Here is a 111,103-nt window from a genome sequence, read left to right on the forward strand (position 1 = left end):
CCGGTCCACCGCGCCGCCGCCCGCGTTGCCGGCACGATCGCCTACCGCTCCCAAGCCGACCCGATGCAGGTATTGGGCTGCTCGGCCATGTCCCGGATCGTACCACGCCGTAAGACGAGACGTTCCGTCTTGACATTACTGCGAGGCGAGACGTACCGTCTTTCCTCGTAGCAACGGACCCGAGCAAGAGGAGGTGGAGCCCATGACCCGGGTGTGGTTCATCACGGGCGCGTCACGAGGACTGGGCCGGGCGTTCGCCGAGGCGGCGCTGCAAGCGGGCGACCGGGTGGTCGCGGCCGCCCGCAACGTCGAGCCGCTCGCCGACCTCGCCCGGAAATATCCCGACGACCTGGTACCGCTGCCGCTCGACGTCACCGACCGCGCGGCCGTGTTCGAGGGCGTGGAGCGGGCGGTCGCGGCCTTCGGCAGGCTCGACATCGTGGTCAACAACGCCGGCGTCATGCTCCTGGGCATGCTGGAGGAGGCCACGGAGGAGCAGATCCGGGCCCACTTCGACGTCAACCTGTTCGGCGCGATCTGGGTCACCCAGGCCGTGCTGCCGCACCTGCGCGCCCAGGGCGGCGGGCGGATTCTGCAGGTCACGACGATGGGCACCGGCGGCGGCTTCCCGATGGTCGGCCTGTACGCGGCCGGCAAGTCGGCGCTCGACTCGGTCTCCGAGGCCGTGGCCATGGAGGCCGAGCAGTTCGGCATCAAGCTCACCATCGTCCAGATGGGCGGCTACGACACCGGCCTGTTCACCACGGGCACCACGATGACCACGCCCGAACCGCACTACCAGGAGCTGCGCGACAAGCTGATCGAGATGTGGGGCGATGAGGCCGGCCCCTCCCCCGACACCGCCGCCCCTGTGATCATGGAGCTGGCCGGCCTGCCGGAGCCGCCCCGGCGTCTCATCGTCGGCGCCGCGTCCTACGACATGGTTCAGCAGGACCTTCAGGACCGGGTGGCGAAGTACCGCGCCTGGGAGCACCTCAGCCGCAAGGCGCCCGGATGACCTGCACGCAGGACGAACAGCGTGGCGGCCAGGGGCGCGCCGCCGTGACCCCGAGGACATCGTGCACACCGCCCGCAGCGTGTCCAGGCCTGGCCCGAGAAAACGGGATCAAGGACCGCGACCTGATGAGCGGCGGCCGCTGGATCGGTTGACGCGCTCCCCGGGCTGAAGGAAGCCTCAGCTCAGGGCATGCGGTTGGGCACGGGGCCATGCGGGCGCAGCCGCTGTGGATGCGGTCGAGCAGGTACGGGTCACCGCTGGCGAGGACACCGCCCCCGAGCCCGATGTCGACGGGAACGTCCAGGAGGTCCAGCCGGCGCAGCGCCGCCGACGCCGGCAGCACCACCTCCAGCCCAGCCGGGTGCCTGCTGAGGAGCCGGCGCCGGTGTATTCCACCGAGGAGTCCGGACGGGCTCGGGACTTCCCAGAGGGCCGCACCTGGGCACTTGGAGGTCAGATCCCGATCACGCAGTTGTTGGGCAAGGGCTCTCCGTAAGAGCGATCGGAAGACGCGCCCGAGTCTCACTCGAGGGGCAGCGGGCGGCGTGGCACGGGCGCGGTGTGGATGAGCGACGTGGTCGTGTGACCGTACGGGGTGAACAGGTCGAGGATCGGTTCGAGCTCGTCGACCGCGCGCAGGTGCATCGTGAAGTAGAAGCAGTCGTCGCCGGTCATTCTGTAGCACTCGACGATCTGGGGAACCTCCTGGGCGATCTTGGAGATGCGGTGCAGCTCCCGGATCGCCGGACGGATCCGAACCATCACCGTGACCGGAAAGCCCAGAGCCCGCGGGTCGACCTCGGCGCGATAGCCGATGATCACCCCCGCCTCCTCCAGCCGCTGCACCCGATCGGCCACCGCGGGAGCCGACAGACCGACCCGGCGGCCCAGCTCGGCGAAGCTAACTCTGGCGTCGACCTGCAGCTCGGCCACAATACGAAGGTCAAGGGCGTCCATTCCCTTGGATTCGTATGCCCGCTCGGGTCTGATCCTTCGATTCGCCATTCTCCTAAATTACGGGTTGGCCGACGATGGAGGTCATGCCGCCCACCGGCCCTCGCGCCGTCCTGTCCGCGGCGCCTCCATGGACCTACTTCATCGGGAGCGCCGTCTTCCACTACCTCGGCCCGGCTTTCGCCGTGCTCCTGTTCACCAAGCTCGCCCCGCTCGGGGTCGCGGCGCTGAGGATCTGGAGCGCCGCACTCGTTTTCGCGCTCTGGCGCCGACCCTGGCGGGCTCTCGCCGGGCTCGACGCCGGGGAGCGTCGTACGATCATCGCCTGGGGCGCGGCGCTCGCGGCCATGAACGTCTGTTTCTACCTGGCGATCGCACGCGTGCCCCTGGGCACCGTCGCCGCGATCGAGTTCCTGCCGGTCATCGTGCTGGCCGCGCTCGGTGCCCGTACCGTGCGTAATCTCGCGGCACTCGTGGCAGCCGTCTGCGGTGTCTACGTGCTGACCGGCATCCGGCTGACAGGGGAGCCGCTGGGGTTGGTCTTCGCCTTCGCCAACGCGGTGCTGTTCGCCGCCTACATCGTGCTGGCCCACCGTACGGCTCGGCGTCTGCGCGGCGTCAGCGGCATCGACGGGCTGGCCGCCGCCATGCTCGTCGCCTGCGTGTTCGTCGCGCCGGTGGGTGTTTGGCAGGCCGCTCCCGCGATGATCGACCCGGTCGCGCTCGCCGCCGGGATCGGGGTGGGGATCTGTTCGTCGGTGATCCCGTACGTGTGCGATCAACTCGCCATGGCACGCATGGCCCGCTCCACGTACGCGTTGCTGGTGGCGCTGCTTCCGGCCACGGCAATGGTGATCGGCGTCCTGGTGCTCCGGCAACTCCCCTCACTGCCTGAGCTCGCCGGAGTCGGGCTCGTGGTGCTCTCGGTCGCGCTCCACCGCGAGCCTCGGACTCCTCCAGCTGAGGAGAAAGCCACATTCTCACAGGAAGGTAAGACGGAATGCGATACGTGAAGCTGGGCTCGTCGGGGCTGAAGGTCTCCCGGATATGCCTGGGCATGATGAGTTACGGCGACCCCGGTTCCTGGGCGTGGATGCTGCGCGAGGACGCGGCCGAGCCGATCGTGCGGCGCGCGGTCGAGGCCGGTGTGACGTTCTTCGACACCGCTGACATGTACTCGGACGGCGCCAGCGAGGAGATCACCGGGCGACTGCTCGCCAAGCTCTTCGCACGCCGCGACGACTACGTTCTCGCCACGAAGGTCTACTTCCCGACGGGACCGGGCCCGAACGACCGGGGGCTGTCGCGCAAACACGTGCTGGCCGCCATCGACGCCTCGCTGACCAGGCTCGGAACCGACTATGTCGATCTGTACCAGATCCACCGCTGGGACCACGAGACGCCGATCGAGGAGACCATGGAGGCCCTCCACGATGTGGTACGGGCCGGCAAGGCGCGTTACATCGGGGCCTCCAGCATGTACGCCTGGCAGTTCGCCAAAGCCCAGCACACTGCTCAGGCGGCCGGCTGGACGAGGTTCGTGGCAATGCAAAACCACTACAACCTTGTGTATCGGGAGGAGGAGCGAGAGATGATCCCGCTCTGCCTGGACCAGGGGGTGGGCGTCATCCCGTGGAGCCCGCTGGCGCGTGGACTGCTCACTGGGAGCCGCCGGCGCGACGGCCGGCGGCACACCATCCGATCAGGCAGCGACCCGCTGGCCGACAGCATGTACGAGGGCGCGGACTTCGAGGTCGTCGACGTGGTGCGTGCGGTCGCTGACGAACGAGGCCTGCCTCCGGCGCAGCTCGCGCTCGCGTGGCTGCTCGGGAGGCCTGGCGTGAGCGCGCCGATCGTCGGGGCGAGCAAGGTGGGTCATCTGGACGACGCGATCGCGGCGGTGGATGTGTCCCTGAGCGGAGAGGAGGCGGCCCGTCTGGAGGCCCCATACCGGCCACACCAGATCATCGGGCACTCCTGAGGCATCTGCATTGAGGAGCCTGTCGTCCATCTCCAGACGTTCACCAGGTAACCACCGCGTCGCCCGCCGGGAGACTCCTTGTCTTTGTCGTCTTCACCGCTGCTGGACCAGATCACCACCCGCCTGGTCGCACTGACCGGACACGCCGACCGGCTGCGCGCCGGCCGGTTGATCCCCTTCCGGCACGAGGCCACCGACGTTGACCGGTCCCGACCGGCAGCACCCTCAAACATGGCTGACTCGCACCCCCTGGCCAGGGGCGACGCCGTACGGCCACCGGCATGCCGGCACGCGGCGCGCCCCGGCAGGGGCATGGCGGTGTGTGAGAACAACCGGAAACCTCGCCGAGGACGCGCCGGCTCTGTCTTCCAGTGCCGACTGCCGCTGTCCACGCACACCATGACATTCGTCGCCGACCTGCTGTGGGCCTACTCAGCGGGGTCGGCAGACCCTTCCCGCGGCCTTCGGGAACCAGCGGTCGGCCAGCAGGACGACCCCGTCCCGCATCGGCACCTTCAGATCGTCGGTCACTCACCAGATCCCGGGCGAGCGGCGGGGGAAGATGTTGCAGGCGCTCGACGACGCGACTGGTCAGGTTCATCGGGTACGGCCTCCATGGCTGTGAGCATTGAGCAACGCCGCCGCGATGCGCTGCAGGCGAGCCGTCATCTCGTCGGGGTCGAGGGGGTCCTCGGCATGGATCAGCCAGTCGTTGACGACTGCTCCCACGCCGGCCGCCAGGACAAGTCCCACGTCGTCCAGCGTCTGTTGTTCCAGCTCGCCGTACAGCTCCCGTACGGCCGGTTTGCTGAGCGAGCCGATGAGGCTGTTCAGCTTCGAGGTCATGGCGTACGCGCACGACCCGGTCAGCATCGACGGCGTACCCCAGAGGGGGTTCCGCCGGCCCGCGAAGCCGCCGCCGCGCCTTGTCCGAAGTCACGTGCGCCTACCGAGAATCCGACCGAGACCATAGAGGCCACCCCATAACCGGCAACCGCGATCTTCGTCCTGACTTCCTGTGGGGGACCATGCGGCTCCAGCTCTGGTCGTCGCGGACCGCTGCTTGTAGCTTCAAGCAGTGCGTATTGTGGTCGAATGACGGATGTCCAGTGGCTGACCCAGCGCGAGCAGCAGGTGTGGCGACGTTTCGTGGGGGTGCTCACCTGCCTGCCCGGGGAGCTCGACGGTCAATTGCAGCGCGACTGCGACCTGACCCACTTCGGCTATGGGGTCATGGTCGCACTGTCGGAGAAACCGCAGCGGGCGATGCGCATGAGTGAGTTGGCGGCCATCGCCAACGGTTCGCAGTCGCGGCTGTCGCATGTTGTCGCCAGGCTCGAGCGGGAGGGATGGGTCCGCAGGGAGCGCGCCGTGGATGACGGCCGCGGATACGTGGCGGTGCTCACCGACGCGGGGTACGACAAACTCGTCGCGAGCGCCCCCGGCCATGTGGCGGCGGTGCGGTCCATGGTCTTCGACGTGCTCACCCCGGAGCAACTCGGCCAGCTCGAGGAGATCTGCTCCGCCATCCTCAAGAAGATCATGTGTGGCCGGGGGGACCTGGCGTAAGCGCGCCCTACGGCCAACGTGGTTCTTGACGCTTCAAATAAACGTGGTTACCTTTAGCTATATTCTTGAAGGCTCAAGTACATTGAGCGAAGGAGCCCCCCATGTCGCATGCCGCCGAAACCGATGCCGTCCCCTCTGCCGGCGCCGGTCGCATCGCCGGGGGCGTGGCCGCGGCCGTCCTCGCGGCCGTCGTCGTGAATGCCGTCATCGCGGTGCTGGCCCTGGCGGCCGGCGCGTCCGACGGCTTCCTCCCGCTCCAGGCATCCAGCTACATCTTCCTGACCGTGGTCGGCGTGCTGGCCGGCGCCGCCGGCTGGGCCGCGGTGCGGCGGTGGTCGCGCCGGCCCGCCGCCGTGCTGCGCCTGCTTGTGCCGATCGTCGTGGCCGTCTCGCTGCTGCCCGATATCGCCATGTTCTTCACTGCCATGCAACCGAACACCACCGCACTCGGCGTGGTCGCGCTGATGGTGATGCACGTGGCCACCGCGGCCGTCGCCGTGCCGCTCTTCGCCTGGGCACTGCCCCTGTCGACCCGCCGCTGATGCCGGAGCGGTCGTCATTGACGCTGCTCAAGGTCCCTACCGGCACCTTGAGCAGGCATTTCCCGACGAAAGAAGAGCTGTTCAAGGCCGTCGTCCTCAACCGCATCGGGCAACTCGTCCAGCGTGCCGACAACCTCGCCGCCGGCACGTCCTCCTCGCCTGGGGCGAGGCGGGCGGGCCTATGCGGTGACGATCGAGTAGTTGAACTCCGCCGAGCCGACGGCGCCGTGGACGCGCAGCCATAGCGGCAGCAACTGCTCGGTGGCCAGGGCGCTGGACAGGTCACCCAGGTCCATGATCTGTTCGCCGGCCCAGCCGAAGGACCGCAGGAGCGCGGACACCTCGGCCTTGGCCGCCGCGTCGTCGCCGCTCAGGAAGACGTTGTGGTGACCGGGGATCCTGCCGGGGTCGACCATGATGGTGTTGTTCATCGTGTTGAGCGTCTTGACGACCCGCGCCTCGGGGAACGCCCTCTGCAATTGCTCGGCGATACTGCGGCCGTCGAGCGTCACGACCTTGGGCGGGAACCCCTCGGAGAAGTCCAGGCCGTTGGACACGTCGACGATGACCTTGCCCCGCAGGTTGCCGGCGCCCGCGGACTCCAGTGCGGCCAGGGAGACCAGCCCGGAGGTGGCGTTCACCACCAGCTCGGCGGCCGCGGCCGCGTTGGCGAAGGTGCCGTGCCGGCCACCGTGCTCGGCGGCCCACCGCCCGGCCTCGGCGTTGTCGGCGGTCCGCGAGCCCATGGTGACCTCGTGGCCAAGGGAGGCGAGCTTGGTGGCCAGGCGGCGCCCGACCTCGCCGGTACCCAATACAGCGATCTTCATGTTCTCCTTCACCCCTTGGCCAGTTCGGCGGCGACGGCGTCGGCGCCCAGACCGATCATCCAGGTAAGCGGCGCGCAGGGAAGAAACGCCTGGAGCCGGCGGTCCAGCTCGGCCTTTGCGGCGTCGTCGAGTGCGGGCGCGCCGTCAGCCAGGTGACGGACGACCTCGCGGTAGTACAGCAGGTACTGGCGCTGGGCGGTGAACAGCTCGGGACCGGCAGGCGTCCCGTGGCCGGGCAGCAGCCGGGTGATCTCGGCCAGCTCGGCGCTCAGCGCGTCCAGGGCGTCCAGCCACAGGGCGCCGTGGCCGTCGGCGGTGTAGGGGTGGACGCCGTGGAAGGCGAGGTCGCCGATGAACGCCACCGGCTTGCCGCCCTCGGTCCGGGCCAGGAAGTAGCTGTCGGCGTGGCTCTCGGCCGGGCCTACCTCCCTGGCTGTGTAGGTCACGCCGTCGATGACGACCTGCTGGCCGTCGGCCAGTTCGACAGTCGGGTAGGCGGTCACCGCGGGCCACTCCTCGCCGTAGACCGGTCCCCACTGGGCGCGCTTGGCGTCAGCGATCTCGCGGATCGCCGAGGCCACTCCAGAAGTCGCGTAAACCGGGACGTCCTGGCCGTCGACCAGGGCGTTCACGCCGTTGAAGTGGTCGGGATGGGCGTGTGTGACGAACACGCCGAGCAGCGGCTTCCTCAGCGCCGCCACGCGAGTGACCAGCGCAGCGATGTCAGAGTTCAGCAGGTTGGTGTCGACCACGACGACTCCGTCGGGGGTCTCCACGAGGTAGGAGTTGACGTTCAGGCCTGCTTCGGCGGCAGTGTAGGTGTGGATGGTCAGGTCGGACATGTGGTTCCCCTGCTTCGATCAAGTGCCTGTGCGGGAACCATAAGGTGAGTAGTCACGGATACATAAGTACGCACTATTTAGTGCCTACCCCCAAGGAGGGCAATGGAGCCCGACGTGTTCGACCCCAACTGCGGCTCCCGCGAGGTGCTCGACCTGATCGCCGACAAGTGGAGCGCGCTGATCCTTTACGCCCTGCTGAACCGCACCCTGCGCCACGCCGAGCTGCGGCGTACCGTCGGCGGGGTGAGCCAGAAGATGCTCACCCAGACGCTGCGAACCCTGGAGAACGAGGGCATCGTTCGGCGCGTCGCCTTCCCCGTCGTGCCCCCGCACGTCGAGTACTCCCTCACTCCCCTGGGAGAGTCGCTGTCGCCGCTGCTGGTCGAGCTCTGCCGGTGGGCCGAAATCCACCTCGCCGAAATCCAGGCCGCCCGCGCCGTGAGCGCGTAGCCGACCCTGCGCGCGGGCTCTGTGCAAGGATGTCGTATGAGCAAGCTGACCGGACAGCAGATCGCAGACGAGGGGCTGGACGGGTGGGCATACCTGCTCGGCGGCCTGCAGACCCGCATCCACACCAAGAACTTCGCGGCCGGGCTCTCGCTCGTCAACGCCATCGGCGAGGCGGCCGAGGAGATGGACCATCATCCCGACCTCAACCTGCGCTACACCCACGTAGATGTCCGGCTGATCAGCCACGACGAGCGCGGGGTCACAGACCGCGACATCCGGTTGAGCCGCGTCATCTCCTCCATCGCCGCCGAGGCCGGGGCGCAGCTGGAGTCCTCGAACGTCTCCCGGCTCGAACTCGCCCTCGACACCCCGGCCCGAGAGTCGATTCTGCCGTTCTGGGCCGCGGTGCTGGCGATGGAGCATCTGTCCGGCCCCGACGCCGGCGACGAGCTCCGCGACCCAGCCGACGTTCTGCCGACCGTGTGGTTCCAGGCGTCTGGCAGCGAGGAACCCCGCCAGCGCTGGCATCTCGACATATGGGTGGATCCTGCACAGGTTCAGCCACGCATGGACGCGGCGCTCGCCGCCGGTGGCACGCTGATCAGCGACGCGGAGGCGCCGAGCTTCTGGGTACTCGCCGACCCCGAAGGCAACCGGGCCTGCCTGTGTACCTGGCAGGACCGGGGCTGATATCAGCCGGCACGACCTCACCGCTTGATCGCCCCAGTGAACCGACAGGGACGTCCCTCTGAATCATTCCCGCCGGCGCAGCAGCGCCATGGCGATGGCTACTTGGGCAGGTTCGAGTGTGGGCTTGCCATCTTCGATGTCCCAAAGTGTGTTCTGCAACACGCGGCCGAGACTCCAGCCGACTGCTCGCCCCCGGTCGATGCCAAGGACCTCGGTCAGCAGGTCGAAGCGGCGCAGCACCGCGCGAGTCACATCACCGGTGGCCTCCACCTCCTCCCACCGGTTGTCGAGTGCCGGCAGCAGCTCGAACCCCGGGTCGCCGGCCAGCGGCTCAGGGTCGATGGCCAGCCAGGGTTCCCGTTCTCCGGCCAGGACGTTGTCGTAGTGCAGATCCCAATGCAGCAGGCGGTCGCCGGGCTCGCCGGCCAGCTCGGCCACGGCGGACGCGCAGGTGCGCACCAGCCGCTGTTCGCCAGGGTCGCGCAGCGCCGACACGGCCTGCGGGACCTGGTCGAGCATGGCCTCGGCGATGTCGGACAGCCGTCGCAGATCGCTTGGGGCGGGTACCGAGGTCAGGCGGGCCATCAGTTCGGCCAGGATCTGCACGGCCGCATCATCGCCGGTCACTGAGGACAGAGGCCGGGCCGCATTCAGGCGTTCCAGCAACTGCGTGCCGCTTTGCTCGTCATAGTCGAGCAGGCGCACAATGCCGTCGCCTTGCCACGCCCGTAGCCCCAGGGCGGTGCCGGCGGTCTCCTCCCGGAGCTGCTGAAGCTTGAGGACCGCGGGTGTCCCGTCGGCCTGAAGGACGGGCAGGACCAGCGAGGCCATGCCGTACGCGGCCGGGCCGTCGGGCCGCAGCCCCCAGCGGTCCAGGAACTCACCGCCGAGGCGAGGCAAATCGGCGATCCAGGCGCGCGCCTCGGCACCGTTCGCGCCATATGACGCGGCGAACAGGTCAGGAACGTCGATGGCGGTCGACGTGTTCATGAAAGGCATCTCCTTCGTGGGTCCAGGGTCGATCTGCGACGAACGAAGGAGATCAGGAGGCGCCCGGTTACCGGGCAGGCGTCAAAGCATGCCTCCACCCTAGTCCGGACACGCTACCGCTGCGCCGTGGGACGACGGCACGCGAGGCGATTCTCGTGAAGCGTACGGTTTACCGGCTGAACGTGGCATAGCTATTCTGCGGCGGAGCATCGTGACCTTGAACGAGGCTGCGATTTGGACGTCGAGCGGGGGCCAAGCGACGTGACTTGGCTGTGGCCGCTCGGGGCACTCGATGAAGATGAACTGCTTTTGAGGACTGATGAGTATCGTCCGGCGTTCATCAGCTTCAATACGCAGACCAAGGAGCAACGCGTCTTGGCGCGAGCCCCCAAGTGGGCGGCGTGTGGTGGCGCCCAAATCCACGATCGCTGCACGCGCCAGGCCGCCTTGCTCGGGTCCTACGACTTGACGAGGGCCGAGATGCCTTGGACGGAGATCAAGAGCGGTGCGTGGACGCAGGACGGACCAGTCCTGTACTGGCGAACTACTCCGCCGAACAGCAGGGCGCCGACGATCAGGCTGCCGAAGAACACCGAGTTGACCAGTCCCGCCTGCGTGGAGTTCAGTCCGAACTTAGGACAGCGGGCAGGATGCCGCCGTCCACGGCGGTCATCAGGATCGCGCCGATGATCATCGCTAGCGTTGCCCACGGCAGCGGATGCCTCGGCCCCTACACCGCGGCCGCGTTCACATCGGGTTCGTCGGTCGCCTCACTCGAGGTCATGGGCGGGCGATCGCCGGCCGTCGCGAGCCGGGGAGCGGCCACCCATGATGGGTAACCGCATTCGGGCAATAGCGATCGCCCGAATTGACGACTATCTCATCTCCATTGCATCTTCACGTTTCACAACAGCTACCAGTGCGTGCGGGAATACTGACGCACATGGCCAGCTCGAAGCAGGTTTTTGAGGACTTCGCCACCGCCGTCTTCGAAAGAGTGCTCCGTCGCAGGAAGCGGCGTGCGCCCCTGTTCCTGGCAATCTATGGGGGCGGCGGGGCCGCCATCACTCCCATAGCCCTCATTGAGGCGATGAGACGCCGCTTGACGCGTGACGACGGAAGATCGCTGGTTCCACACGTGGTGGTGAAGCCAGGCGCCTCTGTGGCGGAGAAAATTCAAGGGGGGCTGAAGGTTCCGGGGGGCTGGGGAAAGCTCCGCTTCCCCCAGTATCAGGTCTTCGAGGCAGTCGGGGAGAAAACTGACTCCGGGATGGAGGCAGAAGATCGGGCCTTCAAGGGGCTCCACCCTTCCCTGTACCGGTTCATGCTGCAGCCGGCTGGAGCGGACGCGATATCGGTATGGTTCCGACGGTGCCTGTTCGTACTTGTATTCGCCTGCTGGCTTGAGCAACTACGTTTTGGCTGGTCATGGCGGCGCCGTATGCGCCAGGGTTGGTTCCCTGAGTTCGCCGGCGGAGCGGGAGGCGACTTCTTCAACAGGGCCGCGACCCTCATGCAAGGCTCTGACGAGCGGAGAAAGGAAGCGCTCCTTCGCGCGCTCTTGTGCGACATGGACGCCGCATTCACTCGGCGGTTATCCCCGTGGCGGCGACGTCGGCGCAGCGGGTTCATGCTGTTTGTCGAGAACGATGACGAGCTCGCTGACCTCATTGAGAAGGCGGCGGTGGACACGGAGGTGCGGCACATCACCGTGGTCAGCGCCCGATCTGGTTCGGCCGAGCATCCCTTGAGTCTCGACCGGGCCACGTTGCAGCTCATGCGTGGAGAAGACACGAAATTCGAGGTGACCACGGCGAGCATATCGGCCAGTATCACCGCGGACGAACTCGCCGCCAATTCCAAGATCAAGGCGAGGCCGGGCAACTCCGCCATCGCCGGTCTCGTGGCCTTTCTGCAGGTCGTGCTCCCATGCGCGGGGGGATTGGCCGCCGCAAACGAATTCGGCCTTCTCCCCTGGCGCCGGGATGTGACCTGCATCGGGGAGACCACCGGTCACGGGTCTGTTACCAGCGCGGGAGTTCTGTCACCCGAGGACGCGACGCGCCTCTACAACGAAGACAAGAAGGCGATCGAGGCCGAGAACAACCGTGTCAGGGATCTGGCCAGAACAAATCCCGAGAAGAAGTACACGATCAAAACAGTCGTCTACCTGGGTTCCGGCGTCACAGGGGTATTCGACGACGGGGTCGCCTACAACGGTGTCATCCCCGAAATGCGAGGTATCCGGCTGGCTCAGCGAAAGATGAACGAACTCGCCGAGCGGAACCCGCGTACGAAGGACAACCTCTCCGGCAATGTCTTCGTCGTGGTCGACATTCGGGAGGCGGGTAAGGATTATGCCCAAGCGCCCGAGATCGCCCGGCAGGTGGTGCAGCAGTCGACCGAGACCGTCCTGGGTGTGATCGGCCTGGGCGAGAGCAGGCAGCAGACACTCGACGCGCTGAAGATTCTTGGTGACGGAGGTCTGCCGATGCTGGGCATGGGCGCCACCTCCGAGGACATGCAGAAACATCCGCTCTACCGACAGATCTCGTACGACAATCCGTATCAGACGAGCATGTTCAAGGCGTTCGTCCGGCAGGCCAACATCATCCGTGTGGGAGGATCCGATGACTGTGCTCCGGCCGGCAACGCTGTAGTCATCGGCGATCCCACCGACAATTACAGCTTGAGACTCGCGGAGAACATCGCGGCCGAGTTCGGCATCGATCGCGATCGCGTTATCTGGTATCCCCGACCCGGGGAGGTCATTTCCGCACATCCAAAGGGCACGCTCGTCAGCAACGACACGGAGCTGATCGAAAAGACATGTGGCCAACTACAACGGAGCCCCGACGACACCGTGATCTTCTGGCCCGGCAGGGCGGAGCGTCTTCGGGACTTTCTCGACAAGGCCAAGGACAGCGGCGCCTGTCCTCCCTGGTTCACAGTGGTCAGCGGTGCTGACCTCACCACAACGGCCGTTCTGAAAGAAAGGTTCCCGACCAGCTTCGACAAGGTGACGCTCTATTACGCCGCGCACGCATTGGTGAGCCGTCCACCCAACAGTGCCGGGATCGAATACGACAGGCGCTACGTGGACACATACAAAACCAGGAACGATGCCTGGTACGACCATTGGCGGGGACCTGTCGCCTACGACGGTCTCGTCACCATGGCGACGGGGATCAACACCGTTTGCCGAGAGAACGGCCCGGCCGGCTGCGGGCGAGGATCGGTGGCCAGCCATCTCCGTTACCGTATCGGGGGCCGTTCCGGGCTGCGGGGCGCGACGGGGATCCTCCGTTTTGTCAAGGATCCCTGGTCAACAGCGGGCTTCACGCCTATCGAAAAAAGATTCCTGATGCTCCGCGCAACACCAGCTGGGCCGTCCGTCGTCATGGAGTGCGGGCACCGGGACACCGACGATCGCAGGACTGCGTGGGGACCGGCAAACAAGTTCGAGTGCCCCGACACGTGAATCGAACCGGCCATCGCCGCACCACGATCAAGACCACCGTCGCCGGCGCGCTGCGTGACCACGGCTTCAGCGACGTCACCGTTCTCGGTGGCGCGAGCGGCATCGGGGCGGCCGCCGTCCGCCCGGCCGAGGCCTGAAACCCCCAGCCCCAGGGCCGCGGATTCGGTCGGCAGCGCGTGGGGGTCGAGCACGTACGGGCCGGCCGGGTCAGCGGGTTTCGACGGGAGGCTTGCCGCGCCCGCGTGACAGGCGGTCGGCGATGGTGGGGAGCAGGCCGTTCGGCAGGAAGAGCACGACCACGATCAGCACCAGCGCGTAGACGGCGTATGACAGCACGCTCGGCGCGTACGACGGCATGCCCGGCAGGCTGGCGAGGCTGTCGAGTCCTTGCACGAGCAGCGTGATCGCCCCCGCCCCCACTACAGCGCCCCAGGTCGTGCCCAGCCCGCCGACCACGGCCATGACGATGTACTGGATCGAGATCAGCACCGGGAACGACCCCGGCGCCACGTATCCGGTGTAGAAGCAGTAGATGCCTCCGGCGAGGCCGGCGAAGGCCGCGGACAGGGCGAAGACGACCAGCTTGTAGCGGCCCACCGGGATCCCCGACGACGCGGCCGCGGTCTCGCTGGTGGCCAGCGCGCGCAGGGCGCGGCCGGGGCGGGAGGTGACGACGTTGTGGGTCACCAGCATGACCAGTGCCAGGCCCGTCCAGGTCATGTACGCGTACGCGGCCGCGCTGCCCACCTCGAACGACCCGACGCTGAACTGCGGGATGGCCTGCAGCCCGATGTCCCCGCCGGTGAACTCCAGTTGCCCGGCGAGAGAGAGCAGGATGAGCTGCATGGCCAGCGTCGCGAACGCCAGGTGGTGCCCGCGCAGCCGCAGCAGCGGCGTGCCGATCACGAGCGCGAAGGCGGCGGCCAGCACAGGGGCGGCGACCAGCCCGGCCAGGGGTGGCACGCCGTTCAAGGAAAGCAGCGCGGCGGTGTAGGCGCCGATGGCGTAGAAGGCGCCCTGGCCCAGCGACACCTGCCCTGCGTACCCCATGAGCAGCGACACCCCGACCGTGACCATGGCGGCCAGGCCGAGCAGGATGTACACGGCCAGCGAACTGTCGTCGAGCACCGCCGGCAGCGCGAGAGTGACGGCGGCGACCACGAGCACGGCCACGAGCCTGATCACCCGGCCGCCCGGCCGAGCCCGCTCCCACGCGAGCCGGGTCATGCGGACTCCTGGGAGATGGCCGAGCGGCGGCTCGCCTGGACGATCATGACGATGAGCATGAGGCCGAGCGCCACCTCCAGCTGGTGCGAGCCGTAGCCGTAGCCGGCGGCCATGGTCTCGGCCACGCCCAGCAGCAGCGCGCCCACCAGCGTGATCACAGGCCGGGTGAGCGCGCCGAACACGGCGGCGGCGAAGCCGTTCACGATGAGGGTGACGTCCGTGTCGAACGAGATCGGCCGCAGCGGCGTCACCAGCACCCCGGCGATGCCGCCCAGCAGCCCGCCCAGCGCGAACGCCAGCAGCCCCATGAGCCGGGTGTCGATGCCGACGACGCGGGCGGCGTACGGGTTGGACGCGCACGCCGTCAGCGCCTTGCCCAGGTAGGTACGCCCGAAGAACAGCGCGAGCGCGACGAACGCCAGCGCCGTCACCCCGATCACCAGCAGGTACTGCGTCTGGATCCGCGCCCCCGCCACGGTCACCGAGCCGGCCAGCCCGGGAGCCGAGCGCGGCTGGTCGCCCCACAGCACGATCTCCACGGCGTAGGCCAGCACCCCGACGCCGAGCGTGACGATCAGCGACGACAGCGGGGTGATGCCCGGCTTGCCGATGGCGGCCAGCCCGGTCAGCAGCCCCGCGACCGCCGCCACCAGCACGGCGGCCACCTCGCTCACCCCGTGCGGGAAGCCGAGCCCGAGGAGGGACGACGTGCACAGTCCCGCGACGACCGCGAACGTCCCCTGGGCGAAGTTCACCACGCCCGTGACCCGGTGGATGACGACCAGGCCGCTGGCGATGAGCGCGATCGCGCATCCGACCGCCAGCCCGTTCAGCAGGTACGTCAGAAAAGCGCTCACGTGATCGCCCCGCCCAGGTAGGCGCCGGCGACCCGCGGGTCCTCGGCCAGCTCAGCGCACGGGCCCTCGGCCACCAGCCGCCCGGACTCCAGCACGTAGGCCCGCTGGCACAGGTCGAAGGCCAGGCGGGCGTTCTGCTCGATGAGCAGCACGGTCAGGCCATGCGATCGGTTCAGGCCGGCGAGGTGTCCGGCGAGGTCGGCCGTCACATTGGGGGCCAGCCCCAGGGACAGCTCGTCCACGACGAGCACCGAGGGACGCGACATCATGGCCCGCCCGAACGCCACCATCTGCTGCTCACCGCCCGACAGCACGCCCGCCTGCCGCCGCGAAAGCTCCGCCAGCCGGGGCAGCAGCTCGTAGACGAAGGACGGGTCGCGCTCGCCGGAGCGCCAGCCGCCCAGGGCGAGGTTGTCCGCGACCGACAAATCCGGAAACAGCTGGCGGCCTTCCGGGATCAGCGCCAGCCGGCCGCCGATCTCCACCGTCCCCGACGCGGGTTTCAGCAGCCCGGCGAGCGTGTTGGCCAGCGTCGACTTGCCCGCGCCGTTCGGGCCGAGCAGGGCGATCATCTCGCCCTTGCCGACGTTCAGCGTGACGTGCTCGAGCGCGGTCGCGGTGCCGTACGCGACGACCAGGTCCCTGACGTCGATCATGAGGCCTGTCCGAGGTAGGCGGCGAGCACCAGCGGGTCGGAGCGCACCTCGGCGGGCGGGCCGTCGGCGATGACCTGCCCGAGGTCGAGCACCACGATCCGGTCGGCGAGCCGGGTCACGAACGCGACGTCGTGCTCGATGAGCAGGATCGTCAGCCCGCCCGCGCGCAGCTCCTCCACCAGCGCCGCGAGCCTCTCGCGTTCCTGGCCGCGCAGGCCGGAGGCGGGCTCGTCGAGCAGCAGCAGACGCGGCCGCGCGCACAGGGCGCGGGCCAGCTGGAGCGCCCGCTGCTGGCCGATCGGCAGCCGGTCGGCCGGCCGGTCCGCCCACTCGGCGAGCCCCACGCGTTCGAGGGCGGAGGAGGCCTCGGCCGCGATCTCCCGCTCGTCGCGGCGGTGCCGCGGCAGGCGCAGGGCCGCCGACACGAAGCCCGCGCTCGTACGCCCGTGCATCCCCACCATGACGTTCTCTCTGACCGTCATGCCGCGGAACACCCGGGCCGCCTGGAAGACGATCGACATGCCCAGCCGGGCCCGGCGGTGCGGCGCGAGCCGGTCCACCCGGTGCCCGAGGAAGGAGATCTCGCCCCGGTCGGCCGCGAGGTGCCCGGTGATCAGGTTGAACAGCGTGGACTTGCCGGCTCCGTTCGGCCCGATGATGCCGCAGACCTCGCCGTCCGCGACGCTCAGCGAGACGTCGCGGACGGCGTAGACGCCGCCGAAGGAGCGGGAGACCCCGTCGACCGCCAGCACGCGTTACCCCGCCGCGTTGACGGTCTTGGTGAGCTGCGCCGTGGCCCACTCGGTCGGGACGAACTTGCCGTTCTTCACCGTGTTGACCGAGATGAACTCGGGGGAGAGCCCGGAGTGGTCGGTGGGGGAGTAGCGGAAGCGGCCGTTCGGCGTGATGAGGTCCATCTTCTCCAGCGCCTGCTGGATCTTGGTCTTGTCCGTGCTGCCGGCCTTCCTGATCGCCTCGAACAGCAGCAGGCTGGCGCTGTAGCCGTCCTGCGCGAACTGCGGCGGCGGATAGCCGTGCTTCTGCTGGTACGGCTGCGCCATCTGCTCGATGACCTGCTTCTGCTTGCCGGCCGGCAGGAACTCGCCGACGACGCCGATGGCGCTCTGCACGGTCATGCCCTCGGCGGCGGCGCCCATCGGCTCCAGCCACAGCTTGCTGGCCTGCGACGCGGTCAGGAACAGCGGCGTCTTGAGCCCCGAGGCGACGTACTGCTTGGCGGCCGTCACACCGGGCGCGCCCGAGCCCCAGAACACCAGCGCCTCGGCGTCCGAGTCGCGCACGTGCTGGAACATCGCGCTGAAGTCGGAGTTCGTGGTCTCGTACGGCTCGTCGACGGCGATCTTCACGCCGTACTTCGGTGCCAGCTCCACCATGGACTTGTGCCCGGACACCGAGTACGCACTCTTGGAGTCCCAGGCCACGGCGACGGTCTTGATGCCCTGGGCATGGATGTACTGCAGGTAGCGCTCGGCGTACATGCTGGACAGGGCCGGTGTGACGAAGATGTACGACTTGATCGGCTCGACCTGCTCCTGAGCGGGCGCCAGCGACAGGTACGGCATCTTGTCGCGCTGCGCCAGCGGCTCCACCGCGAGCGCCGAGTTGGAGAACACCGGGCCGATCAACGCGTCGATCTCGCCCTTGATCTGGTTGTAGGCCACGATGCCCTGGTCGGGGGCGGTCTTGTCGTCGCGGGTGACCAGCTCCACCTTGCGGCCGAGCAACCCGCCCTGCGCGTTGACCTGCTCGACCGCCAGCTCGACGGCCTTCTTGTCCTCGCTGCCGAGCGGGGTGTAGTTGCCGGTCAGCGAGACGATGAGGCCCACTTTGATCGGATCCTGAGCACTGCTGCCGGTATCACCGCCGCACGCGGTCACGGCTAGCACGAGACAGACCAGGGACGGGAGAAGCCGGCGCATCAGGACCTCCTGGACCGTGATGTGGCCGAATGTAGGCAGGTACATTACGGCTGTCAATAGTTTGCCTAACATCCGGGGGAGGGTGAAGTGCGGCCCCAATCGGTGATCCTCACCTTTCTCGGAGATCACGTGTACGGGCGCGGCATCTGCGTGTCCTCGGGCAGTTTCATCGAGGCGTTCGCCAAGGTCGGGATCTCCGAGGAGGCGACACGCTCGGCGCTGACCCGGATGGTCCGCCGCGGGCTGCTGCGCCGCCAGCGCGCGGGGCGGCGCATGTACTTCGGCCTCACCCCGACCAGCACCGAGGTGCTCAAGGACGGCGAGCGGCGCATCTGGCACAGCGGCGTGGTCAACGACGGCGACGAGGACCGGTGGACGCTGATCGGCTTCTCGCTGCCCGAGTCGTGGCAGCGGCAGCGGCACGAGCTGCGCTCGCGGCTGATCTGGGCCGGGTTCGGCCCGCTGCAGAACGGCCTGTGGATCGCTCCGGGCGAGGTGGACGCGCCGCGGGTGCCCGGGGTGAACGTCAAGGTGTTCTCCGCCGAGCCGCGGCGGCCCACCGACATGCAGGCCCTGGTCAGGGACGCCTACGATCTGGAGGGGCTGGGGGAGCGCTACCGGGCGTTCCTGCGCCGCTGGGACCAGGCTGATCCGGCGCCCGACGCGCCCGACGACCTGGCCCGCTCGCTGACGCTGCTCACCGGCTGGCTGCAGATCATCAGGACCGACCCGCGGCTGCCGCTGCGCTACCTGCCGCACGACTGGCCGGCGGAGAAGGCCCAGCGGGTCTGCCACACGCTGCACGAGCGGTTCAGGCCGGAGGCCGCGGCGGTCGCGGCGCGGCTCCTCGACACGGTCCCCGACGAAACTTGGGCAGAACGGTGACAGCGATCGTCCAGTAGCCTAACTTGAGCCCTGGAGGAGCACTGATGCGGAACCAGGGGCTTGGATCGTGGCCGGCGCGCAGGGCCCGCATGACACCCGACCGGGTGGCGCTGAGCTGCCGCGGGCGCGACTACACCTACCGTGACCTGCGCGAACGCACGTACCGGCTGGCTTCCGCGCTGGGCGTGGACCGCGGCGACCGGGTCGCCTACCTCGGGCCGAACTCTCCCGCGATGGTGGAGACGTTCTTCGCGGCCGGGCTGCTGGGGGCGGTGTTCGTGCCGCTCAACACCCGGCTCGCCACGCCGGAGTTGCGCTTCATCCTGGAGGACGCGGACGCGGCCGTCCTGCTGCTGGGCGAGGGACGTGACGGCGACGGGCTGCCGGGCCGCCACGTCAGGGCCGACGCGTACGAGGACCTGCTCGCGTCGGGCTCGCCCGAGCCCATCGACGAGCCGGTGAGCCAGGACGACGTGTGCCTGATCATGTACACGTCGGGCACCACGGGCCGTCCCAAGGGCGCCATGCTCACGCACGCCAACCTCACCTGGAACGCGGTCAACCTGCTGGTGGACGTGCCGCTCGCGCACGATGAGGTGACGCTGATCAGCGCGCCGCTGTTCCACATCGCGGCCCTGGCCCAGACGCTGATCCCGTCCGTGCTCAAGGGCGGCCGGGCCGTCCTGGAGCCGTCCTTCGACGTGGACCGGACGTTCGACCTCATCGAGGACGAGCGGGTGACGGTGATGTTCGGGGTGCCGTCGATGTTCAGCTTCCTCGCCCAGTCGCCGCGCTGGCCCGGGGCCGACCTGTCCAGCCTGCGGCACCTCCTGTGCGGGGGCGCGCCGGTGCCCCTGCCGCTGATCCGGATCTACCAGGACCGCGGGCTGACGTTCCTGCAGGGGTACGGCATGACCGAGACCGCGCCCGGCGCCCTCTTCCTCGGGGCCGAGCACTCGATCGACAAGGCCGGCTCGGCCGGCGTGCCGTGCTTCTTCTCCGACGTCCGCCTGGTCACGCCCGACGGCTCGGACGCCGCCCCCGGCGAGCCCGGCGAGGTGTACGTCCAGGGCCCCAACGTCATGCCCGGCTACTGGCGCCGCTCCGAGGAGACCGCGAAGGTGCTCTCGCCCGACGGCTGGTTCCGCTCCGGCGACGTCGGCGTCGCCGACGAGGACGGCTACGTGCGCATCTCCGACCGGCTCAACGACGTGATCATCTCCGGAGGCGAGAACATCTACCCCGCCGAGGTCGAGAGCGCCCTGTACGAACACCCCGCGGTCGCCGAGTGCGCGCTGATCGGCGTGCCCGACGACCGGTGGGGCGAGGTGGGCAAGGCCCTGGTCGTGCTGCGCCCCGGCGCGACGGCCGACGCCGGCGAACTGCTGAAGCACCTGGACGGCCGCCTGGCCCGCTTCAAAATCCCGAAATATCTGGAATTTGTCCCTGAATTGCCCAAGAACGCGGCGGGCAAGCTGCTCAAGGCCCCGCTCCGCAAGCTCTACGGGAGTTGATCCGCAATGCGTACCTCACCGCCCTTCCGCGCCGACCACGTCGGCAGCCTCCTCCGCCCGCAGTCCCTGCTCCACGCCCGCGAGAGCGTGACCGGTGACGAGCTGCGGGAGGCCGAGGACGCGGCCATCCGAGAAGTGGTGCGCCGGCAGGAGGAGATCGGCCTGCAGAGCGCGACGGACGGCGAGTTCCGGCGAGCCTCCTGGCACATGGACTTCATCTACCGGCTCGGCGGCATCGGCCAGAACGCCGACGAGCGCATCAACGTGCGTTTCCACAACGAGCAGGGGGACATCGAGTTCACCCCGGCGGCGCTGCGGGTGCACGACCGGATCAAGCTGAACGAGCCGATCTTCGCCGACGACTTCATGTTCCTGCGCGACACCGTGACCACGGCGGTGCCCAAGCTCACGATCCCCTCGCCGAGCATGGTCCACTACCGCGGCGGGCCTGCCGCCATCGACCCCGAGGTCTACCCGGACGTCGAGGAGTTCTGGCGCGACCTGAGCGCGGCCTACGCCGAGCAGGTCCGCAGGATCGGCGCGCTGGGGTGCACGTACCTGCAGTTCGACGACACCAGCCTGGCCTACCTCAACGACCCCGCCCAGCGGGCGGAGCTCGAGTCGCGCGGCGACGACGCCGACCACATGCACCTGCGGTACATCAAGCAGATCAACGCCGCGCTCGCCGCCAAGCCGGCCGGGATGACGATCACCACGCACATGTGCCGCGGCAACTTCCGCTCCTCCTGGGCCGCCTCCGGCAGCTACGACTTCGTGGCGGAGGCGCTGTTCGGCGACCTGAAGGTGGACGGGTTCTTCCTGGAGTACGACGACGAGCGCTCCGGCGGTTTCGAGCCGCTGCGGTACGTGCCCAAGGGGAAGATGGTCGTGCTGGGGCTGGTCACGACGAAGCGGGGAGAGCTGGAGTCCAAGGACACCCTGAAGCGGCGCATCGACGAGGCCGCCAAGTTCGTCGACCTCGACCAGCTCTGCCTGTCGCCGCAGTGCGGCTTCTCCTCCACGGTCGAGGGCAACGAACTCACGGCCGATCAGCAGTTCGCCAAGCTTCGCCTGATCGTCGAGACCGCCCAGGAGGTATGGGGCTGACGGACGTTCCGGCGTACAGCGTGCTCTTGACGGGAACGGCGTACGCGGTGCGCTAGGGTGTCGGCATGCCGGCAGACGAGCAGCCGATCCCGTCAGTGTGGGCCCGCCCGCGCAAGGAGCGGGAGCAACCGGTGCTGAGCAGGGAGCACATCGTGGCCGAGGCGGTGCGGCTGCTGGACGAGGAGGGCGTCGACGCTCTGAGCATGCGCCGCCTCGGCAGCAGGCTGGGCGCGGGCGCGACCTCGCTCTACCGGCACGTCACCAACAAGGACGAGCTGTTCGAACTGGCCGTGGACGAGGTCTACGGTGAGTTGTCGCTGCCCGAGCTCGGCGATCCGGCCGACTGGCGGGCCGCCGTCGCGAAGGTCGCCCACGGACTGCGCGCGACCATCCTGCGCCACCCATGGGTGGCCGGCAAGCTCGGCGAGGCGGGGCTGGCGTACCTGGGGCCGAACGTGCTGCGGCGCGCCGAGCACCTGCTCGAGCTGTTCGAGGCGGCCGGCTTCCCGCTCAAGGAGGCCGGCCGGGCCGAAGGCACCGTCACCGCGTACGTGCTGGGGGTTTCCACGGCCGAGGCGGCGTGGGTGTCCATGGTGGCCCGGAGCGGGCAGAGCGCCGAGGAGTGGGCGGAGCGGCTGTGGCCGGCCGCCGAGCGGGCCGTCCAGGACTTCCCGCGGCTGCGCGCCCGCTACGCCGAGCAGCGCGAGAGCGCCCTGGCCAACGAGAACGACGAGGCCTTCGACTACGGCCTCCAGCGCATCCTCGACGGCCTGGAATCCCGCCTCCACACCATCAGCTGACCCCCGCCCGGCGCCCACGGGCTTCCGTCCACCGACCCCATCCACCAGCCCACTCATCGGCCCCGTCCTGTGGGCTCCGGCCTGCCGCGCCGTCGCTCAGGTGGCCCCCACCGCCCGCGAACGGCCAGGTCGGCGAGCACGGCCGCGCTGAGCAGGTAGTCGAGGCTCTCCATCTCCACGAGTGGCGAGCCCCTGGGCCGGTAGGCGAGCAGCAGGGGTTCTTCCGCCGAGAGAAGGTCCATGCTCCAAGCCTGGCGCGCGCAAGGATTCGCGCGGCGAATCACGCCGGAGATCTTGCGACACGGCCCGGCGCTGCGGAAGGATCACCGAATCGAATCGTTCCAAAGGAGTGAACGGGAGTTGTCACCAACCCCCACGAGCCCCCTGCCACTCCACCATGATCTGTACCTCATCGCCCACGGCCGGTCCGGCAGGACCTTGATTCCTCGGTCGTCGCTGGCGCTCGGGCTGGCCGCCGCGGCCCTGCTGGAGCTGGCCCTGGACGATCGCGTCGCGATCGCCCGGGGCAGGGTCGCGCTCTCCGGCCCGCCGGTACGCACCGGCGACACCGTGGCCGACCATCTTCTCGCGCTCATCGCCGGCGCCCCGGGGGACGTCCGATCGCCGATCGTCAAGGCGGCGGCGGACGCCTACCCCCACACCAGGGAGGCCCTGGTGGCCTCCGGAGTGATGGTGCGGACGACCAGGCGGCGGGTGGGCCTGCTGCCGTACACCCGCTACCGGCCCGCCGAGCTCGCGTCCGTCCTCCGCGCCTCCTCGGGGGTGCGCTCCGCGGTCGAGGGCTGGAAGCGGCCGGACCCGCGCTGCGCCGCGATGTGCGGGCTGATGGCCGTGCTCCGGCTGGAGGAGGAGCTCTGTCTCGACGAGTCGCGGAGCCGGCTCGCCGCCACTCTGCGCGAGCTGGGCGACACCGGCTCCCGGGAGATCACCCAGGTGGTCGGCGTGGTCCAGCTGCTGGTCGCGAAGTCGGCCATCCCCGCCTGCCGGTGATTTGTCGTGATACGTGGACGATGCCCCATAAGAGAGTTACGCTCCGCTGGCCAATACATGGGGGGTAACCATGAGCTACACGCTGTTACGCGGCACGTTCGTCATCCGGTACCCGGACCTTCCCCGGCAGGGGCCCGAGCCCGACGGCGACACCGTCAAGTTCCTGCCCGACTCTCCCGCGCTGGTCGAGGCGCTGCCGCGGCACTCGGGCCGGCCCCCGAACATCAACCGCCGCGGCGTCTCCGTACGGCTGGAGGCGATCGACGCGCTGGAGACCCACTTCGCCGAGACCCACCAGGAGCCGGCGGGGGCCCTGGCGGCCCGGGACGAGCTGCTTCGCCTGCTCGGCTTCACGAACGTGATCTTCTGGGACGACCTGCCGAACCAGATCCGCTCCGCCGGCCAGGACGCCGTCCGCGGCCACGTGCTCACCAACGGCATCGACGCGAACGGCCGGCTGATCGCGTTCGCCTACGCGGGCGACCACACGGGTGCCGACGGCTCCAGCGTGTTCATGGACGGGCCGCTGGCCGACCGCTCGGTGAACGCCGCGCTGCTGGCCGCCGGACTGGTCTACCCGGCGTTCTACGCGACGCTCCCCGCCGAGTTGCGTACGCACCTGGCCGACGTGTCGGCGGCGGCCAGGGAGAAGGCCCTGGCCGGCGGCATCTGGCCACGCTCGGTCGCCGACCCCGACGGCCCTGCCACCGTCCCGGACCTGGCCGCCGCCGAGCAGCTGGTGATGTGGCCCAAGTTGTTCCGGCGCATCGTGCCCTACCTCGCGGAGGGGTTCCCGAGCTTCGACGGCTTCGACGCCTGGCTGCGGGCCGACCCGGTGCACCGCGACGACGAGCTGTTCCTGATCGACAAGCTCGAACGAGGCAACCTGCACGACGTCGTACGGGCCTCCGGTCAGCAGCTCCAGCTGACGGTGTGGCCGGAGCGGTTCATCATCAACCCGGACCCGGCGCCGCCCGGCGCACCTGTCACCCCGCCGCTCATCGCCGCCGGGGACCTGCTGATCGTGGCGGCCCTGCCGGATCCGGTGGGGGCCGACCTCGGCGCCGAGTCCGTCACGCTGCTCAACGTCACGCCGGACACGATCGACCTGACGGGCTGGTGGCTGTCCGACGCCGGCAACGGCCGGAAGGACCTGAGCGGCGCCGTCGCCGGCGGGGCCACGCTGCGGGTGGCCCTCGACGGCGCGCTGCGGCTCGGCAACCAGGGCGACGGCATCGTCCTGGTCGATCCCGGCGGCGACACCATCGACCAGGTGACCTACAAGGCCGACCGCGTCCACGCGGGCCGGACCATCTGCTTCGGCCGCTGAGCTGGAGAACGGCGGGGAGGGCGTCATCGTGCGGACGGCCCAACCGGCGGGCCGGCACATCACGCGGCGGGCCGGAGTTAATGAGAACCGCGCCCGCTCCCGACGTTTTCGGGTGCCGGCCGAAACTTAGGGGGCGCAAATACTTCAGGAAAGCGCGGTTATCAAATAGTCTCGTCCAGCCGACATTTTGCGGGGGTATTCCGTGGAGGGGTGCAATGGTGCACGTATCGAGTTGCGGCCGCCTCTGCGAACGATGCGGCGCCCACGCCGGCGCCTTATCCCAGTGCCCGCTCTGCTTTGCCCCGCTCGAGCCCCTGCCTGAGTCGTCCCCGGACGACTGGGAGCCTGAGGAGCTGTGGCGAGGACAGGGCCGGAGACGGGCCGCGATACTGGCGAGCCTGGTGATCGCGGCTCTCGCGGTCGCCCTGGCCGCGTGGTCCGTGGCGGGCCGCCTCTCCGGCCCGGACGAGGCCGCCGAAGCGAGTCAGGGCCAGGCGCCCGCATTGGCCTACGGCGCCCCGGAGGAAGAGGCGGGCGGCATCGAGCCGTCGGAGGACCCGGACACCGGCGAAGCCGTCTTGGCCGCCGAGCAGGCCGGGAGGATGAACGAGTTGCTGGCCAGCAGCAGTTCTTCCCGCGCCGACCTGCCGGAGGCCATCGACCGCACGATCAAGTGTGAGCAGGGCGGACTGGACGCGATCGAGGGGATCACCGCCAGCCGCCGCGACCAGCTCGCCTCCGCGCGCGGCCTCGACGTCGACGCCCTGCCCGGCGGTGCCGACCTGAAGGACGCTCTGGTGGACGCGCTCGACGCCTCCTTCGACGCCGACGCCGCGCTCTTGTCCTGGGCCCGCCGCCACGTCGGCGACTGCGGCGGATCGGTGAGTGAGGACCGCGACTACAAGCGCGGCCTGGCCATATCGCGGGACGCGCGGAAAGCGAAGGCGCGTTTCGCGGAGGCATGGCGCCCCATCGCGGAAACCCACGACCTGACAGCGTGGAAACCTAGCCAGTTTTGACTAGTCCGGCATTTACCGCGTGCGTAAAAGTCTCACAACGAGGGTGTCACAGGTCGTGCGCGCGCGGACAATTCCGGTTCGCCGCATCTCCTCACCCCCTATCCAAGCGCGGCGTAACGTCGGAGACTGGGCGTCCCGACCGATCAGCGACGCGAAGGAGTACGCGATGTTATTCATACCGCGGTTCATGCCACGCTCGATGCTCAGGCTCGCGGCGGGGGCGGCGGCGGGGTACGTGCTCGCCGTGCGCCCGTGGCATCTGCGCTGGGGCGCCGCGGACGCGGAGGTCTACGGCGAGATGGCCGGCGACGACCTCGTCCTCCATCCGCAGTACCAGGCGACCCGCGCGATCACCGTCGACGCGCCGCCGGCGGCTGTCTGGCCCTGGCTGGTTCAACTGGGCGGCTACGCCCCGGGTGCCCCTCCCGCCGCCACCGCCCAGCCCGGCGACGGCGCCCCGGAGGGCGCCGCGGCCGAGCAGCAGGGGCTGAAGGTCGGCGACACCGTGCATTCCGCGCCCGACGGCTCCGGGTTCGTCGTGGAGCAGGTCGACGCGCCGCACACGCTCGTGCTGGCCCATCGCGGCCAGGACGCCGCCACAACCTGCTCCATCTCCCTGCGCGAGGTCGAGGACGGCAGGACCAGGATGGTGTTCCGCGTCCGGATCCGGGCCGAGCCCGGCCTGCGCGGCACCGCCTACCTCGCCCGAATGGACCTGTCCGACTTCGTGACGATGCGCAGGCAGATGCTGACCGTCAAGTCGCGGGCCGAGTCCACGCGCTGAGCCGGTATCACGCGGCGCCGCCCCGCTCCGACGCGGGACGGCGCCGCGTGGTGTTGACGGGAGACCTTACAAGCATTTAACGTTCCGGCGATCAGGCGAAACATATCGCCCTATTTCCGAAAGCTTTCGGAGGCGCCATGCTACGAGCAGTTGTCGCGATGACCCTGCTGGGCCTCCCGGCGGTGAACCCGGCGCAACCGGCGGACCCACCGGCCATCACCGTGAACGAGCGTGTCAAGCACCAGGAGATCGACGGCTTCGGCATCTCGCAGGCCTTCCGCCGCAACGAGCTGCTCAAGGCGCTGTCGGAGACCCAGCAACGCGAGATCCTCGACCTGTGGTTCGACAGGGAGAAGGGGGCCGGGATGAGCATCCTGCGCCTCGGCATCGGCTCCTCCCCGGCCGGTAGCCCGTACGACCACATGGTGTCGATCCAGCCGGAGAACCCCGGCGGCCCGGACGCGCCGCCCAAGTACGTATGGGACGGCGACGACAACAGCCAGGTGTGGGTGGCCAAGGAGGCCAAGGCGTACGGCGTGAAACGCTTCTTCGCCGACGCATGGAGCGCGCCCGGCTACATGAAGGACAACGGCGACGACAAGAACGGCGGCCAGTTGCTGCCCGAGTGGCAGCGAGCCTACGCGAACTACCTGGTGGCGTACACGAAGTTCTACGCCAAGGAAGGTATCAAGATAACCGACCTCGGGTTCACGAACGAGCCCGACTGGACGGCCACGTACGCCTCCATGCGCTTCACCCCCGAGCAGGCCGCCCAGTTCGTCAAGGTGCTCGGCCCGATCGCCAGGAACGTGAAGCTGGTGTGCTGTGACTCGTTCGGCTGGGACCAGGCCAAGGCGTACACGGCGGCCATCGAGGCCGACCCCGAGGCCCGCCGCTGGGTGAAGACCCACACCGGCCACACGTACGCCAGCCCGGTGAACGGCCCGTTGCCGACGTCCAGGAACACCTGGATGTCGGAGTGGAACCCCAACGGCAACACCTGGAACACGGCCTGGGACGACGGCAGCGGCTACGACGGTCTCACGATCGCCCAGGCGATCCACGACGCGCTCACGGTGGGCAACGTCAGCGCCTACGTCTACTGGCTGGGCGCCTCCCGCGGCTCGACCAGGGCGTTCATGCAGATCGACGACACCGCGAAGACGTACAGCGTGTCGAAGCGGCTGTGGGCGATGGCGGCCTACAGCAGGTTCATCCGGCCGGGCGCGGTCCGGTTGGAGGCGTCGGCGGCGGATCCGGCGCTGAAGGTCTCGGCGTTCCGCAACCCGGACGGGTCGCGGGTGATCGAGGTGCTCAACACGGGCACCGCGCCGGTCACGTGGAAGGGCGTGAACGGCAGGGCGACCGCCTACGTGACGAACACCGGCAACTCGCTCACCCCGTCCGCGGTCGCCGGCCGCACGGTGACGCTTCAGCCGCGGGCGCTCACCACCATCGTCGTCCGCTGATCGGCGGCGAGAGCCCGGACCGGGCTCTCGCCGCTGTCGATCGTGGCGATGCCGCCAGTATCGCTAGTTGGTTGAGTTGGGCCATGAACTCCTTCGGCCCGTCCGCTTCCTCCACGGTTCTAGGCTTCAGACCACGAGACCCGGGTTTTCGGGCGATTCCCAGGAGGTCAGCTGCCGCTCAGGATCGGTTCCTCCTGCGCGCATTGGCTGATCAGTTCGGCGAGGGCTTGCCGTGGGGCCTGCCATGGGATGAACGGCCTCACGTGCGCTGCCTTAGTGCAGGTCAGTCCTCTTTGCTGGTTGCGGGTCCGGTTCCTGTTCGCCGGGTGTGGCGGTGTCTTCGGGTGGGGTTCGGGGCGGTCGTGGACTCGCCGCCAGAGCCCACAGGGCAAGGTCATCGGGATCGGACATCTCATCCGCTGCGTCATCCAGCATTCACCCGCGGCGCCTACGCAGCGGTGTTCCCGCCAGGCGGGTGGACCCGACTCGGCTCGGCGATGCGTGCTCCGACGAGCCGCATCCACTGGGCGGTATCGGAAACCTCACCACGCTGGTACGGCAACATCGAGGGCGCAGTGCGGTCCGGAGAGGCCACAGCGGACGCGGTGGCACAGGCTCTCCGCACCGAACCGGCAGCCGGTCGACCCTCCTCAGCCATGTGATCACGAGACACGGCCGGTCAGCGACGTCGCAGATCCACGTGATCAGAGATACCGGCCCACGACGTGGGCGATGCGGCCGTCCCGGATCAGGAAGCTGTAGGTGAAGCGTTCCCGGCCGCCGCTTCCGGTGTCGAAGGTGAAGGTCACGGTCAGGCGATCGCCCTCGGCGCGACGTGCCGTCTCCTGGTAGCGGCCGCCCGCGTCGGCGACGTCCGGTTCGAGGAAGTCGTCGACGATCTCCTCACCCGCGAAGACCGTACCCGCCCGATCGAAGCTCGCATCCGGGGCGAAGAGGTCGCGCAGGGCGGCGACGTCGCCGTCGTTCGCCGCCTGGATGAACCTGTCGACCACCGTCCCAGCCTGCTCGCTCACGGTGCCGGTGGCTGCCGGTCTGCTCATCGCGGAGGAGGGCTGGGCGGTGTCCTGACCGCCGCACCCGGCGGCCAGGACACCGATGACCACCAGGAGAGCGACAAGGGCCGGTCTCACCCGAGCCGGTCCGGGATCGGTGCCAGCGCGTAGTTGGCCCAGACGAAGGCGTCCATCTGGTGCTGGTCACCGGAGAGGTTGACCACCCGGTCGACCTTGCCGGCGGCGTTGAAATGCCAGACCAGCGCCCACAAGGTGTCGACCTTCCCGCTGCCCTGTGTAGTCCAGCCGCGGTGAATGTCCACGACGTGCTCCTGATCGGCCTCCAGGAAGATCGGCTCGGCCTGGAAGCCGGCCTTGCCGAGCTGAGCGAGGAAGGCGGCCACCTCCTCCACACCCCGCTTGACGCCCGACAGGGGGTGATGGCCGGGGATGACCCATTCGATCTCGTCGGACAGCACTGCCCGCATGCCGTCGAGGTCGTGGGCAGCGTAGGCGGTGAAGAACCGCTCAATGGCTTCGATCTTGGAGTCAGGCTGGTTCGGACGGTCCATGCAGCACAGGATGTCGGTTCACGTAACAGGCACAGCAGAGGGAAAGGTTGCACATCCGGTTGCATTTTCCTGCAGATGACCCGGGGGATGGCAACCCGCGCGGCGGGATATCCGCCCCTGATTCGGCTGCGGGCCTTGCGACATAGGATGCACCTTTGACCGTCCCGCACAGCACGTGATGGTCGCGTCCGTACGAGAGCCGAGGTGATGATGAGCCTGGCCAGCCTGGGGCTGACCACCGAGCAGGAACGCGTCTATCGCTACCTGCTGCGCAATCCGCGCGCCGACCTGGACGCGGCCGGCATCGAGCCGGTCAGGTGCGACGTGCGCTCTGTGGTCGCCGAGCTGCGGGCGCTGGGCCTCGTGGACGAAACGCTGACTGCGGTCACCCCGGCGGCCGCCGTCGACCTGCTCGTGCGGCGACGGGTGGAGCAGACTCAGCGCCAGCTCACCGAACTCACCCTGGCCTGGGACGTGCTCAAGGAACTGACCGAGGAGCACCGCAGCGGCCGCCTCGTGCAAATGGTCGAACACATTCCGAACGGGTCGGATGTCACCCGGCGCATTCGCGCGCTCCTGGCTGACGACCCCTGCGAGTTCATGCATCTGAAGGTCCGCGCGCTGAACGCCGCGACCGACCTCGACGACAAGCCTCTCGACCAGCTGCTGGCCCGCGGGTTGCGCAGCCGCACGCTGTTCTCGGCACGCGCGCTGGACGACCCCGAACAGGAGCCGTACGCGCGGCACTGGCATGCCCGGGGAGACCTGCACCGGGTCACGTCCGAGCCGGTCAAGCACCTGGCCGTTGTCAATCGCTCGGCCGCCTTCATCCAAGCCGATCCCGCCGCCCCGACGGCGGGCGCGCTGCAGATCCGCCAGCCCGGCGTGGTGGCGATGATGGCGGACGTCTTCGACGGTATGTGGGCACGCGCCCGCGATCTGGGCGACCTGCCGCTGTCCCCCATCGAACAACGCGTCCTGCACGCACTGACCTGCCACGACACCGACGAGTCGGCGGCCCGTTCGATCAACGTGTCGGTCCGCAAGTTCCGCGCCCACGTCGCCGACCTGATGGCCCGCCTCGGCGCGAGCACCCGCTTTCAGGCCGCCCTGCTCGCCAAGGAACGCGGCTGGCTGTGACACCTCACAGGCCGCCCTCCGGCGCCGCGCCGTTGTCCATTCGAGCGATCGTCTGGCTGTCCTATCACCAACTGCAGATCCGAGACGCGAACGAGCCGGGGTCCTGAGTTTCCGGAACACTTCGGCAACGGCTTGATCACAGTGGCAGATGAGCCGGATGGCGTGACGATTCTCACGGGCATCGCCAGCGGCGCCGTCGACGTCACAGTGCAGCCAGCCCATGATCGATTTCACGCGGGGGTGCACCCCTCAGCACGGCGCGGACGGCAGGTCCGCGCGCCGTCTCGCTCTCCGGCCGGCGTAGAGGCCGGGCACCGAGTAGGGGAAGTAGGCGCCGAAGCCGAGGGCGGTGATGAGGCGCTCGGTCGCACAGTCCCGCATCAGGATCTCTCTGGTGGCGACATGCCGGTGGTCAGCCAGGTGGCGACGTTCGCCACGACCTCCGGGTCCATGTGCTGGGCCTGCTCGTACTCCGACGGCTTGGACGGGCCGGTGCCGGGGAAGAAGAGGTGGTTGTCGGCGTCGTGGACACGGATCGTCACATCGGGACGGTCGGCGAGGCTGGCCCGCCATCGGGCGAGGTCGTCGGCGACGGTGGCCTGGTAATCCCGGCCGCCCTGCAGGATGAGCATCGGCTTGCTCAGTTTCGCGGCGGCTGCGGCCGGGTCGTAGCCGCGTAGGCTCAGCCAGTACCCAGCCGGCACGCCGAAGGGCAGGTCGCCGGCCGGGGTGGCCGGGGACAGGTCAGGGCTGTCCACCGTCTGGGCCTGTCTGGACATCGTGTCGATGATCGGCTGGGACGCGGCGGCGGTATCGGGGTCGAGGGAGGCCAGGTAGCGGAGCTGGCGGACGGCGGCCCAATGCAGTGGCTGCGCCCCGCCGGTGAGGATGACCAGCCCGGCGACGGCCGGTTCAGCCGCGGCGACGCGCGGGGCGAGGGTGCCGCCGAGGCTGTGGCCGAGCACGAACACCCGCGCCGGGTCGACAGCTCGGTGCTCGCGGAGCAGGTGCACGGCGGCGACCGCGTGGTGCACGTAGTCGTCGTCGACGGTGAAGTCGGCGTTGCGGGCGAACGGATCGCCGTGGACGTAGGAGATCTTGTCGAACCGCGCCACCGCGACACCCCGGCTGGCCAGTCCCCAGGCGAGGTCCTTGAACGGCTTGTTGCGCCCGATCGTCGAGTCACGGTCCAGCGGTCCCGACCCGGGCAGCAGCACGACCGCCGGGTGCCGGCCAGGGACGTCGGGCATGGTCACGGTGCCGGGCACCATGAACCGGCCGGCTCCGACCGTCGCGTCCTGCTCGCGGAAGACGCGGGGGTCGGCGTAGTCGGGTGGCTGCCACGGCTGCGCGGGCTGCGCCGCCTCGGCTGGGCCCAGTTGAATGCCGGTCAGCCAGCCCGCGTCACTGACCGCCACCACTACGGTCGCCTCGCCATGCTCGGACGTTACCGGGATCTTCACCAGGGTGACGTCCGCCCCTACCCCGGCCGGCTCGCTGAGCGGGGCTCCGCCCGCGGTGACCGCGCCGTGCTGACCCAACGCGGCGGTCCAGGCGGCCTGCAGGGACTCGGGCGTCACCATGGTGCGCAGGTTCGGCGCGAACATGTCGCGTATCTCCGCGAACCTGCCGGCCCGGGCCAGGTCGAGCACGGTCATGCCTACGGCGGCGGCAGGAGTGGTCGGCATCGTGAGGCCCTCCGCTTCGGGGTCGTTTTCCTGCGGTTGCTGGAGCTTGTCATGGAGGCTGGGGCCCTGATTGTGGCGGTCGCCGCCCGATGACGGTGTCGTGATCACTCAGCGGTCGGGCCCATGAAACGGACCTCGGGAAACCACGGTGAGGGCCACTTCAGCAAGGGACTGTGCCGGTTGCGCAGGTGCCGGTCGAAGAACGCGGCCACGTACGTGCGCGTGATCTCCACGGACCGCGCGCCGGGCAACGCCCACCCGGTCACGCCGAGCCACTCGCCCACGAAGGGCGCGTCGCTGTATGACCGGTGCTCCATCAGCGGCACGTCCAGCCACTGGCGCCAGCCGGTCAGGTGGTCCCAGGCGGCGTTCCAGTCGATGTGCACGTTCGGATCGAAATGGGCGGACAGCATGAGGAACGGGCGGTCCAGGTCGCGGTCGAGCGCCTGCTGGAACCCTCCGTCCAGATTGACCCCGGCGTCCACCCGCCGGTCGGTGAGCATGGTCCCCGCGGCGGCGGCCCCGCCCATCGAATGACCGACGACTCCGATCCGGTCGTGGTCGATCATTCGCCCGTACGTCGCGTGAGCGAGCAGGCGGTCGAGCACGAACGAGTTGTCCCGCGCCCGGTTGGCGACGATCTCCTTGCCGTCCCTGTGCTCTCGTTCACACAGCAGGCACCCGGTCACCCGGCCGTCGGGGAAGGTGACTCCCGACCCCTCGTACGTGTGATCCACGCCGACCACGACGTATCCCCGGCTGGCCAGGTCCTCGGCCAGGGTCGTGAGCATCCAGCGGGGGTCGCTGAAGCCCGGGGAGACCACGACCAGCGGCAGCCTGCGGTCGCTGCGCAACGGCGGCGCGCCGGCCCGCGCGTGCGGGCGAACCCTGGTCAGGATGTCCGAGGGCACGCCGATGACTCCCACCGATTCCAACATCAGCCGGGATTCCTCGGCCGTCGCGTACGGCACGCGCTTGCCGCGCTCCGCCGCGGCCGGGTACCAGACCGAGACCATGAGCTCCCGTGGCCCGGTCGGCACCCATGGGTCCATCCGGCTCTGGTCGACCAGGTGCAACACCTCCCGGCCGACCGGATGCGACCCCGTCGGCTTCGGCAGCACGAGCACGTCGCCGGCTTCCGGCAGTGCTAAGGCCTTCTTCTCTGGCGCAGGCACGGCGTTGGCGGGGGCCGCCAGAAGCACGGCCGCCGCCAAGCCCGCGGCGGCCGCGGTGATGCTGCGCACCGCTCTCTTCATGTGTTCCTCCTTCAGTACCTGGGCAGGGCCCGACCTGACCCCACGCCGCGTGGCCGCTTCCCGCCAACGCTATGAGCGGCATCGGCCCGGGCCATCGGCCGCAGGAACAGGCTTTTGTCTGCCCTTCCCGGCGCGGGTACTGGGGGCGTGTGCGACTTCCGCCGTACCCCCGGGTCAGCCTTGCGACCGATCCGACGTCCCTCGCACACTCTGTGGCGCATCTCGCCTTACGGGCCGCCGGAACTCGCCGGCACCTCCCCCGACGTCGAGGTGCGCCTGCGCGAGACGATCGTCAAGTTGAAGAAGACGATCGCGAACAAGAGCAAGTGACTCGCCCAGATCCGGGAAGACGTTCCCGCGCCGGTCCGGGCCGTCCACCAGCTCACCCTGGAGAACCAGGAACCGCGAGCCCAGCTGGACCTACCCGAACCGAACGTCACTCCGCTCCACCGTCAGCGCTGAGAGGGTGTCAGTAATGATCGCGGCCGGCTGTCGGCGTAGCCGGCGCTGGGTGGGCTTGATCTGGCCGATCCCCGGTGCTTTCGGCTAATGGTGCGACTGCCGGCCACCGCGTACCAAGTCCGTGACGGTGGCAGCCTGGGCGTGACCTGCGCGGGCGGCAGGTGCGCGGCGGGAGGGGTCTAGCACGCCGATGCCGATCGCCTTTCTGGTGGCCTCGTCCGGTGTGACGCCACCGCCTGAGCGGCGGCGAGCCTGGAGCGCTGCTGCTCGACAGTCTCCACCGGGCCGCCGGCGCGCGTCACCGGTGCGGAGAGGTCGACGCCATGCTCGTCCAGACCGGCCGGCATGCCCAGTTCCCAGGCGATCCCCGTGAGACCGCCTTCGCCAAGCACCAATGCCCGCCGCATGCCCCCATCCTTCATGACTGATGCGGGGCTGATCGTCTCTGCACGTCTACTTGTACGTGGCTCTGCAGTTCGGGTCCAGGACTGGCGGAGTCGCGTAATCAACTGCCGCGTGTTCGTCCGGTCGTCGGGTGTAGATGTGACCGACAGTGATCGCAACGGAGGCTCGGCTGTGATGAGGCATTCTGGAGTCATGACTGACGATCAGGTGGCCGCTGCTGTCCGTGCATTGATCAACCGGTACGACCCCGAAGGTCTGTTGGGCATGGGGGCTCCTGAAGACGAGTACGACTCCGAGGTGGGTGATCTCGCTGCCCTCGTGTGCGGTGAGGAAGAGATCACCGCCCACGCTGTCGGTTCCATCTGGAACCGATGGTTCAACGATGTCTCAGATTGGTGCACCCGGCAGCCGGAGCAGGTCAGTGAGATCGCGGACGCGCTGGAGAGACTTCGTGGCCGACGACAGCGCTCGGATCTTCCCTGATCGCAGTATTCAACGATCGTCAGTTCGGCGAGCTGGCCTGGGTAGTGGTGACCGTGCGTGGTCGCCGGGGGCGTAGCGGCTGTAGGTGGTTCCGGTTTCGGCGGCGAGCTTGGCTGTGACGAGGAAGACTGTTCCCTGTCACGTCTCCGATGCCCGTACTGTGCCGCTGACCTGGACGAACACCGATACCGTGTACGTCCTGGCAGCCTCCGCAACGACAGGCCGATACCCTCGCACCGGATGACCGGGTCCCTGCCAGTACCAGACCCCATGCTGGCGAGGTAGCCGGGGCAGGCAGTCGGCGTGCGAAACGGAGTGATCAGTATTGGACGTTTGTCATCGTGTACCACGTCGGAGCGAATACCAGCAGGGCCAGTGCGCCGAGGACCGCGATCGACTTGAGTGCTCGTGAGGTGGTGATGATCGCGGGTGCGATGGGCCTCAGCTTCCATCGTCCAACCGCGATGAACGCCGCGACGCCTCCCAGCAAGAGATTCGCAGGCACCAACTCGTATTCGCTGCGCATGACATGAAAACCAGCCGCGAGAATCATCGTCAGCGTCAGGCCGGCGGCGGCGAGCGGCGTCAGCTTCGGCTTAACCCCCGTCATCGCCGGCAGGATCAGGCCGACGCCGCCAAGTACCTCACAGACCCCGACGAAGACGATCAGGGGCTGCGGCACCGCGGCGTACCAAGCCACGGCCCGGGGCGCTGCCGCATACAGAACTTCGTCGTACAACAGCACCTTGCCGAAACCGCTGCCGGCAAAGAAGAAGCCGAACAACACTTGAAGTGTCCAAAGTGCACCGTTGAGCGTGAACCTCGTTCCGCGCCCCTTGGGCTGCTGATCAATGTCCTTGACGCCGAGTTGGTTGTCGCTGACCTGCCGGTTCATATCCTGTCACTACCTTTCAGATCGGGTTGGCCGGGTTCTGTTTGTTCCTGCGTCAGCACAGCCACCGTGATGTGATCCGCTGTATGAGCGGCGGCGTCTTCGTCGCCGTGGCCGGGACTCGCGCGGGCCGCGTACCCGGTGATTGTCGGAACTGAGGATCTTCGGGTATCGGGGGTCTACCATCCTGGCGCTGCGTCACCGGTAAGCCACTTCCCGTCGGTCATGAGGTTGCGGCCGATGAGCTCATTCACCTCGCGCCAGGCTTGTACCTGGCGCGGGGCCAGGCGGAAGTAGGGGTAGCCGCCGCGTTGTTCGCGGGGGTCGAAGCCGGTCTTGGCAGCGAAGGCGTCGCCGACCTCGTCCGGGATGTCGACGGCGAGGATCGTCTCGCGGAGTTCGGCATTGATGAGGACGACGTCGCGCGTGTGGCCCAACGCAATCCTGATCGTGCCGGTCGCCTCTAGGAACCGGGCCGTGGGGTTGGTTCCAGCCGTGGAGATGAGCAGGGTCTGGCCGTCCCAGAGGAACGACAGCGGCATGAGGTAGGGCGAGCCGGCAGGGTCGGCGGTGGCGAACCAGGCGTCGACGTCGTGCTCGAGCCGGTCCAGGGTGTCGCGGATCCGCTGGTCGAGGGGGCGGGCCGGAGGGCTGGTCATGCTCATCATCTCCATAGCCGAGGAGGGGGGTGGCCGGACGGCGGGTGTTTTCGCCGTCCGGCTGGTGGTGGGTTCACCGGACCGAGCCGGTCGTGGGCGCCTGTGAAGCGCGGGTAAGTACGCCGGCTCCCACGCCGAAAGCAGTGGCGTAGAAGTCATCGGCGGCCGTGGGGTCAGCAACTTCGAACGTGACAGAGTGAATGGAGGTCATTGCAGTTTCCCTCTTATCGGTCCTGAATGAGGCCGAGGACATTGCCATCGGGGTCGGTGAAAGTGGCCACCAGGCGGCCGCCTCCGACGTCGTGCGCCGCCTCCTGCACCGTGGCCCCTGCGGCGGTCACCTCGGCGAGCTTCGCCTCGATGTCCGGCACGTGCCAGTAGGCCACCGGGGCGGTCATGCCCTGTGGTCCACCGTTCGGCACCAGCCCGATGTGCTGACCGCCGGCCTCGAAGCCGACGTAGTAAGGAGTGTCGTTTTCTGGCTGGACGCCGAGCAGGGCCGCGTAGACCTCCTTGGCCTTGGCCAGGTCGGACACGGGGTGCAGCACGGTCTTGATCATGATTACTCCTGTAGGCGCGATCTGTTGTGCTCCTAGCCTTGTCCCGGCCTGGTCGGTGAGCATCCGTGGCGACCACGGAACCGACCACGGATCGCCGGCACGGATGGAGCACGGAGGAAATGCGACAGAATGTGACATCTCTCCGAGGGAGGCCGAAGTACTGGAGCTCCTCGGCTCTCACTTCAGCAACGCTGAGATCGCAGCGCAGCTGTTCATCTCGGTACGCACCGTCGAGAGCCACGTTTCCTCACTGCTGCGCAAGCTGGGGGTGCCGGATCGGCGAGCGCTCGCCCAGCGCGCAGCCGTCGATCAGCCTCATCAGGAACCGGTCCCCCCGCCGGCCCCGCTGACCTCGTTCATCGGCCGGGCCAGGGAGCGGGTAGAGCTGTCCGAGATGATCATGACGCACCGCCAGGTGACTGCGGCTGGTCCTGGCGGCGTGGGCAAGACCCGGCTCGCGTTGGCTGTGGCCGCGGAGGTAGCCGGCCAGTACGGCGACGGGGTGTGGTTCGTCGACCTGATCCCGGTCACCGATCCCGGCATGATCGCGACCGCTGTCGCGGGTGCGCTGGGACTCGGCGAGCAGCCCGGCCGCGACTTGACCGAGTCGGTGTTCGGCGCGCTGGCCGGCCGTCAGGCGTTGCTGGTGTTCGACAACTGCGAGCACGTCGTGGACGGGGTGGCGCTGTTTCTCGAGCGGCTGCTCGCGGCCTGCCCTCGAGTGACCGTGCTGGCGACCAGCCAGGCCCGGCTGATGGTGCCGTTCGAGCGGGTGTATCAGGTCCCGCCGTTGTCGCTGGCCGGCGAGTCGGACGCGGTCGCGCTGTTCATGGAGCGGGCGGCGGCAGCCGGCTGGCCGCTGGATCCGCCACGACACGACCAGATCGCCGCGATCTGTGCGCGGCTGGACGGCATGGCGCTGGCGATCGAGCTGGCCGCCGCCCGCTATCCCACGCTCGGGCTGGACGGCATCACCGCCGCCCTGTCCCACCCGCTCCGGATGCTCACCGGCGGCTCCCGCGCCGATGACCGGCACCGCTCAGTGCGGGCCGTGCTGGACTGGAGCCACGCCCTGCTGGAGCCGGCCGACCAGGAGCCCCTGCACCGGATGTCGGGGTGCCAGGTCGTCTCTCGATTTCCTCGGAGGTCCCGTTCCAGAGATGCAAGAAGAAGATGATCGGTTCCGTCGCCTGCCCTCTGGTGATCTTCTCTGGCAATCGCGCGTCTCTGAAAGAGCGAGAAACGCTCCATTCCTGACCGGCCGCTCGTTCTCGCCAGTACTGCAAACTGTGCCGGGTGGCCAGGTGTCGGGGTGGTCCGGGCCCAGCCGGACCGGGTGTGGCTGCGGGGCTGCACTGAAGCGGTCCGCCTGGCCACCCGGACTCAGCGGTCGCACATCGCGGCGACGAAGGCGTCGATCAGATGCTGCCGGTTGGCGGGCACGCCAGTGGTGTAGACGGTGGCGGCGCGCCCGGCCCGGTCCCGGCCGCTGATCACCGCGGCCCCCGGTATGTCGCCGGCGACGAAGTAGGCGTAGCCGCAGCTCGACTTCATCCGGGCCGCGCCGAAGCCGTAGCGGGCGCCCTCGGGCCAGCCTTCCTGCTCGACCTTCACTGACCGGGTCATCATCTTGCTCAGCGGGGCCTTACGCCAGAACCGGTTGAGGTCTTCGGGAGTGGAGACCAGGCCGCCACTGGCCCCGAACTCGTAGGTGGGCAGCTGGTCGGTCACGTCCACCTCGCCGCCCTGCGGATGGCCGGGGTGCACCCCGTAGGTGTGCGCGTGCGGGCCGCGGATGCCGTGGTCGCCTTTGGCCGGCCAGTACGTGTCCCGCATCCCGTACGGCTTGAGGATCAGGTCCCGGCTCGCCTGCCGGAAGTCCTTGCCGGTCGCTGCGGTCACGATCATGCCGAGGACCAGGTAGTTGGTGTTGGCGTAGGCGAATGAGCCGCGGGGCGTGGGCTTGAGCGTCAGCGCCACCTGCAGGAAGTCTGGGAAGGGTTCCTTCCACTTGATCGCGTTGAGGTACTCGGGCAGGCCGCTGGTCTGCTGCAGCAGCATCCGGACGGTGATCTTTCGACCGTCGATCTCGGCGCCGTCGCCGGTGCCGCGCAGCACCCCGGGCAGGTAACGCTCCACCCTGGCGTCCAGGTCGATCTTCTTCTGATCGACCAGCCGCAGTACGGTGGCGGCAATGATCGGCTTGCTCCCGCTGGCGATCCTGAACCGGCCCTGGGGGCCGATCATCGGCTTCCCGGTGCCCCGCTCCGCGGTGCCGGAGCGCCGCGTCACGGTCGCGCCGCTTGGACTCCGCACCTGGCTCAACGCGCCCGCCATGCCGTCTTCGGCGGTGAGCAGGTCAAGGTGGGACTGCGGCGAGGGCGTTACGGCGGCGGCGAAGGCGGGGGCGACAGGGGCGAGGACCAGGGAACCGGCGACAGCAGCAGCGAGCAATTTCGTCACCCCTCCAATGTCGCGGGAAGATCATTCAAAATCAGTCACGCCTGCGTGCCTGTTGGGGCGGGGGTCTTCCCTACCACCGAGGTGATCGCCAAGCGGCAGTCGGCCGAGATCATCCTCTTCGCCCCGACGCCGCTCTGCCGGCATCTACCGTCTGCGCCGCACCATCGCTATCGCCCTGGCACGCGGCTTCGCCCACGCCACCAGCACCGGCCTCATCGGCCTGCTGTTTCTGGTGGATCGCCCACCACTGCTGATCCGCACACAGCAGGTGGTCTGTACGTCCAACTCTTATCGAGCGATCTGGACGATTGATCGGACAAGCCCTTTAGGCTCTCACCCAACTCATCAATGAGCCTTTTCCATCCTGACGCCGCAGCTCATCGGGGGGTCTGGCGAGGAGCACTGCTAGGCAGGCCACCGGCGACCCGCTCAGTCTGAGCTGTCCCCATGTGACTGTGCTCGGGACGCCCGGCACGCGGGACGAAGTGGCTCAGTGAACGTCGCTGGTCCCGGTGTCAGGCCTCGTCACTCCAGTTCTCCGATCGCAGCCACCGCGTGACCGCCTCCGCCCTTGCATGTCCAAAGCGCCGCCCCGCCCGCGTGCTTCGGATGCAACCCGAGAGAGTGTGCTGGACAGGTCGGCCAGATCTTCCCGTCCTGCTCGGCGATCACTTCCTGGGCCAGATCAGCGATCAGAACGAGGGTGACAACCGGCTCATGCTCTTCGTCATCACGCAGCCCGAGGCTGGAGTATTGACCCTTGTACTCGACGCGCAGGTAGCCGAGGTCGTCCCACTCCGGGGTGTCGAAGCCGAGTCGTCCAACGACACCGGTCGCGTCCATGTCGTGCTGAACGGCGAGCACCGCGTTATCCAGAACCTTGTTGGCGGTCATGTCCCGCAGCCTGGCGTAGTGCTGGGCGACTTTCGTCGCCGAAACCCCAGTCTGCTGGTCACAACATGATCGCGGGTCAGTAACGGCCATCTTCGATCGTTTGGAGGACGAGGACAGCGTGGACGATCGCGCAGGTCATCGCGGGCACGCACGGGGACGGGTTGGCATGAGAAGAGGCTCTCGGTAAGACAGCAGTCAACCAAGATCCGATGCCTCTACCGGAGAGCCTCGTTGCTGTCTTACCCTGCCGCGATACCGCTGTCCCATCACACCCTGATCCGCCTGGCCGAGCTGATCCGCGTCCGGCGGGCCGAACGGCGCTGCCGGTGGCGGCGCCTGGATGCGGCCCGGCAAGCCCTGCTGGTGCTGGCCCACCTGCGCAATGGCGACACCTACGCGCGTCTGGCCGCGGGGTTCGCCATCGGCACCAGCACCGCCTGGCGCTACGTCCGCGAGGCGGTTGACCTGCTCGCCAGGCTCGCCGACGATGTCACCGCCGCCGTCTTACGCGCCTGCCGGCTGGCCTACGCCATCCTCGACGGCACCCTGATCCCGATCGACCGGCTGGCCGACGAGCGGCCGTACTACTCCGGAAAACACAAACGCCACGGTATGAACGCCCAGGTCTTGGCCGACCCGGCGGGCCGGCTGGTGTGGGCCTCGCCCGCCCTGCCGGGCGCGACCCACGACCTGATCGCGGCACGCACCACTGGCCTGATCGACGCCCTGACCACCGCGAAGGTGAAGACCTTCGCCGACAAGGGGGTGATGATGGCTCACGTGCACGTCCGCTCTCGCGGACGTGGGGGGTTGCGTGCTCATACAGGCGATCTTGACAAGTGGGTCCGACAGAACGGCCGAGACGGTGCGGCCTCGGGCGAGTCCTGCCAGGTCGCGTCGCCGGCTAGGCCGGCGAGCATTCGGCGCCGGCGCAGTCGGCATCCGTGCGGCAGGTCCTGCGGTACTCGCTGGGGCTCACCCCGTGGAAGCGTTTGAAGGCCGCGCTGAAGCCGAACGCGTCCGCGTATCCCACCTGGTGGGCCACTGCGGCGACCGTCGCGGTGGATTCGATCAGCAGATCGGCGGCCAGGGCCATCCGCCAGTTGGTCAGGTAGGTCAGCGGCGGCTCACCCACCAGCAGGGCGAACCGCTTGGCCAGCGTCGTACGCGACACCCCCGCCTCGCCGGCGAGGGTGGCGAGCGTCCAAGGCCGGGCCGGTGCGGCATGCATCGCGCGCAAGACCGAGCCGATCGCGTCGTCGCCCAACGCGTGGTACCAGCCCGGTGGAACGGTCTCCGGCTGGTCGAACCAGGTCCGCAACGTGCACACCAGCAGCCAGTCGAGCAGGCGATCCGCCACGACCTGCTGCCCCGGCGCACACGCGGCGGGCTGCGCGTCCAGGAAATCGCGGATCGACGCGCAACCATCGCCGTCCGGCACCACCAGCACGGGTGGCAGCATGTCCAGCAGCCGCCGCGACACCTCGCCCCGCACGTGGTACGTCCCGACCAGCAGCACCGTGCGATCTGCGGGCTCCGCGTCCGCCGGCCGGGGCCGGTCGGAGAGAACGAACGGCCCCGGTCCACGCGCGATCACGGTGTCACCGACCCGCGCCGGCCGCGGTTTCCCGCTCTCTCCATGGGAGATCCAGCCTTCGCCCCGCAGCGGCGCGAACAGCGTCAGGGACGGCCCATCGGTGAACCGAAGCGCCCACGGCGCAGACAACTCCGTGCGGCTGAAGCCGGCACCGTCCGCGCGGACACCTCGCAGCAGATCGTCGAACGGATCCATGAACCTCACGATAGAGGGTCGGGACGATCGGACATGGCCCGCGGACGAGGAGCCATGTCCTGCCCCGTGCCGCTACCGGTTGACTGGTTGACCATGACGACTCACACGAATGCGATTTTGGTCCTGGGAGCGACGGGCAAGACCGGTCGCCGTCTGGTGCGCACGCTCCGGGCCGCGGGCAAGCCCGTACGGGCCGCGTCCCGCTCGGGCGAGGTGCGGTTCGACTGGTCCGATCAGGACACCTGGCCGGCCGCCCTTGACGGGGCGTCGGCGGTCTACCTCATGGCTCCGGGGGATCCGGCACTGGCCGAGCCTTTCGTCAAGCAGGCGACGGAGGCGGGCGTCGCTCGTTTCGTGGCGCTGTCCGGCCGCGGGATCGAGCAGATCACCGGGGACTACTTCCAGGGCATGGCCGCCGGGGAGCAGGCCGTGCGTGACTCCGGCGCGGAATGGACGATCATCCGCCCGAACAACTTCAGCCAGAACTTCGACGAGGACCTGTGGTGCGCGTCGCTGCGGGCCGGCCGGCTCGCCCTGCCGGCCGGGTCCGTGCCGGAGCCGTTCATCGACGCCCAGGACATCGCCGACGTCGCCGCGGTCCTGCTGACGTCAGACGGTCATCACGGACAGGTGTACGACCTCTCGGGGCCCCGGGCCCTCAGCTTCGGCACGGCTGTGGCGGCCATCGCCCGGGCGGCGGGCCGGTCCATCCGCTACGTGGAGCTCAGCCCGGACGAGTACCGGGCCCAACTCCTGGCCGAGGGGGCGTCCGAGGACGACGCCGCGGAGCTCAACGCGATGTTCGACATGATGCGCGCCGGACACGTCGCCGAGCCTGCCGACGGAGTGCGGCGAGTACTCGGCCGCGAACCAGTCGATTTCGACGACTACGCCGCTCGGGCAGCCGCAGCCGGAGCATGGTCGTAGGAGCCGGGCATCACGGACGCGTACTCGTCCTGGCCCCGGGCGGCGGGGCGGTGGAACCGCGCACGATGAGCGTGGCGGGGAGCAGGAGGGAGCGGGCCGGGCGGCCCGGCTCGTCGATGCAGTCCAGCAGCATGCGGGCGGCCTCCGCGCCCAGGTCGTGATGCGGCACCGCCACCGTCGTCAGCGGCGGGCGCAGCTTGTCCAGGAACGGCATGTCGTTGAAACCGATGACGCTGATGTCGCCGGGGCAGGACAGGCCGCGTTCGGCGAAGACGTCGTAGCAGCCGAGCGCGATGAGGTCGTTGCCGGCCACGACCGCGGTGAAGTCGCCGGTGCGGGTCAGGAGCGCGCGCAGGGCGGCGGCGCCGTCGTCCTCGCTCCAGTGCGCGCACTCCACCACGAGCGACGGGTCGTCGGCCAGCCCGAGGTCGCGTACGGCATGCCGGAACGCCTGCGACCGGACCAGCCCGGTGGAGGTGCCGAGCGGGCCCGACAGGTGGGCGATCCTGGTGTGGCCGAGCCCGGCCAGGTGGCGTACGGCGGCGGCCACCCCGGTGGCGTCGTCCCCGGTGACGGCCGGGACCGGCAGCTCCCGCACCTGGCGGTTGATCAGGACCATGGTGACGCCCTGCTCGTGGAGCTGCCGGAGCAGGGGGTGGTCGAGGCGGGCGGTGGCGACGATGAGGCCCTCGACCTGGCGGGAGCGGAGCGACTCGATCTTGGCGCGCTCGCGTTCCTCGTCGTTGTCGGTGTTGACGATCCACACGTTGTAACCGTCGGACTCCAGCACGCTCTCCACGCCGCGGACGATCGGCGGGAAGAGGGGGTTGGTGAGGTCGGGGATGACCAGGCCCACGGTGCTGGACCGCGAGGTCTTGAGGCTGCGGGCGACCGAGTTGGGCTGGTAGCCGAGCGCCTGCGCCGCGCGCATGACGCGGCGGGCGGTCTCGGCGCTGATCTGCTGGCGGGTCTTCGGGTTGAGCGCGCGGGAGGCCGTGGCCGTGTGGACGCCGGCGGCCTCGGCGACGTCCCGGAGGGTGGGGGCGGGCGACGGGGTGGGGTTGGTCATCGGCCGCCGTCTTCTCCTCGGTCGAGCAGGTCATGGGGGTCCCCGTCCGGGACCGTGGCGTACCGGCGCCGCAGGGCGAGGACCGTGGAGAGTGACTCCGCGTCCGCGCGCCCGTCGGCGACGAGGCCCTCGTCCGGGTCTTTCAAGCGCTGAAGGTAGCGGGTCGCGGCTTCCGCCGGGAGCCGCAGCGCCGTGGCGGCCTCCTCGATGACGACGTCGTCCGCGTCGCCTCGCAGGATCGCGGCCGTGGCCTCCCGGAGCGCGGCGGCGAGGGCGCGCACGCCGGGGTTCGGGCCCACGCCGCACAGGACCGTCCCCAGATACGGGCGGCACACGTCGGAGAGTGCGGCGACGCGGACCGCTCCGGCCTGCTCGGCCCGCAGGTCGGAGCCCGCGTTGAGCATGGTGGCCGCGCATTCGCCGGCGAGCAGGGCCTCCAGGCGGCGGGGAGTGGAGCCGAGGGCGACGAGCCGGTAGTCGCCGGCCTGGGGACCGCGCAGGCCGAGGGAGTCGAGGATCGTGTACAGGGCGAAGGCGAAGCCGGAACGCGGGACGTCCACGCCGATCACCTCGCCCTTCAGCTGCGCCGGCGAGGTGAGGCCCGGGCGGGCGTAGAGAGCCAGGCCGAGGCCGCGGTCCACGGCGGAGACGATGCGCACATCGGCCGCGGACCGGTGGGCGATCACGTTGTCGGGACTGGTCAGCGCGGCGTCGAGGGCGCCGTCGAGCAGCGCGCGGAACTGGGCGGGGGAGGAGGCCACCGGCTCCTCGGCGACGTCCACGGGGGAGCAGCCCGAGCCGACGGGCGGTACGCAGCAGCACCGACGGGCTGAAGGCGCCCACCACCAGACGTCCGGCCACGGCCCCTCCCGTTGTGCACTCGTTTGCATTCGGACAGCGAAGCCCCTTGACAGTAACTGCATTCAAACGGATGCTCCAAGCCATCGCAATCGTTTGCGGGGAGCGAGAAGGCGCGCGGCGGAGAGGCTCAGAGGAGGGCTCATGACCGCACCACCCCCCAGATCACCCGCACGCCGATCCCGCCTGACGGTGACGATGGCCGTCGTGGCCGCCCTGGCCCTGGCGGCCTGCGGGCAGCGCCCGTCCGAGACGCGGGCGAGCGAGGTGGACAAGCCCATCGTGATCGGCGTCTCGCTGCCGCTGACCGGGGACTTCGCCCAGCCGGGCAGCGAGGCCAAGCGCGGTTACGAGATCTGGCGCGACATGGTGAACGCCAAGGGGGGCGTCCTGGGCCGGCAGGTCCAGCTCAAGATCGTCGATGACGCGAGCAGCCAGGACACCGTGGTCGCCGACTACACCAAGCTGATCACGCAGGACAAGGCGGATCTGCTGCTCGGCACGTTCTCCTCGCTGCTGAACTACCCGGCCTCCGCGGTGGCGGAGAAGAACCGCATGGTGTTCGTGGAGCCGGCGGGCGGCGCGCCGGACATGTTCTCGCGCGGCTTCACCTACCTGTTCTTCGCTCAGCCCGCCACCGCGCCCCGCCAGGCGGACGTGTTCGTGAACTGGGTGAAGTCGCTGCCCGAGGCCGAGCGGCCCAAGACCGCCGCCTACCCCAGCCAGGACGACCCCTTCGCGCTGCCGGTCATCAAGTCGATGCGGACGCAGCTCGAGGCCCTCGGCGTGAAGACCGTCTACAGCGAGGTCTACCCGGCCGACACCACCCACTTCCAGAGCGTCGCCAGCACCCTGGCCAGCAGGAAGCCCGACCTGGTCGCGCAGGGCGCGGTGTTCGAGGACGGCGTCGGGATGGTGCGCTCGCTCAAGCAGCTCGGCTTCTCGCCCAAGATGCTCTTCCAGACCTCCGCGCCCAGCAACTCCAGCCAGTACAGCGACGGCGTGGGGCTGTCCAACACCGAGGGCGTCTTCTACACGGTGAGCTGGAACGAGAAGGCGACCACGCCGCTGAACGCCGAGTTCGTGGCCGCGTACCGCAAGGCGCACGACGCCGCGCCCGCCGAGGACGCGGCCGACGCGTTCGCGGCCGCGCAGGTGCTCCAGACCGCGGTCGAGGCGGTCGGCGGGATCGACCAGGACAAGATCAAGGACTGGCTGCACGCGAACACCGTGCAGACCCTGCTCGGGCCGCTGAGCTGGAAGGAGAACGGCGAGCCCAAGGGCAGCTTCCTGCTCGCCCAGTGGCAGGACGGCAAGGTCGAGGTGGTCGGCCCGCCCGAACTGGCCACATCGAAGACCGTGGTGAACCCCAAACCCGACTGGAAGTGACCGATGGCGCACTTCGTGCAGGCGGTCGTGCTGGGGCTGCTGATCGGCGGCGTGTACGCGCTCATGGCCTCCGGCCTGACGCTGATCTTCGGGGTGATGCGGATCATCAACGTCGCCCAGGGCGCGTTCCTGGTGCTGGTCGCGATGGTGACCTGGTGGTTGTGGAACCGGACCGGGATCGACCCGATCGTGGCGTCCGTGGTCACCACGCCGATGATGTTCGGGTTCGGGTGGCTGTCGTACCGGCTTCTGGTCTCACGGATCCGCGGCTCGTCGCCGGCGATGTCGGTGCTGCTGACGTTCGGGCTCGCGCTGGTCATCGAGGGGGTGCTCAACCTGACCGCGGGCAACAAGTTCAAGTCGGCGAGCCCGTCCTACTTCGAGGAGTCCTTCCGGGTCGGGGCGATCGCCCTGCCGAAGGCGCAGGTGTTCGGGTTCGTGGCGGCGATAGGCGTGCTGGCGGTTCTGTACTACGTGCTGCACCGGACGTGGACCGGGCGGGCGATCAGGGCGGCCACGCAGAACCCGTCCGGGGCGGCGCTGGTCGGCGTGGGCGCGGCGGGTACGGCGGCGCTGGCGTTCGCGATCGGCAGCGCCACGGCCGGGGTCGGCGGGTCCATCCTGTCGGTGCTGTATCCGTTCTTCCCGGCCTCGCACTACGAGTGGATCTCGCGGCTGCTCGGGATCGTGGTGCTGGGCGGGCTGGGCAGCCTGGCGGGCGCGGTGGCCGGGGCAGCGATCCTCGGCCTCGCCGAGACGCTGACCGCCACCTACGGCTCGCTGGGCTGGTCCACGCTGGTGTTCTACCTCGTGATCATGGCGGTGCTGCTGGTGCGGCCCCAGGGGTTGTTCGGGGCGCGGCTGCGGGAGGACGCCGCATGAGGCGGGCGCACCTGGTGGCGGCGGCGTGCCTGGTCGTGCTCGCCGGCTATCCCGTGATCAACCCGTGGCAGCCGTACCCGCAGGCGGTGCTGCTGCTCGGGTTCCTGCTGGCCGTCCAGGCGACGAGCTGGAACATCATCTCCGGGTACGCCGGCTACATCTCGCTCGGGCACAGCATGTTCCTGGGGCTCGGGTCGTACACGGTGGGGATCCTGGCCGCGCGGTGGGGCGTCAACCCGCTGTGGGTGGCGCCGCTGGGCGGCGTGACGGCCACGGTCATCGCGGTGCTCATCGGCGCGGTCGTGCTCAGGACCCGCGGCCACGCGTTCGTGATCATCACTATCGCCATGCTGCTGGCGGCCCAGATCATCGCGGTCAACGCCAGGGACCTCACCCGCGGCTCGGACGGGATCACGCTGGAGCTGCCGTTCTGGCACCGCGACTTCCAGAACATCCCCTTCTACTACGCGTTCCTCGTGCTGCTGGTGCTGACCGTGCTGTTCAGCGCGTGGATCAGGCGCACCAAGCTCGGCACCGGGCTGATCGCGATCAGGGAGGACGAGGGCAAGGCCGCTTCGATCGGCGTCGACACCACCCGCTTCAAGATCGTCGCGTACGCGGCCAGCGCGTTCTTCATCGGCGTGGCGGGCGGCGTCCACGCCTACTACCTGACCTTCATCAACCCGGTCGGCTCCTTCGCCATCCTCGGCAGCGTGACGATCGTGCTGGCGGCGCTGGCCGGCGGGCGCGGCACGCTGTACGGGCCGGTGGCCGGGGCGTTCATCGTCAACCTGGTCAGCGAGGCGGCCACGGTCTACGCGGGCGGCGTCCAGTCCAGGGTGCTGCTGTTCGGGGGCGCGCTCGTGCTCGTCGTGCTGTTCCTGCCCCAGGGCATCCTGCCGACCGCGCAGGCGTGGTGGCGACGGCGGCACCCGGACGAGGTGGAGTACCTGGACCAGGCGGGCGCGCTGGCCCGGACACCGGTCTCCGCCCGCGACCGCGCCCCGGAGCCCGCCGGTCCTGCCCCCGCTCAGGCTGCGGCCGGCGAGGTGCTCCTGTCGGTGCGCGGCGTCTCCAAGCGCTTCGGCGGCCTCACGGCGGTCGACGACGTCTCCCTCGACGTCCGCCCGGGTACGATCACCGCGCTCATCGGCCCGAACGGGTCCGGCAAGACCACGCTGTTCAACCTGATCACCGGCGGGCTGCCCGCCGACTCCGGCGAGATCTGGTTCGACGGCCGGCGCGTCGACGGGCTGCGGCCATGGCGGCGCTGCCATCTCGGGCTCGGCCGGACGTACCAGGTGACCCGGCTGTTCGCGGACATGACCGTACGAGAGAACGTGGTCGCCCCGCTGGCCGACGCGCGCTGGCGCACCATGCTGTCCGACGCCGTACGCGGCCACGAGGCCGAGCGCGCCCGCGAACTGCTCGGCCTCGTGGGACTCGGCCGCTTCGCCGGCCAGCGGGCGGGCGCGCTGTCGTACGGGCAGCAGAAGCTCGTCGAGCTCGCCCAGGTCCTCATGCTGGAGCCCCGCCTGATCCTGCTCGACGAGCCCGCCGGAGGCGTGAACCCCAGCCTGCTCGGAAGCATCGTCGACGTGATCCGCGAGCTCAACGCGGCCGGCGTCACCTTCCTGATCGTCGAGCACAACATCCCGCTCGTGCTCGACCTGTGCGACCCGGTCGCCGTGCTCGCGGGCGGCCGCCTGATCGCCGAAGGGCCGCCCGGGCAGGTGCGGGAGGACCCGGCGGTGCTGGAGGCGTACCTCGGGACCGACCTGCTGCCGGCGGTGAGATAGATGCTGCAGCTCAAGGGCGTGGTCGCGGGTTACGGCGGCGGCAGCGTGCTGCGCGGCGTCGACCTGGAGTGCCCCGAGCGGACGATCACCTGCGTGGTCGGGCCCAACGGCGCGGGCAAGTCCACGGTGCTGCGGGTCATCAGCGGCCTGCTCACCCCCAGCGAGGGCGAGATCCGCATGGACGGCGAGCCCATCGGCGGCCGCCCGCCCGGCGAGATCCTGCGCCGCGGCATCGCCCAGGTCCCGCAGTCGCACGCCCTGTTCCTCGCCATGTCGGTACGCGAGAACGTGCTGATGGGCGGCTATCTGATCCGCAAGGAACGCCGGCTGCTGCGCGAGCGGCTCGACCAGGTCATGGAACGTATGCCGCTGGTGGCCGAGCGGGCCCGCGACAACGCCGGCAACCTCAGCGGCGGGCAGCGGCGGATGGTCGAGATCGCCAGATGCCTGATGCTCGACCCGCGCCTCATCCTGCTCGACGAGCCGTCCCTCGGCCTCGACCCGCGCGGCCTGGCCGGGGTCGCCGCGGTCGTCCACGACCTCAGCCGGGCGGGCACCACCGTGCTGCTGGTCGAGCAGAACGTCCGGCTCGGCCTCGGCCTGGCCACGCACGGCGTGGTGATGGAGGGCGGCAAGGTCCGCCTGACCGGCACGGCCGCCGCCGTCCGGGACAACCCTGAGATCGCGTCGCTCTACCTGGGAGGTGACAGGGGATGGACGAGCGAGTCGCCTCCGCCATCGCGCACTGGGGGCCCAGATTCACCGCCAACGGCGTGACCGTCTCCGACTTCGAACGCATCACACGCGGCCTCGACAGCTGGAACGGCTGGTGCGCCGCCTGGTCGTCGGTGGCCGCCGAGCACGAGACGCTGGGCAGGCAGGCGCTGGCCACCGGCCGCCTGCTGTCGGCAGGACAGCACCTGGCGCAGGCCGCGCTCTACTTCCACTTCGCCAAGTTCGTGTTCGTGGCCGATCTCGACCAGATGCGGCGGGCCCACCGGCGGGCGGTGACCTGCCTCGACGACGCCCTGCCGCACCTGTCGCCGCCCGGGCGGCGCATCGAGATCGACTTCGAGGGCGGCCTGCTCGTCGGCGTGCTGCGGGTGCCGCCGGGTCCCGGCCCGCACCCGGCGGTGCTCATGCTGTCCGGGCTGGACTCGGCCAAGGAGGAGCACCGCGTGGTCGAGCAGCTGTTCCTCGAACGCGGGCTCGCCACGTTCGCCGTGGACGGCCCCGGGCAGGGCGAGGCCGAATACGACCTGCCGATCAGGGCCGACTGGTCGCAGCCCGGCAAGGCGCTGCTCGACGCGCTGGCCGCCCAGCCGCGCATCGACCCCGCCAGGATCGGGGTGTGGGGCGTCAGCCTCGGCGGCTACTACGCGCCCCGGGTGACGGCCGCGGCCGACGACCGGATCAAGGCGTGCGTCGCGCTCGCGGGGCCGTACGACTTCGGCGACTGCTGGTCCGACCTCCCCCGGCTCACCAGGGAGACCTTCCGCGTCCGGGCCGGCGCCCGCACCGAGGAGGAGGCCCGGCGCATGGCGTACACCCTCACCCTGGAGGGCACGGCGACGGCCATCACCGCGCCGCTGCTCGTGGTGTTCGGGCGCAAGGACCGGCTCATCCCCTGGCGGCAGGCCGAGCGGCTGGCCGCCGCGACGGGCGGCGACAGCGAGCTGCTCATGCTGGAGGACGGCAACCACGGCTGCGCCAACCTGGCGCCCTGGCACCGGCCCTACACCGCCGACTGGCTGGCCCAACGACTGAAAGGCACAACCTGATGATCCAGAAACAGCGAGTGGGCTGGATCGGCACCGGCCGCATGGGGGCGCCCATGGCGGAGCGGCTGGCCCGGGCCGGGGTGGACCTGGCCGTCTGGAACCGCACGCGGGCCAAGGCCGAGCCGCTGCGTTCCACGGGAGCGGCGGTCGCGGACACGGTCGCGGACCTGCGCGACCGCGACGTGGTCTTCACCATGGTCGGCACCGCCGCCGACCTCTCTCAGGTGCTGGGCGAGCTGCTCGGCGACGGTCGGCCGGGTGTGGTCGTGGACTGCTCCACGATCTCCATGGAACAGTCGGCCGCCGCCCGGGAGATGTGCGCCTCGCAGGGGGTGGCGTTCCTGGCCGCGCCGGTCAGCGGCAACGGCAAGGTGGTGCGTGCCGGGAAGCTGAGCCTGGTCGTCTCGGGACCGCGCGACGTCTACGACGGCGTGGCCGGGCTGCTCGGGCATCTCGGCAGGTCGGTCACGTACGCGGGGGAGGGCGAGACCGCCCGCCTGGTGAAGATCGCGCACAACCTGCTGCTCGGCGTCGTCACCCAGACGCTCGCCGAGATCACCGTGCTGGCCGAGAAGGGCGGGGTGCCCCGGCACGCGTTCCTGGACTTCCTCAACAACAGCGTCATGGGCTCGGCGTTCACCCGCTACAAGTCCCCGGCCTTCGTGAACGTGGACTACACGCCCACCTTCACCCCCGTCCTCCTCCGCAAGGATTTCGACCTGGGCCTGGCCGCCGCCCGCGCCCTGGACGTGCCCATGCCCGTCACCGCGGCCACCGCGCAGCTCATCCAGGCCGCCGTCAGCTCGGGCAGGGTAGGGGAGGACTTCGCGATCCTGCTCGACCTGCAGGCCGCCGCGTCCGGCCTGGACCTCGAACCCGAGGACGTGGCGGTGGACGACGGGCTCGGCTCATGACCCGCCCGCTGCCCGCGCCCGGCCACATGGGGGTCGACTACGAGCAGCGCGTCGACTTCGCCCGGCTCAGGGACCACCGCCTGAGCCGGGCTCGCGCCTCCCTGGAGGCGAGCGAGTGCGGGGCGTTCCTGCTGTTCGACTTCTACAACATCAGGTACGTCACCCAGACCTGGATCGGCGGCGCCCTCGGCGACAAGATGACCAGGTACGCCCTGCTCACCCGCGGCGGCCCGGTGCGGCTGTGGGACTTCGGCTCGGCCGCCCGCCACCACAAGCTCTACAGCCCGTGGCTGGACCCGGACGACTGCCACGCGGGCATGCTGGGCCTGCGCGGCGCGATCGCCCCCACGGCTGGGCTGATGGCGGACGCGGTCGGCCAGATCAAGGGCATGCTCGAGGACGCCGGGCTGGCCGGGGAGCCCGTCGGGGTGGACATCGTGGAGCCGCCGTTCCTGTTCGAGATGCGGCGGCAGGGGCTGCGGGTGGTGGACGCGCAGCAGCTCATGCTGGACGCCCGCGTCATCAAGTCGGGCGACGAGATCATGCTGTTGACGCAGGCCGCGGCCATGGTGGACGGCGTCTACCAGGACATCGTCGAGGCGCTGAAGCCCGGCGTCAGGGAGAACGAGATCGTCGCCCTGGTCAACAAGCGGCTGTATGAGATGGGCTCGGACCAGGTGGAGGCGGTCAACGCGGTCAGCGGGGAGCGGTGCAACCCGCACCCGCACAACTTCTCCGACCGGCTCATCCGGCCCGGCGACCAGGCGTTCTTCGACATCATCCACTCCTTCAACGGCTACCGGACGTGCTACTACCGGACGTTCGGGGTGGGCAGCGCGACGGCTTCGCAGCGGGAGGCGTATACGAAGGCGCGGGAGTGGATGGACGCGTCGATCGCCATGGTCAAGCCGGGGGTGGGGACCGATCAGGTGGCGGCGGTGTGGCCCCGGGCCACCGAGTTCGGATTCGAGAACGAGATGGCGGCGTTCGGGCTGCAGTTCGGGCATGGGCTGGGGCTGGGGTTGCACGAGCGGCCGATCATCTCGCGGCTCAACAGCATGCGGGAGCCGGTGGAGCTGCGGGCGGGGATGGTGTTCGCGCTGGAGACGTACTGTCCGGCGGGCGACGGGTTCTCGGCGGCCAGGATCGAGGAGGAAGTGGTGGTCACGGAGGACGGGTGCCGGGTCCTGACCCTGTTCCCGGCACAGGACCTGATGATCGCCAACCCTTACTGACCAGCCCCACTCCGTCACCGTCCATTCTCCGGGCAAAGGGCATGGCGCTGTTGTGCCAAGCTCACGCATGGCCCGGCCCATGACGTTTTCCGATCTGGCAAGGTCGAACGCGCCTGTGACCTGTAGGACGACTGTCGGTGGAGAGCGCATGCACCTGGTAGGTGACGGCGAGCAGTTCGATCGTCTGCTGACCGCCGCGAGGGCATACCGAGGACATCTCGCTTCCCGGGCCGGCGGCGGCAGATGCGTCGTCGCGGAGGCCTTGCACGAGGACATCAGGGTCATCGTTCGCAACCTCCTGATCGCGAACGCGATCTGTGACCTGCTGCCGGCCAGGTTGGTGGTGCTCACGGGCATGGACCGGGAGTGGAGTGACACGCTCTGGGAGGAGTTCGACGTTCAGCGGATCCGGCGGCTGGCTGAGGCGTTCGGCGCCGCCGAGGTCGTGAACGTGCACGATCTCGTGGACAGGCACCTGGCCGAACCGGGTGACACCCCGGCGGAGGGGATCGACCCCGAGACGCTCAGGACCGTGGGGGAGGCGACCCTGATACGACTGAGCCGCGTGCCGCGACTGCCACCCTTCGAAGATCACCGGCAGCGTGCGCGGCGGGACCGTACCAGGGCCATTGCGGCCTGCTACGACCGTCTGTTCACCGAGCTGTCGCCGGACGCGCTGGTCACGAGCCACGTCGACTACGACCAGTGGGGGCTGGCGGTCGACACGGCCATGCGCGGGAAGATCCCGATCGTGCACGTCCAGTCCACCGGGTCGATGAAGGCCTACACGCTCTTCCCCGAGTCGTACGAGGGATCCGGGACCTTCCGGGAGCAACTGACTCCCCAGATAGCCGCATATTTCCATGAGCACGTCTGGCCGCATCGAGACCTCATCAGGCCGGACGCGGAACTCGTGGCGTGGCGTGCGAAGGGCAATCTCGGGAGGCCGAGCTGGTGGCGGGCCGGGAACAAGAGCAACTTCGAAGTGCACAACGGAACGGAACGGCGCCAGCTCCGCCGGCACGGCTGCGAACGTTTCGGGATGGACCCGGACCGGCCGGTGTTCACGATCTTCAACCATGCCGTCTCCGACGCCCTCGGCACCAACCGGGAGATATTTGACGATCTCGCCCAGTGGTTCGAGGAGACCGCCGAGTTCGCCGCGACGGAGGACTCGGTGAACTGGCTCTTCCTGGATCATCCCAGCCAGCACCGATATGACACGACGGGCCATTTCGAGGCACTGGCGGCGCGCCATTCAGCGCGCCCGCACCTGACCTTCATGCCCAGCCTGGCGCTGTCGAAGAACGTGATGTGGAGCATGACCGACGTGGGCGTGACCGTACGCGGGAGCGTCGCGAGCGAGCTGCCGGCCTTCGGCATCCCGGTGATCCAGGCCGGTTGGTCGGAGTGGAGCGGCTGCGGCCTGTCCCACGTCGCCGAGACGCGGGACGACTATTGGCGGCTGCTCGGCGAAGCCGTCGCCAGGCACACGAAGGGCGAGTCCATCCTGGGGCCGGAGCAGCGGGAGCGGGCACGGTTGTGGCTGTGGTTCTACCGCAGCGGGGCTGACGTGCCGTCGCCGCTCACCCCCCACTGGGAACTCGGCGCGGGCAACGAGTACATGCGCGCGCTCACCGTGCACATGGAACACGTGGAACGCGACGGCGATCCGCTTCACCGCGCGGTACGCCGCATGTGGGAACGTCGCGACCCGGTGCTCAGCCGACTCGACTTCCACGATCTCCCCGGGGTCCGCCATGACCAGGACCCCTCCGCCGAGCGCGTGATCAGCGCGGCGCCGATCATCGGCACCGCCACCGACTTCGATCACGTCATCGCTCCCCGCGAGGCGCCGATCGAGATCTTCAGCGGCCAGGAGCCGGCGTTGCAGGTCGTCGACCAGTTGCATCGCGGCATCCAGATCGTGGGCCGGTTCGAGGGCTCGGGACTGGCCGGCTTCAAAGTGGCTTCAGGGGGCCGCCGTCTCCGGGTCACGCTGTCGCTGGCCGTGGACGCGGGCTCGGTACGCGGCTGGCACATCGCAGAGGACGCGACCGGGACCGGGAACGGTCTGCCGCGGCTCATCCAGATCCGCGCCCAGGGGCGGTTGCGCCAATGTGTGCTGCTGAAGGACGGAAGCGGCACCAGGAGCGGTGTGGCGGTCTTCGACCTGCCGCCCGAAGAGGTGCCCGATGACGGTCTGATCTGCATCGAGGTCCTGGACATCATGGAGGGTCACGACATCTCCGGCGCCCTCCGCGAGGCTGTGGCGGGATCCGTCATGGACGACGGCGTAGCCGGGGTACGCATCGACGGCGTGACCTTCGAGGAGAGCCCGGCGGACCTGGACCCAGGAGTCACCGAGGAGACTCTGGACGGCGCCCGCTGCGAGGTGTCCTCACTGATCAGCTCCGGGGGTCTGGCCAACCTCAACCGGCGTGGGACCCGTTCCATGCCCGCCGGCCTGTTCGTGGTCAACCCCGTGCCGGCGAGCGTCTTCGGCTCGGGCGGCAGCCTGATCGTCCGGCTCGGCAACCGGACGGAGACCAGGACTCTCAGGTCGGGCGGGTACCGCGCGCTGGCGCGGATGGCGTGGCGCAGGGGCGAGGCGCCGGCCGCGCCGGCGCCCGCGGTGTGGCGGGTCCTGAGCGTTCAGGATGACGACCTGGCAGCGCCGGCCCAGGTGACGACCAGCGGCGTCACCGAGCTCGAACTGCCCGCGCCCGCGGCGTCGCCTCTTCTCCTCACGGCTCCCGAGACAGGCGTCGTACCGACCCTGGTCTCCGTGACCTGGCGCCCCAAAAGGTAGAACAGCGTCGGCCTGCCTTCCTCATTTGCTCAGAGCGCTCGTCTTTCTTGAGAGCGATCTTGAGAGCGATCGTCGACATCGCGGCCCCGGCTGGCGGCGGTGCTCACGTCACGGCCGCAGGATCACACGGCGCCACTTTCGTGGTGACTGCCTGTACACGAGTATTCGCGAAGAGGGAGCATAGTTCGTCAAGCTCCGCGTAATGTCGTCGCGTCACCCCATGTGATCGCGTGAACGCGTATAGCAGTGATGGTGTGCTGCATGCGAGACTCAGCTTATGGAAGGTGGCGAGGACATGAGTGCTCTGCCGAGCGAAGGCTGGCTGGCCGCGCATCCGCCGCCCAGTCGTACCGTGCTGTTCCCCCTTGGTCGGGTCACCGGTTACACCGTCGATGACTGGCTCATGCTGCCCGAATCCGGGGAGCGCATCGAGTTGATCGACGGGAGTTTCCTGGTGAGTCCTGTTCCCATGGGACTGCATGTACTGTGCGCCGGTGGTTTGCGGACGATTCTGCAAGCGGCGGCCAAGGCGGTCAGGCCGGATCTCGTGGTGGTGGAGACGGTCAATGTGAGAGTGGGGGAGGAGGACGGGCTCATTCCCGACGTGGCCGTGCTGCCTCGTGACATGGTCATGTCTCGCATGGTCGTCTTCCCGGCATCCGAAGTCCTGGCGGTGGTCGAGGTCGTCAGCCCTGGGTCGGGCAATCGTCGACGCGACTACGAGATCAAGCCGCCCAAGTATGCGAAGGCCGGCATCGAGGTCTTCATCAGGGTTGAGCTCGAACGAACCGACATTCCGCGCGTTGAGGTCCTCCACCTTGGCCGGGATGGATACGAAGTGGTCAGCCAGGCCAAAGCGGGAGAGCGAGTCACACTGACCGAGCCCTTTCCGGTCTCCTTCGATCCCGCCGAGATCCTGGCCTGAGTCGCGACCCCGCCGCTGTCATGGATCAGGTTCCGCGCCGACGGCGCTTGAGCGCTGAAGAGCCCGTCGCCAGGTAATGCCGGCTCGCGGTCGTGGACTATGCCGAGATGAGCCGAGAGACCGACGAGTTCTCCGGCTCCGATGATCGCATCGACGACGAATCGTGGGAGCGGCGCGAGGGCTGAGCGGCACTTACGACGCCCGCGCCCGGATCACCGACTGCACCGACCTCGCCCGGCTCGAAACCTGGGCCACCCGCGCGGCCACCGCCCAAGCCCTCCACGACATATTCGACGAAACCGCCGGATAGCGAACGCCATACCAGCACGCGGGCCAGATCATCGAAGGCTTGCCCGCATCACTTCTCAACCGCTCGCCGAACGCCAATCGGATGATCGCTTTCCACGTGCGGTGGCGGGCGCGATCGTCATCTGCGCTGGTGGCCGAATCTCACCGGCTTGGGGCCACGCAGACGTACTTCGGGGTCGGGCATCGCCTGGGGATGTCCCGGGCGCACGACAGCCGGTTCGATCAGCGGCGCGGCCCCCTCCGCCTCGGCGATCCTGTGTGCCAGCCGCTCCCGCAGTTCCGCCGCCACGCCGGCGTGCGAGGGGAACCCCGCCAGGTTGACCAGTTCGTGCGGGTCGTTCTCCAGGTCGTACAACGCCTGCTCGCGGTACGAAGAAGCGGCCGGGTCATCCCACGGATGGGCGTTCTCGGCGACGGCGTAGTACTTCCAGCGGGACGTGCGAATCCCCCGCCCCACCTCCGACTCGCTGACCTGGAAGAACACCTCCGAAGGCCACTCGGCGCGGGAATCGCGCAACAAAGTCAGGAACGAGCGGCCCTGCATCTCCTCGGGCACCGGCAATCCGGCGGCGTCCAGGAGCGTCGGGGGCAGGTCGAGGGTGCTGACCGGGCGGGAGATGGCGCCCCCGCCGTCGAAGCCCGGCCCGCGCAGCGCCAGCGGCACCCGCAACGAGGCGTCGTGGCACGACCGCTTGTACTCGCCGTTGCGGGTCTTGAAGTGGTTGCCGTGGTCGGAGGTGTACGCCACGATCGTGTCGTCCAGCAGGTCCATGCTCCGCAGCGCGTCCAGCAGCCGCCCGAGCCCTTCGTCCAGCCGCTTGACCTGCCCCAGGTAGCCGCCCATGTGCTGGTGCGCGGTGCCGCCGAGCGCGGCCAGGTCGGGCGGCATCCAGGTGCCCTGGTAGCGCTCCTCGTAGCCGTCCGGCGCGGGGTAGTTGTCGACCTCGTTCTGGTGGTGCGGCTCCAGGAGCGACAGGAACAGGTAGAACGGCTCCTCGTGGTGGTCGGCCACGAACCTGATGGCCGCGTCCATCAGGGCGTCGGAGCGGTAGCCGGGCAGCAGGACGGGGTCGTTCGCGTCGTCGTACACGATCGTGCGGTACGCGTCGGAGGTGTGCTCCAGCGCGTTGGCCGCGAGCCACGACCGGTAGCCGCCGCGCTGGTCCGCGGGGACCGGCTCGCTGCCGGCCAGGTGCCACTTGCCGATGTAGCCGGTGGCGTAGCCGGCCGCGCCGAAGTGGTGCGCGAGCGTGCGCTCCTCCGGCGGCAGGACACGGCCGTTGCGGTAGACGCCGGTCGTGGTCGGGTAGCGGCCCGTCTGCAGGGCGGCGCGGGCGGGCGCGCACACCGGCTGCGGGGTGAGCGCGACCGTGGCCTGCGTGCCGTGCCTGGCCATCCTTTCGAGGTTGGGGGTGAGGGGGCCGACGGTGTCCCACCGCTGCTGGTCGGTGAAGACGACGATCACGTTCGGACGCAAAGAAGAACAACTCCTATCGAAGGCCGGTCAGCGCGATGCCGCGCACGAAGTATCGCTGGGTGAGCACGAACAGGACGGCGGTGGGGATGAAGAGGATCACCGAGCCGGCGGCCGTCAGGTGCCACAGCGTGAAGTACTCCTGGTTGAACAGGGTGAGCCCGACCGGGATGGTCCGCATCTCGGGTGTGTTGGTGGCGACCAGCGGCCACAGGAACTCGTTCCACTGGAAGACGAACGTGAACAGCCCGAGCACGGCCAGCGCGGGGCGTACCTGAGGCAGGATGACGCTCCGGTAGATCCGCAACTCCGAGGCGCCGTCGATGCGCGCGGCGCTGATCAGGTCGTCGGGGATGGGCTGGATGAACTGCCGCATGAGGAAGATCCCGAACGCGTCCATCAGGAACGGCGTGATCAGCGCCTGGTACGTGTTCAGCCACCCCATGTTCGCCATCAGCACGTACAGCGGGATCATCCGCACGAAGAACGGCACCATGGCCGTGGCCAGCAACGCCACGAAGAGCGTGTTGCGCAGCGGGAAGCGGAACTTGGCGAAGACGTATCCGACGAGCGGGTCGAACAGCAGGTGCGCCAGTGTGATGCCGCCCGCCACGACGAGGCTGTTGACGATGAAGTTGCCGAACGGCGCGCGGGCGAACAGTTCGGCGTAGTTCCCCCACTGCGGCGAGTCGGGCCAGATCACGGCGTTCGCCGACAGCGTCTCGGCCTCCGTCTGGAGCGACAGCGAGACCATGTAGAGCAGCGGGACCACCGTCACCAGCGAGGCCACTCCGAGCAGGGTGTAGAGCAACGCCTTACGCATCAGTACGTGACCTCCCCGCGCCGCCCGGCTCGCAGCTGGACCAGCGTGAACGCGACGATCACGAACAGCAGCAGCACCGACTGGGCCGAGGAGTAGCCGAAGTCCCTGGCGCGGAAGGCGACGTTGAAGATGTGGAAGACGGTCAGGTCGGTGGCGTCTCCGGGACCGCCGTTGGTGATGATGTACGCCTGCCCGAACGCCTGCAGCGAGGAGATCACCATCATCACCGACACGAACAGCGTGGTCGGGGCGAGCAGCGGCAGCGTGATCCGCCAGAATCGCTTCCAGGCGTCCGCTCCGTCGATCTTGGCGGCCTCCTGGTAGGTCTCCGGGATGCCCTGCAGCCCGGCCAGGAACAGCACCATCGTGTAGCCGACGTGCTGCCACAACGTGACGGCGATGATCGTGAGCATGGGCGAGGTGTTGAGCCACTGCTGCTCGGGCAGTCCGGCCGCCTCCAGCACCCGGTTGAGCACGCCGAGCTCCGGGTCCAGGATGTTGCGCCACAGCAGCCCGACGATCGCCACCGACGTCAGGTACGGCACCAGCAGCACCACCCGGAACACCACCCGCCCCTTGAGCGGCTGGTCGAGCGCCAACGCGAGGGCCAGCCCCAGCACGATCGACCCGGCCACCACCGCCAGCGCGAAGGCCGCCGTGATCAGGAACGAGTGCCGCACCGCAGGGTCGGCCAGCGCCTGGGTGTAGTTGCCGAGCCCGGCCCACTGGTCGGCCTGCGGCCCGGTGCGGAAACCGGTGGCCGCCACGTTGCCGATCGGCAGGTAGAAGAAGGCCGCGAAGAACAGGATCGCCGGTATGAGGAACAGGTAGGCGGTCCTGGCATAGCGGCCCGAAAGGGTGCGGGGCTTCACTTCAGGAAGCCCTCCGCCGTCTTCGCGAACGTGGCGAGAGCTTCGGCGGCCGGCTGGTTCTGGATGAGCACCTGCTGGTACACGACCTTGAGCTGCTCCTCCCACTTGCCGAGCTGCCCGGTGAGCCGCACCTGCTGGCCGTTGTCCTCGGCGGTGGGCAGCGCGTCGGCGAACACCTTGATGACGTCGTCCGACTGCACCTCGGGCAGCTTCGTCCAGGAGACGCGCGGCATGAGCATGCCGGTCTCCTTGGTGGCGGCCTGCTCTACCTCGATCGCGGTGATGCGCTTGATGAAGTCCCACGACAGCTCGGGCCTGGCCGCCTTGGCGGGTACGAACATGCTCACCCCGGCCGCCTGCGTGGCCTGGGTCTTGTGCTTGAGCGGCGGGGCCACGCCCAGCTCGATGTCGGGGCTGGTCTTCCTGATCGGGTCGAGGTCCCACGGGCCGGTGAGGATCATGGCGGCGCGCTTGGCGGAGAACAACTTCTGCGGCCCCGAGTAGTCGGTGCTCGACACGGGGACCGGCGCCACCTTGTGCTTGTGGACGAGGTCGGCCTGGAACTGCAGGGCGGCGACCGCGTCTTCCATCGGCGTCATGACCTTGCCGGTCTGCGGGTCGTAGGGGGTGACGCCGGCCTGGTTCATCCACGGCCACACGTACGTGTGGTCCTGGTTGAGCGCGCAGCCGTACACGCCGTCCTTGGTCAGCTTCTGGGCGGCGGCCAGGAACTCCTCCCAGGTGGCCGGCACCTCCACCCCGGCGTCCCGCAGCATGCCCTTGTTGTAGAGGAGCGTGTTGCAGGTGAGGTGCAGCTGCACGCCGTAGACCTTGCCCTGGTACGAGTTGCGCTCGACCGTCACCGGCTGCCAGTCCGAGGGGAAGCCCATCGCCTGGCCGTCGCGGTCGACGAAGTCCTGCAGCGAGCGGGCGTTGCCGGAGATCGCGAACTCCTGCACCCACCCGCCGGGCTCCTCGACCAGGTCCGGCACGGTCCCGGAGGCGAAGTCGGCCAGGAGCCTGGTGCGCAGGTCGGGCCACTGGTATTTCTGCAGGTTGACCTTGACCTTGTTGGCCTGCTCGAACTCGGCGATCACCTTGCGGTAGGCCTGGTAGTCGTGGCCGGCGTTCCAATAGACGGTGAACGTGCCGGGCGCGGCGGTGTTCTGCGCGGTCGGGGCGCCCGCGCAGGACGACAGGACCGGTACGGCGGCGGCCGCTCCGGCCAGGCGGAGCAGATCACGGCGGGAGAGAGCGGGGGACATCTCGTGTTTCCCTTCTAGGAAGAGCCCCGCCGCAGGAACGTCCAGGAGCGGACGACCTCGCGGGCGGGCAGGGCCTCCTCGGCCTGGAGGCGGTCGAACAGCAGCCGCACGACGTCGGTGTAGTCGTGCCGGAGCGGGCCGACGGTGCTGAGCTGCGGGGTGGTGATCAGACCCTCGTCGATGTTGCCGGCGCCGACGATCGCGACGTCGTCCGGCACCCGCAGCCCGGCGTCCCTGGCGGCCCAGATCGCGCTGATCGCGGCCCGGTCGGAGGCCGCGAAGATCGCGTCGGGGCGGTCGGGAGAGCGCAGCAGCTCGGTGGCCGTCTGGTACGCCGCCACGCGGTCGTCCGCGCCGGAGGTGATGACGCGCTCCGTCACGCCGTGCCGGTCGAGCGCCGTGGTGTAGCCGAGCAGCCTGCCCGCCGGCCGGTCCCGGTAGAGCTCGTGGCGGTGCGCCAGGAACGCGATGCGCCGCCTGCCCTGCGCCAGCAGGTGCTCGACGGCCTCCACGCACGCCTCGGTCTCCGGCGTGCGGACGACGTCGCAGCCCTCCAGCCCGCTCTCGTTGCTCAGCACCACCATCGGCAGCCCGGTGGCGGCGAGCCCGCTGAGCAGGTCGTGGGTGAGGTGATCGCCGACGACGTTGATCAGCGCGCCATCGGCGATGCCGCCGCGCAGCACGTCGATCGCGGCGTTCGCGCGGGCCTCGGAGTAGACGGCGAGCGTGACCACGGAGTAACCGCGGGCGTCGGCCATCTCGTGCATGTCCGTGGCCAGCCGCTCGTCGGTCGGCACGCCGCCGAGCGAGCTCAGCACCAGGCAGACCCGCTGGGTGCGGCGCTTACGCAGACTCCTCGCGGCCTGGTTGGGCGTGTAACCGAGCTGCCTGGCGGCGTCGAGGACGCGCTGCCTCGTCTCGGCGGCGACGGGGCGGTCCCGGCCGCTGAGCACATAGGAGACGGTCGCGACGGAGACGTTCGCGAGCTCGGCCACTTGTCGTGCGGTAGGTCTCATGCTAGTCGAATAACATAGCATTCCCGACAGGAATACAAGGTTATTCTCCCTCTTCGATGTCGTCAGCGGGGCTGCTTGCGCGTGGGATCGGTCTTCCGATGCCTTCAATTGTGTTAAACGATTAACATCGGTGGGTCACCACGACCGTACTCCTTCTCCTCACCGCGGATCAACCGTCACTTTCAGGCGAGGATGCGCAACGGGTGGGCGAGCAGGTCGAGGAACGTCCGCATCCAGGCGGCGGCAACGGCGCCGTCGATCGGGCGGTGGTCCACCGACAGTGTCACGCGCATCACGTGGCGGGGTTTGAGCCTGCCGTTCCTGACGACCGGCTCCTGGCGGACGGCGCCGACGGCGAGGATCGCGGACTGGGGCGGGTTGATGTTCGCCGTGGACGTCGGCCGAGTCGTCAACCCCGACGGAGTACGCAACCAGATCGAGGGCGGCGCCACCCAGGCGGCGAGCTGGACGCTGAAGGAGCGGGTGCGGTTCGACCGGCGCCGGATCACCAGCGGCGACTGGGCGAGCTACCCGATCCTGCGCTTCAGCGAAGCGCCCGAGGTGTGCGTCGAGCTGGTCGAGCATCCCGGCACGCCGTCCGTGGGCGCAGGGGAGGCGGCCCAGGGCCCGGTGGCGGCCGCGATCGCGAACGCGCTCGCCCACGCGATCGGCGTACGCGTGTGCGACCTGCCCCTCACCAGGGAATCCGTCCTCACCGCGATCGAACGGGGCTGAACGTGCCGCCCAGGCGTCCGCGACCGTTGCCCGAAGGAGGGAATCGGCGTATCTTTCGTAAAGTACGTACTTTACGAGCACAACAAGGTTGACGCCGGTGGAGCCGAAGGAAAGCGAGTTCGTCGACCGGATGGGTCTGGTCATGGAGAGGCTGGGCGGGACGCGGACGATGGGCCGCCTCTACGCCTGGCTCATGATCTGCGACCCGCCACACCGGTCCCTCACCGAACTGGCGGCGGAGCTCGGCGTCAGCAAGACCGCGATCAGCACGGTCGCCCGGCAGCTCGAGGCGGGCGGGATGATCGAGCGCGCGCCCGCGCCGAACCGGGAGCACCGCTACCGCCTGGTGAGCGGCGGCTGGACCCATGTCATGCGGGTCCAGCTCGCCGTGGTGCGGCTGAGCCTGGAGACCCTGGACTTCGGGCTGTCCGTCGTCGGCGAGGACCGGCCCGAGCAGCGGGCCAAGCTGGAGGAGACCCGCAAGTTCTTCGCCTTCACCGTGCAGGACGCGGACGAGTTCCTCCAGCGCTGGCAGGAATATCGCGAAAAATCAGACTGATGAGCGGAGCGCGAGATGAACGCGGGAAAGGTCGATCGGCCTCGACAGCCGGATGCTCCGCCTCGATCCGCAGGCCGCGCTGCGCTGGTTCGACCTCGACATCCCCAGGTCATCGACCTACGCCGCCTGACCGAACCCCGCTCAACCCAAAATCCACCCATGACAAGGGAGGGACGATGGACAACATCGTCGAGCGGTACCACATCCCCGAACAGCACTTCTGGCTGCGCGGACCGCGATCAGGCCCGCCGGTCGAGTACGACGCCGACACCGGACTGTGGAACGTCTACGGTTACGCCGAACTGCACGAGGTCCTCGGCGACCCCGCGACGTTCTCCTCCGACACCATGCGCGTGGTCCCCAAGGACCTGATGCCGGACAGCGAGGACTTCTCGATGGCGGGCTTCATCACCCAGATCGACCCGCCGGAGCACGGCAAGCTGCGCAAGCTCGTCAGCAGCGCGTTCACCCGCAAGGTCGTCGCGGATCTGGAGCCGAGGATCGCCGAGCTCACGCACGAACTGCTCGACGCGGCGCAAGATCGCGGGCGGCTGGAGCTCGTGACCGATCTGGCCTATCCGCTTCCGGTCATCGTCATCGCCGAGTTGCTGGGGGTGCCCAGCAGCGATCGCGCGCTGTTCAAACAGTGGGCCGACGCGTTGTTCCAGCGCGACGCCGAGATCTCGCTCACCAAGTCCGCCGCGGAACAGCAGGTGGACATGGAGGCCACGCTCAAACCGTGGAAGGAGATGTCCGGCTACCTCGCCGCCCACGCCGCGGAGCGCAAGCGGCAGCCGCGCGCCGACCTGCTCACCAGGCTGGTCGAGGCCGAGGTGGACGGCGAACGCCTGCCCGACGACCAGGTGGTCAACTTCGCGATCATCCTCCTGCTCGCCGGGCACATCACCACCACGATGCTGCTCGGCAACACGGTGCTGTGCCTGGACGCCTTCCCCGAGCAGCAGGACAAGGTCCGCGCCGACCGCGCCTCGATCCCTGCCGTCATCGAGGAGTCGCTCCGCTTCTTCACCCCGTTCGCCGCCCTGGGCCGCTCCACCACCCGCGAGGCCGAGCTCGGCGGCGTCACGATCCCGGCCGATCGCATGCTCATGATCTGGCTCGGGGCGGCCAACAGGGATCCCCGCCAGTTCCCCAACCCCGACGTCTTCGACCCCGGCCGCGACCCCAACCCGCATCTGGGCTTCGGCCGCGGCATCCACTTCTGCCTGGGCGCTCCTCTGGCCCGGCTGGAGGGACGCGTCGCGCTGAACATCCTGCTCGACCGGTTCGACGTGCTGCGCACGGACCCGGACGACCCGGTGGAGTTCATGCCCGCGCCGGCCATGACGGGGGTACGCCGTCTCCCACTGCGCTGACTCCCACGACGCCGGCGAGGCCGGCCCGGGCGTCGCTCGGGGGCAGGGCCGGCCGTGGCCGCTAACGCCGGAGAAGCGTGCGGAAGTTCGCCGGGTGACGATGGAAGGGCCGGCTCGCGGAGAGCCGGCCCTTTGGGGAAATGTCAGCCCAGGCCGTTCTTCATGGCCGTGAGCAATTCGGCGTTCGTGGTGTCGCCGCTGAGTTCCCAGAAGAACGCGCCGCCGAGGCCCTGGTTCTTCGAGTAGCTCATCTTGCCGCCGATCGTGGCCGGCGTGTCGTAGCTCCACCACTGGTTGCCGCAGTGCGCGTAAGCCGTGCCCGCGACCGTGCCGGTGGCGGGGCAGCGGCTCTTGAGCACCTTGTAGTCCTCGATGCCCTGCTCGTACGTGCCCGGCGCGGCCCCGGTGGCGGTGCCGCCCGGCGCGGCCTGTGTGACGCCGGTCCAGCCGCGGCCGTAGAAGCCGATGCCGAGCAGCAGCTTGCTCGCCGGCACGCCCTTGCTCTTGAGCTTCTGGATCGCGGCGTCGGAGTGGAAGCCGGCGATCGGGATGCCGGGGTAGGAGGTGAGCGGCGAGTGCGGGGCGGTCGGGCCCTGCGGGGCGAAGGCGCCGAAGTAGTCGTAGGTCATGACGTTGTACCAGTCGACGTACTGGGCGGCGCCGCCGTAGTCGGCCGCGTCGATCTTGCCGCCGTTGGTGCCGTCGGCGGTGATGGCGGCGGTGACCAGATAGTTGGAGCCGAAGCGCGAACGCAGCGCGGACATGAGGTTCCTGAACGCGGCCGGGCCGCTGGTGTCACAGGTCAGGCCGCAGGCGTTCGGGTACTCCCAGTCGATGTCGATGCCGTCGAAGACGTCGGCCCAGCGCGGGTCCTCGACCAGCCGGTGGCAGGACTCGGCGAACGCGGCCGGGTTCTGCGCGGCCTGGGTGAAGCCGCCCGACCAGGTCCAGCCGCCGAAGGAGAAGAGCACCTTCAGGTGCGGGTGCTTCTTCTTCAGCTTGCGCAGCTGGTTGAAGCTGCCACGCAGCGCGCCGGCGTCCCAGGTGTCGGCCACGCCGTCCACGCTCTCGCCCGCCTGGTAGAAGCGGTCGTAGTCGGCGTAGGAGTCGCCGATCGTGCACTGGCCGTTCTGCACGTTGCCGAAGGCGTAGTTGATGTGCGTCAGCTTGGCCGCCGAGCCGCTGACGTCGATGTTCTTGACGTGATATCCACGCTGGTAGACGCCCCATTGGACGAAGTAGCCGAGGACCTTGTTCCCGCCTCCGCCACCGCCCGTGGTCGTGGCCGTGACGCTGTTGCTCGCCGCGGAGCGGTTGCCCGCGGCGTCGCGAGCCCGGACGGTGTAGGTGTAGCCGGTGTTGGAGCTCAGGCTGGTGTCGGTGTGGGAGGTGCCCGTCACGGTGGTGAGGAGCGTGCCGCCCCGGTAGATCTCGTAGCCGGTGACGGCGACGTTGTCGGTGGAGGCGTTCCAGGCCAAGGACACGGTGCTGCTCGTGACGCCGGTCGAGCGGAGGTTGCCGGGCACCGTCGGCGGGCTGGTGTCCGTGCCGCCGCCCGTGGTCGTGGCGGTGATGGGGTTGCTCGCCGCGGAGCGGTTGCCGGCCGCGTCGCGGGCGCGGACGGTGTAGGTGTAGGCGGTGCTGGGGCTCAGACCGGTGTCCGTGTACGCGGTACCGGTCACGGTGGTGAGGAGCGTGCCGCCTCGGTAGATCTCGTAGCCGGTGACGGCGACGTTGTCGGTGGAGGCGTTCCAGGCCAGCGTGACGCTGGTGCTGGTGACGCCGGTCGAGCGGAAGCCGCCGGGGACGCTGGGCGGGCTGGTGTCGGTGCCGCCGGTCGCGGTTTTCCACAGGGCCGGTACGTTCGGGGGCTCCCAGCCGGGCTGGGACGTGTGGGCCTGGAGGCACTCGTACTCGACGCCGTTGTACGTGACGCGGGCGCCCGTCGCATACGCCGCCCACGGCGCCCAGTCGGCGAAGACGACCGTGGCCGCGCCGTACGCGGTGGGCGGGGCGACGACGGCGGCGGTGAGAGGCAGCGCTAAGGCCGCCAGGCAGGCAAGGACCTTGTGTCTCATGATGCTCCGACATCCGGTTGGGGGGTGAACAGGGAATCGGGATGCCAGGAAACTATTAGGAAAGTTTCCTTTTAATTATGAGACGACATTAATCCTTACCTGCGGTGGCGTCAATAAGTAAGAAGTGCGGGAAGTCGTGCCGGTCCTGGTGTCCGGGCTGGGGCGGGAGCCGCCGGACTGCCCGGAGGCCACAGAGTCCATGATGCTGGTGAAGGAGTAAGCCTCGACATCCGGACGGAGTGTTGCGCATGTCCATAGAGCTCGAGTCCACCGGCACGTTCACCATTGGCGACAAGAGCGTCCATCGGCTCGGCTTCGGTGCCATGAGTCTCACCGGGCCCGGCGTCTGGGGACCGCCTCGTGACCACGACGAGGCCGTCCGGGTGCTGCGCCGGGCCGTCGAGCTGGGTGTCGACCTCATCGACACCGCCGACTCCTACGGGCCGTACGTCAGCGAGGAGCTGATCCGGGAGGCGCTGCACCCGTACCCGGAGCAGTTGCTCATCGCGACCAAGGCCGGGTTCGTGCGCACCGGGCCGGCCCAGTGGGTGGCCGTGGGGCGGCCCGCGTACCTGCGGCAAGAGGTCGAGATGAGCCTGCGCCGGCTGGGGCTGGAGCGGATCGACCTGTTGCAGCTTCACCGGATCGACCCGGAGGTGCCGCTGGAGGACCAGCTCGGCGAGCTCAAGGCGCTCCAGGACGAAGGGAAGATCGGCACCATCGGCCTGTCGGAGGTGAGCGTCGAGGAGCTGGAGCGGTCGCGGCGCGTCGTCGAGATCGTCACCGTGCAGAACCGCTACAACCTCACCAACCGGGTCTCCGAAGGGGTGCTGGAGCACTGCGAGGAGCAGGGGATCGGGTTCATCCCCTACAGCCCCATCGCCAAGGGGGCGCTGGCGGCGCCGGGCAGTCCCGTGGACCACGTCGCCAAGGACCTCGGGGCCACGCCCGCGCAGGTCAGCTTGGCCTGGCTGCTGGCCCGCTCGCCGGTGACGATGCCGATTCCCGGCACCTCCACGGTCGCCCACCTGGAGGAGAACCTCGCCGCCTCCACGGTGGAGCTGACGGCCGAGCGGATGAGTGAGCTGGAGAAGACGACTGGGGTTCGCTGAGGCGGGCCGGCGCTCTGTCGCGGGAGGGCCGGCCCGTTCTGGGGGGCCGGCCCGTCAACAGGTGAAATCGCTGAGCAAGCCGGAGTAGCGTTTCGGGCGCGGCCGGGCGTACTCGCCGCGCTTGCCCGTCCGCAGCCCCAGCGCGACCAGCGACTCGACGAGCTTGGTCGCCACCGTCACCCCGTCGATCACCGGGACGCCCGTCTCCTTCGCCACCTCGGCGGCGAAGTCGGCCATGCCCGCGCAGCCCAGCACGACCGCGTCGCTCCCGTCGCGCTCCACCGCCGCGACGCACAGCTCGGTCACGGTCTTGCGCGCGGCCGGGTCGCTGTCGAGGTCCAGGACCGGGATGTCGCAGGCGTGCACACCCCGGCAGGCGGCGGCGAAGCCGTACCGGTGGGCGAGGTCCCAGGCTCTGCCGGCGGTCCTGGACAGCGTCGTCACCACGCTGAAGCCCCGCCCGACCAGCGTGGCGGCGTGCATGGCGGCCTCCGCGATCCCGATCACCGGGCCGGTGGCCAGCTCGCGGGCCGCGTCCAGGCCGGGGTCGCCGAAGCACGCGATGACGTACCCGTCCGCCCCCTCCCGCTCGCCCGCCGCGACTTCGGCCAGCAGGCCCGGAACGGCCAGAGCCTCGTCGTAGTGGCTCTCGATCGACTCCGGGCCCATGCTCGGGCTGACGGCGGTGATGACGGTGCCGGGCGCCGCCACCGCCCTGGCGCAGCGACCGATGGACGCGGTCATGGCCAGGGCGGTGTTCGGGTTGATCACCTTGATGTGGGTCATACGGCCGCGGTGATCCGGGGCGAGCGCCGCTCCAGGACGATCAGCGCCACGAAGCCGAGCCCGCAGCCGATGAACCAGCTGTAGTCGGCGATCCACGTCATGCCGCCGGTCGTGATGCCCAGGTCGACCAGCATCTTCGGCACCAGAGCGGCGGCGATGGCGGGCACGCCGGCGGCGACGGTGGCCCAGATCGCGTTGGGGTTGTAGCCCTTGGTGAACCAGTAGCGCCCGGTCTGGTCCATCGTGAACAGGGCGTCCACGTCCACCCGCTGCCGCGCGCAGATGTAGTAGCCCGCGATCAGGATGCCGAACAGCGGCCCGATGAGCGCGCCGAGCAGGCCCAGCGTGTAGTGGATGGCGTCGGGGTTGCTGTACCAGTTCCACGGGGTGAGGATCACCGAGCCGACCGCCGCGATCATCCCGCCGGTACGCCAGCTGATCTTCTGCGGGCTCACGTTCGAGAAGTCGAACGCGGGCGAGATGAAGTTGGCCACGATGTTGATCCCCACGGTCGCGATCACGAACGTGAGGCCGCCGAGCAGGATCGCGAACGGCGTGTCGATGCGCTCCACCGTGTGGATGGGGTCGGTGATGAGCTCGCCGAACACCGGCACGGTGGCCGACGCCGTGATCACCGTCAGGATGGAGAAGAAGAGGAAGTTGACCGGCAGGCCGAGGAGGTTCCCGCGCTTGACCGCCTCGAACGAGCGGCTGTAGCGGGAGAAGTCGCCGAAGTTCAGCATCGGCCCGGAGAAGTACGACACGACCAGGGCGATCGCGCCGAGCATGACAGGGATCGACTCGGCGAACCCGAGGCTATCTCCCTGGGACAGGTCCAGGCTGATGTTCTCCCAGCCTGCCTGGCTCACCAAGTAGACCGCCAGCACCAGCATGACCACGTAGACCGCCGGCCCCGCCCAGTCCACGAACCGCTTGATCGCGTCCATGCCGCGCCAGAACACCGCCGCCTGGGCGACCCAGAGGATGGCGTAGCAGATGTACCCCAGCGCGGACAGGCCGAGGAAACTCGGCTCGTTCAGCGCGGCGGTGGCCGGCCAGAACTTGAGGAAGATGATGATGAGCGCCTGGGAGGCCAGGTACGTCTGCACGCCGTACCACGCGATCGCGATCGAGCCGCGCACGATGGCCGGGATGTTCGCGCCGAGCACGCCGAAGACGACCCGGTTGATCACCGGGTACGGCACGCCGGTGACCTGGCTCGGCTTGGCCACCAGGTTGCAGAAGATCTGGACGATGACGATGCCGGCCACCAGCGCGAACAGCACCTGCCAGCTCGCCAGGCCGAGCGCGAAGAGGCTGCCGGCCGTCACGTAGCCGCCGACGCTGTGCACGTCGGACATCCAGAAGGCGAAGATGTTGTACGACGACCAGGTCTGCTTCTTCAGCGGCGCGAGGTCCTCGTTGGTGAGCCGGGGGTCGTAGGGCGGGGGCGGGGCCTGCGCGATCGACGCGGTGGGCTCGGACATTGCGGCATCCTTGGGGGGTAGGGTTGTACGCGATCTAGTGTTAAGTCGGGACTTAACGATTGGCGTAAACCTATGCCTTAACATTGCGGACGTCTATTGCGGTCGTGTTAATCCCTTGTGACACGTGGTGTGGAGGACATGGAGAGCCGTACGGATCTGGAAGCGGTCAGCACCGAGCGGCTCGGCCAGCGGCTCCGCGATCTCCGCACCCGCTCAGGCAAGTCGTTACGCGCGGTGGCACGGGAGCTCGGCATCTCCGCCAGCGCCGTGTCCCAGATCGAACGCGGCACCATGCGGCCGTCGGTGAGCCGGTTGATCGCGTACGTGTCGGCCATCGGGGTGCCGCTCGCGGCGGTCTTCGACACGGCGGAGGAGCCGCGCCCGGACGACCCCGCCGTGCCGGGCTTCGCCATCAGACGGGCGTGGGAGGTGGCGCCGATAGAGCTCAGCGGGGGAGTGACGTTCCGCAGGCTGTCGCCGGTGCCCGCGCCGGACGTGGAGTTCTTCGAGTCGACCTACCCGCCGAACGCGATCTCCACCGCCCACGGGCAGTTCCTCAAGCACGAGGGGTACGAAGTCGGCACGGTCACCGAGGGGGAGCTGACGATCGAGTTCGAATCCGAGATCGTCACCCTGGCCAAGGGTGATTCGATCACCTTCCCGTGCAGCCGGCCGCACATCATCGGCAACCGCTCCGAGACCGTGACCGCCGTCGCGACGTGGCTGATCGTGCACCGGTGAGGTTAATAACGGTTGCGGAACGGCCGGTGACGTGAGGGACCGCCGTACCTCAGCATTAAGGTGTGGCAAGAATTACCGGCTGGCGACGAGCGGCTGAACGGCGGGGGCTCTATGTGGCCCGCGCGGTGGCCGAGCTGAGGTCGTGGCCGGTGCTGGCGGTCAGCGACACCCGGCGCGGCGTGGCGTTCGCCGTGCGCGGCACCGAGATCCTGCGGCTGACGGGCGGTGACGAGGTCCAGGTGCGCCTGACCGCCTCGGCGATCGACCGGCTGGAGCCGCACCTGCTGGACTGCGACCAGGTGCAGGCCTGCCGGGACCGGGCGTGGGTGGCCGTTCAGGTGGACGCGGCGCCCGATCTGGACCTGCTGCTCGCCCTGACGAGTGTGGCGATCAAGGAACACGTGGCCTGACGCCCCGGCACCAGGGACGATCGGAGGGTTTGATCGTTTGGCCCCGGTCTGTCAGTGGCTTCAGGTAAGTTCCCGGATCATTGATCAGCCGTTCGCGAAGGCGTAGGCACTCCGGCCTGCCTGCGAACGGCTGGGCGGGAGGTTCTGAGGTCGTGGACGCGGACAGAACCGCGTGGGAACAACGCAGCGTGGTGCGGGTGGTGGCGCCCGTCGAGCCGCGCAAGCTGGCGAAAGTGCCGTTCGTCGAGCTGGCCGACGGCCGGCTGCAGGGCGTCGTGTCGAGCGGATCGGACATCGAGCGGGTCTACGTCTCGTCGATCACCGCCGGCTCCCTCGCGATGAGCTGCAGCACCAACAACAACCGGCCGTGCGGCGCGCTGCACGGCTACGCGTGCAAGCACGTGCGCATGCTGGCCGACGAGGCGGTCCTGCAGTACGGCCTCGACCGGGTGGCCCGCTACCTGCGGGTCGAGGTGCCGGAGGGCGGCGCCCTCGGAAATTGCCTGAACGGGCCGGTCGAGCGCACGCCGGCGGCCGTGGTCTTCAGCCGGTTCCTGCGCCACCTGGCCTACCTGGAGGTGCCCGACAGCACCGAGCCGCTGGCCGAGCTGCACTGGTTCCCGGCGATGGGGGCGATGCGCTGATGTCCGGACATGCGATGGGCGGGGTGATGAGCTGATGCTCGATGTACAGCTCGGTGAGCTGACCGGCGGCGCGCCCGCCGGAGTGGACGAGGCGCTCGGTCTGGTGGCGGGTTTCGACGAAGCGCTCGCGCACGGGTTCGCGCGCATCGGCGAGGAGCCGGCGGCGGCGCTGGCCGCGCTGGCGGGCGCCCTGGCGGCGAGCCCGCTCGGCGACCGCGTGGGCGAGTCCGTGGACAAGGTGGTCGCGGGATCGATCGGCGACGAGCACCTGGCGGCGCTGGCCGGCGCGCGGGCCGCTCTGTCAGGCGCGGTGCACGACGCCCTGCTCGGTCGCCTCGACTCCGCGATCGGCCGCACGCGTGCCCTCTGGGAGCCGTCATCCGGCGCGGGCGGCAGCCCGGACAACGTGCTGGCCGGGTGCCGGGTCTGGCTGCGCGAGCTGGCCATCGTCGGCTGGCGCGGCGTGGACCACGACGTGGTCTCCTCCTCCGATCAGGCGATCGAGGCGCTGCTCGCCGTGCCGGGGTTGCGCGGCCTGGCGGTCCTGCTCGACGGCCTGGCGGCGGAGCTGCGGGCCTCGTGCCCGGTGAGCACGATGGAGCGCCTGCCCGCACGCCGGTGGACCGACCTGTGGACGCGCGCCCTGCTGCTGGCCCAGTCCGGGCCCTGGCACGGGGTCGCCGAGCAGGTGTCGGGACGGCTACTGATCCTCGGCGCCGACGTGCACGAGCACGCCACGGTCGTCCGTGTCCAGGTGCACGGCATCCTGGAACCGGCCGGCGGCGCGTCCGCCAGGCTGGTACGCACCAGCGTCGCCGCGGCCAAGGTGGACACGATCGTCGGCCCGGCCGTGTGGAAGCTGATGGGCGGCCACCCGGTGCTGCTCGGCGCGCTCGCCGGGCACCGCGGCCTGGAGATCACGGACATGCCGCTGCTGCCCGGCGGCGACCTGGTCTGGCACGACGACCGGGCCCGCGCGGGCGAGGAGGCCGACCCGTTCGCGACCGCCCGCGTCCAGCTCGGCGCGGCGCAGGCGCCACCGGTCCCGCCGCTCGACCGCCACCCCGTACGCATCGCCGAGCCCGTGCTGGTCGAGGGCTACACCGTCAACGGCGAGACGTTGGAGCTGGGCGGCAACGCCCTCGCCCTGGACCTCGACCGGCTGCCCGCCTGCACGCCGCTCACGGCGGAGCTGGTGGCGGCGTCCTCCGCGTGCCTCGGCCTGATGCGCTGGGACGGCGGGCGCTGGGTGCTGCAGCCGCTCGCGGTGCAGGCCACGGTCAAGAAGAAGCCCGTCACCGCGCACACCGGCGACTGGGCCATGGGCCCCACCGACCCCAAGGTCGTGAAGGCCGAGGCCAAGAACGGCGACGCGGTCGCCGTGCTGCGCGAGCGGGCGGGACGGCTGCTGCGGAAATGAGCGAGACGATCCAGAACGAAACGCGCCGTCAGGTGCTCTACTGGCGGCTGTTGTCACGGCTGTTCGGCCCCGACGAGCAGCCCGCGCTCGAAACGGCCAGCGTGGCCATCGTCGAGGACCTCGGCCTGCCGCCCGCGCTGCTCGACCCGGGCGTCTCGGTCGACAACCTGGTGCAGCGCTTCCCCGACCTGGGTGCCGAGCTGCAGGACCTGATGGCGGACAAGGAGCACGAGACAGGCGACGAGGTGCGCCGCGCGGCCCTGGTCTCCAAGCTGCTCCTCAACGTCTTCTCCACCGGCAGCGGCACCTGCACCGCGAGCCAGCTGCAGCGCTGGAAGCAGGACGCGGCCTGGTTCGAGAAGGGCATGGGCTGCGAGCCCGGCGGGCTGCGTCACAGCCCGGGCGACGAAGAGGTGGCCCAGGTCCTCGCGAACATCGAGGGTGACCTGGTCAAACGCATGCACCTGCGCGAGGTGCTCGCCGACCCGGCCCTGGCCAAGCAGCTCACGCCCAGCATGTCGCTCATCGAGCAGCTGCTGCACGACAAGCACAACCTGTCGGGCGTCGCGCTGGCCAACGCCAAGGCGCTGATCCGCAGGTTCGTCGACGAGGTCGCCGAGGTGCTGCGCACCCAGGTCGAGAAGACCAGCGTGGGCGTCATCGACCGGTCGGTGCCGCCGAAGCGGGTCTTCCGCAACCTCGACATCGAGCGCACCATCTGGAAGAACCTCACCAACTGGAGCCCCGAGGACCAGCGGCTCTACGTCGACCGGCTCTACTACAAGCACACCGCCCGCCGCACCACCCCGGCACGGCTGGTCGTGGTCGTCGACCAGTCGGGGTCGATGGTGGACGCGATGGTCAACTGCACCATCCTGGCCTCGATCTTCGCGGGCCTGCCCAAGGTGGACGTGCACCTGATCGCGTACGACACCCGGGCGCTCGACCTGACCCCGTGGGTGCACGACCCGTTCGAGGTGCTGCTGCGCACCACGCTCGGCGGCGGCACCAACGGCACGGTCGCGATGGCTCTGGCCAGGCCGAAGATCGCCGATCCGCGCAACACCGTGATGGTGTGGATCTCCGACTTCTACGACAACCGATCGCTGATCACCGACTTCGAGGCGATCCACCGCTCGGGGGTGAAGTTCATCCCCGTCGGCTCGGTCAACAGCTCCGGATACCAGAGCGTCGACCCGTGGTACCGCCAGAAACTCAAGGATCTGGGCACCCCGGTGCTTTCAGGCCACATCCGCAAGCTCGTCTTCGAGCTCAAGAACTTCCTCACCTAGGAGACCCGCGAATGAGTGACGATATGCTGCGCGCCCCCGCAGAGGTGAAGTACGCAGAGGAGCTGGACTACCTCGAGTCGGTCGACAAGGGCCCCAAGCCCTTCACGTGGCGGCTCAGCCCGCGCATGATCCGGATCTTCGTCCTAGGCTCGGAGCGCTCCGACGGGCTCGACAGGGAGATCCCGCAGAAGTGGTTCGGCGACCGCAGCTTCGTCGAGCGCAGCATCGTGACCCTGGCCTCCGACCGGGGCCTGCTGCTGATCGGCGACCCCGGCACGGGCAAGAGCTGGCTGGCCGAGCTGCTGTCGGCGGCCATCTGCCGCAACTCCACGCTCGTGGTCCAGGGCACCGCCGGCACCACCGAGGACCACATCAAATACTCGTGGAACGTCTCCATGGTCATCGCCAAGGGCCAGTCCCGCGATTCGATGATCCCCTCGCCGATCATGACGGCGATGGAGGGGGGCGTGATCGGCCGCTTCGAGGAGCTGACCCGCTCGACCAGCGACGTGCAGGACGCGCTGATCTCGATCCTGTCGGAGAAGTACGTCTCCATCCCCGAGCTCGACGACGACAACATCGTCTTCGCCCAGCCCGGTTTCTCGATCATCGCCACCGCCAACAGCCGTGACCGGGGCGTCAACGACCTGTCGTCGGCGCTGAAGCGCCGCTTCAACTTCGTCCGCATCCCGGTGGTGACGAACAAGAAGAGCGAGGCGGAGATCGTCCGCTTCCGTACCGAAGAGCTGCTGCGCCGACACCAGATCGAGCTGGACCTGCCGCCGACGCTGCTGGACATCCTGCTGCAGAGCTTCGCCGACCTGCGCTCCGCCGCCGCCTCGGCCACCAGCGACGACGAGAAGCTGGAGTCGGCGCTGTCCACGGCCGAGCAGATCGGCGTGCTGGAGGACGCGATCCTGCACAGTCACTTCTTCGGCGACCGCACGCTGCGCGCCCAGACCCTCGCGGGCTCGCTGGTCGGGTCGCTGGCCCGGCGCAGCCCCGAGGACCTGGCGATACTCAACAAATACTGGCACGGCGTCGTCGAGCCCCGCAGCAAGAAGGACGGCGGGGAGTGGCCGGAGTTCCTCAAGGGCGGCCGCGAGGCCATCTCGACCCTCTCATGAGCACGTTCGACCCGCTGAAGGAGCAGCTCACGCAGGCTGCCCGGGAGTTCGGCGGGGACACCGTGTCCGGCATCCTGGCGGGGCTGGTGGACGACGTGGACCGGGCGCTGCGTGAGGAGCTGGAGATCTTCCCGGTCTGCCACCACTCGCCGTCCTCGGCCCTCGCCATGGTGCGCCGGCTGCGCGAGAAGCAGCCGAAGGTCATCTACCTGGAGCTGTGCGAGGACCTGCAGCCGCTGCTGACCGAGCTGCGCAACTGCCGGCTGCCGGTGGCGGTGCAGGCCTTCGCGACCGACCTCGACGGCTTCCCGAAGTCGTGGTCGCCGCTCAGCGTGGTGGCGCCGATCACCGAGGCGTCGGCGGAATACCAGGCCATCTCCTATGCGCTCGACACGCCGGGCGTGGAGCTGGTGCTGGTGGACCGCTCGACCGACCACGTCTTCCAGTGGATGCCGCAAGAGGAGCCCCAGAAGACCCACAAGGAGGAGGAAGCGGGCCTGCACGGCGACGCGGTCGGCGTCGAGATCGGCGACCTGCGCCCGCGCTTCGCCGAGCTGGAGGAGCACCTGCTGCACCACGGCAAGGTGCGGCACTGGTCGGAGTGGTGGGACCAGTACGTCGAACAGCCGCTCTCCGGCGCCGACTACGACACCTACCGCCAGGTCATGGTGCTGATCGGCAGCCTGTTCCGCCGCCTCCGTCCCGACGGCGACGACCGGCTCACCTTGGACGAGGACCGCGAGCGCTACATGTGGACCAGGATGCGCGAGCACCTGGCCGCCTCCGGCGCCGACCCGGCCGACTGCCTCTACGTCTGCGGCGCCTTCCACGCCGCCAGCCACGTCGAGCAGTTCGGCCTGCGGTCCACCGCCGCCTACGAGATCACCCCGCGCACGGGCACCAAGTGGCTGTACGGTCTCATCCCGTCCAGCCACTCGGCCATCGAGGCGCAGTTCGGCCTCGCCTCGGGGTCGGTGTCGATCGCGGCGGCGACCTGGGCCAAGGCGGTGACCCGCAACGGCCTGACCCCGTTCCAGCTGGCCGGGCAGAAGGGCACACGCAAGCGCTCTGCCAAGCTGCCCGTGCCGAAGGCCGACGCCGCACCCGCCGACAGGCTGACCGGGTTCCTGTCGCGGCCGCCCGCCCTCGACCCGCTGGACGAGGCCGAGCTGCTCGGCTGGAGCGTCGACATCGTCCGGCTGGCCCGCCGCAACGGCTACCTGGCCAGCACCGCCGACGCCATCGCCGTGTTCGAGACGTCGATCCTGCTGGCCGGCATGCGCAACCGGGCCAGGCCCACCCCGTACGACTTCCAGGACGCGGCCGTCACCTGCATCGAGAAGGACGTCGTGCCGGGCCGCCGGGACGTGCGCCGGCTGTGCGAGATCCTGCTCGGCGGCGACCGCGTCGGCGAGGTCGGCTACGACGCCCTGCCGCCCCTGGCCAGGAACGTCTACGACCGGCTCGCCCCGCTCGGCCTTGACCTGGAGAAACGCACGATCCAGCGGGCCCTGCTGGACCTCAGCAGCGACCCCGAGCTGGTGCCCTGCTCGGACCTGCTGTGGATGCTGCGCTACCTCCTGCCGCACGACGCGGTGCGGCCCATCATGGGCGAGCGCCGGCTCGGGGAACGCTCGATCCAGGAAAGCTGGGACCTGGCGTTCGGCAAACACCAGCGGGCCGTCATCGAGCTCGGCTACGAAGGCGTCACGGTCGAGCAGGTGCTGGAGCAGCGGCTGCGCCGCCAGGTCTGGGATCCCAAGGCCACAGCGGCGGTGGCGCTCGCGGCGGTCGAGGACGCCATCCTCTACCTGGGGAGCAAGCGCTTCGCCGATGAGCTCGGCGCGCGGGCCGTGGAGCTGCTCTCGACCGAGCGGAGCGTGGACGACGCGCCCGAGGTGTTGCGCAGGATCCGGCGGCTGATGGCGTACTACCGGGCGAGTGAGCCGGAGCTGCCCGCCTGGTGCGAGGAGTTCGCGACCGCCGGCTACGCGCATTACTGCACGTTGCTGCCGACGGCGTTCGTGGACGACGACATCGGCGTGCGGCAGGTGGCGGCCATGCTGGGGTTCCTGTTCTCGATGGAGAGCCTGGCCCTGGCGCTCGGCTGCGACCGGGCCCAGCTGGAGCTGGCCGTGCAGCAGTCGCATCCCGAGGCGCCGGCCAAGGTGGCGCTGCTGTGGGCCTCACGTACCCAGCTCGGGCTGCTCCCGCTCGCCGAGCTGCGGTCGCGGTGCGACGAGCTGCTGGCCAATCCGCTGGTGGTGCCGTCGTTCCCGCAGTACATCATGGGCTTCGTGCAGGCCATGGAGCCCGTTCCGTCGTTGTCGGGGTTCGTGGTGGAGGTGATCTCCAAGGCGTTCGGGCGGCTGCCGGACAACGTGCTGCTGCCGTGGTTGCCCCGGCTGATCACGATGCTGCGGGACCAGGCGGGCGAGCTCATGCCGGTGCTCGTCCGCGAGGCCGGGCGGACCTTCCCGGGCGGCCTGGCCGCCGTGGACGCCTGGACGCCACCCTGGTCCGGCCGCCCCGCTCCGCCGAAGGCGGCTGCGGCGCCGGTGGCGTCGGGGCCGGTGGCCGAGCTCCTCATGGGGCACCCGGCGACCTGCGACGCGGTGGCGGCACTGCTCGGCTGCGAGGGCGAGTGGCGCACACCCGCCGCGGCCGGGGACGATCATCGCGAGGTGCGCGCGCTGCTGGCCGAGCACGCCGAGCCCGCGCGGGCGGTGGCGGCACTGCTGTCCTGAGGCCGCACGGCCGCCGCGGGCCCGCGCTGGGCTCGCGGCGGCTGTGGCGGTCTGCGTGTTGGGCTTGCGGCGGCCGGGATCTCCGTCGCGCCGAGGCCCCTCCTGCGGTGGTGCGAGGCCTACTTCCGCTCAGTGATCACAGCGACCGCCTCCACCTCGACGAGCTGGTCAGGGTAGCCGAGGACGGCGACGCCGAGCAGCGTGCTCGGCACGTCGTGGGCGCCCATGTGCTCGCGGTACACCTTCCACGCCGCGACCAGGTCGGCCTGGTCGGCGGAGGCGACGTACACAGTGGTCTTGACGACGTCGGTCAGCGAGGCTCCGGCGTCGGCGAGCGCCGTGACGAGGTTGCGCATCACCTGATCGGTCTGGCCGGCGACGTCGCCCACGGCGACGGTCGCGCCGTCGGCGTCCAGCGGACAGGCACCCGCCGCCCAGACGGCCCGTACGGGCACGTCGGCGACGGCCGCGTAGGCGTATTCCACGGGCGCGAGCCCGGGGCTGCGGATGAGTCGGACACCGGTGGTCACGGTAGCTCCTCAGGTCACGGGGACATTTGCGCAGGAGATCGTATCCGTGGAGACGTGGGGTTCGCCTGTGGTTATCGGTCGCCGGACGCGCGGCCACCCGGGACGTGGTCTGAGGAGCGGTGTGTCCAGCGGAAAGTGAATTATCGGGTAATGGTGGATGTCTTTGTCGTGACGTTCACGAGGAAAGCCCAGATGTGGCCATTCATATCGCCTTTCTGTGTCATCCAGGGATTCCTTTCCGATCGTAGTATCCAGTGCTGAGGGCTACTGCTGACCACGAAGAAGGTGCGCATTGTCGCGTCCACAGCCCGGAGAAGACCTCGGGCATATCTCCGGCTACCGGCTCACCGGTTTTCTCGGCGAGGGCGGGCAGGGCGCGGTGTATCGCGGTGTGAGCCCGTCGGGTGACGAGGTCGCGATCAAGGTGCTGCACGCCCGGATGTCGGAGGACGCCGAGGAGCGGCGGCGGTTCTTCAGGCAGGTGGACCTCGCGCGGCGGGTGGCGCCGTTCTGCACCGCCCGGGTGCTCGACATGGGGATGCACGAGGACCGGCCCTACATCGTGAGCGAGTACGTCCGCGGCCAGTCCCTCGATCAGGTCGTCCAGCTGGAGGGGCCGCGGACCGGGGGCGGGCTGGAGCGGCTGGCCGTCGCGACCGCGACCGCGCTGGCCGCGATCCACCGCGCCGAGGTGGTGCACCGCGACCTCAAGCCGGGCAACGTCATCCTCGGCCCGGAGGGGCCGGTGGTGATCGACTTCGGCATCTCGCGTGCTCTCGACCACGTGGCCACGCAGTCCGGGGCGTTCGGGACGCCCGGCTACATGGCGCCCGAGCAGGTCAGCGCCGACCAGGTCGGACCGAGCGCGGACGTGTTCAGCTGGGGCGCGACGATGGTGTTCGCGGCCACGGGGCGCCGGCCGTTCGCGGGCGCGTCGGTGGCGGCCGTGATCCACGCGCTCCTGTACGACGAGCCGGATCTGACCGGCGTGCCTGAGTCGTTGCTGCCGCTCGTGACGGCCTGCCTGGACAAGAACCCCGGGCGCAGGCCCGCGGCCGACGACCTGGTCCGGGCGCTGACCGGCGGCGACACCGTCCCGACGGCCGAGCTCACCGAGATGGGGACAGGTCCCGTGGCCGGGCTCGGGACTGAGGCCGCGTCCGTGTCCGTGCCTTCGAGTGGGCGATCGGCGTCGCGGCGGGTGCCCCGGAGCGCGTTGATAGCGGTCGCGGCGGCCGTCGCCGCCGTGGCGGTGGCCGTGGCGATGTGGCCCGAGCCGCGCATCGTCCCCATGCTCGATCCCGGCCCCGTGAGCACGACCGCGCAGGGGATCCCGTTCGGCGGCGGGATCGGCGAGCCGCTGACCGGCCACACCAACGACGTGCGGGCGGTGGCCGTCGGCACGCTCGACGGCCGGCCCGTCATGCTGACCGGTTCGGACGACGAGACCGCCCGCGTCTGGAACCTGCGGACGTCCCAGCCGGTCGGGCAGCCGCTCACCGGGCACACGGAATGGGTCAGGGGAGTCGCGCTCGACCAGCTCGACGGCGCGCCGATCGCCGTCACCGCCGGCGACGACGACACGGCCAGGGTCTGGGAGCTCGCCACCGGCCGGTCCCGCACCCTGGAAGGGCACGGCGGCGACGTCAAGTCGGTGGCCACCGGCCGGATCGGCGGCACGCACGTCGCCGTCACCGCCTCCGCCGACGGCACCGCCCGTGTGTGGGACCTGCGGACGGGCAAGCAGTTCGGCGCGCCGCTCACCGGGCACAAGGGCCCGGTGTGGGCGGTGGCCGTCGGCCAGGTCGGCGGCACGCCGATCGCCGTCACCACCGGCGACGACGCGACCGTACGAATGTGGGACCTGGACTCCAGGAAGCAGCTCGGCACGCCGATGACCGGCCACTCCGGATGGGTGCGGTCGGTGACGATCGGCAACCTGGGCGGCACGCCGGTCGCGCTCACAGGCGGCGAGGACATGACCGTACGGGTGTGGGACCTGACCACCAGGAAGGCCTTCGGCGCGCCGCTCACCGGGCACACCCGGGTGGTCTGGTCGGTGGCGATCAGCAACCTGGACGGCACCCCCGTGGCCGTGACGGGCAGCGAGGACGCGACGGTGCGGGTCTGGGACCTGAGCACCAGGAAGCAGCTCGGCAGGCCGTTCACCGGGCACGCCGACTGCGTGTGGTCGGTGGCGACCGGCCTGCTCGACGGCCGGCCGATCGCCGTCAGCGGCAGCCGGGACCAGACGGCCCGCGTCTGGAGCCTCGGCCCGCCGTACCCGGCGGGGAGCTGAGCCGGGCGCGGCGGGGAGCTGAGCCGCCCCGCCGCGTGCCCGCTGACGGTCAGCCGACGAACCGCGCGACCGCCGGGATCCGCCGCAGCACCAGCCAGTCCAGCAGCAGCACCGCCACCATCGTGGCCCCGGCCAGCGGGAACAGCAGCCCCAGCACCGCCATGATCGCGATCACCCCGTACGCCGTCCGCCGGTCGGTCGGCCGGGCGGGCGCGCCGGCCCGGCCGCGCGGGCGGCGCTTCCACCACATCCACACGCCCGTGACCACGAGCGTGATCAGCGCCAGGCAGGCGCCGAGCATCACGACCAGGTTGGCGGTACCGTATCTGCGGCCCTCGTGCAGCGCGACGCCCTGCTCGACGAGCTTGGCCATGGTGCCGTACTCGGCCCACCCGTACGACACCAGCACCTTGCCGCTGTACTGGTCGACGTGGAGCGTACGCGCCTCGGACGGGTCGCGGCGCGGGTCCGCCACGACCGTGTACACCCCGGTCGGGCCGTCCGGGAGAAGGACCTTGACCTCGCACTCGGCACACGACGCGATCGCGGGCCGGGCGGCGGCCAGCGCGGTCTCGACCGGCACGGCGCCGGGCTGCAGCACGCCGCCCCCGCTCCCGTGGCCGGCGTGCTCGCCGGACTCCGGCACGGGCAGCCGCTCGGCCGCCCACGGCACCTTGGCGTCGGGGTTGGCGGACAGGTCGCCAGACAAGGGAGGGGTGGAGGTGTTCGGGAAGTCGCCGGCGCTCGGGGTGGTGGAGCCGGTGCGCTCCTGGATTCTCTGCAGCCCGTCGCCCCACACGCCCGACCAGGGCAGTCCCGAGATCACGAGGAAGACGACCGCCACGCCGGACCAGACACCGACCAGAATGTGCAGGCGGCGCAGCCGGCCGCGGGGCGAGCGTGTGGCCTTCTTACGGGTTCGGCGGCCGCTCCACCACAGATACGTGCCGGTCGCGACGAGGATCAGCGCCCAGCACGCGGCGATCTCCACGACCCGGTCGCCGACCGTGCCGGACATCAGCTCGCCGTGGATGGTGCGGACGACCCGCATGAACGTGGCGCCGTCGTCGATCTGGCCGACGACCTTGCCCGTGCCGGGGTCGACGTACACCGAGATGCCCTGCGCCCACGGGCCCGCGTCGGCGCCCTGCAGGATGACGCGCGTGGTGCGGTCGGGAGCGGTGGGCGGGATGACGGACATGACGGTCGATCCCGGGCGGGCGCTCTGGGCGGCGGCGATCTGCTCCGACAGCGGCCGCGCCGCGGTGACCGGCTCGGCGAGGGCGCGGACGTCCTGGTAGCGCCACTCCTCGAACGGCTCCTTGAACAGGTAGATCGAGCCCGTGACGGCGAGGACGAGCAGGACGGGGGCCACGAACAGGCCCGCGTAGAAGTGCCAGCGCCACACGGCGCGATAACGCTGGGCGGAGGAGGCGGCTGGGGCCGGCGGCAACGCGGTCGTGGGCCGCGTCTCGACAGAGGTCATGGGGGCTCCGTTCCGGAGGCACGCACGCCGAAGGGGCGCACGCTAAGAGCAGGGGGCGTTCGCGGCCGGGGCAGCCGGCCGCGACGAAGCGCCGTACCGGCTTCTGCGGTCACGTGAACCGCGGAGTCGCGGGGCGGTCCGCAGGCGCTCGCCACGAGGGCGGTCCCGCACGGGCTCGCCGCCGTGGGATGAGAGCCACAGGGGAGTGGGCCGCGCGGGCTCGCCGGTCGGCGAACTACGGCGTTACGACGAGGTGACGGCCGCACGGACGCGGACTCGCGGTCGCGTGGGCTGCCATGTCATCTCACCTCACGGAACGGGCGGTCCCCTGCGGCACATCGCCCAGGTCAGCACCTGGGGCGCGCGAATTCCGGTCGCGGCGGCCATGACCGGGCCGGGGCGGGGCGCCACCGGGACGATGGGCCGGGCGGTCAGCCGCCACAGGCCCCGCAGCGAGCCGGCCACCAACAGCAGGAACGCGACCAGTGTCGTCTCGCCCCGCGCCAGCCACCACGCGCACGCCGTCGCGACGACCACGTGGGCCGCCAGCATGCCGATCCCCGACGGGAGCCCGTCTTCGCCGTGGTGGGCGGGCAAGGCCGTCCCGCAGGAGCTGAACAGGTGGTGCATGCCGTACTGGGCGGTAAAGGAGGTGACGACCAGCGTTCCCAGGGAGCGGCGCCGGCGGGCCAGGACGAACGCTCCCGCGCCGGTCGCCGCGGTCGCCGCCGCGAGGACCTCCAGGCACACGCCGGGGCCGCCGGCCAGCACGTGCATTCCGAGAGCGGCGTACACGCAGACGACGGCGAACACCGCGGCCCGCAGGCCGCGCAGGCCGGCCGTGCCGGCCTGCGCGCCGTCCCTGCTGCCGGTGCCGCCGCGTCCTTTCTGATCGGGTTTCATGCGCGATCACCGCTCACACAGACGGATACGGGAACGTGTCGATAGGAGTTCAGAAAATGCGGAGGAAATTCAGATTCGTGCGCTCCTGGCCCATGACAGATGGCGTCAGGCGGTGCATGATCGCTTGGGTCATTCCCAGAACGAATCGAATGTGGGGAGCTTCGCATGTGCGGCATCGCAGGATGGGTGGACTTCGAGCGTGACCTCACCAACGACCGCGCCGTCGCGGAGGCCATGACGGAGACCATGGCCTGCCGGGGGCCCGACGACAAGGGACTCTGGCTGGACCGGCACGTGGCGCTCGGCCACCGCAGACTGGCCGTCATCGACATCGAGGGCGGCCGCCAGCCCATGAGCGCGGAGGGCCTGGCCGTGATCACCTACAGCGGCGAGGTCTACAACTTCCAGGAGCTCCGAGCCGAGCTCGAGGCGAAGGGGCACACGTTCCGCACCAGGAGCGACACCGAGGTGGTCCTCCGCGGTTACCTCGAATGGGGCGAGGACGTCGTCCTCCGGCTGAACGGCATGTACGCCTTCGCGCTGTGGGACGCCCGGCGGCAGCAGTTACTCCTGGTCCGCGACCGCCTCGGCATCAAGCCGCTCTTCTACTACCGGCTGCCGAACGGCGTGTTGTTCGGCTCCGAGCCGAAGGCCATCCTCGCCAACCCGCTCGCCGACCGCGCCGTGGACGCCGACGGCCTGCGCGAGACGCTCACCATGGTGAAGACGCCGGAGCAGGCCGTCTTCAAGGGCATGAACGAGCTGCGCCCCGGCCACCTCCTGCGCGTGCGCCCCGAGGGCGTGAGCGTGCGCAGGTACTGGGCCCTGGAGGCCCGCGAGCACACCGACGACCTGCCGACCACCATCCGCACCGTCCGTGAGCTGCTGGAGGACATCGTGAGCCGCCAGCTCGTCTCGGACGTGCCGTTGTGCACGCTGCTGTCCGGCGGGATCGACTCCAGCACCATCACCGCCCTGGCCAGGCAGCATGGCCAGATCCGCTCGTTCGCCGTGGACTTCACCGGGTACGCCGAGAACTTCCAGCCGGACGAGATGCGCGTCGACGCCGACGGCCCGTTCGTGCGGGACCTGGCCGAGCACGTCCGCTCGGACCACACCGACATCATGCTCGACACCGCCGAGCTGACCGACCCGCGGCTGCGCGAGACCGTCCTGCGCGGCTGGGACCGGCCGCAGCTCTTCGGCGACATGAACTCCTCCCTGTACATGCTGTTCCGTGCCATTCGCGAGCGCTCCACGGTGGCGCTGTCGGGGGAGTCGGCCGACGAGATCTTCGGCGGGTACAGCTGGTTCCACAACCCGCTGACCGTCGACTCGGGCACCTTCCCGTGGCTCGCCCTGTTTCTGCGCGAGCACACCCCGTACGAGCTGCTCCACCCGGACCTGCTGGCCAAGCTCGACATACCGGGGTTCACGGCCGACAGCTACCGGTCGGCGCTGGCGGAGGTGCCGTACCTGCCGGGGCAGGACGACCGCGAGCGGCGCATGCGGGAGATCTGCTACCTGCACCTGACGCGGTTCCTGCCGGAACTGCTGGACCGCAAGGACCGCATGAGCATGGCCGTCGGGCTGGAGGTCCGCGTGCCCTTCTGCGACCACCGGCTGGTCGAGTACGTCTTCAACACCTCGTGGGCCATGAAGACCTTCGACGGCAGGGAGAAGAGCCTGCTCCGGGCGGCCGTCGCCGACCTGCTGCCGGAGTCCGTGCTGCGGCGGGTCAAGAGCCCTTACCCGGCGACCCAGGACGTCGGCTACGAGCAGGCGCTCCGCGACGCGCTCGGGGGGCTGGTCCGCGACGGAGACGCCCCCATCGTGCCGCTGCTGGACACGCAGGCCGTCGAGCGGATGTTGCGGAGCCCCGTGGAGAAGTCCACCACGATGACGCGCATGGCCTTGGAGACCATGCTGAGCTTGAATGTCTGGCTCACGTCCTACGGGGTGCGCCTGGAGGTCTGAAGGGAGTTTTACGCCACTTTGCGGTCGGTGGGCGTAGCGTCCCAGGTGTGAGGTCCAGTCTGGCGGTGCTCGCCTGCGCCTGCCTCCTGTTGTCCGCGTGCGGCGGCGCCCCCATCTCCTCGCCCGCCGCCCCGTCGCCCGCCGCCCCGTCGCCCGCCGCGACGGCGACCTCGCCCGCGGCGGGCGCCGGGCTGGTCGAGCGCCTGCGCCGCGGCGGGTACATCCTCTACGTGCGCCACACGGCCACCGAGCCCACCCAGGACGCCCCCACCCCGGACCTCGCCGATCCCGCCACCCAGCGCAACCTCTCCGACGAGGGCAGGGCGCAGGCGCGGGAGATCGGCGCGGCCGTCAGGCGTCTGCGCATCCCGATCGGCGAGGTCCTGGCCAGCCCCTACCGCCGCACCCGCGAGACCGCCGAGCTGGCGTTCGGCAGGGCGCGGGCGACCCGCGAGCTCATCAACGAGATCTACCCCGGCGCCGACGACGACGAGCTGGCCGCGGGCCTGCGCCGGCTGCTGGCCCGCCGACCCGCCCCAGGCCTCAACACCGTGCTGGTCTCGCACGGCTTCAACCTGGCCCGCGCCACGAGCCTGTCCTCGGCCGAGGGCGACATGTTCGTCTTCGCTCCCGGCGGCGAGGAGCCGGTGGCCACGATCGGCGTGGACGACTGGCGATCATTGAAGGAGTAGCCGTGACCCGCTTGGCAGCCCTACTGACGGCGACCCGCTCCCGCAGCGCGCTTGTGGCGGCCGTGCTGGCGGCGGTGCTGGCGCTCGCCGCCTGCACCGCTCCCACCCCGCCATCGGCCGGCGCGTCCGCCGGCCCGGCCGTACAGCGGTTCGAGGTGCCGCGCGGCGCCGGGCCGCACGACGTCGCCCCGGCCGTCGACGGGGGCGTCTGGTTCACCGCGCAGAGCGCGGGTTACCTCGGCCACCTCGACCCCAAGACCGGCAAGGTCACGCAGGTCCCGCTGGGCGACGGCTCCCGGCCGCACGGCGTGATCACCGGCCCGGACGGGCACGCCTGGGTGACCGACAGCGGGCTCAACGCGATCGTCCGGGTGGACGCGGGCACCCGCCAGGTGCGCCGCTACCAGCTCCCCGATGATCGCGCGGACGCCGATCTCAACACGGCGGCGTTCGACGCGGGCGGCGTGCTCTGGTTCACCGGCCAGCGTGGCGTCTACGGGCGCCTCGTCCCGGACACCGGCAAGATGGACGTGTACGACGCGCCGCGCGGCCCCGGCCCGTACGGGATCACGGCCGCCCCGAACGGCGACGTCTACTACGCCTCGCTGGCGGGCAGCCACGTCGCCAGGATCACGCGGGACACCGGCCGCGCCACGGTCCTCGAGCCCCCGACCCCCGATCAGGGCGCGCGCCGCGTGTGGGCCGACAGCGACGGCCGCATCTGGGTCAGCGAGTGGAACGGCGGCCGCCTGGGGCGCTTCGACCCCGCCACCGGCGGGTGGAAGGAGTGGCGGGTCCCCGGCGACGCCCCGCAGCCGTACGCCGTCTACGTCGACTCCGCCGACATCGTCTGGATCAGCGACTTCGGCAGCGACCGCCTGATCAGCTTCGACCCCGCCACCGAGCGCTTCACCCCCGCGAACGGCGAGGCCGCGGGGGTGCGCCAGATCCACGGCCGCCCGGGCGAGGTCTGGGGCGCGGCGTCCGGGCAGGACGCGCTGCTCCTGGTGCGGACCGCCTCCGGATGACCGTCCCCTGGTTCAGAGCACGCCGGGGCCGGCGCCGCTGTAGACCAGACGCGGCGGGTTGCCGCCGAACAGCCGGCTGACTGTGACGAACTTGTAGCCGCGCTTGGACAGCGCCTTCAGCACCTGCGGCATGGCCCGCACCGTCGTCGGGTGGATGTCGTGGAAGAGGATGACGCTGCCGGGACGTACCGATTTGACCGCCTTCCTGGTGACCCTGGCGCTGTCACGGTGGAGCCAGTCCAGGGTGTCCACGCTCCACATCACCATGGGCCGTGAGGTCTGCCTGCGCACGGCGGCGTTCATCGCCCCGTACGGCGGCCTGACGAGCCTCGGCACCATGCCCGTCACGGCCTTGATCATCTGGTCGGCGCGGGCCAGCTGGGCGCGTACCCCGGCGGCCGACAGCCTGGTCAGGTCCGCGTGCGACCACGTGTGGTTGCCGATCTCGTGCCCGGCCGCGACGGTCCGGCGCAGGATGCCGGGGTACGCGGCGACGTTCTGGCCCACGACGAAGAACGTGGCCTGGGCGCGGTAGGCCGCGAGCTGCCGCAGCAGCGCGTCCGTGTACCGGCCGGGGCCGTCGTCGAAGGTGAGCGCCACGCACTTGGCGCGGCGGCAGTCGACCGGGCGCCCGCGGGCGCCCTCGGCGGCGGCGACCATGGGCTCGAGCAACGCCTTCGACGCCTTGGACCACGTCTCGGACAGGCCGGACAGCTCCGTCCACGACGTCTCGGGCACGGGAACGCCGGGTGGCGCCGTCTCGGGTGCGGGCACGCCGGTCCACGCCGTCTCGGGCGCGGGCACGCCGGGTCGCGCCGCCGCTTGGACCGTTCCCGTGCCGGCCGTCAGCAGGCCGGCCGCGCAGGCCGCCGCGGCCAGGACGGCCGTGGCGATCATTCGTGATTTCCCTCGCTTCGCCCCAGCCCGGACAGGCCGGCGCGACCTCGCACCGATGTTCATTGATCCCCCTTGCGCACCGCCCCCGGCGCATCCCCTCTACGCGGTTTTCCGGTGATCTGCCGGAAAACACCCCATGTGCGTTCGACAACCGTCGTGCGTCTCTGGTTCGCGGGATACCGCTTTCCGGATGAGGGATTCGCGTCCTTTTTCCTTGTACGGCCCGGCATTGCGGGTGGCCTGACGGAGGCATTGACCCCAGGTGTGAGCGCGGTTAACATCCGCTTTGCTCCCGAAAATGTCCTGCCAACTCCGAAATTTTTCGACACCTCGGACCCTCATCGGAGACCGTGACATGACCAGGCTCGCCAGGTTGCTGTTGACCGTCGTGGTGGTGGCGCGGCGACCGCCGTCGCCACCCCGGCCGTGCTGCCCAGCTACCTCGGCCCGCCGGAGAGCCGGCGCACCGGCGCGTGAGCTTGATCCGGCCTTCAGGGGCCGGGGATCATGCGGGGAATGGACTACTACCTGATCTCGACCTCGGCATATGACCACTCACCGGCAGGGGTCCTGGTGGAGGAGTTCGTGCTCTGCGAGGACTTCACCGCGGCCGGCATCGACAGCGCCGAATGGGGATCGGAGACGGGTGAATGGTTGCCGGCCCCGGAGGTGAGCCGCGCCATCCGCTCCGACGGAGCCCTGCGCCGGAGGGTGACGCCGGTGAGCCGGCAGGACGCCCATGACGCCTACGCCTACCTCGGCGGAGGCGAACTGCCGGAGGAGGACCGGCTGCGCGGCCACTTCCTGCGCCGCCAGCCCCTTCCCGCGTCCGCGCCGCTCCACCTGGGCACCGCGCCGGCCAAGGCCCGGCGCTACCGCATCCTGTTCGCCGGCGAGCTGGGCGCGGACGGGCTGGCCGGCGCGCAGGCCGCGCTGCGCCTGGAGCCGACCGGCGACCCGCGCGTGGTCGGCAAGGCGTCGGGCAACGCCGACGGCCACGGCTTCACGTGGGAGCTGCGCCGCATCGGGGCCGGCATCGCCTGGTGCGTGGACGTCACCGTACGGCTCGGCGCCGGGCCAATGGCCATGCTCGGCGCGCTGCTCCACCACCATCGGCAGGCCGTCCGTGAGCAAGGGCTGATCCCGGTCACGGTCGAACGCTTCGCCTGAATGTCACATTCCGCCCCCGAGCGGCGTCTTCCCCGACCCCTCTACGTGCCGTCGCCACCGGCCCTGCCACCCGCGCCGAACGGTGACGTCCCGCCGCCGCCGGTCAAGCGCCGCATCCGCGATGGCGGCGCATGCTTGCCGCCATCGCGGGAAGAAACTCCCCGGTGTCCCTATTTGTCGGGCACGGGAGGCATCGACGATGCGGAACGGCCGGACCAGCACGACAATCGCGAGCACCCTCGCCGCGGCGGTGCTCCTGATCGCCGGATGCACCTCCGGCGGCGGCACCACGTCCCCCGCCAAGCCGGCGGAGCAGGGTCCGATCGCCAAGCTGGCGATCACGCCTGCCGACGGCACGAAGAAGGTGCCCCCGGACACCGGGATCAGCGTCAAGGTCACCGACGGCAAGGTCACCAAACTGGCCGTCGCCGACGCCAAGGGCCGCGAGGTGCGTGGCTCGGTGGCCGCGGACGGGACGTGGCGGCCCCGGTGGGCCTTACGCCCCTCTTCCGCCTACACCGTGAGCGCGGAGGCCATGGGCACGGACGGCAAGCCGGTCGCGGCGCAGGCGAAGTTCACCACCCTCAAGCCGAAACGCGTGCTGGAGAGCGGGATGTCGCCCCTGGACGGTGAGAAGGTCGGCGTCGGCATGCCTGTGCAGCTTCTGCTGTCCCAGCCGATCACCGCCAAGAAGGACCGCGCCATGATCGAGCGGGCGCTGGTCGTGCGCATGTCCAAGCCGGTCGAGGGCGCCTGGAGCTGGGTGAGCGACCGGGAGGTGCAGTTCCGGCCGCGCGAGTACTGGCCGGTCGGAGAGAAGGTCACGGTCGTCGCGCACCTGACGGGCCTGCGGGCGGGCCAAGGTCTGTGGGGCACCAAGGACCGCAGCCTGACCTTCACCGTCGGACCCTCGCACATCACCAAGGTCAGCAACGAGACCCACCGGGCGGTGGTGCGGGAGAACGGCGAGGTCGTCAAGACGATCCCGGTCAGCCTCGGCAAGCCGGGCGACGACAGCTACTCCGGGATCATGATCGCCCAGGAGAAGGCCGCCGACATCGTCATGGACTCCGCCACCATCGGCGAGCCGGGCGAATACCGCATCCGCACCAAATGGAACGTCCGGATGACCTACAGCGGCACGTTCTTCCACGCCGCCCCGTGGTCGACCGGCGCCCAGGGCAGCCGCAACGTCAGCCACGGCTGCGTGAACGCCAGCCCGGAGAACGCTCGCTGGTTCTACGAGTTCACCCAGCGAGGGGACATCATCGAGGTCACGGGCACGTCCAGGCAGCTCCAGTTCGGCAACGGCCCGACGCCCTGGGCGAAGTCCTGGGAGGACTGGCTGGCGGGCAGCGCCTTGGGCAAACCCGTCAACGGCTGATCGAGATGGTCCGCCGCCGCTGCCGGCGTATTCGCCGACGGCTTTCCATCAAAGGGTGACCGTTCATGTGGCCGGTGCCCGACGCCGACGTACCCGACGGTGTGCGCGAACCGCAAGACGCGAGAGCACGTCTCCATCCGGTAAAAGGGCACAGAGACCGAATCAAATCGCTGCTGAGATATCCCCCGATTGCCGAATCTCATGGGGGATGCATGCAGAAGAAGATCCAATTACGCTTGGTGGCTCTGGCCGCCTGCGGGCTCCTGCCCTTTCTGGGTACGGGGGCCGCCGTGGCTCAGGCGGCCGACGATCCGGTGCGGAAGGGGCAGTCCATCGACGAGCCCCGTAAGCCGCCGGTGACGGACGAGACCGGTCCGAGGGAGCCGGTACCCGGCGGGTTCGCCGACTGGGGTGCGTTGTTCACCGAGCAGACCCGGCTGAACGCGGTGGCCGACCGCGTCCTCGACACCGCCGAGACCGCCGAGGGGTACGCCGGGATGATTGTCGCCCCGGAGAACCACGAGGTCCGCCTGTACTGGAAGGGCGAGGTGCCGTCGGCCGTCCAGAGCGTGATCGACGAAGGGCGGCAGAAGGCTCCCGTACGGGTGCTTCCCGCCTCGTACAGCCACGCCCAGCTCCAGCGGGAGGCCGAGCAGTGGGCCGAGTCCGGCCAGGTGACGGGGGCGGCGCCGCAGCCGGACGGGAGCGGCGTGCAGGTCTCGGTCAAGGGCGAGGACACCAGCCCGGACGAGCTGCACCGGCCCGGTGGGGCGAGTGCGCCCATCGCGCTGGAACGAGGTGAGGAGCAGCTCAGCCCCGCCTACGACCGGCAGAACGACGTCCCCTCCTACTACGCCGGGGGCCGGACGTGGAACCACCGGGACGGGTCGAGCTGCACCTCCGGGTTCGCGGTCTATGACAAGCACGGCGACCGCGGGTTCCTCACCGCCGCGCACTGCGGCAAGCTGTGGGACCAGTTCTACGACGGCGGCGGCTTCGGCAGCACGGCGAACTACATGGGGGACTATTCCTGGTACATCACGAACCGGGACTCCGCGATCGTCATGGCCAACGCCACCGCCAGAACCTTCAAGGGCGGTCCCACCTCCAGCGTCAGCGCGAAGGTGGTGGCGTTGTGGAAGGCGCACGTGGGCAACTGGGTGTGCAACTCCGGGGCGAGCCTGGGCGAGGTCTGCCAGATCAAGGTGACCGAGGTCGGCTGGAGCGGCACGTACACCAACGGGCAGAAGGTGAAGCACATGGTACGCGCCAAGCACGCCGGCGGCGGCTGCGCCGTGGCCGCCGGCGACAGCGGCGGCCCGATCTTCGCCTACCCCAGCGCGCGGTGGGACGAGATCGCGGCCCAGGGCATCACCTCGGCCTGGGGCAAGAAGGTGTCCTGCGGTGGCCTGGACGGCGGGTGGAGGCTCACCTTCCCGCGCGTCTGGGACGTGGTCCTGGCCTTCGACGCCGCGCTCATGCTGTATTGATCCAGATCGATCGAGACGGACTCCGGGCACATCCACGTGCCCGGGGCCCGGCCCTGTCTATGACGGCAGGAGGCCCCTGACCACGGTGGTGGTCAGGGTGCCGACCTCGCCGATGCCGATCGTCACCGTGTCCCCGTCCTGGAGCGTGAACGGCAGGTCGGGGACCAGACTGGTGCCGGTGGCCAGCACGGCGCCGTCGGGGAAGACGTCCGCCCGGAACAGGAAGCCGGCCAGCTCGTCCAGGCGCCGGTGCAGCTCGGACGTGGACGACTTGCCGTCCCACACCGTCTCCCCGCCTCGGACGATGGTCAGCGTGATGTCCAGCGCGTACGGGTCCGCGACCTCCCACGCGGGCCGGATCGCCGGCCCCACCGCGCACGCGCCCAGGTAGATCTTGGCCTGCGGCAGGTAGAGCGGGTTGACGCCCTCGATGGTGCGCGAGCTCACGTCGTCCACGACCGTGTAGCCGACGATCTCGCCGGAGGCGTTGAGCACCAGACCCAGCTCCGGCTCGGGCACGTCGATCTCCGAGTCGGAGCGCACTGCGATGCGCCCGCCGTCGCCGGTCACCTTCCATGCCACCGACTTGAAGAACAACTCCGGCCGCTCGGCGTCGTAGACGAGCTCGTACACGTCGGCGGCCCGCTCGCTCTCCAGCACCCGCGCCTCACGCGAACGCCGGTACGTCACCCCGGCCGCCCAGACCTCCATCAGCCCGTCCACCGGCGCCAGCCTGCGTACCGAGCCCGACGGGTGCCGGGTGCCGTCCGCCGCCTCGCACCGCTCGCGCAGCTCCCCGGGCGACAGCCGCAGCAGCTCGCCGACGGTGGTGATCCCGGGCAGCTCCACCACCTGTTCGCCGTCATCGACGCCGACCGCGTCCACGCCGGTCAAGGGGCTGACGAACCGTACGATGTGCATGCGCGCTCCTTGCCTTGATCAGATGAATCCAGGCTAGACCACATCGAAATCGGCCATCATCGCCATGTCCTCGTGTTCGAGGTTGTGGCAGTGCAGCATGTACCGGCCCGGGTAACCGGTGAAGCGGGCGAGCACGTCCACGACCTCGTACGGGCGCACGTCCACCGTGTCCTTCCAGCCTCCGTCGGTGGCGAGCGGCGGGCGGCCGTTGCGGGCGAGCACCTGGAAGTGGGCCAGGTGCACGTGGACGGGGTGGTGGAAGTCGCTGGTGAGGCGCCAGATCTCGGCGGTGCCCAGGCGGGGGCGGGCCAGCGGGACGCCGGGCCGGTACGGGTGGCCGTTGATCGTCCAGGCGTTGCCGGTCCTGCGGAAGTCGAACGACCGGGTCGTCACCGCCCGCGGCCGTCCCTCCGATGAGCGGGCCAGGACGCGGGGCACGGCGCTGTCGTCGGCGGCCCGGCGGGTGACGACGAAACGCATGACGTTCCCGGCGGGGCCGTCGGCCAGGGTGTTGACGAGGGTGACCGCGCTGCCGACCGGGTAGGCGGAGAAGTCGGCCACCACGTCGTACCGTTCCCCGGGGGCGATCGGGATCGTGTCGTGGACCACGGGCGCGGTCAGGAGGCCGGCATCGCTGCCGATCTGCGTGAAGCGGCCCCCGGGCGTGAGCGCGAGCCGGTAGCGGCGGGCGTTGGAGGCGTTCAGCAGGCGCAGCCGGTAGCGGGTGGCCGTCACCTCGGCCACCGGCCACGGGGCACCGTTGACGAGGATCACGTCGCCCTCGACGCCCTCCATGTAGTCGGACCCGAAGTGGCCGCCGTCGTGCAGGTCCGGGTAGCGGAACGAGCCGTCCTCGTCGAACGACCGGTCGCAGATCATCAGCGGCAGCTCCCGCTCGCCCCTCGGCAGCGGCAGCGCGTCCTCCTCCTCGTCCCGTACCAGCGCGAATCCGGCCAGGCCGCGCCACACCTGCGGCGCCGTGTGGTCCATCCGGTGGTCGTGGTACCAGAGCGTGGCCGCGGGCTGGTCGACCGGGTAGTGGTAATCCTTCACGAGCTGGTGGTGGGTCTCGGCGTGCCGGTGGTCGTGATGGGCGTAGCCGGCGGGGACCACCAGGTCGGTCGGGTAGCCGTCGGAGTGCGGCGGGTTGACGCCGCCGTGCAGGTGGGTGGAGGTCGGCACGGAGAGCTCGTTGCGGACGGCGATCGTGGCGGGGGCGCCGCGCCGCAGCTCGAAGGTGGGTCCGGGGAAGGTCCCTCCATAGCCCCAGACCTCGGTGGTGGTACCCGGGATGATCTCGACCCGGGCCGCGCGCTGCGTCACCTCGTAGCGGCCGGGACGTACCGGCCGGGCGACCTGCGGGATGGGGAGCGGGACGGTGAAGGGCCGGGGCAGCGGCAGCCTGCTGGGGAGCAGTTGCCCCGAGCTCTCGCCGAACACCCCGCACCCGGCGGCGGCCAGCACGGCCCCGCCGCCCAGCACTCCCAGGAACGTCCGCCGGGAGACGCCGCTCATGACGCGCTCGCGCGGCGCATGCGCCAGGTCCAGCCGGTGAACACGGCCGACATCCCGAAGATCGCCATGCCGAGCGGGAAGTGCAACGCGAGGACCCGGTCCTGCCCCAGCATCACTTGTACGGTCTCCGCCACCACGATGCCGAGGCTGGCCAGGGCGGGCCACGCCGGGCCGCGGCCCGGCCGCCACAGCAGGATCGCGGCCACGAGCTGCAGGTAGAGCAGGCTGTGCGTGACGCCGCCGTTGTTCCTGTGCCAGGTCAGCAGGTCGACGTCGCCGGTGACGAACAGCCCGGCCAGCGCCGCCTGCGCGAGCACCCCGGCCAGGTGCGCGGTCGCGAGCGCCCGCAGCGACCAGACAATCCAGTTCGGTGAGGTCATGTACGGAATCGTCCCGATCCCACACCCGGACCGGCGTCGCCCTGCGGGCGGCACTCGGACGTACTCCCGGGGTCGTACGTCACACACCTGGCCTCAAAAAACGTACGACCAGGGGGTGACGTCCGGTCGGGACACTGTGTCCTACCTTGTGAGGATGAACAGCCGGAAGGTCGACGCTCTTGTGGCGGTGGGCGCGTTTACGGCGATCATGGCGGGCACGTACGCGAACCTGTCGTGGACCGGTCCCGGCGAGCGGCCGCTCGACCCGCTGGGAATGACGCTGATCTGCGTCTCGTCACTGTCGCTGGCCTGGCGGCGCGCGTCCCCGCTGGCCACCGGGATCGTGGCGGTGGCGTGCGGGATCGTCTACTACTCCGCCCACTACCCCGGCGCGTTCGCCGCGGAGCCCGCGCTGGCCGCGATCTACACCCTCGCCTCCCTCGGCCGCAGGAAGGCGGCGATCTGGCTGGCGGCGGCGCTGGCGTTCCCGGTCTACGGGCTCATGGCGCTGGCCGAGGAGGATCCGCCGGCCGGCAACGCGATGACGCTGCTGAGCGGCTGGCTGGTCGCGATGGTCGTGGTCGGCGAGATGGTCAGGAGCCGGCGCGCGTACCTGCGGGCCGTGGAGCAGCGGGCGGAGGAGGCCGAGCGCACCCGCGAGGAGGCGGCGCTGCGCCGGGCGGGCGAGGAGCGGCTGTGGATCGCGCAGGAGCTGCACGACTCGCTCACGCACAGCATCTCGGTGGTCAACGTGCAGGTCGCGGTGGCCATGGAGCTGCTGGAACGCGACCCGTCGCGGGCCCGCGACGCGCTGGCGGCGATCAAGGATTCGGGGCGCGAGGCGATGAGCGAGCTGCGGGCCACGCTGGGCGTGCTGCGGCAGACCGAACCCGAAGGCGTCGAGGCCGGGCTCGCCGGGCTGCCGCGCCTGGTGTCCCGGGCCGAGGGGACGGGGCTGCGGGTGTCGTACGCCGTCACCGGCACCCCGTACGCGCTGCCGCCCGAGGTGGACCGGGCCGCGTACCGGATCGTGCAGGAGGCGCTCACCAACGTGCTGCGCCACGCGGGGGCGGCCTGCTCGGTCGCGGTGACCGTCGGCTACGATCCGGCCGGGATCATGCTGCGGGTGGAGAACGACGGCGAGGCCGGCACGGCCGGGCCGGGAATGGGGTTGATCGGGATGCGCGAGCGCGCGGTCGCCGTCGGCGGGTCGCTCACCGCCGGTCCCGGCGAAGAAGGCTTCGTCGTGCGCGCGGAGCTTCCTGTGCCCGAGCGTCCCGAGCCTCCCGGCCCCGAGCGTCCCGCGCCGGTGCGGGCGTGATCAGGGTCCTGCTGGCCGACGACCAGCCGCTCATCCGCGCCGGGTTCAAGGCCCTGCTGGAGCTGACCGACGACATCTGCGTGGTCGGCGAGGCGGGCGACGGGGCGCAGGCCGTGGAGCTGGCCCGGCGGCTGTTGCCTGACGTGGCGCTGCTCGACGTGCGGATGCCGCTGCTGGACGGCATCCAGGCGACCCGCAGGATCGGCGCCGATCCGGAGCTCGACGGGGTGCGGGTCGTCATCCTCACCAACTACGCGCTCGACGAGTACGTCTTCGCCGCGCTCCGGGCCGGGGCCAGCGGCTTCCTGCTCAAGGACATCGAGCCGGCCGACCTGCTGCAGTCGGTGCGGGTGGCCGCACGCGGCGACGCGCTGCTGTCCCCTTCGGTGACGCGCCGCCTCATCGAGGAGTACGTCAGCACGCCACCCCGGCCGGCGGCCGTCCCCGCCGGGCTGGAGCGGTTGACCGGGCGGGAGCGGGAGATCGTGGCCCTGGTGGGGCGGGGCATGTCGAACGAGGAGATCGCCGAGCAGTTGGTGATCAGCGGGGCCACGGCCAAGACGCACGTGAGCCGGTCGATGGGCAAGCTGGGCGTGCGTGACCGGGCCCAGCTCGTCGTGTTCGCGTACGAGTCCGGGCTGGTGGTGCCGGGCGGGCACGCTTAGATGGCCAGCAGGAACTCGTAGACGTTCAGCAGCCAGACCAGCATCCACAGGAGGACGGCGGGAAGCCGGACCACCCCCCGTCCGGTTCCATCACCAAGCACCCGATACCTCAACACCTTTCCCTCAACGGTGCGATATCTACCCAGTCTGCGCCCCCGTACCGGTCCTTGCACACCCTTCCACCGCCCGCGTCGCGACCCCGCCTGCGCGGACCCGGCACCCGCCGGGCTCGGTACGCATGCCGGCGCCTGCGGACGGGGTGATGGAGGTCTGGGCGGCGGGCGTGACGTACCGGCGCTCGCGCGAGGCCCGGGTACTGGAGAGCGAGCGGGCCGCCGACGTGTACGAGCTCGTCTACGACGCCGAGCGGCCTGAGCTGTTCTTCAAGTCGGTGGTATGGAGGGTGACCGGCGACGGCGGGCGGATCGCAGTGCGTTCGGACTCGGAGATCGACGCCGGCGGGCAGAGCCGTCACCTGCCGGCCGCGGCTGATGCCGCCGATCAGCACGTCGGTGACCAGAGCGCCCCGGTCCTTGTCCAGCCAGGCCGTCACCTGGTTGAGCCGGTTGACGTGGGCGACCGTGAGCCCGGCCGCGCCGGAGGAAACGCTCAGGTCCGCCTGTGCTCGCACGCCGGCGGCCGGGGCCGTCCTCCCAGAGATCACGTAGGAGAGACCGCCGGTGTGGGAGGCGTACCCGTGGGTGTCCTGGCCGGTCCTGGCGGACCAGCCGGGCTCGGCCCGCCAGCCGGACAGCGAGCCCTCGCCGACGGCCCTTTCGTGATCGGCGGGAAGTCAGGGTCTGCCGTGGAGATGGCGTGGTAGACCGGCCAGTCCTGACCGGACAGGTCCGTGACGAAGCCGCTGTGCCCGGGGCTGGCCGGTCCAGCGGTTGCAGGAGCCGGTGCCCGCAGGCCCCGGCCCGATCCGCCTGTTCGCCTGTTCGCCTGCGGCAACGTCCGCGTGGACTAACCCCGCGGCGGCACGGCCAGCTCGCCGAGCTCGGACCAGTCGTCCTGCGGGATCGAGGCGTTGACGATGCGCGGTGTCTCGGCCAGGTGCGGCGGCAGCGTGCGCTGGGCCTGCTTGAAGTGCTCCGAGCGCACGTGCGCCGCCCCGGCCGCGTCGTCGCGGAACGCCTCGACCAGAACGTACTCGTTCGGGTCGTCGACACTGCGCGACCAGTCGAACCACAGGCAGCCGGGCTCGGCGCGGGTCGCGGCGGTGAACTCGCCGGAGAGCTCCGGCCAGCGGTCGGCGTGCTCGGGCAGGATGCGGAACTTGGCGGTAATGAAGATCATCGTGCTGCCTCCAGGGCAGAGATCGGTTACGAGGCGAGCCTAGTAGGCGGGTATTTCATGTATTCCATGTAGGGAAACTTGACTTCACGCTTTCCTGTCCGTAGCTTCGTAGCCATGAGCCAGGGCCACCTTTTCCTGACCCGGCGCCCGCACGTGGACTTCGGCCACGTCGCCAGCGCGCAGTGTCGCTGATCACGTACCGCAGGCAGACCTCTCTCCCTCCCTCAGAGGAACCCGACGTGATCAAGATCAGACATGCCTTCCTGGCCGCGCTCCTGCCCGCCGTGCTGGCCGGCTGCGGCGTGGCCTCCGGTGCCGCGGAGGTGAAGGTGCTGCGCTACCAGGGCAGCGCCGGCGCCGTCACCTTCCCCGAGCTGGCCGAGGAGCTCGGCTACCTCGGCGACGTCAAGCTGAAGTGGGTCGGCAACACCACCTCGGGCCCCCAGGACATCCAGTCGGCCGCCACCGGCCAGACCGACTTCGGCGGCGCCTTCGACGGCGCGATCGTCAAGCTCAAGGCGGCCAAGGCCCCGATCAAGGCGGTGATCGGCTACTACGGCTCCGACAAGGACACCTTCAGCGGCTACTACGTCAACGAGAACAGCCCCATCAAGACCGCCCGCGACCTCATCGGCAAGAAGATCGGCGTCAACACGCTCGGCGCGCACCACGAGGCCGTCATCAAGGAATACCTCAAGCGCCAGGGGCTGACGCCCGACGAGATCAAGCAGGTCCAGCTCGTGGTGATCCCGCCGGTCAACACCGAGCAGGCGGTCCGGCAGGGCCGGCTGGACGTCGGCACCCTCGGCGGCGTGCTCAAGGACAAGGCGCTCGAACGCGGCGGCCTGCGGCCGCTGTTCACCGACGTGGACCTGCTCGGCCCGTTCACCGCCGGATCCGTCGTCCTGCGCGAGGACTTCATCGCCGGCAACCCTGCCACCGTCAAGACGTTCGTGTCCGGCTTCGCCAAGGCCGTGGAATGGGCGCAGACCCGGCCCCGCGCGGAGGTCGTGGCCACGTTCGAGCGGATCATCGCCAAACGCGGCCGCAACGAGAGCGCCGACACCGTGCGGTTCTGGAAGAGCACCGGCATCGCCGGCAAGGGCGGCGTCATCGCCGCGAAGGAGTTCCAGACCTGGATCGACTGGCTGGAACGCGAGGGCGAGATCAAGCCCGGCCAGGTCAAGGCCGCCGACCTCTACACCAACGCGTTCAACCCCTACGCCGGCGGGAGCGCCTCATGACCAAGATCAGCATCCGGGACGTGACCAAGACGTTCCAGGTCAGGGACGCCGGCGAGTCGTTCATCGCGCTGTCCGGCGTCGACCTCGACGTACGCGAGGGCGAGTTCCTCACGCTCCTGGGCCCGAGCGGCTGCGGCAAGTCCACCCTCCTCGACCTGATCGCCGGGCTGTCCGCGCCGACGACCGGTGAGATCCTCATCGACGGCGCGCCGGTCACGGGGCCCGGGCTCGACCGGGGCGTCGTCTTCCAGCAGTACGCCCTGTTCCCGTGGCGCACCGCCCAGGCCAACGTCGAGTTCGGGCTGGAGGCGAAGGCCGTACCCAGGAAGGAGCGGGCGCGGCGGGCCCGTGAGCACCTCAGGCTCGTGGGGCTGTCCGGGTTCGAGGACCGATACCCGCACGAGCTGTCCGGCGGTATGCGGCAGCGGGTGGCGATCGCCCGCAGCCTCGCCTTCGACCCGGACGTGCTGCTGATGGACGAGCCGTTCGCCGCCCTCGACGCGCAGACCCGCGAGTTGCTGCAGGAGGAGCTGGTACGCGTCTGGCAGCACACCGGCAAGACGGTCGTCTTCATCACGCACGGCATCGACGAGGCCGTCTACCTCGGCCGGCGGGTCGCGGTGATGACCTCCAGGCCGGGCCGGATCAAGGAGATCGTCGAGGTGGAGTTCGGCTCGCGCGAGGGCGACCTGCGGGCGGACCCGGCCTTCGGCGAATACCGACACCACGTGTGGCAGCTGCTGCGCGACGAGGTGGCCGCGGCGCAGGCCCAGGAGCGGAAGGTGGCGATCTCCCATGGCTGACGCACGACAGGACACCGCCCTCGCCGGCGACCTGCACTGGTACGACCTTCCCGACGACGAGGCCCACGCCGCCGGCGTCGAGACGGCCCCGGCTCCGGCGCGGGCCGCCGCGCGGCGGCGGCCCGTCGGCCGGGCGGTCCGGCGGGTGGCCGTGAAATCGACGGCCATCCTGCTCCTCCTGGCCGCCTGGGAGGTCCTGCCCAGGCTCGGCGTCGTGGACCGCGTCTTCGTCCCTCCGCTCTCGGAGAACCTCGTCGCCTGGTACGACCTGCTGATCGGCGGCCAACTCCCGCAGCACCTCGAGGCGTCGCTGGTCCGCTCCCTGTCCGGCTTCGGCCTGGCCATCGTGCTGACCATCCCGCTCGGCCTGCTGATCGGCTGGTACCGGCCGCTCGCCGACTTCCTCACCCCGCTGCTGGAAGTGTTCCGCAACACGTCGGCCGTGGCGCTGCTGCCGGTGTTCACGCTGATCCTCGGCATCGGCGAGACCACGAAGATCGCCTTCGTGCTGTACGCGTGCTCGTGGCCGATCCTGCTCAACACCATCAGCGGTGTGCGAACCGTCGAACCCCTGCTGATCAAGTCGGCCAGGTCCATGGGCCTCGGCCCCGCCCGCCTGTTCCAGAAGGTGATCCTGCCCGCCGCCGTGCCCACCATCTTCACCGGTGTGCGGCTCGCGGGGGCGTACTCGATCCTCGTCCTGCTGTTCGCCGAGATGGTCGGCGCCAAGGCCGGGCTCGGCTACCTCATCCTGGACACCCAATCCAGCTTCCGCATCCCCGACATGTACGCCGGGATCATCACGATCTCCGCCCTCGGCCTGCTGTTCAACCTGCTCCTGGTCGCCGTCGAGCGCCGCTTCTCCACCTGGAGGACCACGTGACGAGAAAGCTCCACCTGAACGCGTTCCTCATGGGCGTCGGGCACCACGAGGCGGCCTGGCGGCACCCGCGTGCCGAGCCCGCCCGCATCACCGACGTCCGCCATTACCAGGAACTGGCCAGGATCGCCGAGCGCGGCAAGCTCGACTCGGTCTTCCTCGCCGACGGCGTCGCCCTGCAAGGCAACGTCGCGCACAACGCGCTCGGCGGCCTCGAGCCGCTCACCCTCCTGTCCGCCCTGGCCGCCGTCACCGACCACATCGGCCTCATCGCCACCGTGTCGACGACGTACAACGAGCCGTTCCACGTGGCACGCAAGTTCGCCTCGCTCGATCACATCAGCGGCGGCCGGGCCGGCTGGAACATCGTCACCTCCGCCGGTGAGGCCGAGGCCCGCAACTTCGGCGTCGAACGCCCCTCGCACGCCGCCCGCTACGCGCGGGCCGGCGAGTTCCTGGACGTCGTACGCAAGTTGTGGGACAGCTGGGAGGACGACGCGATCGTGGGCGACCGCGCCGGCGGGCGCTACGCCGACATCGGCAAGATCCACCCGATCGAGCACGCGGGCGAGCACTTCAGGGTCAGCGGCCCGCTCAACACCTCCCGCCCGCCCCAGGGCCATCCGCTCCTGGTCCAGGCCGGGTCGTCGGAGGACGGCAAGGAGTTCGCCGCCCGCCATGCCGAGGCCGTCTTCACCGCCCAGCAGACCCTCCGGGAGGGCCAGGAGTTCTACGCCGACCTGAAGCGCCGCCTGGCCGCGTACGGCCGCGGGCCCGACGAGTTGCTGGTCCTGCCGGGGATCTCGCCGATCATCGGCTCGACCGAGCGCGAGGCCCTGCGGCTGGAGAAGGAGCTGGAGGACCTCATCATCCCCGCGTACGGGCTGGCCCAGCTCGCCCACCTGACCGGCATCGACCTGACCGAGGACGCGCTCGACGAGCCGCTGCCCGACATATCCGTCGAGACCGAGGGCGCGCAGAGCCGCCGCAAGCTTGTCGTGGACCTGGCCAGGCGCGAGCACCTCACGGTCCGCCAGCTCCTCGGCCGCCTGGCCGGCGGGCGCGGCCACCGCGTCGTCGCCGGCACGCCGGAGCAGATCGCCGGCCAGCTCCAGGAGTGGTTCTTCAACGGCGCGGCCGACGGGTTCAACATCATGCCGCCGGTCCTGCCCGGCGGCCTGTCCGACTTCGTCGACCACGTGGTGCCGGAGCTGCAGCTCAGGGGCCTGTTCAGGCACGAGTACGAGGGCCGCACGCTGCGCGGCAACTACGGCCTGGCCCGGCCCCGATCCCGGTACGCCGCGCCGCTGGCGGTGGCCGGATGAGCATCGTCACGCTGGTCGGCAACCCGCGGGAGGGCTCCAGGACGCGGGCCGTCGCCGTCGCGGCCGCCCAGGCGATCGGGGCGCGGATCGGGACGGCCGGGCCCTGCGAGGTCGTGGACCTGTCCGCGCTCGGCCCCCACCTGCTCTCACCGGGCGCGTCTCCCGGGGTGGAGGTGGCGCTGGAGCTGGTGCGGGAGGCGAGCGTGCTCGTGGTGGCCAGTCCCACGTACAAGGGCACCTACACCGGGCTGCTCAAGTCCTTCCTCGACCGCCTGCCGCCGGACGCGCTGGCCGGCAAGGCGGCGCTGCCGCTGCTGGTCATGGGGGATCCCAAGCATGCGCTGGCGGTCGAGGTGCACCTGCGGCCGCTGCTGGTGGAGCTGGGAGCCACCGTGCCCACCCCGGGGCTGGCGGTGCTCGAAGCGCAGCTGCCGATCCTGGAAGAGATCCTGACGGGCTGGGCGGACCGGGTCGCCCCGCAGGTGGTGCTCGAGGAGAAGGCATTGTCGTAGGACTCGGCGGTGGCCGCCGGCGGGCGGCCACCGCTGTTGACGCATCCGAGCTCGTCCTCGTAGTCTTCTAGAACAGCAGCAGTTCTAGAAGACTAGAACTCAGGCGAGAGGAGGCGATGATGCACGGACAAGCCGTGCGGGCACAGCTCTCCGGGCAGACCGGGCCGTATTTCGGCGGTTTCGGCGGCCGGTTCATCCCGGAGGCACTGGTCGCCGCCCTGGAGGAGCTGGACGCCGCCTACCGGGACGCGTCGTCGGATCCGGAGTTCACGGCGCGGCTCGACGAGCTGCACCGCACGTATGTGGGCCGGCCGAGCGTGATCACCGAGGCGCCCCGCTTCGCGCGGCACGCCGGCGGCGCGCGCATCCTGCTCAAGCGTGAGGATCTCAACCACACGGGAGCCCACAAGATCAACAATGCCATCGGCCAAGCGCTGCTCACCGTGCGGATGGGCAAGCCCCGCGTCATCGCCGAGACGGGCGCGGGCCAGCACGGCGTGGCCACGGCCACCGCGGCCGCGCTGCTCGGCCTGGACGCCGTGGTCTACATGGGCGAGGTCGACATGAGGCGGCAGGCGCTCAACGTGGCCAGGATGCGGCTGCTCGGGGCCGAGGTCATCCCGGTGACGTCGGGCTCGCGCACACTCAAGGACGCCATGAACGAGGCCATGCGCGACTGGGTCACCAACGTCGAGAACACCCACTACCTGATCGGCTCGGCCGCGGGGCCGCATCCGTTCCCGACGATGGTGCGCGAGTTGCAGCAGATCATCGGGGAGGAGGCGCGCCGGCAGGTGTTGGCGCTCGCCGGGCGGCTGCCCGACGTCGTGTGCGCCTGCGTCGGCGGTGGGTCGAACGCCATCGGGATCTTCCACGCGTTCCTTGACGATCCGGAGGTGGAGCTGGTGGGGCTGGAGGCCGGGGGCGAGGGGGTCGAGACCGGCCGGCACGCGGCGTCCGTCTCCGGCGGCGCGCTCGGCATCCTGCATGGGACCCGTACGTACGTGCTGCAGGACGCGCACGGGCAGACCACGGAGAGCCACTCGATCTCCGCTGGGCTCGACTACCCGGGGGTCGGGCCGCAACACGCCTGGCTGCACGACATCGGCCGGGTCCGTTACGCGTCGGTGCGCGACGTGGAGGCCATGGAGGCGTTCGCGCTGCTGTGCCGTACCGAGGGGATCATCCCGGCCATCGAGAGCGCGCACGCGCTGGCCGGCGCGATCCTGGAGGGCCGGCGGCTGGGGCCGGACGGGATCGTGCTGGTCAACCTGTCCGGCCGCGGCGACAAGGACATGGACACGGCGGCCCGCTACTTCGGCGTGCTGGAGGAGGGGAGCGGCGAATGAGCGCGCGCGGAACCATTGAGCAGGCCCGCAGGGAAGGGCGGGCGGCGCTCATCGGGTACCTGCCGGTCGGGTTTCCCGACGTCGCCACGTCGGTGGCCGCCATACGGGCGATGGTGGCCGGCGGCGTGGACGTGGTGGAGGTGGGCCTGCCGTACTCGGATCCGCTCATGGACGGCCCGCTCATCCAGCGGGCCACCGAGGCGGCGCTCGCCGGAGGGGTCACCCCGGCGGACGGGTTCACCGCCGTCCGGGAGGCCGGGGCCCCGGCGCTCGTCATGACGTACTGGACGCTCGTCGACCGCTACGGGGTCGCGCGGTTCGCGGCGGACCTGGCGGCCGCGGGCGGCGCCGGGGCGATCACTCCGGACCTCATTCCCGACGAGGCAGCCGCCTGGCACGCGGCGGCCGACGAACACGGCCTGGACCGCGTCCACCTGGTGGCGCCGACCTCCACGCCGGAGCGGCTGGCACTGGCCGCCCGGTCCTCGCGCGGTTTCCTGTACGCGGCCTCCCTCATGGGCGTGACCGGCGAGCGCGATCTGGTGAGCACGACGGCGAAGGACCTGGTCGCGCGGGCGAAAGAGGTCACCGACCTGCCCGTGTGCGTCGGTCTCGGCGTGGGCACCGGCGCGCAGGCCGCCGAGGTCGCGGGCTTCGCCGACGGGGTGATCGTCGGGTCGGCCTTCGTCCGCGCGCTCATGGACGCCCCGGACCAGGCGTCCGGCCTGGCCGCGGTCGAGGCGGTGGCACGGGAACTCGCGGCCGGCGTGCGAAACGCCGTGGGCGCCGGGGCGAGGTGAGACGGCCGGCGTATGAAGGAGCGAGGTCAAGCGTCAAGGCGTAGCGAGACGGCCGGCGTATGAAGGAGCGAGCTCAGGCGTCGAGGCGTAGCGAGACGGCCGGTTCCCGGACCTGCCGCCTGGTGGTGAACACGATGTGGGAGGAGCACATGACCGCCCGATCCGCCAGCACCGCCCGGTCCTCCGCGTCATAGGTGACACGGGTGCTCATCAGCGCCGCGTCGCCGGCCGGCCGCCGCAGCAGGCCGGCCTGCTCCTCCGACAACACGACCGGCCTGATCGCCTCGGTCGCCCACGCCGGCGACACCCCGCACCGCTCCTCGATCAGCCGGTAGAGCGGCGTCCGCTCCAGCTCACCGCCCGTGGGCTCCCCGCCCAGGTCGAGCGGCGTGTAGGACAGCTGGTGGATCACCGGGGAGCCGTCCACGACCCGCAGCCGTTCGATGACCGTGACCTCGGTGTGCGGGCCCAGCCCCAGCTCCGCCCGCACCGCCGCGGGCGGCGGCTCGCGGCGCGTGCCGAGCGGCACCGTCCGCAGATCGATCCCCTGCCCGGCGAGATCCTCGGCGAGGCTGCCCAGGCTGTTCATCTGGTAGGGGATCACGTGGCCCGCCACGAAGGTGCCGAGCCCCTGCCGCTGCTCGATGCGTCCCTCGGCGCTGAGCCGCTGCAACGCCTGCCGCACGGTCATCAAGCTGACCCCGTAGTAGTCGCTCAACTCCCGCTGCGCGGGCAGCGGCTCGCCGGGCGTGAACGCGCCGTCGTCGATCTGGGCGAGCAGATCACGGTAGATGGCCTGATACTTCGGCTCACCCCCCTGCGACCCCGTGAGCCGCGGTCGCGGCTTTCCCTGAGGGAACGTCGGCATGTCTAACTCCCTGCTCAGAACCAAAGCTTATCTTCGCGTACTGGCGCGCCTCCCTGGGAGATGCCATGATCCGGACCACCGCGCCAGTCCAACGAGGTGAGAGATCGTGATCTTCCGTCGAGTCCTGTCCGTCGCCGCCGCGGCGGCGCTCCTGCCCTTGTGGCCGGGCACGGCCGAGGCCGCGAGCCGCGCCATCCGGTTCGCCACCTTCAACGCCTCACTCAACCGCAACGCCGAAGGCCAGCTCGTCGCGGAGCTGTCCACGCCGGACAACACGCAGGCGAAGGTCATCGCCGAGATCGTCCAGCGGGCCCGCCCCGACGTCCTGCTCATCAACGAGTTCGACTACGACGCCGCCGGCGCGGCGGCCCGCCTCTTCCAGGACGACTACCTGTCGATCGGGCAGGGCGGCGCGCGGCCGATCACCTATCCGTACCGGTACACCGCCCCCAGCAACACCGGCATCGCCTCCGGCTTCGACCTCAACAACAATGGCGCCGTCGTGACCACGCCCGGCGCGCCCGGCTACGGCGACGACGCTTTCGGCTTCGGGGCCTTCCCCGGCCAGTACGGCATGGTGGTCTACTCGAAGCACCCGATCGACGTCCGCGGCGTGCGTACCTTCCAGAAGTTCCTGTGGAAGGACATGCCGGGCGCCGCCCTGCCCGACGACCCGGCCACGCCGGAGCCGGCCGACTGGTACTCGCCGGAGGAGCTCCAGGTGTTCCGCCTGTCCTCCAAGAGCCACTTGGACGTGCCGGTCCGCGTCGGTCACCGTACCGTGCACTTCCTGGTCAGCCATCCGACGCCGCCCACGTTCGACGGCGCCGAGGACCGCAACGGCCGCCGCAACCACGACGAGATCAGGCTCTGGGCCGACTACACGCAGCCGGGGCGCGGCGGCTACCTCTACGACGACCGCGGCCGGCGCGGCGGCCTTCCGGCCGGCGAGCCGTTCGTGATCGCCGGCGACCAGAACGCCGACCCCAGCGACGGCGACAGCTACCAGGGCGCCATCCACCAGCTCCTCGACCACCCGAAGATCGACGGCGGGTTCGCGCCGTCGAGCGCGGGCGCGACCGAGGCGGCGGCGCTGCAGGGCGGCGCGAACGCCACCCACAAGGGCGACCCGAAGTACGACACCGCCGACTTCGCCGACACCGCCCCCGGCAACCTGCGCGCCGACTACGTGCTGCCGTCCAAGCGGCTGAGGGTGGGGGGCGGCGGCGTCTTCTGGCCGGTGTCGAGCGACCCGCTGTCCCGCCTCACCGGCGTCTTCCCGTTCCCCAGCTCCGACCACCGCCTCGTGTGGCTGGACGTCAAGCCGTAGGCCCTTTTCCCCGAGGAAATGCCCGGAAAATTGCTTGACGAATTCGAGCGCATATGTGATGGCTGAAAATCGGTGTCGCCTCGCCGGTGAAATTCATAAACTCTGGAAATGTGGAAACTGCACCTCTTCTCACCCATTTCCGGACGCATGACGCCCCGCTGACACTTTCCCGGGGCGGCGACCTGACCTGGGATGACGCGGAGCTCCACCGGAGCGCGCAGCAGAGCGACGCCGAAGGGTACGCGCTGCTCGCGCTGGTCCCCGGTGTGCTCCCGTGGCAGCGCGCCCGCGTGCTGCTGCGTACGCTGGCCGCCTCCCAGGACGGCCTCGACGACCGCACGCGGGTGACCCTGGCCAAGACGGCCAGGGCGCTCATGTTCGGGCTGCCCGCCGGGCACGTGATCACGGCGCTGCTGGCGCTGCGGCGGATGCGGGCCAACCACAAGCACGTCACCCGGGCGGTGCTCGCGTTCGTGCTGGAGCACCCCGAGGCCGGCGCGCTCATCGAGGCACGCAGGCCGGCGCTGGTCGACTGCTTCGAGCACGCGCTCGGCAAGGCGACCGCGCGGGGATGCGCGCGCCTGATCCGCGAGGGTGACACAGAGTCCGCGTATGTGCGGCGGCACCTGCTGCGGTTCGTGGGCGACCCGGGGGCGGCGGTCGAGCGGGTGCGGGCGCTCTACGCGCCCGGCACGTACGGTGCCGTGGCGCCGGGCGAGGTGCCGGCGCCGCTCGACCCGGCCAGGGAGCAGGTGCAGACCGTGACGCCGACCAACCGCGGCGACGTCGCGGCGACGCTGGTGCACCTGTACCGGGGCGGACCGGTAGGCGAACTGCGGCCGGCCCTGGCCGGGTACGTGGCCGAGGCGACGCGCGGGCTGCCGCGTCTGGCGGCGAGCGTGGCCGTGGTGCTGGACACCTCCGCCTCCATGCGCGGGCACGGCGAGCGCGAGTGGGCCGTCATGTCGCAGGCCGCGGCGCTCCGGCTGGTGCTGGAGACGGTCTGCGACCGGCTCACCGTGATCGAGGCCGGGGCCGCCGAGGACGCGCCCGCCGGCCCGACCGACCTGGCGAACGCCCTGCTCGACGCGCTGGACACCGGGCCCGACCTGGTGGTGGTCGTCACCGACGGCTACGAGAACGTCATGCCGGGCGACCTGGCCAGGGTCGTGGCCACGCTGCCGCGCGCCGGCGTCACGACGCCCGTGGTGCTGTGCCAGGCGATGTTCACCCGGGGCGACGACCTGACGTTCCGCGACCCGGCGCCGGAGCTGCCGCGGCAACCGTTCTGGCACCAGGACGACTTCGCCGGGATGCTGCCGTGGATCTTCGCCCACTGCGGGGGCGCGGGCGGCGAATGGATCCGCGCCACCACGCTGAGCCGACTGGGCTGAGCCGACTGGAAGGAGGAGTACGGACATGACGACCACCGCGCTGGACAGACTGCTGCCCACGCCGCTCGACCTCGACGGCTACCGGCTCGGCACGCCGCAGCGCGCCGGGGCACTGACCATGGTGCCGGTCTGGGGACCGCACCGGCCCGGCTTCGTGCCGCCGCGTTCCGGGCTCAAGCTGAAGCGAGTCGTCGGCTACGGCCAGGTGGAGCTGCACAACGGCGCCCGCGCGGGCGTGGCGATCGTGCCGCTGCACATCGGCTACATCCAGGACGGCGCGCAGAACCACGCCCTGTGCTCCTCGGCGCTGCTGGGCGCCGGGCAGACCAGGCGGTTCGACGACGCCTGCTGCGTCCAGGCCGCGCAGGGCGGCTACCTGGAGGGCCGGGACCAGTGGTTCTTCGTGCTGCCCGCCGAGCTGCGCGCCAAGGCGCTGGAGCTGCGCGGGCGCAAGGACTACGCCAAGCTGTGGCCGGACATCTCCGAGCTCAACCGCGCGTACGGGCTGCCGTCCCGCGGTCACCTGGAGCAGATCATCTCGCGTAAGCGGGCGATGCTGACCCAGTTCCAGAACCGGCTGGAGCTGGTGCCGGGGCAGCTCGGGGCGATCTTCTTCCTGCGCGGCAGGTTCGCGGGGCTGGAGCTGGCGCCCGACCCGGCGTACTTCGCCGAGCTGTGGACGGCGCTGGTCTGCTTCGCGTACGGTGTCGCCGCCTGGCAGGCCGAGCCGGAGCGGGCCGTCGCGGAGCCGTACGAGGCCACGGGCCTGGCGGAGCTGCGGGCCGAGCTGACGCGCGACCGGGACCGGCGGACGGCCGAGGTCGCCTCGTGGATGGCCGGCGTCGGCGGGGACATGCGCACGGTCGAGGAGGAGCGCTACCTCGACCTGCGGCTGTCCACCGTGACCGGCGACGGCCTGGCCGGCCAGGTGGTCACCGAGCGCGGGCGGCCGGTCTACGCCTCCGTCTTCGCCGCCCGGTAATTCGGTTGCGGCGGCGGCGGAGACAGCGGTTGAATGATCAGTGCGGGAACTGCGCCGGGCGCGGTGGGCAAAAACCTCATTCCATGTAAGGGATGGTCGTTCAACGACCCTTCGTGTCCGCCGAGGCGCCGGCCACCTGTCCCGCACTTAGATCTTGTCAGGTAGTCAATGCGGTGCTACCTCTTGCGAGTGCGCGCGATCCGCGCACCCTGACACGCAGGAGGAACCGTGTCGTCAAAGTCCTGGTTACGCAGCAGCACCCTCATCGTCGTCGCCCTGGCCGCGTCGGCTCTGGCCCCGACCGGGGCCGCGAGCGGCGCACCCGGCGGGCAAGCCCCGATCGTCCACGACTTCCAGGCCGAGGAGCACGGCAAGCCGGATGTGGACAACCGGCAGGGCCGGGTCCCGCCGCCGCCGGGGGCCAACCAGCGCAGGGCGGGTCCCACCGCCGAGATCCGCTGGAACGCTCTCGGCACCCCCGCCGCCGTCGTCAGCGCCGAGCCGCTGGCCGAGGGTCTGGGGTCCGATCCTGAGCAGGCGGCACGCGCCTACCTCAAGAACAACGAGAGCATC

The 111,103-nt window shown here is 70.0% G+C and carries 110 protein-coding genes and 1 pseudogene (1 of these 111 running past the window's edge); 68 read left to right on the forward strand and 43 right to left on the reverse strand.

The features are described from left to right. Positions 1-202: 202 nt before the first annotated feature. Together ACIBX3_RS13990 and ACIBX3_RS13995 are read left to right on the forward strand one after the other, a co-directional pair. Positions 203-1,018: an SDR family NAD(P)-dependent oxidoreductase gene (locus ACIBX3_RS13990; RefSeq protein WP_397116675.1), complete on the forward strand. Its 816-nt coding sequence runs from the start codon at positions 203-205 to the stop codon at positions 1,016-1,018. A 226-nt stretch (positions 1,019-1,244) separates the two neighbouring features. After that, complete coding sequence (locus ACIBX3_RS13995) at positions 1,245-1,514, forward strand: hypothetical protein (protein WP_397116677.1); 270 nt, start codon at positions 1,245-1,247, stop codon at positions 1,512-1,514. A 26-nt stretch (positions 1,515-1,540) separates the two neighbouring features. On the opposite strand, the gene ACIBX3_RS14000 is transcribed toward ACIBX3_RS13995, so the two are convergent. Beyond that, positions 1,541-1,951, reverse strand: coding sequence for an Lrp/AsnC family transcriptional regulator (locus ACIBX3_RS14000; RefSeq protein WP_397116679.1), 411 nt, complete (start codon positions 1,949-1,951; stop codon positions 1,541-1,543). 107 nt (positions 1,952-2,058) lie between these two features. Between ACIBX3_RS14000 and ACIBX3_RS14005 the strand changes: the two genes are divergently transcribed. Together ACIBX3_RS14005 and ACIBX3_RS14010 are read left to right on the forward strand one after the other, a co-directional pair. Beyond that, the gene (locus ACIBX3_RS14005; RefSeq protein ID WP_397116680.1) at positions 2,059-2,985 is read left to right on the forward strand and encodes an EamA family transporter; all 927 of its coding nucleotides are present in this window, start codon (positions 2,059-2,061) and stop codon (positions 2,983-2,985) included. Beyond that, positions 2,973-3,953, forward strand: coding sequence for an aldo/keto reductase (locus ACIBX3_RS14010; protein WP_397116682.1), 981 nt, complete (start codon positions 2,973-2,975; stop codon positions 3,951-3,953). Before ACIBX3_RS14005 ends, ACIBX3_RS14010 begins: the two co-directional genes overlap by 13 nt. Positions 3,954-4,550: 597 nt before the next feature. Here ACIBX3_RS14010 and ACIBX3_RS14015 read toward each other — a convergent pair. Further along, entirely contained in the window at positions 4,551-4,826 is a 276-nt protein-coding gene (locus ACIBX3_RS14015; protein ID WP_397116684.1) for a hypothetical protein, read from the reverse strand. 222 nt (positions 4,827-5,048) lie between these two features. Here ACIBX3_RS14015 and ACIBX3_RS14020 point away from each other — a divergent pair, with 222 nt between their 5' ends. Continuing rightward, on the forward strand, positions 5,049-5,522 hold the full coding sequence (locus tag ACIBX3_RS14020; RefSeq protein ID WP_397116686.1) for a MarR family winged helix-turn-helix transcriptional regulator: 474 nt from the start codon (positions 5,049-5,051) through the stop codon (positions 5,520-5,522). A 101-nt stretch (positions 5,523-5,623) separates the two neighbouring features. Continuing rightward, a complete protein-coding gene (locus ACIBX3_RS14025; protein WP_397116688.1) occupies positions 5,624-6,064 on the forward strand; it encodes a DUF6069 family protein in 441 nt (146 codons plus the stop codon). A 179-nt stretch (positions 6,065-6,243) separates the two neighbouring features. Here the strand turns inward: ACIBX3_RS14025 and ACIBX3_RS14030 are convergent, their stop codons facing one another. Beyond that, positions 6,244-6,891, reverse strand: coding sequence for an NADPH-dependent F420 reductase (locus ACIBX3_RS14030; RefSeq protein ID WP_397116690.1), 648 nt, complete (start codon positions 6,889-6,891; stop codon positions 6,244-6,246). An 8-nt stretch (positions 6,892-6,899) separates the two neighbouring features. Continuing rightward, on the reverse strand, positions 6,900-7,733 hold the full coding sequence (locus ACIBX3_RS14035; RefSeq protein WP_397116692.1) for an MBL fold metallo-hydrolase: 834 nt from the start codon (positions 7,731-7,733) through the stop codon (positions 6,900-6,902). 102 nt (positions 7,734-7,835) lie between these two features. Between ACIBX3_RS14035 and ACIBX3_RS14040 the strand changes: the two genes are divergently transcribed. Both ACIBX3_RS14040 and ACIBX3_RS14045 read left to right on the forward strand, forming a co-directional pair. Further along, positions 7,836-8,183: a winged helix-turn-helix transcriptional regulator gene (locus ACIBX3_RS14040; protein ID WP_397116694.1), complete on the forward strand. Its 348-nt coding sequence runs from the start codon at positions 7,836-7,838 to the stop codon at positions 8,181-8,183. A 36-nt stretch (positions 8,184-8,219) separates the two neighbouring features. Further along, positions 8,220-8,873: a 4a-hydroxytetrahydrobiopterin dehydratase gene (locus ACIBX3_RS14045; RefSeq protein WP_397116696.1), complete on the forward strand. Its 654-nt coding sequence runs from the start codon at positions 8,220-8,222 to the stop codon at positions 8,871-8,873. A 63-nt stretch (positions 8,874-8,936) separates the two neighbouring features. Here the strand turns inward: ACIBX3_RS14045 and ACIBX3_RS14050 are convergent, their stop codons facing one another. Then, positions 8,937-9,863: an aminoglycoside phosphotransferase family protein gene (locus ACIBX3_RS14050; RefSeq protein ID WP_397116698.1), complete on the reverse strand. Its 927-nt coding sequence runs from the start codon at positions 9,861-9,863 to the stop codon at positions 8,937-8,939. Positions 9,864-10,806: 943 nt separating this feature from the next. Here ACIBX3_RS14050 and ACIBX3_RS14055 point away from each other — a divergent pair. Both ACIBX3_RS14055 and ACIBX3_RS14060 read left to right on the forward strand, forming a co-directional pair. Next, positions 10,807-13,344, forward strand: a complete 2,538-nt coding sequence (locus ACIBX3_RS14055) for a hypothetical protein (RefSeq protein ID WP_397116700.1) — start codon at positions 10,807-10,809, stop codon at positions 13,342-13,344. Further along, a complete protein-coding gene (locus ACIBX3_RS14060) occupies positions 13,341-13,481 on the forward strand; it encodes a hypothetical protein (protein ID WP_397116702.1) in 141 nt (46 codons plus the stop codon). Before ACIBX3_RS14055 ends, ACIBX3_RS14060 begins: the two co-directional genes overlap by 4 nt. Positions 13,482-13,551: 70 nt before the next feature. Here the strand turns inward: ACIBX3_RS14060 and ACIBX3_RS14065 are convergent, their stop codons facing one another. From ACIBX3_RS14065 to ACIBX3_RS14085, 5 genes are read right to left on the reverse strand one after another with little or no spacing between them, the layout of a single operon-like run. Continuing rightward, positions 13,552-14,571: a branched-chain amino acid ABC transporter permease gene (locus ACIBX3_RS14065; protein WP_397116704.1), complete on the reverse strand. Its 1,020-nt coding sequence runs from the start codon at positions 14,569-14,571 to the stop codon at positions 13,552-13,554. Beyond that, on the reverse strand, positions 14,568-15,428 hold the full coding sequence (locus ACIBX3_RS14070; RefSeq protein ID WP_397116706.1) for a branched-chain amino acid ABC transporter permease: 861 nt from the start codon (positions 15,426-15,428) through the stop codon (positions 14,568-14,570). The genes ACIBX3_RS14065 and ACIBX3_RS14070 overlap by 4 nt, the downstream gene beginning before the upstream one ends. Beyond that, entirely contained in the window at positions 15,425-16,084 is a 660-nt protein-coding gene (locus tag ACIBX3_RS14075; protein ID WP_397116708.1) for an ABC transporter ATP-binding protein, read from the reverse strand. The genes ACIBX3_RS14070 and ACIBX3_RS14075 overlap by 4 nt, the downstream gene beginning before the upstream one ends. Then, the gene (locus tag ACIBX3_RS14080; protein ID WP_397116710.1) at positions 16,081-16,836 is read right to left on the reverse strand and encodes an ABC transporter ATP-binding protein; all 756 of its coding nucleotides are present in this window, start codon (positions 16,834-16,836) and stop codon (positions 16,081-16,083) included. The genes ACIBX3_RS14075 and ACIBX3_RS14080 overlap by 4 nt, the downstream gene beginning before the upstream one ends. A gap of 3 nt (positions 16,837-16,839) precedes the next feature. Continuing rightward, entirely contained in the window at positions 16,840-18,024 is a 1,185-nt protein-coding gene (locus ACIBX3_RS14085) for an ABC transporter substrate-binding protein (protein WP_397116712.1), read from the reverse strand. Between the two features lie 87 nt (positions 18,025-18,111). Between ACIBX3_RS14085 and ACIBX3_RS14090 the strand changes: the two genes are divergently transcribed. The 4 genes from ACIBX3_RS14090 (at position 18,112) to ACIBX3_RS14105 (ending at position 22,330) form a co-directional block, all read left to right on the forward strand. Then, entirely contained in the window at positions 18,112-18,909 is a 798-nt protein-coding gene (locus ACIBX3_RS14090; RefSeq protein WP_397116714.1) for a PaaX family transcriptional regulator C-terminal domain-containing protein, read from the forward strand. A gap of 44 nt (positions 18,910-18,953) precedes the next feature. After that, positions 18,954-20,423 (forward strand): long-chain fatty acid--CoA ligase, encoded by a 1,470-nt coding sequence (locus ACIBX3_RS14095; RefSeq protein ID WP_397116716.1) that lies wholly within the window; start codon positions 18,954-18,956, stop codon positions 20,421-20,423. Positions 20,424-20,429: 6 nt separating this feature from the next. After that, a complete protein-coding gene (locus ACIBX3_RS14100) occupies positions 20,430-21,530 on the forward strand; it encodes a 5-methyltetrahydropteroyltriglutamate--homocysteine S-methyltransferase (RefSeq protein WP_397116718.1) in 1,101 nt (366 codons plus the stop codon). Between the two features lie 65 nt (positions 21,531-21,595). Beyond that, positions 21,596-22,330, forward strand: coding sequence for a TetR/AcrR family transcriptional regulator (locus tag ACIBX3_RS14105; protein WP_397116720.1), 735 nt, complete (start codon positions 21,596-21,598; stop codon positions 22,328-22,330). A gap of 53 nt (positions 22,331-22,383) precedes the next feature. Here the strand turns inward: ACIBX3_RS14105 and ACIBX3_RS14110 are convergent, their stop codons facing one another. Further along, on the reverse strand, positions 22,384-22,572 hold the full coding sequence (locus ACIBX3_RS14110; protein WP_397116722.1) for a hypothetical protein: 189 nt from the start codon (positions 22,570-22,572) through the stop codon (positions 22,384-22,386). Between the two features lie 118 nt (positions 22,573-22,690). Here ACIBX3_RS14110 and ACIBX3_RS14115 point away from each other — a divergent pair, with 118 nt between their 5' ends. From ACIBX3_RS14115 to ACIBX3_RS14140, 6 genes are all read left to right on the forward strand, one after another. After that, positions 22,691-23,341 (forward strand): GPP34 family phosphoprotein, encoded by a 651-nt coding sequence (locus ACIBX3_RS14115; protein ID WP_397116724.1) that lies wholly within the window; start codon positions 22,691-22,693, stop codon positions 23,339-23,341. A 70-nt stretch (positions 23,342-23,411) separates the two neighbouring features. After that, entirely contained in the window at positions 23,412-24,671 is a 1,260-nt protein-coding gene (locus ACIBX3_RS14120) for a lamin tail domain-containing protein (RefSeq protein ID WP_397116726.1), read from the forward strand. Between the two features lie 401 nt (positions 24,672-25,072). After that, positions 25,073-25,690, forward strand: a complete 618-nt coding sequence (locus tag ACIBX3_RS14125) for a hypothetical protein (protein WP_397116728.1) — start codon at positions 25,073-25,075, stop codon at positions 25,688-25,690. Between the two features lie 166 nt (positions 25,691-25,856). After that, positions 25,857-26,474 (forward strand): hypothetical protein, encoded by a 618-nt coding sequence (locus ACIBX3_RS14130; protein ID WP_397116730.1) that lies wholly within the window; start codon positions 25,857-25,859, stop codon positions 26,472-26,474. A 137-nt stretch (positions 26,475-26,611) separates the two neighbouring features. After that, the gene (locus ACIBX3_RS14135) at positions 26,612-27,943 is read left to right on the forward strand and encodes a glycoside hydrolase (RefSeq protein ID WP_397116732.1); all 1,332 of its coding nucleotides are present in this window, start codon (positions 26,612-26,614) and stop codon (positions 27,941-27,943) included. Positions 27,944-28,026: 83 nt separating this feature from the next. Further along, positions 28,027-28,605 carry an FAD-dependent oxidoreductase gene (locus ACIBX3_RS14140; RefSeq protein WP_397116734.1) on the forward strand — a complete coding sequence of 193 codons (579 nt, stop codon included), beginning with the start codon at positions 28,027-28,029 and terminating at the stop codon, positions 28,603-28,605. Positions 28,606-28,647: 42 nt separating this feature from the next. Here ACIBX3_RS14140 and ACIBX3_RS14145 read toward each other — a convergent pair whose 3' ends face one another. Together ACIBX3_RS14145 and ACIBX3_RS14150 are read right to left on the reverse strand one after the other, a co-directional pair. Continuing rightward, on the reverse strand, positions 28,648-29,094 hold the full coding sequence (locus tag ACIBX3_RS14145; RefSeq protein ID WP_397116736.1) for a nuclear transport factor 2 family protein: 447 nt from the start codon (positions 29,092-29,094) through the stop codon (positions 28,648-28,650). Then, entirely contained in the window at positions 29,091-29,528 is a 438-nt protein-coding gene (locus ACIBX3_RS14150) for a nuclear transport factor 2 family protein (RefSeq protein WP_397116738.1), read from the reverse strand. The genes ACIBX3_RS14145 and ACIBX3_RS14150 overlap by 4 nt, the downstream gene beginning before the upstream one ends. A gap of 210 nt (positions 29,529-29,738) precedes the next feature. Between ACIBX3_RS14150 and ACIBX3_RS14155 the strand changes: the two genes are divergently transcribed. Then, the gene (locus tag ACIBX3_RS14155; RefSeq protein ID WP_397116740.1) at positions 29,739-30,668 is read left to right on the forward strand and encodes a hypothetical protein; all 930 of its coding nucleotides are present in this window, start codon (positions 29,739-29,741) and stop codon (positions 30,666-30,668) included. A 249-nt stretch (positions 30,669-30,917) separates the two neighbouring features. Here ACIBX3_RS14155 and ACIBX3_RS14160 read toward each other — a convergent pair whose 3' ends face one another. From ACIBX3_RS14160 to ACIBX3_RS14170, 3 genes are all read right to left on the reverse strand, one after another. Next, the gene (locus ACIBX3_RS14160) at positions 30,918-31,049 is read right to left on the reverse strand and encodes a hypothetical protein (RefSeq protein ID WP_397116742.1); all 132 of its coding nucleotides are present in this window, start codon (positions 31,047-31,049) and stop codon (positions 30,918-30,920) included. After that, positions 31,049-32,356 carry an alpha/beta fold hydrolase gene (locus ACIBX3_RS14165; protein ID WP_397116744.1) on the reverse strand — a complete coding sequence of 436 codons (1,308 nt, stop codon included), beginning with the start codon at positions 32,354-32,356 and terminating at the stop codon, positions 31,049-31,051. Before ACIBX3_RS14165 ends, ACIBX3_RS14160 begins: the two co-directional genes overlap by 1 nt. 104 nt (positions 32,357-32,460) lie before the next feature. Beyond that, on the reverse strand, positions 32,461-33,612 hold the full coding sequence (locus tag ACIBX3_RS14170; RefSeq protein ID WP_397116746.1) for an alpha/beta hydrolase family protein: 1,152 nt from the start codon (positions 33,610-33,612) through the stop codon (positions 32,461-32,463). 180 nt (positions 33,613-33,792) lie between these two features. Between ACIBX3_RS14170 and ACIBX3_RS14175 the strand changes: the two genes are divergently transcribed. After that, the gene (locus tag ACIBX3_RS14175; RefSeq protein ID WP_397116748.1) at positions 33,793-33,942 is read left to right on the forward strand and encodes a hypothetical protein; all 150 of its coding nucleotides are present in this window, start codon (positions 33,793-33,795) and stop codon (positions 33,940-33,942) included. 311 nt (positions 33,943-34,253) lie between these two features. On the opposite strand, the gene ACIBX3_RS14180 is transcribed toward ACIBX3_RS14175, so the two are convergent. Continuing rightward, complete coding sequence (locus ACIBX3_RS14180) at positions 34,254-34,481, reverse strand: hypothetical protein (RefSeq protein WP_397116750.1); 228 nt, start codon at positions 34,479-34,481, stop codon at positions 34,254-34,256. A gap of 190 nt (positions 34,482-34,671) precedes the next feature. Here ACIBX3_RS14180 and ACIBX3_RS14185 point away from each other — a divergent pair, with 190 nt between their 5' ends. Then, positions 34,672-34,962: a hypothetical protein gene (locus ACIBX3_RS14185; RefSeq protein ID WP_397116752.1), complete on the forward strand. Its 291-nt coding sequence runs from the start codon at positions 34,672-34,674 to the stop codon at positions 34,960-34,962. A 319-nt stretch (positions 34,963-35,281) separates the two neighbouring features. On the opposite strand, the gene ACIBX3_RS14190 is transcribed toward ACIBX3_RS14185, so the two are convergent. From ACIBX3_RS14190 to ACIBX3_RS14200, 3 genes are all read right to left on the reverse strand, one after another. After that, positions 35,282-35,857: a DoxX family protein gene (locus tag ACIBX3_RS14190; RefSeq protein WP_397116754.1), complete on the reverse strand. Its 576-nt coding sequence runs from the start codon at positions 35,855-35,857 to the stop codon at positions 35,282-35,284. Between the two features lie 176 nt (positions 35,858-36,033). Then, positions 36,034-36,513 carry a pyridoxamine 5'-phosphate oxidase family protein gene (locus tag ACIBX3_RS14195; RefSeq protein ID WP_397116756.1) on the reverse strand — a complete coding sequence of 160 codons (480 nt, stop codon included), beginning with the start codon at positions 36,511-36,513 and terminating at the stop codon, positions 36,034-36,036. Positions 36,514-36,737: 224 nt separating this feature from the next. Next, a complete protein-coding gene (locus tag ACIBX3_RS14200) occupies positions 36,738-37,073 on the reverse strand; it encodes a VOC family protein (RefSeq protein ID WP_397116758.1) in 336 nt (111 codons plus the stop codon). 103 nt (positions 37,074-37,176) lie between these two features. Here ACIBX3_RS14200 and ACIBX3_RS14205 point away from each other — a divergent pair, with 103 nt between their 5' ends. Then, complete coding sequence (locus ACIBX3_RS14205; protein ID WP_397116760.1) at positions 37,177-38,250, forward strand: ATP-binding protein; 1,074 nt, start codon at positions 37,177-37,179, stop codon at positions 38,248-38,250. Between the two features lie 206 nt (positions 38,251-38,456). On the opposite strand, the gene ACIBX3_RS14210 is transcribed toward ACIBX3_RS14205, so the two are convergent. Next, entirely contained in the window at positions 38,457-39,536 is a 1,080-nt protein-coding gene (locus ACIBX3_RS14210) for a serine hydrolase domain-containing protein (RefSeq protein WP_397116762.1), read from the reverse strand. A gap of 525 nt (positions 39,537-40,061) precedes the next feature. Next, positions 40,062-40,430, reverse strand: a complete 369-nt coding sequence (locus ACIBX3_RS14215) for a hypothetical protein (protein ID WP_397116764.1) — start codon at positions 40,428-40,430, stop codon at positions 40,062-40,064. Positions 40,431-40,661: 231 nt separating this feature from the next. Between ACIBX3_RS14215 and ACIBX3_RS14220 the strand changes: the two are divergent. Continuing rightward, a pseudogene (locus ACIBX3_RS14220) lies at positions 40,662-41,225 on the forward strand (transposase family protein); the annotation flags it as partial. A 109-nt stretch (positions 41,226-41,334) separates the two neighbouring features. On the opposite strand, the gene ACIBX3_RS14225 reads toward ACIBX3_RS14220, so the two are convergent. Continuing rightward, complete coding sequence (locus ACIBX3_RS14225; RefSeq protein ID WP_397116765.1) at positions 41,335-42,222, reverse strand: AraC family transcriptional regulator; 888 nt, start codon at positions 42,220-42,222, stop codon at positions 41,335-41,337. A gap of 93 nt (positions 42,223-42,315) precedes the next feature. On the opposite strand from ACIBX3_RS14225, the gene ACIBX3_RS14230 reads away from it, so the two are divergent. Beyond that, positions 42,316-43,149, forward strand: a complete 834-nt coding sequence (locus ACIBX3_RS14230; RefSeq protein WP_397116767.1) for an NAD(P)H-binding protein — start codon at positions 42,316-42,318, stop codon at positions 43,147-43,149. 10 nt (positions 43,150-43,159) lie between these two features. On the opposite strand, the gene ACIBX3_RS14235 is transcribed toward ACIBX3_RS14230, so the two are convergent. After that, entirely contained in the window at positions 43,160-44,218 is a 1,059-nt protein-coding gene (locus ACIBX3_RS14235) for a LacI family DNA-binding transcriptional regulator (RefSeq protein ID WP_397116769.1), read from the reverse strand. Beyond that, positions 44,215-45,000, reverse strand: coding sequence for an ABC transporter substrate-binding protein (locus tag ACIBX3_RS14240; protein WP_397116771.1), 786 nt, complete (start codon positions 44,998-45,000; stop codon positions 44,215-44,217). Before ACIBX3_RS14240 ends, ACIBX3_RS14235 begins: the two co-directional genes overlap by 4 nt. Positions 45,001-45,220: 220 nt before the next feature. Here ACIBX3_RS14240 and ACIBX3_RS14245 point away from each other — a divergent pair, with 220 nt between their 5' ends. The 10 genes from ACIBX3_RS14245 to ACIBX3_RS14290 all read left to right on the forward strand — a co-directional run bounded on the left by ACIBX3_RS14245 (position 45,221) and on the right by ACIBX3_RS14290 (position 57,123). After that, positions 45,221-46,465 carry an amino acid ABC transporter substrate-binding protein gene (locus ACIBX3_RS14245; RefSeq protein WP_397116773.1) on the forward strand — a complete coding sequence of 415 codons (1,245 nt, stop codon included), beginning with the start codon at positions 45,221-45,223 and terminating at the stop codon, positions 46,463-46,465. Positions 46,466-46,468: 3 nt separating this feature from the next. Then, entirely contained in the window at positions 46,469-47,347 is an 879-nt protein-coding gene (locus tag ACIBX3_RS14250; RefSeq protein ID WP_397116775.1) for a branched-chain amino acid ABC transporter permease, read from the forward strand. Beyond that, positions 47,344-49,146, forward strand: coding sequence for an ATP-binding cassette domain-containing protein (locus ACIBX3_RS14255; RefSeq protein ID WP_397116777.1), 1,803 nt, complete (start codon positions 47,344-47,346; stop codon positions 49,144-49,146). Before ACIBX3_RS14250 ends, ACIBX3_RS14255 begins: the two co-directional genes overlap by 4 nt. Continuing rightward, positions 49,147-49,923 (forward strand): ABC transporter ATP-binding protein, encoded by a 777-nt coding sequence (locus tag ACIBX3_RS14260; protein WP_397116779.1) that lies wholly within the window; start codon positions 49,147-49,149, stop codon positions 49,921-49,923. After that, positions 49,860-50,927 carry an alpha/beta hydrolase family protein gene (locus ACIBX3_RS14265; RefSeq protein WP_397116781.1) on the forward strand — a complete coding sequence of 356 codons (1,068 nt, stop codon included), beginning with the start codon at positions 49,860-49,862 and terminating at the stop codon, positions 50,925-50,927. Before ACIBX3_RS14260 ends, ACIBX3_RS14265 begins: the two co-directional genes overlap by 64 nt. Then, on the forward strand, positions 50,927-51,841 hold the full coding sequence (locus ACIBX3_RS14270; RefSeq protein ID WP_397116783.1) for an NAD(P)-dependent oxidoreductase: 915 nt from the start codon (positions 50,927-50,929) through the stop codon (positions 51,839-51,841). Before ACIBX3_RS14265 ends, ACIBX3_RS14270 begins: the two co-directional genes overlap by 1 nt. Then, positions 51,838-53,076, forward strand: coding sequence for a M24 family metallopeptidase (locus tag ACIBX3_RS14275; RefSeq protein WP_397116785.1), 1,239 nt, complete (start codon positions 51,838-51,840; stop codon positions 53,074-53,076). The genes ACIBX3_RS14270 and ACIBX3_RS14275 overlap by 4 nt, the downstream gene beginning before the upstream one ends. A gap of 148 nt (positions 53,077-53,224) precedes the next feature. Beyond that, the gene (locus ACIBX3_RS14280) at positions 53,225-55,888 is read left to right on the forward strand and encodes a hypothetical protein (protein WP_397116787.1); all 2,664 of its coding nucleotides are present in this window, start codon (positions 53,225-53,227) and stop codon (positions 55,886-55,888) included. Positions 55,889-56,183: 295 nt separating this feature from the next. Then, positions 56,184-56,813, forward strand: coding sequence for a Uma2 family endonuclease (locus ACIBX3_RS14285; RefSeq protein ID WP_397116789.1), 630 nt, complete (start codon positions 56,184-56,186; stop codon positions 56,811-56,813). Positions 56,814-56,976: 163 nt separating this feature from the next. Continuing rightward, positions 56,977-57,123 carry a hypothetical protein gene (locus ACIBX3_RS14290; protein WP_397116791.1) on the forward strand — a complete coding sequence of 49 codons (147 nt, stop codon included), beginning with the start codon at positions 56,977-56,979 and terminating at the stop codon, positions 57,121-57,123. Between the two features lie 117 nt (positions 57,124-57,240). Here ACIBX3_RS14290 and ACIBX3_RS14295 read toward each other — a convergent pair whose 3' ends face one another. The 6 genes from ACIBX3_RS14295 to ACIBX3_RS14320 form a co-directional block, all read right to left on the reverse strand. After that, positions 57,241-58,599, reverse strand: a complete 1,359-nt coding sequence (locus ACIBX3_RS14295; protein WP_397116793.1) for a sulfatase-like hydrolase/transferase — start codon at positions 58,597-58,599, stop codon at positions 57,241-57,243. A gap of 13 nt (positions 58,600-58,612) precedes the next feature. After that, positions 58,613-59,419, reverse strand: coding sequence for a carbohydrate ABC transporter permease (locus ACIBX3_RS14300; protein WP_397116795.1), 807 nt, complete (start codon positions 59,417-59,419; stop codon positions 58,613-58,615). After that, a complete protein-coding gene (locus ACIBX3_RS14305; protein ID WP_397116797.1) occupies positions 59,419-60,291 on the reverse strand; it encodes a carbohydrate ABC transporter permease in 873 nt (290 codons plus the stop codon). Before ACIBX3_RS14305 ends, ACIBX3_RS14300 begins: the two co-directional genes overlap by 1 nt. Further along, positions 60,288-61,556: an ABC transporter substrate-binding protein gene (locus ACIBX3_RS14310; RefSeq protein WP_397116799.1), complete on the reverse strand. Its 1,269-nt coding sequence runs from the start codon at positions 61,554-61,556 to the stop codon at positions 60,288-60,290. The genes ACIBX3_RS14305 and ACIBX3_RS14310 overlap by 4 nt, the downstream gene beginning before the upstream one ends. A gap of 14 nt (positions 61,557-61,570) precedes the next feature. Then, the gene (locus ACIBX3_RS14315) at positions 61,571-62,551 is read right to left on the reverse strand and encodes a LacI family DNA-binding transcriptional regulator (protein ID WP_397116801.1); all 981 of its coding nucleotides are present in this window, start codon (positions 62,549-62,551) and stop codon (positions 61,571-61,573) included. Between the two features lie 203 nt (positions 62,552-62,754). Continuing rightward, the gene (locus ACIBX3_RS14320) at positions 62,755-62,985 is read right to left on the reverse strand and encodes a 2-oxo acid dehydrogenase subunit E2 (protein WP_397116803.1); all 231 of its coding nucleotides are present in this window, start codon (positions 62,983-62,985) and stop codon (positions 62,755-62,757) included. Here ACIBX3_RS14320 and ACIBX3_RS14325 point away from each other — a divergent pair. From ACIBX3_RS14325 to ACIBX3_RS14335, 3 genes are all read left to right on the forward strand, one after another. Beyond that, positions 62,963-63,307, forward strand: coding sequence for a molybdopterin cofactor-binding domain-containing protein (locus tag ACIBX3_RS14325; protein WP_397116805.1), 345 nt, complete (start codon positions 62,963-62,965; stop codon positions 63,305-63,307). The two genes, ACIBX3_RS14320 and ACIBX3_RS14325, sit on opposite strands and share 23 nt — an antisense overlap. A 97-nt stretch (positions 63,308-63,404) precedes the next feature. Continuing rightward, positions 63,405-63,866, forward strand: a complete 462-nt coding sequence (locus ACIBX3_RS14330; RefSeq protein ID WP_397116807.1) for a GbsR/MarR family transcriptional regulator — start codon at positions 63,405-63,407, stop codon at positions 63,864-63,866. A 176-nt stretch (positions 63,867-64,042) separates the two neighbouring features. Further along, positions 64,043-65,242: a cytochrome P450 gene (locus tag ACIBX3_RS14335; protein ID WP_397116809.1), complete on the forward strand. Its 1,200-nt coding sequence runs from the start codon at positions 64,043-64,045 to the stop codon at positions 65,240-65,242. Positions 65,243-65,385: 143 nt separating this feature from the next. Here ACIBX3_RS14335 and ACIBX3_RS14340 read toward each other — a convergent pair whose 3' ends face one another. Then, positions 65,386-67,320, reverse strand: a complete 1,935-nt coding sequence (locus ACIBX3_RS14340; RefSeq protein WP_397116811.1) for a glycosyl hydrolase family 18 protein — start codon at positions 67,318-67,320, stop codon at positions 65,386-65,388. Between the two features lie 248 nt (positions 67,321-67,568). On the opposite strand from ACIBX3_RS14340, the gene ACIBX3_RS14345 reads away from it, so the two are divergent. Then, complete coding sequence (locus tag ACIBX3_RS14345; RefSeq protein ID WP_397116813.1) at positions 67,569-68,432, forward strand: aldo/keto reductase; 864 nt, start codon at positions 67,569-67,571, stop codon at positions 68,430-68,432. 54 nt (positions 68,433-68,486) lie between these two features. On the opposite strand, the gene ACIBX3_RS14350 is transcribed toward ACIBX3_RS14345, so the two are convergent. After that, a complete protein-coding gene (locus tag ACIBX3_RS14350; protein WP_397116815.1) occupies positions 68,487-69,218 on the reverse strand; it encodes an aspartate/glutamate racemase family protein in 732 nt (243 codons plus the stop codon). Continuing rightward, positions 69,215-70,705, reverse strand: a complete 1,491-nt coding sequence (locus tag ACIBX3_RS14355; RefSeq protein ID WP_397116817.1) for an NCS1 family nucleobase:cation symporter-1 — start codon at positions 70,703-70,705, stop codon at positions 69,215-69,217. Before ACIBX3_RS14355 ends, ACIBX3_RS14350 begins: the two co-directional genes overlap by 4 nt. Positions 70,706-70,843: 138 nt before the next feature. Here ACIBX3_RS14355 and ACIBX3_RS14360 point away from each other — a divergent pair, with 138 nt between their 5' ends. From ACIBX3_RS14360 to ACIBX3_RS14390, 7 genes are all read left to right on the forward strand, one after another. Next, positions 70,844-71,446 carry a helix-turn-helix domain-containing protein gene (locus ACIBX3_RS14360; RefSeq protein WP_397116819.1) on the forward strand — a complete coding sequence of 201 codons (603 nt, stop codon included), beginning with the start codon at positions 70,844-70,846 and terminating at the stop codon, positions 71,444-71,446. 62 nt (positions 71,447-71,508) lie between these two features. Then, complete coding sequence (locus tag ACIBX3_RS14365) at positions 71,509-71,856, forward strand: luciferase family protein (protein WP_397116821.1); 348 nt, start codon at positions 71,509-71,511, stop codon at positions 71,854-71,856. Between the two features lie 152 nt (positions 71,857-72,008). Beyond that, positions 72,009-72,500 (forward strand): hypothetical protein, encoded by a 492-nt coding sequence (locus ACIBX3_RS14370; protein ID WP_397116823.1) that lies wholly within the window; start codon positions 72,009-72,011, stop codon positions 72,498-72,500. 34 nt (positions 72,501-72,534) lie between these two features. Beyond that, positions 72,535-73,920 carry a hypothetical protein gene (locus tag ACIBX3_RS14375; protein WP_397116825.1) on the forward strand — a complete coding sequence of 462 codons (1,386 nt, stop codon included), beginning with the start codon at positions 72,535-72,537 and terminating at the stop codon, positions 73,918-73,920. Continuing rightward, positions 73,917-75,212, forward strand: coding sequence for a VWA domain-containing protein (locus ACIBX3_RS14380; protein WP_397116827.1), 1,296 nt, complete (start codon positions 73,917-73,919; stop codon positions 75,210-75,212). The genes ACIBX3_RS14375 and ACIBX3_RS14380 overlap by 4 nt, the downstream gene beginning before the upstream one ends. An 11-nt stretch (positions 75,213-75,223) precedes the next feature. Beyond that, positions 75,224-76,339 carry an AAA family ATPase gene (locus tag ACIBX3_RS14385; protein WP_397116829.1) on the forward strand — a complete coding sequence of 372 codons (1,116 nt, stop codon included), beginning with the start codon at positions 75,224-75,226 and terminating at the stop codon, positions 76,337-76,339. Beyond that, positions 76,336-79,086 (forward strand): DUF5682 family protein, encoded by a 2,751-nt coding sequence (locus tag ACIBX3_RS14390; protein ID WP_397116831.1) that lies wholly within the window; start codon positions 76,336-76,338, stop codon positions 79,084-79,086. Before ACIBX3_RS14385 ends, ACIBX3_RS14390 begins: the two co-directional genes overlap by 4 nt. A 119-nt stretch (positions 79,087-79,205) precedes the next feature. Here ACIBX3_RS14390 and ACIBX3_RS14395 read toward each other — a convergent pair whose 3' ends face one another. Continuing rightward, positions 79,206-79,616: a RidA family protein gene (locus tag ACIBX3_RS14395; RefSeq protein WP_397116833.1), complete on the reverse strand. Its 411-nt coding sequence runs from the start codon at positions 79,614-79,616 to the stop codon at positions 79,206-79,208. Between the two features lie 292 nt (positions 79,617-79,908). Between ACIBX3_RS14395 and ACIBX3_RS14400 the strand changes: the two genes are divergently transcribed. Continuing rightward, entirely contained in the window at positions 79,909-81,915 is a 2,007-nt protein-coding gene (locus ACIBX3_RS14400; RefSeq protein ID WP_397116835.1) for a WD40 repeat domain-containing serine/threonine protein kinase, read from the forward strand. A gap of 49 nt (positions 81,916-81,964) precedes the next feature. Here the strand turns inward: ACIBX3_RS14400 and ACIBX3_RS14405 are convergent, their stop codons facing one another. Then, positions 81,965-83,401, reverse strand: a complete 1,437-nt coding sequence (locus ACIBX3_RS14405) for a PepSY-associated TM helix domain-containing protein (RefSeq protein WP_397116837.1) — start codon at positions 83,399-83,401, stop codon at positions 81,965-81,967. Positions 83,402-83,710: 309 nt separating this feature from the next. Next, complete coding sequence (locus ACIBX3_RS14410) at positions 83,711-84,304, reverse strand: hypothetical protein (protein ID WP_397116839.1); 594 nt, start codon at positions 84,302-84,304, stop codon at positions 83,711-83,713. A gap of 165 nt (positions 84,305-84,469) precedes the next feature. Between ACIBX3_RS14410 and asnB the strand changes: the two genes are divergently transcribed. The 3 genes from asnB to ACIBX3_RS14425 are packed head-to-tail and all read left to right on the forward strand — an operon-like array spanning position 84,470 to position 88,001. After that, positions 84,470-86,281, forward strand: a complete 1,812-nt coding sequence (gene asnB / locus ACIBX3_RS14415) for an asparagine synthase (glutamine-hydrolyzing) (protein ID WP_397116841.1) — start codon at positions 84,470-84,472, stop codon at positions 86,279-86,281. A 47-nt stretch (positions 86,282-86,328) separates the two neighbouring features. Next, positions 86,329-86,973, forward strand: a complete 645-nt coding sequence (locus ACIBX3_RS14420) for a histidine phosphatase family protein (RefSeq protein ID WP_397116843.1) — start codon at positions 86,329-86,331, stop codon at positions 86,971-86,973. Between the two features lie 2 nt (positions 86,974-86,975). Then, complete coding sequence (locus ACIBX3_RS14425; RefSeq protein WP_397116845.1) at positions 86,976-88,001, forward strand: hypothetical protein; 1,026 nt, start codon at positions 86,976-86,978, stop codon at positions 87,999-88,001. 12 nt (positions 88,002-88,013) lie between these two features. Here the strand turns inward: ACIBX3_RS14425 and ACIBX3_RS14430 are convergent, their stop codons facing one another. Beyond that, complete coding sequence (locus ACIBX3_RS14430) at positions 88,014-88,898, reverse strand: polysaccharide deacetylase family protein (RefSeq protein WP_397116847.1); 885 nt, start codon at positions 88,896-88,898, stop codon at positions 88,014-88,016. Positions 88,899-89,414: 516 nt separating this feature from the next. Here ACIBX3_RS14430 and ACIBX3_RS14435 point away from each other — a divergent pair. The 3 genes from ACIBX3_RS14435 to ACIBX3_RS14445 all read left to right on the forward strand — a co-directional run bounded on the left by ACIBX3_RS14435 (position 89,415) and on the right by ACIBX3_RS14445 (position 92,942). After that, a complete protein-coding gene (locus ACIBX3_RS14435; protein WP_397116849.1) occupies positions 89,415-90,068 on the forward strand; it encodes a hypothetical protein in 654 nt (217 codons plus the stop codon). A 199-nt stretch (positions 90,069-90,267) separates the two neighbouring features. Beyond that, positions 90,268-91,452, forward strand: coding sequence for an Ig-like domain-containing protein (locus ACIBX3_RS14440; protein ID WP_397116851.1), 1,185 nt, complete (start codon positions 90,268-90,270; stop codon positions 91,450-91,452). 212 nt (positions 91,453-91,664) lie between these two features. Next, positions 91,665-92,942 carry a hypothetical protein gene (locus ACIBX3_RS14445; protein ID WP_397116853.1) on the forward strand — a complete coding sequence of 426 codons (1,278 nt, stop codon included), beginning with the start codon at positions 91,665-91,667 and terminating at the stop codon, positions 92,940-92,942. A gap of 57 nt (positions 92,943-92,999) precedes the next feature. On the opposite strand, the gene ACIBX3_RS14450 is transcribed toward ACIBX3_RS14445, so the two are convergent. Genes ACIBX3_RS14450 through ACIBX3_RS14460 form a run of 3 tightly spaced genes read right to left on the reverse strand, consistent with a single transcriptional unit; the run spans position 93,000 to position 95,758 of the window. Continuing rightward, complete coding sequence (locus tag ACIBX3_RS14450) at positions 93,000-93,863, reverse strand: fumarylacetoacetate hydrolase family protein (protein ID WP_397116855.1); 864 nt, start codon at positions 93,861-93,863, stop codon at positions 93,000-93,002. Between the two features lie 33 nt (positions 93,864-93,896). Then, positions 93,897-95,378: a multicopper oxidase family protein gene (locus tag ACIBX3_RS14455; RefSeq protein WP_397116857.1), complete on the reverse strand. Its 1,482-nt coding sequence runs from the start codon at positions 95,376-95,378 to the stop codon at positions 93,897-93,899. Then, entirely contained in the window at positions 95,375-95,758 is a 384-nt protein-coding gene (locus ACIBX3_RS14460) for a hypothetical protein (protein WP_397116859.1), read from the reverse strand. Before ACIBX3_RS14460 ends, ACIBX3_RS14455 begins: the two co-directional genes overlap by 4 nt. Positions 95,759-95,912: 154 nt before the next feature. Here ACIBX3_RS14460 and ACIBX3_RS14465 point away from each other — a divergent pair, with 154 nt between their 5' ends. The 3 genes from ACIBX3_RS14465 (at position 95,913) to ACIBX3_RS14475 (ending at position 98,567) form a co-directional block, all read left to right on the forward strand. After that, on the forward strand, positions 95,913-97,079 hold the full coding sequence (locus ACIBX3_RS14465; RefSeq protein ID WP_397116861.1) for a sensor histidine kinase: 1,167 nt from the start codon (positions 95,913-95,915) through the stop codon (positions 97,077-97,079). Further along, complete coding sequence (locus tag ACIBX3_RS14470) at positions 97,076-97,744, forward strand: response regulator (protein WP_397116863.1); 669 nt, start codon at positions 97,076-97,078, stop codon at positions 97,742-97,744. Before ACIBX3_RS14465 ends, ACIBX3_RS14470 begins: the two co-directional genes overlap by 4 nt. A gap of 238 nt (positions 97,745-97,982) precedes the next feature. Continuing rightward, positions 97,983-98,567: a hypothetical protein gene (locus ACIBX3_RS14475; protein WP_397116865.1), complete on the forward strand. Its 585-nt coding sequence runs from the start codon at positions 97,983-97,985 to the stop codon at positions 98,565-98,567. Between the two features lie 143 nt (positions 98,568-98,710). On the opposite strand, the gene ACIBX3_RS14480 is transcribed toward ACIBX3_RS14475, so the two are convergent. Further along, positions 98,711-99,043, reverse strand: a complete 333-nt coding sequence (locus tag ACIBX3_RS14480; protein WP_397116867.1) for a putative quinol monooxygenase — start codon at positions 99,041-99,043, stop codon at positions 98,711-98,713. Between the two features lie 239 nt (positions 99,044-99,282). Here ACIBX3_RS14480 and ACIBX3_RS14485 point away from each other — a divergent pair, with 239 nt between their 5' ends. The 7 genes from ACIBX3_RS14485 to trpA all read left to right on the forward strand — a co-directional run bounded on the left by ACIBX3_RS14485 (position 99,283) and on the right by trpA (position 105,956). After that, positions 99,283-100,287 carry an ABC transporter substrate-binding protein gene (locus tag ACIBX3_RS14485; protein WP_397116869.1) on the forward strand — a complete coding sequence of 335 codons (1,005 nt, stop codon included), beginning with the start codon at positions 99,283-99,285 and terminating at the stop codon, positions 100,285-100,287. Beyond that, positions 100,284-101,090 carry an ABC transporter ATP-binding protein gene (locus ACIBX3_RS14490; RefSeq protein ID WP_397116871.1) on the forward strand — a complete coding sequence of 269 codons (807 nt, stop codon included), beginning with the start codon at positions 100,284-100,286 and terminating at the stop codon, positions 101,088-101,090. The genes ACIBX3_RS14485 and ACIBX3_RS14490 overlap by 4 nt, the downstream gene beginning before the upstream one ends. Continuing rightward, positions 101,083-101,973 carry an ABC transporter permease gene (locus ACIBX3_RS14495; RefSeq protein WP_397116873.1) on the forward strand — a complete coding sequence of 297 codons (891 nt, stop codon included), beginning with the start codon at positions 101,083-101,085 and terminating at the stop codon, positions 101,971-101,973. The genes ACIBX3_RS14490 and ACIBX3_RS14495 overlap by 8 nt, the downstream gene beginning before the upstream one ends. After that, on the forward strand, positions 101,970-103,295 hold the full coding sequence (locus ACIBX3_RS14500; protein ID WP_397116875.1) for an LLM class flavin-dependent oxidoreductase: 1,326 nt from the start codon (positions 101,970-101,972) through the stop codon (positions 103,293-103,295). Before ACIBX3_RS14495 ends, ACIBX3_RS14500 begins: the two co-directional genes overlap by 4 nt. Beyond that, entirely contained in the window at positions 103,292-103,807 is a 516-nt protein-coding gene (locus ACIBX3_RS14505; protein WP_397116877.1) for an NADPH-dependent FMN reductase, read from the forward strand. The genes ACIBX3_RS14500 and ACIBX3_RS14505 overlap by 4 nt, the downstream gene beginning before the upstream one ends. A 119-nt stretch (positions 103,808-103,926) precedes the next feature. Further along, on the forward strand, positions 103,927-105,156 hold the full coding sequence (trpB, locus tag ACIBX3_RS14510) for a tryptophan synthase subunit beta (protein ID WP_397116879.1): 1,230 nt from the start codon (positions 103,927-103,929) through the stop codon (positions 105,154-105,156). Continuing rightward, positions 105,153-105,956, forward strand: a complete 804-nt coding sequence (trpA, locus tag ACIBX3_RS14515) for a tryptophan synthase subunit alpha (protein WP_397116881.1) — start codon at positions 105,153-105,155, stop codon at positions 105,954-105,956. Before trpB ends, trpA begins: the two co-directional genes overlap by 4 nt. Positions 105,957-106,029: 73 nt before the next feature. Here trpA and ACIBX3_RS14520 read toward each other — a convergent pair whose 3' ends face one another. Beyond that, positions 106,030-106,824: a GntR family transcriptional regulator gene (locus ACIBX3_RS14520; protein ID WP_397116883.1), complete on the reverse strand. Its 795-nt coding sequence runs from the start codon at positions 106,822-106,824 to the stop codon at positions 106,030-106,032. Positions 106,825-106,927: 103 nt separating this feature from the next. On the opposite strand from ACIBX3_RS14520, the gene ACIBX3_RS14525 reads away from it, so the two are divergent. From ACIBX3_RS14525 to ACIBX3_RS14540, 4 genes are all read left to right on the forward strand, one after another. Further along, on the forward strand, positions 106,928-108,154 hold the full coding sequence (locus ACIBX3_RS14525) for an endonuclease/exonuclease/phosphatase family protein (RefSeq protein WP_397117402.1): 1,227 nt from the start codon (positions 106,928-106,930) through the stop codon (positions 108,152-108,154). A 110-nt stretch (positions 108,155-108,264) separates the two neighbouring features. Then, positions 108,265-109,548, forward strand: coding sequence for a hypothetical protein (locus ACIBX3_RS14530; RefSeq protein WP_397116885.1), 1,284 nt, complete (start codon positions 108,265-108,267; stop codon positions 109,546-109,548). A gap of 25 nt (positions 109,549-109,573) precedes the next feature. Then, positions 109,574-110,530 (forward strand): ARPP-1 family domain-containing protein, encoded by a 957-nt coding sequence (locus ACIBX3_RS14535; protein ID WP_397116887.1) that lies wholly within the window; start codon positions 109,574-109,576, stop codon positions 110,528-110,530. A gap of 228 nt (positions 110,531-110,758) precedes the next feature. Beyond that, positions 110,759-111,103: the start of a M36 family metallopeptidase gene (locus tag ACIBX3_RS14540; RefSeq protein ID WP_397116889.1), read on the forward strand. The gene runs 2,562 nt beyond the window's last position; the window shows 345 of its 2,907 coding nt (coding positions 1-345); it begins with the start codon at positions 110,759-110,761; the stop codon falls past the right edge of the window.

It is taken from the genome of Nonomuraea sp. NPDC049480 (assembly GCF_044465905.1).
In the GTDB taxonomy this organism is placed as follows: domain Bacteria; phylum Actinomycetota; class Actinomycetes; order Streptosporangiales; family Streptosporangiaceae; genus Nonomuraea.

What these genes read in the sequence shown, in the direction of transcription:
- ACIBX3_RS14460 (WP_397116859.1), bottom strand. Translation starts at nt 95,758, where the DNA reads ATGACCTCACCGAACTGGATTGTCTGGTCGCTGCGGGCGCTCGCGACC.
- ACIBX3_RS14085 (WP_397116712.1), bottom strand. Translation starts at nt 18,024, where the DNA reads ATGCGCCGGCTTCTCCCGTCCCTGGTCTGTCTCGTGCTAGCCGTGACC.
- ACIBX3_RS14190 (WP_397116754.1), bottom strand. Translation starts at nt 35,857, where the DNA reads ATGAACCGGCAGGTCAGCGACAACCAACTCGGCGTCAAGGACATTGAT.
- ACIBX3_RS14195 (WP_397116756.1), bottom strand. Translation starts at nt 36,513, where the DNA reads ATGACCAGCCCTCCGGCCCGCCCCCTCGACCAGCGGATCCGCGACACC.
- ACIBX3_RS14055 (WP_397116700.1), top strand. Translation starts at nt 10,807, where the DNA reads ATGGCCAGCTCGAAGCAGGTTTTTGAGGACTTCGCCACCGCCGTCTTC.
- asnB (WP_397116841.1), top strand. Translation starts at nt 84,470, where the DNA reads ATGTGCGGCATCGCAGGATGGGTGGACTTCGAGCGTGACCTCACCAAC.
- ACIBX3_RS14130 (WP_397116730.1), top strand. Translation starts at nt 25,857, where the DNA reads ATGTTATTCATACCGCGGTTCATGCCACGCTCGATGCTCAGGCTCGCG.
- ACIBX3_RS14270 (WP_397116783.1), top strand. Translation starts at nt 50,927, where the DNA reads ATGATCCAGAAACAGCGAGTGGGCTGGATCGGCACCGGCCGCATGGGG.
- ACIBX3_RS14405 (WP_397116837.1), bottom strand. Translation starts at nt 83,401, where the DNA reads ATGACCTCTGTCGAGACGCGGCCCACGACCGCGTTGCCGCCGGCCCCA.
- ACIBX3_RS14505 (WP_397116877.1), top strand. Translation starts at nt 103,292, where the DNA reads ATGAGCATCGTCACGCTGGTCGGCAACCCGCGGGAGGGCTCCAGGACG.
- ACIBX3_RS14135 (WP_397116732.1), top strand. Translation starts at nt 26,612, where the DNA reads ATGCTACGAGCAGTTGTCGCGATGACCCTGCTGGGCCTCCCGGCGGTG.
- ACIBX3_RS14120 (WP_397116726.1), top strand. Translation starts at nt 23,412, where the DNA reads ATGAGCTACACGCTGTTACGCGGCACGTTCGTCATCCGGTACCCGGAC.
- ACIBX3_RS14490 (WP_397116871.1), top strand. Translation starts at nt 100,284, where the DNA reads ATGACCAAGATCAGCATCCGGGACGTGACCAAGACGTTCCAGGTCAGG.
- ACIBX3_RS14260 (WP_397116779.1), top strand. Translation starts at nt 49,147, where the DNA reads ATGCTGCAGCTCAAGGGCGTGGTCGCGGGTTACGGCGGCGGCAGCGTG.
- ACIBX3_RS14205 (WP_397116760.1), top strand. Translation starts at nt 37,177, where the DNA reads ATGGAGCACGGAGGAAATGCGACAGAATGTGACATCTCTCCGAGGGAG.
- ACIBX3_RS14265 (WP_397116781.1), top strand. Translation starts at nt 49,860, where the DNA reads ATGGACGAGCGAGTCGCCTCCGCCATCGCGCACTGGGGGCCCAGATTC.
- ACIBX3_RS14230 (WP_397116767.1), top strand. Translation starts at nt 42,316, where the DNA reads ATGACGACTCACACGAATGCGATTTTGGTCCTGGGAGCGACGGGCAAG.
- ACIBX3_RS14065 (WP_397116704.1), bottom strand. Translation starts at nt 14,571, where the DNA reads ATGACCCGGCTCGCGTGGGAGCGGGCTCGGCCGGGCGGCCGGGTGATC.
- ACIBX3_RS14435 (WP_397116849.1), top strand. Translation starts at nt 89,415, where the DNA reads ATGGACTACTACCTGATCTCGACCTCGGCATATGACCACTCACCGGCA.
- ACIBX3_RS14345 (WP_397116813.1), top strand. Translation starts at nt 67,569, where the DNA reads ATGTCCATAGAGCTCGAGTCCACCGGCACGTTCACCATTGGCGACAAG.
- ACIBX3_RS14430 (WP_397116847.1), bottom strand. Translation starts at nt 88,898, where the DNA reads ATGATCGCCACGGCCGTCCTGGCCGCGGCGGCCTGCGCGGCCGGCCTG.
- ACIBX3_RS14165 (WP_397116744.1), bottom strand. Translation starts at nt 32,356, where the DNA reads ATGCCGACCACTCCTGCCGCCGCCGTAGGCATGACCGTGCTCGACCTG.
- ACIBX3_RS14095 (WP_397116716.1), top strand. Translation starts at nt 18,954, where the DNA reads ATGCGGAACCAGGGGCTTGGATCGTGGCCGGCGCGCAGGGCCCGCATG.
- ACIBX3_RS14375 (WP_397116825.1), top strand. Translation starts at nt 72,535, where the DNA reads ATGCTCGATGTACAGCTCGGTGAGCTGACCGGCGGCGCGCCCGCCGGA.
- ACIBX3_RS14075 (WP_397116708.1), bottom strand. Translation starts at nt 16,084, where the DNA reads ATGATCGACGTCAGGGACCTGGTCGTCGCGTACGGCACCGCGACCGCG.
- ACIBX3_RS14040 (WP_397116694.1), top strand. Translation starts at nt 7,836, where the DNA reads ATGGAGCCCGACGTGTTCGACCCCAACTGCGGCTCCCGCGAGGTGCTC.
- ACIBX3_RS14045 (WP_397116696.1), top strand. Translation starts at nt 8,220, where the DNA reads ATGAGCAAGCTGACCGGACAGCAGATCGCAGACGAGGGGCTGGACGGG.
- ACIBX3_RS14440 (WP_397116851.1), top strand. Translation starts at nt 90,268, where the DNA reads ATGCGGAACGGCCGGACCAGCACGACAATCGCGAGCACCCTCGCCGCG.
- ACIBX3_RS14235 (WP_397116769.1), bottom strand. Translation starts at nt 44,218, where the DNA reads ATGACCAACCCCACCCCGTCGCCCGCCCCCACCCTCCGGGACGTCGCC.
- ACIBX3_RS14385 (WP_397116829.1), top strand. Translation starts at nt 75,224, where the DNA reads ATGAGTGACGATATGCTGCGCGCCCCCGCAGAGGTGAAGTACGCAGAG.
- ACIBX3_RS14300 (WP_397116795.1), bottom strand. Translation starts at nt 59,419, where the DNA reads ATGCGTAAGGCGTTGCTCTACACCCTGCTCGGAGTGGCCTCGCTGGTG.
- ACIBX3_RS14140 (WP_397116734.1), top strand. Translation starts at nt 28,027, where the DNA reads ATGAACTCCTTCGGCCCGTCCGCTTCCTCCACGGTTCTAGGCTTCAGA.
- ACIBX3_RS14015 (WP_397116684.1), bottom strand. Translation starts at nt 4,826, where the DNA reads ATGCTGACCGGGTCGTGCGCGTACGCCATGACCTCGAAGCTGAACAGC.
- ACIBX3_RS14010 (WP_397116682.1), top strand. Translation starts at nt 2,973, where the DNA reads ATGCGATACGTGAAGCTGGGCTCGTCGGGGCTGAAGGTCTCCCGGATA.
- ACIBX3_RS14455 (WP_397116857.1), bottom strand. Translation starts at nt 95,378, where the DNA reads ATGAGCGGCGTCTCCCGGCGGACGTTCCTGGGAGTGCTGGGCGGCGGG.
- ACIBX3_RS14185 (WP_397116752.1), top strand. Translation starts at nt 34,672, where the DNA reads ATGACTGACGATCAGGTGGCCGCTGCTGTCCGTGCATTGATCAACCGG.
- ACIBX3_RS14255 (WP_397116777.1), top strand. Translation starts at nt 47,344, where the DNA reads ATGAGGCGGGCGCACCTGGTGGCGGCGGCGTGCCTGGTCGTGCTCGCC.
- ACIBX3_RS14535 (WP_397116887.1), top strand. Translation starts at nt 109,574, where the DNA reads ATGACGACCACCGCGCTGGACAGACTGCTGCCCACGCCGCTCGACCTC.
- trpA (WP_397116881.1), top strand. Translation starts at nt 105,153, where the DNA reads ATGAGCGCGCGCGGAACCATTGAGCAGGCCCGCAGGGAAGGGCGGGCG.
- ACIBX3_RS14480 (WP_397116867.1), bottom strand. Translation starts at nt 99,043, where the DNA reads ATGATCTTCATTACCGCCAAGTTCCGCATCCTGCCCGAGCACGCCGAC.
- ACIBX3_RS14495 (WP_397116873.1), top strand. Translation starts at nt 101,083, where the DNA reads ATGGCTGACGCACGACAGGACACCGCCCTCGCCGGCGACCTGCACTGG.
- ACIBX3_RS14335 (WP_397116809.1), top strand. Translation starts at nt 64,043, where the DNA reads ATGGACAACATCGTCGAGCGGTACCACATCCCCGAACAGCACTTCTGG.
- ACIBX3_RS14225 (WP_397116765.1), bottom strand. Translation starts at nt 42,222, where the DNA reads ATGGATCCGTTCGACGATCTGCTGCGAGGTGTCCGCGCGGACGGTGCC.
- ACIBX3_RS14180 (WP_397116750.1), bottom strand. Translation starts at nt 34,481, where the DNA reads ATGCGGCGGGCATTGGTGCTTGGCGAAGGCGGTCTCACGGGGATCGCC.
- ACIBX3_RS14250 (WP_397116775.1), top strand. Translation starts at nt 46,469, where the DNA reads ATGGCGCACTTCGTGCAGGCGGTCGTGCTGGGGCTGCTGATCGGCGGC.
- trpB (WP_397116879.1), top strand. Translation starts at nt 103,927, where the DNA reads ATGCACGGACAAGCCGTGCGGGCACAGCTCTCCGGGCAGACCGGGCCG.
- ACIBX3_RS14200 (WP_397116758.1), bottom strand. Translation starts at nt 37,073, where the DNA reads ATGATCAAGACCGTGCTGCACCCCGTGTCCGACCTGGCCAAGGCCAAG.
- ACIBX3_RS14285 (WP_397116789.1), top strand. Translation starts at nt 56,184, where the DNA reads ATGAGTGCTCTGCCGAGCGAAGGCTGGCTGGCCGCGCATCCGCCGCCC.
- ACIBX3_RS14150 (WP_397116738.1), bottom strand. Translation starts at nt 29,528, where the DNA reads ATGGACCGTCCGAACCAGCCTGACTCCAAGATCGAAGCCATTGAGCGG.
- ACIBX3_RS14475 (WP_397116865.1), top strand. Translation starts at nt 97,983, where the DNA reads ATGCCGGCGCCTGCGGACGGGGTGATGGAGGTCTGGGCGGCGGGCGTG.
- ACIBX3_RS14410 (WP_397116839.1), bottom strand. Translation starts at nt 84,304, where the DNA reads ATGAAACCCGATCAGAAAGGACGCGGCGGCACCGGCAGCAGGGACGGC.
- ACIBX3_RS14380 (WP_397116827.1), top strand. Translation starts at nt 73,917, where the DNA reads ATGAGCGAGACGATCCAGAACGAAACGCGCCGTCAGGTGCTCTACTGG.
- ACIBX3_RS14245 (WP_397116773.1), top strand. Translation starts at nt 45,221, where the DNA reads ATGACCGCACCACCCCCCAGATCACCCGCACGCCGATCCCGCCTGACG.
- ACIBX3_RS14445 (WP_397116853.1), top strand. Translation starts at nt 91,665, where the DNA reads ATGCAGAAGAAGATCCAATTACGCTTGGTGGCTCTGGCCGCCTGCGGG.
- ACIBX3_RS14030 (WP_397116690.1), bottom strand. Translation starts at nt 6,891, where the DNA reads ATGAAGATCGCTGTATTGGGTACCGGCGAGGTCGGGCGCCGCCTGGCC.
- ACIBX3_RS14160 (WP_397116742.1), bottom strand. Translation starts at nt 31,049, where the DNA reads ATGCGGGACTGTGCGACCGAGCGCCTCATCACCGCCCTCGGCTTCGGC.
- ACIBX3_RS14340 (WP_397116811.1), bottom strand. Translation starts at nt 67,320, where the DNA reads ATGAGACACAAGGTCCTTGCCTGCCTGGCGGCCTTAGCGCTGCCTCTC.
- ACIBX3_RS14275 (WP_397116785.1), top strand. Translation starts at nt 51,838, where the DNA reads ATGACCCGCCCGCTGCCCGCGCCCGGCCACATGGGGGTCGACTACGAG.
- ACIBX3_RS14110 (WP_397116722.1), bottom strand. Translation starts at nt 22,572, where the DNA reads ATGGACCTTCTCTCGGCGGAAGAACCCCTGCTGCTCGCCTACCGGCCC.
- ACIBX3_RS14280 (WP_397116787.1), top strand. Translation starts at nt 53,225, where the DNA reads ATGCACCTGGTAGGTGACGGCGAGCAGTTCGATCGTCTGCTGACCGCC.
- ACIBX3_RS14465 (WP_397116861.1), top strand. Translation starts at nt 95,913, where the DNA reads ATGAACAGCCGGAAGGTCGACGCTCTTGTGGCGGTGGGCGCGTTTACG.
- ACIBX3_RS14450 (WP_397116855.1), bottom strand. Translation starts at nt 93,863, where the DNA reads ATGCACATCGTACGGTTCGTCAGCCCCTTGACCGGCGTGGACGCGGTC.
- ACIBX3_RS14105 (WP_397116720.1), top strand. Translation starts at nt 21,596, where the DNA reads ATGCCGGCAGACGAGCAGCCGATCCCGTCAGTGTGGGCCCGCCCGCGC.
- ACIBX3_RS14170 (WP_397116746.1), bottom strand. Translation starts at nt 33,612, where the DNA reads ATGAAGAGAGCGGTGCGCAGCATCACCGCGGCCGCCGCGGGCTTGGCG.
- ACIBX3_RS14100 (WP_397116718.1), top strand. Translation starts at nt 20,430, where the DNA reads ATGCGTACCTCACCGCCCTTCCGCGCCGACCACGTCGGCAGCCTCCTC.
- ACIBX3_RS14050 (WP_397116698.1), bottom strand. Translation starts at nt 9,863, where the DNA reads ATGAACACGTCGACCGCCATCGACGTTCCTGACCTGTTCGCCGCGTCA.
- ACIBX3_RS14310 (WP_397116799.1), bottom strand. Translation starts at nt 61,556, where the DNA reads ATGTCCCCCGCTCTCTCCCGCCGTGATCTGCTCCGCCTGGCCGGAGCG.
- ACIBX3_RS13990 (WP_397116675.1), top strand. Translation starts at nt 203, where the DNA reads ATGACCCGGGTGTGGTTCATCACGGGCGCGTCACGAGGACTGGGCCGG.
- ACIBX3_RS14005 (WP_397116680.1), top strand. Translation starts at nt 2,059, where the DNA reads ATGCCGCCCACCGGCCCTCGCGCCGTCCTGTCCGCGGCGCCTCCATGG.
- ACIBX3_RS14025 (WP_397116688.1), top strand. Translation starts at nt 5,624, where the DNA reads ATGTCGCATGCCGCCGAAACCGATGCCGTCCCCTCTGCCGGCGCCGGT.
- ACIBX3_RS14215 (WP_397116764.1), bottom strand. Translation starts at nt 40,430, where the DNA reads ATGACCGCCAACAAGGTTCTGGATAACGCGGTGCTCGCCGTTCAGCAC.
- ACIBX3_RS14350 (WP_397116815.1), bottom strand. Translation starts at nt 69,218, where the DNA reads ATGACCCACATCAAGGTGATCAACCCGAACACCGCCCTGGCCATGACC.
- ACIBX3_RS14355 (WP_397116817.1), bottom strand. Translation starts at nt 70,705, where the DNA reads ATGTCCGAGCCCACCGCGTCGATCGCGCAGGCCCCGCCCCCGCCCTAC.
- ACIBX3_RS14360 (WP_397116819.1), top strand. Translation starts at nt 70,844, where the DNA reads ATGGAGAGCCGTACGGATCTGGAAGCGGTCAGCACCGAGCGGCTCGGC.
- ACIBX3_RS14035 (WP_397116692.1), bottom strand. Translation starts at nt 7,733, where the DNA reads ATGTCCGACCTGACCATCCACACCTACACTGCCGCCGAAGCAGGCCTG.
- ACIBX3_RS14020 (WP_397116686.1), top strand. Translation starts at nt 5,049, where the DNA reads ATGACGGATGTCCAGTGGCTGACCCAGCGCGAGCAGCAGGTGTGGCGA.
- ACIBX3_RS14520 (WP_397116883.1), bottom strand. Translation starts at nt 106,824, where the DNA reads ATGCCGACGTTCCCTCAGGGAAAGCCGCGACCGCGGCTCACGGGGTCG.
- ACIBX3_RS14155 (WP_397116740.1), top strand. Translation starts at nt 29,739, where the DNA reads ATGAGCCTGGCCAGCCTGGGGCTGACCACCGAGCAGGAACGCGTCTAT.
- ACIBX3_RS14390 (WP_397116831.1), top strand. Translation starts at nt 76,336, where the DNA reads ATGAGCACGTTCGACCCGCTGAAGGAGCAGCTCACGCAGGCTGCCCGG.